At 46.6% G+C, this 115343-nt stretch carries 110 protein-coding genes and 7 tRNA genes (1 of these 117 running past the window's edge); 22 read left to right on the top strand and 95 right to left on the bottom strand.

Annotation, left to right across the window (positions count from 1 at the left end):
* Positions 1–605, bottom strand: the 5' portion of a protein-coding gene (locus OEL83_19830) for a DHH family phosphoesterase (GenBank protein ID MDK9709294.1). It extends 415 nt beyond the left edge of the window; the window shows 605 of its 1020 coding nt (coding positions 1–605); the start codon lies at positions 603–605; the stop codon falls past the left edge of the window.
* Positions 606–1244: 639 nt separating this feature from the next.
* Here OEL83_19830 and OEL83_19825 point away from each other — a divergent pair.
* Positions 1245–2333, top strand: coding sequence for an LptF/LptG family permease (locus OEL83_19825; protein ID MDK9709293.1), 1089 nt, complete (start codon positions 1245–1247; stop codon positions 2331–2333).
* A gap of 184 nt (positions 2334–2517) precedes the next feature.
* On the opposite strand, the gene OEL83_19820 is transcribed toward OEL83_19825, so the two are convergent.
* The 78 genes from OEL83_19820 to OEL83_19435 all read right to left on the bottom strand — a co-directional run bounded on the left by OEL83_19820 (position 2518) and on the right by OEL83_19435 (position 68426).
* Positions 2518–3219 (bottom strand): FKBP-type peptidyl-prolyl cis-trans isomerase, encoded by a 702-nt coding sequence (locus tag OEL83_19820; protein ID MDK9709292.1) that lies wholly within the window; start codon positions 3217–3219, stop codon positions 2518–2520.
* A gap of 57 nt (positions 3220–3276) precedes the next feature.
* On the bottom strand, positions 3277–3774 hold the full coding sequence (locus tag OEL83_19815; GenBank protein MDK9709291.1) for a Smr/MutS family protein: 498 nt from the start codon (positions 3772–3774) through the stop codon (positions 3277–3279).
* A 33-nt stretch (positions 3775–3807) separates the two neighbouring features.
* Positions 3808–6018, bottom strand: a complete 2211-nt coding sequence (locus tag OEL83_19810) for a bifunctional (p)ppGpp synthetase/guanosine-3',5'-bis(diphosphate) 3'-pyrophosphohydrolase (GenBank protein MDK9709290.1) — start codon at positions 6016–6018, stop codon at positions 3808–3810.
* A gap of 7 nt (positions 6019–6025) precedes the next feature.
* The gene (locus OEL83_19805; protein ID MDK9709289.1) at positions 6026–7738 is read right to left on the bottom strand and encodes a proline--tRNA ligase; all 1713 of its coding nucleotides are present in this window, start codon (positions 7736–7738) and stop codon (positions 6026–6028) included.
* Between the two features lie 80 nt (positions 7739–7818).
* On the bottom strand, positions 7819–8919 hold the full coding sequence (gene ispG, locus OEL83_19800) for a flavodoxin-dependent (E)-4-hydroxy-3-methylbut-2-enyl-diphosphate synthase (protein ID MDK9709288.1): 1101 nt from the start codon (positions 8917–8919) through the stop codon (positions 7819–7821).
* 119 nt (positions 8920–9038) lie between these two features.
* On the bottom strand, positions 9039–9740 hold the full coding sequence (gene tsaB / locus OEL83_19795; protein MDK9709287.1) for a tRNA (adenosine(37)-N6)-threonylcarbamoyltransferase complex dimerization subunit type 1 TsaB: 702 nt from the start codon (positions 9738–9740) through the stop codon (positions 9039–9041).
* A 28-nt stretch (positions 9741–9768) separates the two neighbouring features.
* Positions 9769–10842 carry an RIP metalloprotease RseP gene (gene rseP, locus OEL83_19790; protein MDK9709286.1) on the bottom strand — a complete coding sequence of 358 codons (1074 nt, stop codon included), beginning with the start codon at positions 10840–10842 and terminating at the stop codon, positions 9769–9771.
* A gap of 45 nt (positions 10843–10887) precedes the next feature.
* A complete protein-coding gene (locus OEL83_19785; protein MDK9709285.1) occupies positions 10888–12057 on the bottom strand; it encodes a 1-deoxy-D-xylulose-5-phosphate reductoisomerase in 1170 nt (389 codons plus the stop codon).
* Positions 12054–12860 (bottom strand): phosphatidate cytidylyltransferase, encoded by an 807-nt coding sequence (locus OEL83_19780; GenBank protein ID MDK9709284.1) that lies wholly within the window; start codon positions 12858–12860, stop codon positions 12054–12056. Before OEL83_19780 ends, OEL83_19785 begins: the two co-directional genes overlap by 4 nt.
* 3 nt (positions 12861–12863) lie before the next feature.
* The gene (locus OEL83_19775) at positions 12864–13607 is read right to left on the bottom strand and encodes an isoprenyl transferase (GenBank protein MDK9709283.1); all 744 of its coding nucleotides are present in this window, start codon (positions 13605–13607) and stop codon (positions 12864–12866) included.
* A gap of 156 nt (positions 13608–13763) precedes the next feature.
* Positions 13764–14318, bottom strand: a complete 555-nt coding sequence (gene frr, locus OEL83_19770) for a ribosome recycling factor (protein MDK9709282.1) — start codon at positions 14316–14318, stop codon at positions 13764–13766.
* 40 nt (positions 14319–14358) lie between these two features.
* A complete protein-coding gene (gene pyrH, locus OEL83_19765; GenBank protein MDK9709281.1) occupies positions 14359–15078 on the bottom strand; it encodes a UMP kinase in 720 nt (239 codons plus the stop codon).
* A gap of 83 nt (positions 15079–15161) precedes the next feature.
* Positions 15162–15758 (bottom strand): translation elongation factor Ts, encoded by a 597-nt coding sequence (gene tsf, locus OEL83_19760; protein MDK9709280.1) that lies wholly within the window; start codon positions 15756–15758, stop codon positions 15162–15164.
* A gap of 179 nt (positions 15759–15937) precedes the next feature.
* Positions 15938–16714 carry a 30S ribosomal protein S2 gene (gene rpsB / locus OEL83_19755; GenBank protein ID MDK9709279.1) on the bottom strand — a complete coding sequence of 259 codons (777 nt, stop codon included), beginning with the start codon at positions 16712–16714 and terminating at the stop codon, positions 15938–15940.
* A 198-nt stretch (positions 16715–16912) separates the two neighbouring features.
* On the bottom strand, positions 16913–17677 hold the full coding sequence (locus OEL83_19750) for a YkgJ family cysteine cluster protein (protein ID MDK9709278.1): 765 nt from the start codon (positions 17675–17677) through the stop codon (positions 16913–16915).
* Positions 17678–17774: 97 nt separating this feature from the next.
* Positions 17775–18164 carry a 50S ribosomal protein L17 gene (gene rplQ, locus OEL83_19745; GenBank protein MDK9709277.1) on the bottom strand — a complete coding sequence of 130 codons (390 nt, stop codon included), beginning with the start codon at positions 18162–18164 and terminating at the stop codon, positions 17775–17777.
* 69 nt (positions 18165–18233) lie between these two features.
* A complete protein-coding gene (locus OEL83_19740; GenBank protein MDK9709276.1) occupies positions 18234–19280 on the bottom strand; it encodes a DNA-directed RNA polymerase subunit alpha in 1047 nt (348 codons plus the stop codon).
* A gap of 140 nt (positions 19281–19420) precedes the next feature.
* Positions 19421–20050, bottom strand: a complete 630-nt coding sequence (gene rpsD / locus OEL83_19735) for a 30S ribosomal protein S4 (protein MDK9709275.1) — start codon at positions 20048–20050, stop codon at positions 19421–19423.
* Positions 20051–20098: 48 nt separating this feature from the next.
* The gene (rpsK, locus tag OEL83_19730) at positions 20099–20479 is read right to left on the bottom strand and encodes a 30S ribosomal protein S11 (protein ID MDK9709274.1); all 381 of its coding nucleotides are present in this window, start codon (positions 20477–20479) and stop codon (positions 20099–20101) included.
* A 25-nt stretch (positions 20480–20504) separates the two neighbouring features.
* Positions 20505–20870 (bottom strand): 30S ribosomal protein S13, encoded by a 366-nt coding sequence (gene rpsM / locus OEL83_19725; protein ID MDK9709273.1) that lies wholly within the window; start codon positions 20868–20870, stop codon positions 20505–20507.
* Positions 20871–20918: 48 nt separating this feature from the next.
* The gene (rpmJ, locus tag OEL83_19720; protein ID MDK9709272.1) at positions 20919–21032 is read right to left on the bottom strand and encodes a 50S ribosomal protein L36; all 114 of its coding nucleotides are present in this window, start codon (positions 21030–21032) and stop codon (positions 20919–20921) included.
* Positions 21033–21046: 14 nt separating this feature from the next.
* Complete coding sequence (gene infA, locus OEL83_19715; protein MDK9709271.1) at positions 21047–21283, bottom strand: translation initiation factor IF-1; 237 nt, start codon at positions 21281–21283, stop codon at positions 21047–21049.
* Between the two features lie 79 nt (positions 21284–21362).
* Positions 21363–22163, bottom strand: coding sequence for a type I methionyl aminopeptidase (map, locus tag OEL83_19710; GenBank protein ID MDK9709270.1), 801 nt, complete (start codon positions 22161–22163; stop codon positions 21363–21365).
* Between the two features lie 2 nt (positions 22164–22165).
* Entirely contained in the window at positions 22166–23470 is a 1305-nt protein-coding gene (secY, locus tag OEL83_19705; GenBank protein ID MDK9709269.1) for a preprotein translocase subunit SecY, read from the bottom strand.
* A gap of 67 nt (positions 23471–23537) precedes the next feature.
* A complete protein-coding gene (rplO, locus tag OEL83_19700; GenBank protein ID MDK9709268.1) occupies positions 23538–23990 on the bottom strand; it encodes a 50S ribosomal protein L15 in 453 nt (150 codons plus the stop codon).
* Between the two features lies 1 nt (position 23991).
* Positions 23992–24174, bottom strand: coding sequence for a 50S ribosomal protein L30 (gene rpmD, locus OEL83_19695; GenBank protein ID MDK9709267.1), 183 nt, complete (start codon positions 24172–24174; stop codon positions 23992–23994).
* A gap of 73 nt (positions 24175–24247) precedes the next feature.
* Positions 24248–24760 (bottom strand): 30S ribosomal protein S5, encoded by a 513-nt coding sequence (gene rpsE, locus OEL83_19690; GenBank protein MDK9709266.1) that lies wholly within the window; start codon positions 24758–24760, stop codon positions 24248–24250.
* A gap of 27 nt (positions 24761–24787) precedes the next feature.
* Complete coding sequence (gene rplR / locus OEL83_19685) at positions 24788–25153, bottom strand: 50S ribosomal protein L18 (GenBank protein ID MDK9709265.1); 366 nt, start codon at positions 25151–25153, stop codon at positions 24788–24790.
* A gap of 45 nt (positions 25154–25198) precedes the next feature.
* On the bottom strand, positions 25199–25738 hold the full coding sequence (gene rplF, locus OEL83_19680; protein ID MDK9709264.1) for a 50S ribosomal protein L6: 540 nt from the start codon (positions 25736–25738) through the stop codon (positions 25199–25201).
* A gap of 23 nt (positions 25739–25761) precedes the next feature.
* Positions 25762–26160, bottom strand: coding sequence for a 30S ribosomal protein S8 (gene rpsH / locus OEL83_19675; GenBank protein ID MDK9709263.1), 399 nt, complete (start codon positions 26158–26160; stop codon positions 25762–25764).
* A 61-nt stretch (positions 26161–26221) separates the two neighbouring features.
* Positions 26222–26407, bottom strand: a complete 186-nt coding sequence (locus OEL83_19670) for a type Z 30S ribosomal protein S14 (protein ID MDK9709262.1) — start codon at positions 26405–26407, stop codon at positions 26222–26224.
* Positions 26408–26459: 52 nt separating this feature from the next.
* Positions 26460–26999, bottom strand: a complete 540-nt coding sequence (gene rplE / locus OEL83_19665) for a 50S ribosomal protein L5 (protein MDK9709261.1) — start codon at positions 26997–26999, stop codon at positions 26460–26462.
* A 28-nt stretch (positions 27000–27027) separates the two neighbouring features.
* Positions 27028–27372: a 50S ribosomal protein L24 gene (gene rplX, locus OEL83_19660; GenBank protein MDK9709260.1), complete on the bottom strand. Its 345-nt coding sequence runs from the start codon at positions 27370–27372 to the stop codon at positions 27028–27030.
* Between the two features lie 53 nt (positions 27373–27425).
* Positions 27426–27794 carry a 50S ribosomal protein L14 gene (rplN, locus tag OEL83_19655; GenBank protein ID MDK9709259.1) on the bottom strand — a complete coding sequence of 123 codons (369 nt, stop codon included), beginning with the start codon at positions 27792–27794 and terminating at the stop codon, positions 27426–27428.
* Positions 27795–27856: 62 nt separating this feature from the next.
* Positions 27857–28117, bottom strand: a complete 261-nt coding sequence (gene rpsQ, locus OEL83_19650) for a 30S ribosomal protein S17 (GenBank protein ID MDK9709258.1) — start codon at positions 28115–28117, stop codon at positions 27857–27859.
* Positions 28118–28184: 67 nt separating this feature from the next.
* Positions 28185–28349 (bottom strand): 50S ribosomal protein L29, encoded by a 165-nt coding sequence (gene rpmC / locus OEL83_19645; GenBank protein ID MDK9709257.1) that lies wholly within the window; start codon positions 28347–28349, stop codon positions 28185–28187.
* Positions 28350–28369: 20 nt separating this feature from the next.
* The gene (rplP, locus tag OEL83_19640; GenBank protein ID MDK9709256.1) at positions 28370–28786 is read right to left on the bottom strand and encodes a 50S ribosomal protein L16; all 417 of its coding nucleotides are present in this window, start codon (positions 28784–28786) and stop codon (positions 28370–28372) included.
* A 44-nt stretch (positions 28787–28830) separates the two neighbouring features.
* On the bottom strand, positions 28831–29481 hold the full coding sequence (gene rpsC / locus OEL83_19635) for a 30S ribosomal protein S3 (GenBank protein MDK9709255.1): 651 nt from the start codon (positions 29479–29481) through the stop codon (positions 28831–28833).
* 74 nt (positions 29482–29555) lie between these two features.
* Positions 29556–29888, bottom strand: a complete 333-nt coding sequence (rplV, locus tag OEL83_19630; GenBank protein MDK9709254.1) for a 50S ribosomal protein L22 — start codon at positions 29886–29888, stop codon at positions 29556–29558.
* Positions 29889–29935: 47 nt separating this feature from the next.
* The gene (rpsS, locus tag OEL83_19625) at positions 29936–30211 is read right to left on the bottom strand and encodes a 30S ribosomal protein S19 (GenBank protein ID MDK9709253.1); all 276 of its coding nucleotides are present in this window, start codon (positions 30209–30211) and stop codon (positions 29936–29938) included.
* Between the two features lie 17 nt (positions 30212–30228).
* On the bottom strand, positions 30229–31050 hold the full coding sequence (gene rplB / locus OEL83_19620; GenBank protein MDK9709252.1) for a 50S ribosomal protein L2: 822 nt from the start codon (positions 31048–31050) through the stop codon (positions 30229–30231).
* Between the two features lie 84 nt (positions 31051–31134).
* Positions 31135–31422 carry a 50S ribosomal protein L23 gene (gene rplW, locus OEL83_19615; GenBank protein ID MDK9709251.1) on the bottom strand — a complete coding sequence of 96 codons (288 nt, stop codon included), beginning with the start codon at positions 31420–31422 and terminating at the stop codon, positions 31135–31137.
* On the bottom strand, positions 31419–32042 hold the full coding sequence (gene rplD / locus OEL83_19610) for a 50S ribosomal protein L4 (GenBank protein MDK9709250.1): 624 nt from the start codon (positions 32040–32042) through the stop codon (positions 31419–31421). The genes rplW and rplD overlap by 4 nt, the downstream gene beginning before the upstream one ends.
* A gap of 33 nt (positions 32043–32075) precedes the next feature.
* Complete coding sequence (gene rplC, locus OEL83_19605; GenBank protein MDK9709249.1) at positions 32076–32708, bottom strand: 50S ribosomal protein L3; 633 nt, start codon at positions 32706–32708, stop codon at positions 32076–32078.
* 39 nt (positions 32709–32747) lie between these two features.
* Positions 32748–33059: a 30S ribosomal protein S10 gene (gene rpsJ / locus OEL83_19600; protein MDK9709248.1), complete on the bottom strand. Its 312-nt coding sequence runs from the start codon at positions 33057–33059 to the stop codon at positions 32748–32750.
* 12 nt (positions 33060–33071) lie between these two features.
* A complete protein-coding gene (gene tuf / locus OEL83_19595) occupies positions 33072–34262 on the bottom strand; it encodes an elongation factor Tu (protein ID MDK9709247.1) in 1191 nt (396 codons plus the stop codon).
* A gap of 25 nt (positions 34263–34287) precedes the next feature.
* Positions 34288–36366 (bottom strand): elongation factor G, encoded by a 2079-nt coding sequence (gene fusA / locus OEL83_19590; GenBank protein ID MDK9709246.1) that lies wholly within the window; start codon positions 36364–36366, stop codon positions 34288–34290.
* Positions 36367–36453: 87 nt separating this feature from the next.
* A complete protein-coding gene (gene rpsG, locus OEL83_19585; GenBank protein ID MDK9709245.1) occupies positions 36454–36927 on the bottom strand; it encodes a 30S ribosomal protein S7 in 474 nt (157 codons plus the stop codon).
* Positions 36928–36959: 32 nt separating this feature from the next.
* Positions 36960–37331, bottom strand: a complete 372-nt coding sequence (rpsL, locus tag OEL83_19580; GenBank protein MDK9709244.1) for a 30S ribosomal protein S12 — start codon at positions 37329–37331, stop codon at positions 36960–36962.
* A gap of 145 nt (positions 37332–37476) precedes the next feature.
* Positions 37477–41535 (bottom strand): DNA-directed RNA polymerase subunit beta', encoded by a 4059-nt coding sequence (gene rpoC / locus OEL83_19575; protein MDK9709243.1) that lies wholly within the window; start codon positions 41533–41535, stop codon positions 37477–37479.
* 126 nt (positions 41536–41661) lie between these two features.
* Positions 41662–45741: a DNA-directed RNA polymerase subunit beta gene (gene rpoB / locus OEL83_19570; GenBank protein MDK9709242.1), complete on the bottom strand. Its 4080-nt coding sequence runs from the start codon at positions 45739–45741 to the stop codon at positions 41662–41664.
* A 393-nt stretch (positions 45742–46134) separates the two neighbouring features.
* Positions 46135–46512, bottom strand: coding sequence for a 50S ribosomal protein L7/L12 (rplL, locus tag OEL83_19565; GenBank protein ID MDK9709241.1), 378 nt, complete (start codon positions 46510–46512; stop codon positions 46135–46137).
* A 51-nt stretch (positions 46513–46563) separates the two neighbouring features.
* Entirely contained in the window at positions 46564–47091 is a 528-nt protein-coding gene (gene rplJ / locus OEL83_19560) for a 50S ribosomal protein L10 (protein ID MDK9709240.1), read from the bottom strand.
* A gap of 198 nt (positions 47092–47289) precedes the next feature.
* Positions 47290–47994: a 50S ribosomal protein L1 gene (gene rplA / locus OEL83_19555; GenBank protein MDK9709239.1), complete on the bottom strand. Its 705-nt coding sequence runs from the start codon at positions 47992–47994 to the stop codon at positions 47290–47292.
* A gap of 60 nt (positions 47995–48054) precedes the next feature.
* Entirely contained in the window at positions 48055–48480 is a 426-nt protein-coding gene (rplK, locus tag OEL83_19550) for a 50S ribosomal protein L11 (GenBank protein ID MDK9709238.1), read from the bottom strand.
* Positions 48481–48573: 93 nt separating this feature from the next.
* The gene (gene nusG / locus OEL83_19545) at positions 48574–49107 is read right to left on the bottom strand and encodes a transcription termination/antitermination protein NusG (protein MDK9709237.1); all 534 of its coding nucleotides are present in this window, start codon (positions 49105–49107) and stop codon (positions 48574–48576) included.
* 75 nt (positions 49108–49182) lie between these two features.
* Positions 49183–49434 carry a preprotein translocase subunit SecE gene (secE, locus tag OEL83_19540; protein ID MDK9709236.1) on the bottom strand — a complete coding sequence of 84 codons (252 nt, stop codon included), beginning with the start codon at positions 49432–49434 and terminating at the stop codon, positions 49183–49185.
* A gap of 88 nt (positions 49435–49522) precedes the next feature.
* Positions 49523–49598 (bottom strand) — tRNA-Trp (locus OEL83_19535).
* A gap of 11 nt (positions 49599–49609) precedes the next feature.
* Positions 49610–49759: a 50S ribosomal protein L33 gene (gene rpmG / locus OEL83_19530; protein ID MDK9709235.1), complete on the bottom strand. Its 150-nt coding sequence runs from the start codon at positions 49757–49759 to the stop codon at positions 49610–49612.
* 71 nt (positions 49760–49830) lie between these two features.
* On the bottom strand, positions 49831–51021 hold the full coding sequence (gene tuf / locus OEL83_19525) for an elongation factor Tu (GenBank protein ID MDK9709234.1): 1191 nt from the start codon (positions 51019–51021) through the stop codon (positions 49831–49833).
* Positions 51022–51077: 56 nt separating this feature from the next.
* A tRNA-Thr gene (locus OEL83_19520) sits at positions 51078–51153 on the bottom strand.
* 29 nt (positions 51154–51182) lie between these two features.
* Positions 51183–51258, bottom strand: a tRNA-Gly gene (locus OEL83_19515).
* Positions 51259–51290: 32 nt separating this feature from the next.
* Positions 51291–51375, bottom strand: a tRNA-Tyr gene (locus OEL83_19510).
* A 68-nt stretch (positions 51376–51443) separates the two neighbouring features.
* A tRNA-Thr gene (locus OEL83_19505) sits at positions 51444–51518 on the bottom strand.
* A gap of 206 nt (positions 51519–51724) precedes the next feature.
* Positions 51725–52915 (bottom strand): quinone-interacting membrane-bound oxidoreductase complex subunit QmoC, encoded by a 1191-nt coding sequence (qmoC, locus tag OEL83_19500; GenBank protein ID MDK9709233.1) that lies wholly within the window; start codon positions 52913–52915, stop codon positions 51725–51727.
* A 111-nt stretch (positions 52916–53026) separates the two neighbouring features.
* Positions 53027–55288: a hydrogenase iron-sulfur subunit gene (locus tag OEL83_19495; GenBank protein MDK9709232.1), complete on the bottom strand. Its 2262-nt coding sequence runs from the start codon at positions 55286–55288 to the stop codon at positions 53027–53029.
* Between the two features lie 6 nt (positions 55289–55294).
* Positions 55295–56554 carry an FAD-binding protein gene (locus OEL83_19490; GenBank protein MDK9709231.1) on the bottom strand — a complete coding sequence of 420 codons (1260 nt, stop codon included), beginning with the start codon at positions 56552–56554 and terminating at the stop codon, positions 55295–55297.
* 267 nt (positions 56555–56821) lie between these two features.
* Positions 56822–58840: an adenylyl-sulfate reductase subunit alpha gene (gene aprA, locus OEL83_19485; protein ID MDK9709230.1), complete on the bottom strand. Its 2019-nt coding sequence runs from the start codon at positions 58838–58840 to the stop codon at positions 56822–56824.
* Between the two features lie 52 nt (positions 58841–58892).
* Complete coding sequence (aprB, locus tag OEL83_19480) at positions 58893–59309, bottom strand: adenylyl-sulfate reductase subunit beta (protein MDK9709229.1); 417 nt, start codon at positions 59307–59309, stop codon at positions 58893–58895.
* A gap of 258 nt (positions 59310–59567) precedes the next feature.
* Complete coding sequence (locus OEL83_19475; GenBank protein MDK9709228.1) at positions 59568–61703, bottom strand: DNA translocase FtsK 4TM domain-containing protein; 2136 nt, start codon at positions 61701–61703, stop codon at positions 59568–59570.
* 98 nt (positions 61704–61801) lie between these two features.
* Complete coding sequence (gene nusB, locus OEL83_19470) at positions 61802–62233, bottom strand: transcription antitermination factor NusB (GenBank protein MDK9709227.1); 432 nt, start codon at positions 62231–62233, stop codon at positions 61802–61804.
* A gap of 120 nt (positions 62234–62353) precedes the next feature.
* On the bottom strand, positions 62354–62821 hold the full coding sequence (gene ribE, locus OEL83_19465) for a 6,7-dimethyl-8-ribityllumazine synthase (protein MDK9709226.1): 468 nt from the start codon (positions 62819–62821) through the stop codon (positions 62354–62356).
* 86 nt (positions 62822–62907) lie between these two features.
* Positions 62908–64119, bottom strand: a complete 1212-nt coding sequence (locus OEL83_19460) for a bifunctional 3,4-dihydroxy-2-butanone-4-phosphate synthase/GTP cyclohydrolase II (GenBank protein MDK9709225.1) — start codon at positions 64117–64119, stop codon at positions 62908–62910.
* A gap of 49 nt (positions 64120–64168) precedes the next feature.
* Entirely contained in the window at positions 64169–64828 is a 660-nt protein-coding gene (locus tag OEL83_19455; GenBank protein MDK9709224.1) for a riboflavin synthase, read from the bottom strand.
* 18 nt (positions 64829–64846) lie between these two features.
* Entirely contained in the window at positions 64847–65449 is a 603-nt protein-coding gene (locus tag OEL83_19450) for a tetratricopeptide repeat protein (GenBank protein ID MDK9709223.1), read from the bottom strand.
* Positions 65439–66494: a HEAT repeat domain-containing protein gene (locus OEL83_19445; GenBank protein MDK9709222.1), complete on the bottom strand. Its 1056-nt coding sequence runs from the start codon at positions 66492–66494 to the stop codon at positions 65439–65441. Before OEL83_19445 ends, OEL83_19450 begins: the two co-directional genes overlap by 11 nt.
* A gap of 123 nt (positions 66495–66617) precedes the next feature.
* On the bottom strand, positions 66618–67247 hold the full coding sequence (locus OEL83_19440) for a tetratricopeptide repeat protein (GenBank protein MDK9709221.1): 630 nt from the start codon (positions 67245–67247) through the stop codon (positions 66618–66620).
* A gap of 207 nt (positions 67248–67454) precedes the next feature.
* Positions 67455–68426, bottom strand: coding sequence for a bifunctional riboflavin kinase/FAD synthetase (locus tag OEL83_19435; GenBank protein MDK9709220.1), 972 nt, complete (start codon positions 68424–68426; stop codon positions 67455–67457).
* Between the two features lie 81 nt (positions 68427–68507).
* Between OEL83_19435 and OEL83_19430 the strand changes: the two genes are divergently transcribed.
* The 5 genes from OEL83_19430 (at position 68508) to hflC (ending at position 74442) form a co-directional block, all read left to right on the top strand.
* A tRNA-Leu gene (locus OEL83_19430) sits at positions 68508–68594 on the top strand.
* 568 nt (positions 68595–69162) lie between these two features.
* Positions 69163–71115 (top strand): phosphoenolpyruvate carboxykinase (GTP), encoded by a 1953-nt coding sequence (locus tag OEL83_19425; protein MDK9709219.1) that lies wholly within the window; start codon positions 69163–69165, stop codon positions 71113–71115.
* 275 nt (positions 71116–71390) lie between these two features.
* On the top strand, positions 71391–72158 hold the full coding sequence (locus tag OEL83_19420; GenBank protein MDK9709218.1) for a rhomboid family intramembrane serine protease: 768 nt from the start codon (positions 71391–71393) through the stop codon (positions 72156–72158).
* Positions 72159–72341: 183 nt separating this feature from the next.
* A complete protein-coding gene (gene hflK / locus OEL83_19415; protein ID MDK9709217.1) occupies positions 72342–73478 on the top strand; it encodes an FtsH protease activity modulator HflK in 1137 nt (378 codons plus the stop codon).
* Between the two features lie 25 nt (positions 73479–73503).
* Complete coding sequence (gene hflC, locus OEL83_19410; GenBank protein MDK9709216.1) at positions 73504–74442, top strand: protease modulator HflC; 939 nt, start codon at positions 73504–73506, stop codon at positions 74440–74442.
* 70 nt (positions 74443–74512) lie between these two features.
* On the opposite strand, the gene OEL83_19405 is transcribed toward hflC, so the two are convergent.
* The 3 genes from OEL83_19405 to OEL83_19395 form a co-directional block, all read right to left on the bottom strand.
* On the bottom strand, positions 74513–75208 hold the full coding sequence (locus OEL83_19405) for a hypothetical protein (GenBank protein ID MDK9709215.1): 696 nt from the start codon (positions 75206–75208) through the stop codon (positions 74513–74515).
* A 96-nt stretch (positions 75209–75304) separates the two neighbouring features.
* Entirely contained in the window at positions 75305–77974 is a 2670-nt protein-coding gene (polA, locus tag OEL83_19400) for a DNA polymerase I (GenBank protein MDK9709214.1), read from the bottom strand.
* A gap of 222 nt (positions 77975–78196) precedes the next feature.
* The gene (locus OEL83_19395) at positions 78197–78730 is read right to left on the bottom strand and encodes a cold shock domain-containing protein (GenBank protein MDK9709213.1); all 534 of its coding nucleotides are present in this window, start codon (positions 78728–78730) and stop codon (positions 78197–78199) included.
* A 508-nt stretch (positions 78731–79238) separates the two neighbouring features.
* Here OEL83_19395 and hemH point away from each other — a divergent pair.
* Entirely contained in the window at positions 79239–80204 is a 966-nt protein-coding gene (gene hemH, locus OEL83_19390) for a ferrochelatase (protein ID MDK9709212.1), read from the top strand.
* Positions 80205–80324: 120 nt separating this feature from the next.
* On the opposite strand, the gene rodA is transcribed toward hemH, so the two are convergent.
* The 5 genes from rodA to OEL83_19365 form a co-directional block, all read right to left on the bottom strand.
* A complete protein-coding gene (gene rodA, locus OEL83_19385) occupies positions 80325–81446 on the bottom strand; it encodes a rod shape-determining protein RodA (protein MDK9709211.1) in 1122 nt (373 codons plus the stop codon).
* Entirely contained in the window at positions 81443–83386 is a 1944-nt protein-coding gene (mrdA, locus tag OEL83_19380; protein ID MDK9709210.1) for a penicillin-binding protein 2, read from the bottom strand. Before mrdA ends, rodA begins: the two co-directional genes overlap by 4 nt.
* Positions 83383–83913 (bottom strand): rod shape-determining protein MreD, encoded by a 531-nt coding sequence (gene mreD / locus OEL83_19375; GenBank protein ID MDK9709209.1) that lies wholly within the window; start codon positions 83911–83913, stop codon positions 83383–83385. Before mreD ends, mrdA begins: the two co-directional genes overlap by 4 nt.
* Before the next feature lie 8 nt (positions 83914–83921).
* Positions 83922–84740: a rod shape-determining protein MreC gene (mreC, locus tag OEL83_19370; protein ID MDK9709208.1), complete on the bottom strand. Its 819-nt coding sequence runs from the start codon at positions 84738–84740 to the stop codon at positions 83922–83924.
* 148 nt (positions 84741–84888) lie between these two features.
* Positions 84889–85926 carry a rod shape-determining protein gene (locus OEL83_19365; GenBank protein ID MDK9709207.1) on the bottom strand — a complete coding sequence of 346 codons (1038 nt, stop codon included), beginning with the start codon at positions 85924–85926 and terminating at the stop codon, positions 84889–84891.
* Positions 85927–86192: 266 nt separating this feature from the next.
* Between OEL83_19365 and OEL83_19360 the strand changes: the two genes are divergently transcribed.
* From OEL83_19360 to OEL83_19340, 5 genes are all read left to right on the top strand, one after another.
* A tRNA-Ala gene (locus OEL83_19360) sits at positions 86193–86268 on the top strand.
* Between the two features lie 632 nt (positions 86269–86900).
* Positions 86901–88022, top strand: a complete 1122-nt coding sequence (locus OEL83_19355) for a site-specific integrase (GenBank protein MDK9709206.1) — start codon at positions 86901–86903, stop codon at positions 88020–88022.
* A 107-nt stretch (positions 88023–88129) separates the two neighbouring features.
* Positions 88130–88375, top strand: a complete 246-nt coding sequence (locus tag OEL83_19350; GenBank protein ID MDK9709205.1) for a hypothetical protein — start codon at positions 88130–88132, stop codon at positions 88373–88375.
* Between the two features lie 157 nt (positions 88376–88532).
* Complete coding sequence (locus OEL83_19345) at positions 88533–89111, top strand: hypothetical protein (protein ID MDK9709204.1); 579 nt, start codon at positions 88533–88535, stop codon at positions 89109–89111.
* A 60-nt stretch (positions 89112–89171) separates the two neighbouring features.
* Positions 89172–89567, top strand: a complete 396-nt coding sequence (locus tag OEL83_19340; GenBank protein ID MDK9709203.1) for a hypothetical protein — start codon at positions 89172–89174, stop codon at positions 89565–89567.
* 284 nt (positions 89568–89851) lie between these two features.
* Here the strand turns inward: OEL83_19340 and OEL83_19335 are convergent, their stop codons facing one another.
* The 4 genes from OEL83_19335 to OEL83_19320 all read right to left on the bottom strand — a co-directional run bounded on the left by OEL83_19335 (position 89852) and on the right by OEL83_19320 (position 94536).
* The gene (locus OEL83_19335; protein ID MDK9709202.1) at positions 89852–90046 is read right to left on the bottom strand and encodes a hypothetical protein; all 195 of its coding nucleotides are present in this window, start codon (positions 90044–90046) and stop codon (positions 89852–89854) included.
* A 42-nt stretch (positions 90047–90088) separates the two neighbouring features.
* Positions 90089–90931, bottom strand: coding sequence for a hypothetical protein (locus OEL83_19330; GenBank protein ID MDK9709201.1), 843 nt, complete (start codon positions 90929–90931; stop codon positions 90089–90091).
* A gap of 456 nt (positions 90932–91387) precedes the next feature.
* Complete coding sequence (locus OEL83_19325) at positions 91388–91576, bottom strand: hypothetical protein (GenBank protein ID MDK9709200.1); 189 nt, start codon at positions 91574–91576, stop codon at positions 91388–91390.
* 1586 nt (positions 91577–93162) lie between these two features.
* On the bottom strand, positions 93163–94536 hold the full coding sequence (locus tag OEL83_19320; GenBank protein ID MDK9709199.1) for a hypothetical protein: 1374 nt from the start codon (positions 94534–94536) through the stop codon (positions 93163–93165).
* A 508-nt stretch (positions 94537–95044) separates the two neighbouring features.
* On the opposite strand from OEL83_19320, the gene OEL83_19315 reads away from it, so the two are divergent.
* A complete protein-coding gene (locus tag OEL83_19315) occupies positions 95045–95644 on the top strand; it encodes a site-specific integrase (protein MDK9709198.1) in 600 nt (199 codons plus the stop codon).
* A gap of 518 nt (positions 95645–96162) precedes the next feature.
* On the opposite strand, the gene OEL83_19310 is transcribed toward OEL83_19315, so the two are convergent.
* A complete protein-coding gene (locus OEL83_19310) occupies positions 96163–97923 on the bottom strand; it encodes an AAA family ATPase (GenBank protein ID MDK9709197.1) in 1761 nt (586 codons plus the stop codon).
* Positions 97924–98350: 427 nt separating this feature from the next.
* On the opposite strand from OEL83_19310, the gene aat reads away from it, so the two are divergent.
* Together aat and OEL83_19300 are read left to right on the top strand one after the other, a co-directional pair.
* Positions 98351–99052: a leucyl/phenylalanyl-tRNA--protein transferase gene (gene aat / locus OEL83_19305; protein MDK9709196.1), complete on the top strand. Its 702-nt coding sequence runs from the start codon at positions 98351–98353 to the stop codon at positions 99050–99052.
* The gene (locus tag OEL83_19300; GenBank protein MDK9709195.1) at positions 99012–99584 is read left to right on the top strand and encodes a hypothetical protein; all 573 of its coding nucleotides are present in this window, start codon (positions 99012–99014) and stop codon (positions 99582–99584) included. Before aat ends, OEL83_19300 begins: the two co-directional genes overlap by 41 nt.
* Positions 99585–99612: 28 nt before the next feature.
* Here the strand turns inward: OEL83_19300 and OEL83_19295 are convergent, their stop codons facing one another.
* Positions 99613–101718, bottom strand: coding sequence for an HD domain-containing protein (locus OEL83_19295; protein MDK9709194.1), 2106 nt, complete (start codon positions 101716–101718; stop codon positions 99613–99615).
* 328 nt (positions 101719–102046) lie between these two features.
* Here OEL83_19295 and rnr point away from each other — a divergent pair, with 328 nt between their 5' ends.
* The 4 genes from rnr to OEL83_19275 all read left to right on the top strand — a co-directional run bounded on the left by rnr (position 102047) and on the right by OEL83_19275 (position 109186).
* Positions 102047–104323, top strand: a complete 2277-nt coding sequence (gene rnr / locus OEL83_19290) for a ribonuclease R (protein ID MDK9709193.1) — start codon at positions 102047–102049, stop codon at positions 104321–104323.
* Positions 104324–104469: 146 nt separating this feature from the next.
* Entirely contained in the window at positions 104470–105228 is a 759-nt protein-coding gene (locus OEL83_19285; GenBank protein ID MDK9709192.1) for an RNA methyltransferase, read from the top strand.
* Positions 105225–108557 carry a winged helix-turn-helix domain-containing protein gene (locus OEL83_19280; GenBank protein ID MDK9709191.1) on the top strand — a complete coding sequence of 1111 codons (3333 nt, stop codon included), beginning with the start codon at positions 105225–105227 and terminating at the stop codon, positions 108555–108557. Before OEL83_19285 ends, OEL83_19280 begins: the two co-directional genes overlap by 4 nt.
* Positions 108558–108829: 272 nt before the next feature.
* On the top strand, positions 108830–109186 hold the full coding sequence (locus OEL83_19275) for a flagellar basal body protein (GenBank protein MDK9709190.1): 357 nt from the start codon (positions 108830–108832) through the stop codon (positions 109184–109186).
* 15 nt (positions 109187–109201) lie between these two features.
* Here the strand turns inward: OEL83_19275 and OEL83_19270 are convergent, their stop codons facing one another.
* Positions 109202–109849: an endonuclease III domain-containing protein gene (locus OEL83_19270; protein ID MDK9709189.1), complete on the bottom strand. Its 648-nt coding sequence runs from the start codon at positions 109847–109849 to the stop codon at positions 109202–109204.
* 23 nt (positions 109850–109872) lie between these two features.
* On the bottom strand, positions 109873–110976 hold the full coding sequence (locus OEL83_19265) for a 6-phosphofructokinase (GenBank protein MDK9709188.1): 1104 nt from the start codon (positions 110974–110976) through the stop codon (positions 109873–109875).
* 460 nt (positions 110977–111436) lie between these two features.
* Here OEL83_19265 and OEL83_19260 point away from each other — a divergent pair, with 460 nt between their 5' ends.
* The 3 genes from OEL83_19260 (at position 111437) to OEL83_19250 (ending at position 115123) form a co-directional block, all read left to right on the top strand.
* Entirely contained in the window at positions 111437–111544 is a 108-nt protein-coding gene (locus OEL83_19260) for a Fe-S cluster assembly protein HesB (GenBank protein MDK9709187.1), read from the top strand.
* Between the two features lie 485 nt (positions 111545–112029).
* On the top strand, positions 112030–114633 hold the full coding sequence (clpB, locus tag OEL83_19255; GenBank protein ID MDK9709186.1) for an ATP-dependent chaperone ClpB: 2604 nt from the start codon (positions 112030–112032) through the stop codon (positions 114631–114633).
* Positions 114634–114826: 193 nt separating this feature from the next.
* Positions 114827–115123 (top strand): hypothetical protein, encoded by a 297-nt coding sequence (locus tag OEL83_19250; protein MDK9709185.1) that lies wholly within the window; start codon positions 114827–114829, stop codon positions 115121–115123.
* Positions 115124–115343 lie beyond the last annotated feature (220 nt).

Below are 115343 nucleotides of genomic sequence, written 5' to 3'. Positions count from 1 at the left end.
GCAATATTAAAAAGATAGCGGAAGGAAATGCCATCGGCAAGAACCGATTTTTGCTCAAAATCGTGGGTGTCTACCTTTATCCCGTAAAATAGGGCGGTGGCGAGAGCCACCGAAGGTTTCATACCGGCAGCCCGCAGATACTCAACCGCCATGGAGGAGGTCGCCCCATACTCCGGGCGGATGTCAACAAACTCCACCCCCTCAACATGGCCGGCTGGGTGGTGATCGATGACCGCGTGTATCTTGATTTTTTCGAAACAGGGCAAGTGATCCGGCTGAGAATCAACCATCACCCGCTTACTGTAATTTTCAATCTTGATGTCTTTCAAACGCTCAAGAGGTATCTTCAGCCTTTCGACCATCGCCATATTATTGAGGCGCCTGATCTCGTTGGGATGGGCAATTGTTACGCTCTTGACCTTGTAGCGGAGCAGCCTTCTAACCGCCAAGGCAGCAGCCAGGGCGTCAGGATCGGCGTTAATGAGGACAAGTACATCATCTTCTTTGACGAAGAGACTCCAGAAGGCATGCAAACGATCCGAAGCAGTACTTTTTACCGGTTGTTTGCACTGGGAAGGGTCTTTTTTCTTTCGCTTGTGCGCCATAAATACGGTAACAGTGGTATTGGACTAAAGACGCAACCAAGTGAACAAGCGGTGAACCCAAGCAGCCCGTTTACCATTGCATAATCTCGCCGCAATCGATCTCCTCAGCTGAAATCTTGCAAGGCAAGACGACAACCATCGATCGCATTCCTCAATACCAGCCACCTCCTGTTGAAATACGTCCTGTCCAATTCCCGCACAACAGTGCAAACAGAACAGTTCAGCACCAGCCAATATCTAATAACTCCAACTAGTTCAAACCCAAAAGGCTCTAATACAGGGATCGACTATACCATAGCCATGACACGCAATGCAAGACCTTGAAAAATTGCCATGGTACACGAAGGCCGATATTGACGCAGACCAGTGATAATGTTACCTACAACTGAACCAATGCCGCAATAGGCCTCCCTCGACAGAAGGTCGGCAATAATGTACCTTGGGCCACGTATCCTTGGCGTTGACCAATGTGGAAAGCTAGAAAAGAATACCTCCTTAATCATTACCAAACTGGCGAGAGGCCTCTTCCCTGAATTACTACCGAGGTGCTACGCAACCTCCTTCTTCTGAGGTGAATAGCGGGCTCTGGTTTTGTGGCGTGGAACCCTGTTGTCAATTGTTTCCTTTGCGAGGTTTTGAGTGAATCTGCTCAACCGATATTTACTTCAGCAGTTTGTCAAATATTTCTTAACCGTCAACAGTGGTTTCGTCGCCATTTACCTCCTCGTTGATTTCTTTGAGAAATACGATGACTTCGTGAACGCCGGCAAGCCCCTCAAACTGGCCTTGGAATATTTTCTTCTTACCATCCCTTTTATTGTAGACCAGCTGGGGCCTGTCTTTATTCTCCTCGCTGGTGTCATCAGCTTGGGCATTCTCAATCACTCCAATGAGCTTACTGCACTGAAGGCCGGCGGCTTGCCTTTGCGTCTGATCATCCGCCCAATTGTCATCGGTTCGGTTGTTTTCACTCTGCTTTTTGTCGCTTCAGCCCAATGGCTTTTGCCGGTAACCGTATCAAGGACCAATACTATCTGGTTCGAACAGCTTAAAGGCAAGGTGCCCCTAGGAATACTCCGCAACAACCGCTATTATTACCGGGGGGCCGACGGCTTCTATTCCTTCGCTTGGCCCAATCCAAAACATCATATTTTTTATAATTTTTCTTACTCCAGGTGGGATGAAAGCTATAACATCGACTCTCTTGTAACTGCCGGTATTGCAAGATGGAACAAAAATACTGATCACTGGATCTTGCGCAATGGTCAAATCCAGCAGCGCCAGGAGAACGGCCGCTATACCATCAATAATTACTCAGTCAACGAGTTCGAATTTCCTGAAAAACCTGAAGACTTTTTAATCCCCGTAAACAAATCGGCTGAACAGTCACTACTTGGTCTGTACCAGGAAATCGGCCGGACGGAGGTCGAACATGAGGTCCGTGCCGCCTGGACGAGTTTTCTTGGCCGTGTTTCCTATATTCTTCTCGGCATCCCCCTGCTTCTCCTCGGCTTGCCCATCCTACTGTTTTCTTACCGCAAGTGGGGCCGTGATCTTTCGATTGCTATTCCAGCTAGTTGCGGTCTGGCTTTTGTTGCCTGGGGCATTTGGGGAGCGCTGCAATCGCTGGCCACCGCCGGCTATGTCTCACCGGTGATCGCAGCGACAAGCATCCATATTATCTTCTCTATCGCCGGGCTCGTTCTTCTGGCAAAAGACGATCGTTAAAAAAAGGCCGCCCGGGATACGCTCCCGGACGGCCAGCGGGGAAATTTTGCTTTCCCCCTATGCTTCTTGCAACTCACAGCCACGACAGGCTGACGAAACTTTTTCTTGCGATATTGCCAGCGCAATCTCTTCCACCCTGCTTGATTTCGGTATGGATAGAGCCGCGGGACTCTTTGAGAGCGGCTTATTTAGGAGTGGCCTTTGATATGGAAAGCATCTCCACATCGAAGATCAGGACCGAATTCGGCTCAATCATCGGCGCAGCGCCATTCTCACCGTAAGCCAATTCAGTTGGAATCACCAGATGCAGTTTAGAGCCAGCACTCATCAGCTGCAAGGCCTCACTCCAACCCTTGATAACCTGATCGACCTGAAACTCGGCCGGCTCGCCGTGCTTTGCGGTACTGTCAAACTCCGTTCCGTCGATCAGCTTTCCGACATATTCGACTTTGACCGTGTCGGTTGGTGCGGCATTTTTACCATCACCATTTTTAATGACCTCATACTGGAGACCACTGGCAGTCACCTTAACGCCTTTCTTCTTTTTATTTTCAGCGAGATATCCTTCTCCAGCTGCCTTATTCTTAGTCTTCATCTCTTCGAGTTTGGCCACTTGTTTGGCCTGCATCTTGCTCGCAAACTCCTTTTTTACCGCCAGCATTTCGTCTGCATTCAAGGTCGGATTGGTACCCTTGAAGGCATCTTCAATGCCGATTAGGAGAAACTCTTTCTGGATATCCCCACCAGCATTTTTAAAGTAGCTGCCCACTTCGAACCCCATGCTGTAGCTAAGCTTATCCTCGAAGCTAGTTGGCGGGGCCGATTGGGAAATACAGGGGGCGGCAAGACAAATCCCAAAAACTGCCGATATTACACATTTTTTCATCAGAAACTCCTCTCTAGAGGTTAATAAACAAAGAGCATTTTACAACAGCCAAGATACTTAGAAAATTGCTGTCGATACAAAGAACCGCCAGGAAATAAACAGAAAAGAAAAGGACAGGATCACCAAGGTAATCCCTTGATTCCCCTGGTTAAGATTTCGATCTTTGGCAAGCTGTGCATACCGTCGCAAAAGCGCCTTAACTCTGCCTGACTTTTTATGAAAATCCTCGCCGGCAATGTAATCGCTGATCATTCCTTTTTCTTTAAAATAATCGAGCAGATTACGACACTCCGCTCGTATCGCTCCACCTTTGCCGCTTGAACCATAACCGTGAATCAAAGTCATAATACTAACTTTATTCATAATTGCCTCATCGAGTGCCAGGCGGCACCGCTTTAAAGCAACCTCCACCACTGGCCGGCCAACCTCAAGGTTGACCGTCTTGTGGATGAATACGGTTGATCCCGCACAAGTCGGCTCCTCCATAGCTGCCCCGCAATAGGGACAGCTGGAACCCATCGCCGGCATCTCATTGCCGCAAACGTGGCAGGTCATGGTCTACCTTGTCGCCCTCTCCGAAGCCTCTGCTTAGAGCCTTCGGACGGCAATAACGGCTGCCAACTGCCGCAGGTGAAGCATCAAGGTTTGGAGATGGTCGAGATTTCCAACTTCTAAAGAGATAGTCATTTCCGCCCGGTCTGTAACCGTGGTATGGGCAGAGATATCGACGATATTTGCATTATCAGCACTGATAGCCCCACTGATTTCTGCAAAAATACCCCGCCGGTTTTCCGCACTGATGTGAATTCCTACCCGGTAAATCTTTTCGGCAATACCGCTCCAAGAGACATCGATCCACCTTTTGGGATCGGAGCTCAACAGATTGACGCAATCGGATTTGTGGATAGAAACACCCCGACCCATTGTGATAAATCCGACGATGGGATCGCCAGGCAAAGGCTGGCAGCATTGACTGATCTTCATCAGCATCCCGTCAATACCGTCTATTTTGATGCCCGATTTCCCCGGTTCCTCATCGCTGGCCTGCTGGTTAACCATGAGGTTTGCCAAATCTTCCGGGGACATTTCGGCCGTCTGCTGCTCCTGTTCCTTGCGTAGCTCAGCTGGTTGCAAACCTTTTATAAGGTTTTGTACAGTGATCACCCCGCTACCGACCTTGGCAAGTAAATCATCCAAGGAGTTGCAGCGCAGCTGCTTGAGAATCAACCGGATATGCCCGCTTTTAATGATCTTCTTCAGGGAAGTATCGTATTTTTTTATCTCACGTTCACAGATCTCCCTGCCAAGCTTGAGGGCCTTCTCCTTCTCTTCACGGCGCAACCAGGAACGAATTCTGGTCCTCGCTCGGCTGGTCTTCACCAGGTCCAGCCAGCCGCGGCGGGGAAGCTGGGTTGGAGAGGTGATAATTTCAACGATATCACCAGTCTGCAACTGATATTTCAAGGGCACCTGGCGGCCATTTACCTTGGCGCCAACGCAGCGGTCGCCGACCTCGGTGTGAATAGAATAGGCAAAATCAATGGGACAACTGCCAATCGGAAACTCCTTGACCTCCCCGGTCGGGGTAAGGGCATAAATCTCCGGATCATAGAGCTCGCCGACAACGCTATCAAGAAATTCGCGGGGATCCTCGACTTCCTGGAGCGAGGCAACGAGCTTCTTCAGTTCTCGGAAAAGTTTGGCATCATTTTTATTAATCCTTTGCCCTTCTTTGTAAGCCCAATGCGCCGCGACTCCTTCTTGGGCGACCCGGTCCATTTCCTCAGTGCGAATCTGAATTTCTATAAAGTGGTCACGGGGCCCAACCACCGTAGTGTGCATCGATTGGTAGTTATTGGCCTTCGGAACAGAAATAAAATCCTTAATCCGTCCGGGAACCGGCGACCAATTGGCGTGAATAGTCCCAAGTGCCTCATAACACTCGTTAACAGTGTTAACAATTATTCGGAAAGCGACCTTATCATAGACCCGCTCAAGAGGAATATTTTGGACTATGAGTTTTTTGTAAATGGAGAAAAGATGCTTGGGCCGACCAATTATGCGGAGAGGCTGAATCCCACTCTGTGCTAGTTTTTCGTGAAGAATCTTGATGACTTCATCAACATAGTTCTGACGTTCGTCAAGAGAGCTTTCCAGCTTATGCGAGAGATCGTAATGCTCCTCCGGGTGTAAAAATTTAAAGGCATGATCTTCAAGTTCCCTTTTTAGCCAGTCAATTCCGAGTCGACTTGCCAGGGGGGCATAAACATCCATGGTCTCCCTGGCAATGTCAACCTGTTTCTCCCGATCAACCATATCGAGGAGAAACATGTCCAGCAATCTATCAATCAGCTTTACCAGCAAAACTCGGATATCCGCCGCCATAGCCAGCAGCATTTTCCTGAGATTTTCCGCCTGACTCGCCAGTTTGCTGTTGTATTGTACCTGGGTAATGCGAGTGGAGCCTTCGACTATTGCCGCAACATCTTTGCCGAATTTTTGTGCAAGCTCTTCAACGGTCACTTCCTCCCCTTTGCCATCTCGTTTCTGCTTCAGAACTCCATGGAGCAGACCGGCAAGTATGGTGTCGAGGTCAAGGTGCATTGATGCGAGAGTCGAGGCCACTTCCAGAAGGTGTATAACATACAGCTCACCGGAAAAATGGCGACTTCCCTTATGAACCCGGGTGACAATTTCCCAGGCATCATCAATCCGCGATAGATCAACGTCCTGCAGGTAGGTAGCCGCAAGGGTCTTCAGCCCATGCGGATTTATTGTCGATTCGTTTGCCATCGTCATCAAAGAGCTATTTCACAAGTTCGGCCGTGATTCTCGCATGCAACATTGTAACTGCCTCATCGGGTGAGAGCTCCTCGGTAACACCGTCTCTGCGCCGACGCATCTCTACCTTACCGTTTTTCGTGTAGCTCTTTCCGACCGTGAGCCGATACGGAATACCCAATAAATCCGCGTCTTTGAATTTCAACCCTGGTCTTTCATCACGGTCGTCAAACAGAACTTCAAGGCCTGCGGCCAACAGGTCTTGGTAGAGCTTTTCGGCGACAGCGGTAAGCTGCTCGTCCTTGCCGCCAAGATTCAAGACAATAACCGTATACGGTGCAATAGGAACCGGGAAAATTATGCCATTCTCATCATGATTCTGCTCAATGGCCGCGGCAACCACCCTGCTCACCCCAATCCCGTAACAGCCCATGACAAAATGTTTTTCCTGCCCATCGCTGTCCTGGAAGGTCGCGTTCATCGACTCTGAATACCCTGTACCCAGTTTAAAGACATGGCCAACCTCAATACCTTCCGTCAGCGCAAGGTTACCCCCGCATTCCGGACAGGGATCGGCAGTGGTTATCTGACGCAAATCGGCAACCGCCTCAACCTGGAAATCACGCCCGAGGTTGACATTCTGCAGGTGATAATTTTTTTCATTTGCTCCGGTATAAAAATTCTGCATCGCCGCAACTTCTTGGTCGGCAACGATCCGGATGGCTATTCCTACCGGGCCGAGGTAGCCGGTCGGCACTCCCGTGGCATTGAAGACCTCAAGATCTTCAGCCATGGCCACATCGGCCACTCCCAAGAGGTTCTTTAATTTCACCTCTTCCACCTCGCGGTCGCCCCGCACCAACACCGCGACCGGTTTCCCATCGGCAATAAAGACCAGGGTTTTAACCAACCGCTCGGGACCAATTCCCAGGAACTCGCAGACTGCGCCAACCTTGCGTTTACCGGGGGTTTCAATCTTCGCCATCTCTGCTAACGGCTCTTTCGAGGTGCTTTCGCGCAAACTCACCACCGCTTTCTCCATGTTGGCGGCGTAGTCACAGTTATTACAGACGACAATGGTATCCTCACCAGTTTTGGCCAGCACCATGAATTCATGGGAGAAACTGCCGCCAATCGCTCCGGAATCGGCCTGAACCGCACGAAAATCGAGACCGCATCGCGTGAAGATTCGTTTATAGGCATCGTACATTTTCCGGTAGGAAATCTCCGCCGCCGCATCACTTATATCGAAGGAATAGGCATCCTTCATGATGAACTCCCGGCCTCGCATAAGTCCGAAACGCGGCCGGATTTCGTCGCGAAATTTGGTTTGAATCTGGTAAAGATTAATAGGAAGATCGCGGTAAGAATGCAGTTCCTTCCTTGCAATATCGGTAATCACCTCTTCATGGGTCGGCCCCAGGCATGACTCCCGCTCGTGACGATCGCGAAACCGCAGTAGCTCCGGCCCATATTTCTTATAACGTCCAGTTTCCATCCAGAGATCTGCGGGCTGCACCATCGGCATCAATAATTCCTGGGCACCGGCGCGATTCATCTCCTCCCTGACAATATTCTCAACCTTGCGAATTGCTGCCAACCCGATCGGCATATAGGTATAAATACCGGCCGTGAGTTTTCGGATAAATCCGCCCCTTAACAGCAGTACATGACTCACAACCTCGGCATCAGCCGGCACTTCCTTTAGAGTCGGCAGCAACAATTGAGAATAACGCATAAAGTATTTCCGTATAGTTTTGAAATTATTCAGCATCCTTCCACAACTGCAGCTGTGGTGATGCGCTCATGGATAGAAGATTATTTTTTAGCAGATTTTTGCTCTTTCCGCCCTTCTTCTTCCATCTTTTTCAATTCGTCCATAAAAACAGTGAGCAGCTCATCTTCCCCCACCTTCTTCCAGATTACACCCTTTTTAAAGATGATTCCCACGCCGTTACCGCCGGCAACACCGATATCAGCCTGTTTTGCCTCACCCGGCCCATTGACGACACAACCCATTACGGCCACCTTCAAAGGGCTCTCCATGGTCTGAATATACCTTTCAACCGCCTCGGCGAGACTAAATAAATCGATACGGGTTCGACCACATGTAGGGCAGGAGATAAGCTCCGGCCCTCGTTCACGGATCTTCAGGGAGCGAAGCAGCTCAAAACCGACCCGTACTTCTTCGACCGGGTCACGAGTCAGGGAAATCCGCAAGGTGTCGCCTATTCCCAAATTAAGCAAGACCCCCAAAGCCACACTCGACTTTACCGTGCCGGCGATAAGCCCTCCCGCCTCGGTAACACCGAGATGCAGAGGATAATCGGTAACTTCGGCGAGGTGTTTATAGCCATTTATCGTAGTGAGAACATCGGCTGATTTGATGGAGATTTTGATATCTTCAAAGCCGTGTTTTTCTAGAAGCCGGACATTGCGTAGAGCACTTTCGATAAGCGCCTGGGTATTTTCTGGAGAAGGATAGCCGTATGTCTTTAAAAGATCCTTTTCTATCGAACCACTGTTGACACCTACACGAATGGGTACTTTATGCATGAGAGCTGCATCAACTACCCTGGCGAGTTTATCCTCGCCACCGAGATTTCCAGGATTGATTCGAATTCCATCAGCACCATTTTCCATCGCAGCAATTGCCAGGCGATGATCAAAATGGATATCGGCAATTAAAGGGATTGAGATCTGTTGATGAATCGAGCGGATGGAGGAGGCTGCATCGCTGTCGATGACGGCAACCCTAACAATATCGCAGCCCGCCGATTGCAAGCGTTCAATCTGACCGACGGTTTGCTCAACATCTTTAGTATCGGTATTTGTCATCGATTGGACCGATACTGGGGCATCACCGCCAATGGCAACCGCGCCAACATGTATTTGTCGTGTTTTCTTCCTGGCGATCATTGAATCATAATAAATAGATACAGACTTTCAGTATTCTTGAATCTTCTTGTAATGCTCGATGTGTATAGACGCGACCGGCAACACCAAACAGAAAACCAATGCCCACCGAGTTTATGCTTTCAAGCCGCTTGCTGACTCTGTTTTTTTATCAGATTCAATTCGGCATCGGAGCTTCTTACATAGAGAGGTGTTCCCTCAGCTAAATCAAGGAGTTGCCCTTTTTCGAGCAATTCTCCGGCCAGAAAGCCAAGAGAGGTGGCCGATGGTTCGTGTAAACCCGCTGGTGCAAACTGCACTTTCTCGCAAAGTGTCGTCTGCCAAACGTCTCTGTAGATCCGGGCACCATTGCCAACCAATACTACCGGTTCATCGATAGATGCGGCCAGTTTTGCCGGGGGAACAACCACTGGCTCACAGACACGCTCAGTCAGGCCCCGTTGATTACACCGGTAAAAGGCAGCGTAAACCTCTTGCTTGCGGGCATCCAGAAGGCTGCAGATTAGCCTGTTGGTCACACATTTCGCAGCTAAGGAGTCCAAGGTAGAAACTCCAAGCAAAACCTTGTCAGCGGCTGCAGCCAATCCCTTGGCGGTTGCCATCCCAATGCGCAGACCAGTAAAACTTCCGGGTCCAAGACTCACTCCTATTCCGGTGATGTCCTGCCAGTTAATTCCAGCCTCGGTCATGATCCAGTCAATGGCCCCAAGCAATCGCCGGGAATGGGTCAAGGTTCCGGTAATGCTCAGGGCCGCGACAACTTCTCCCCGCTGACGTGTTCCGGCAGTAAGAGCGACGGAACTGCAAGGTGTCGATGTATCCAAGGACAATATCAACGGATTGTAAACTCCATCATTGAAATAGTCGGACGATATCATTATAGAAAGCGAACACCATAAGCGTTCCGAGTAAGCCAATACCTACCTGCTGAGCAATAATCTGCGCTCGCATTCCTAAAGGTTTTCGCCGCAATCCCTCAAGGGTTAAAAAGGCGAGATGACCACCATCAAGTACCGGTATCGGTAAAAGATTCAGTAATCCCAGGTTGACGCTTAACAGGGCCATAAAATAGATGAGATTTACCCATCCCGCCTGCATCTGTTGCCCAGCAATCTGAGCGATAAGAATAGGTCCGCCTATTTCCGAAGCCGGGACAACCTGCTGAATAATTTTTACAAAACCGACTGCCGTCAAAGAGATATACATCCAGGTCTGGATCAAGGCATTTTCAAGAGACGTATAGAAAGTGCTCTCTTTCCAGATCATTTCATCGGCCTTTTTAATTCCGATCATAAACCGTTGTTCGACTACTTCACCAAAAACATTTTTGACCGCATCAAGAGCGGGAGTTATGGTTAGATGGATCTTTTCGTTACCACGCTGAACGACAACGCTGAGCGGCTGGCCCTCGCTTGCCTTTACGCCACCAAGAACGTCTTCCCATACAAGTGTTTCGCGTTCATTGATTCGCAAAATCATATCATTCTCAAGAAGCCCTCCTCGACTGGCTGGAGAGTCTGCATTGACTTTCCCGACACGGGTAGTATCGACCGAGGTTGGAATTCCAAGAATAGCGAAAACCATGAAGAATAAAAGTACTGAAAAGAGGAGGTTGAAAACTGGCCCGGCAAAGACAATGAAAAACCTTTGCCATACCGGTTTATGAGCAAAAGACACCCGCTTGTCCTCGTCGGGAACAGCCTGTTCATCGGGATTTTCACCAAACATCTTCACAAAGCCACCGAGGGGAAAAGCGGAAATGACATACTCCGTTTCACCTATGACCTTGCCAAAAATCTTTGGTCCAAAACCGAGAGAAAACTTCAACACCCTGACTCCAAACCATTTGGCAAAAATGAAATGTCCGAATTCATGAACAAAAATAAGTAGACCAAGAACAAGAATAAACGACAGAATGGTATTCATATGAGAAAATGGCGGGGAGATTTCTCTCCGTGCGGAGTAAAATAATTAATTATTTGAGGAACACTCAGCTACTAACTTCAATGCGACTCTTCGAGCCTCGCTATCAGCCAGCAGCACATCGGAAAGACTTGTATCGCTTCCTTGGACTACAATATCCATTGTCCGCTCAACTGTCTCGGCAATTTGCAGAAAATCTATTTGATCAGCAAGAAATGCATCAACTGCTACTTCATTTGCAGCATTGAGAACCGCCGGACAAACTCCTCCTCTATGCAGAGCTCTAAAGGCAAGCTGCAAGGCCGGGAAGCTGGCATTGTCGGGTTCCATAAATTGGAGACTAGCGCATTGCGATAATTTAAGCGGCTGCAGGCTTAACGGCAAGCGCTCCGGATATGAAAGAGCATAGGCAATGGGAATGCGCATGTCAGGGATACCCAGCTGCGCCAGAACCGATCCATCTTGGTACTCTACTAAAGAATGGACGATAGATTGGGGATGAACAACCACCTCAATAGCATTGGCATCGACATCAAAAAGCCATTTTGCCTCTATGACCTCAAGCCCCTTATTCATCAAAGTAGCGGAATCAATAGATATTTTCCTACCCATGCTCCAGTTCGGATGAGCAAGCGCCTGCTCCTTGGTGACCTTGCGCAGGTGATCTCTCTTCAAGCCACGAAACGGTCCTCCGGAAGCAGTCAAAATGATTTTCTTTAGATCTTTTTTTTGCCCGGCCTCAAGAGCCTGGAAAATGGCTGAATGCTCGGAATCGATAGGTAGCAACTTTGCGCCACTTTCCTTTATCGCAGCCATAACAATTTTCCCGGCCATAACAAGCGTTTCCTTGTTCGCAAGGCCAATATCCTTGCCAGCCCTAATTGCCGCAAGCGTCGGTAATAATCCTGCAGCACCGACAATTGCCGAAACCGTAAATTGGGCCTTTTGATAAGCGGCAACGAGGATATTTCCCTCATCGCCAAAAACTATGGAGGTACGGGTATTCTTTTGCAGTAAATCGTGCAACTCCCGGGCGCATCGTTCGTCGCTTACCGAAACAAGCTGAGGTCGAAACTCCTCAATTTGTTCTGCAAACCTTTGCACATTGGTTCCAGCGGCCAATGCCACGATTTTGTATCGTTCTGGAAATTCCCTGACTACAGAGAGGACATTGACTCCAATAGAGCCGGTCGAACCGAGCAGGGAAATGTGTTTCATCTCAATCCCGATAGAGCCAAAATATAATACAGCGCCGGAACCACAAAAAGAAGCGAGTCAACCCGGTCAAGAATACCTCCGTGACCGGCCAAACATCGGCCAGAATCCTTGGTGCCTGTTCCTCTTTTAATGATCGATTCCGTAAGATCACCAAGAATGCCAACAAGAGCTAGAATAACGGCAATCGCTGCAAGATAGCACAAGTTTACCGTAGGCAAGAAAAAATGAGCGAAACCAAGGCCAGCAACTAGGCCCGCAACCACTCCACCCACTGCACCCTCAACTGTCTTATTAGGACTGATATTCGGACAGAGTTTTCTCTTTCCAATCGCCCTGCCAACGAAATAAGCACCTGTATCTGACCCAGAAGTGATAGCGGTGCCAACAATAAGCCACGAACCGCCATCCGGTGAAAACCTCAATAATACAAGGTGTGCTCCCAAAAGCCCCAGATAGAATATTCCAAAAACAAGTCGACAGAAAAAATTAAAATTATCTTCTAAATCTTTATAACGATAGAGAAAATAACAAATGATAAGAAAAAATGAGCAGAGCAGAACTGGAGCAATGATTGCGAGTTGCGGGTATAGACAGACAGATGCAATGGGCGCCGTCAAACAAATGTTTAGGCCCCAACGCTCAATGATGTGAATGTTTCGGGCATCAATCATCCGGAGATATTCATCTCCCGCCCAAAAAACAATCAATGAGGCGATAAAACCAAAAAGTTGAGGTGATCCCTTTAAAAGCAGAAAAAACCAGAGACCAGCGATGAGAAGCCCGGGGACTACACGTTTGTTCATGTTTTATTCTTTTTGCAGTTGTTCCCCAGTGCGACCGAATCGTCTCTCCCGCATCTGATAATCACTGAGTGCCTTGAGAAAAACATCTTTCCTGAATTCCGGCCACATGACGTCGGTAAAATATATCTCGGCATACGACAACTGCCAAAGAAGAAAATTCGATAACCTCGCTTCTCCACCGGTTCGTATGAGAAGGTCGGGATCAGGAAGACCGCAGGTATCAAGATTTTCTGTTACGGTTCTTTCAGATATTGCCGAAAAATCAATCTTGCCATCAAGGCATAAACCACAGATCTTTCTTACCGCTCGCACGATCTCATCACGGCCACCATAGCTAAGCGCCAAATTGAGAGTAAGCTTTGAATTTCCAGAAGTTTCAGCAATAACTCGGGCAAGTGAATTGCGAACCGCCTCTGGCAAGCGATCTCGATCGCCAATCGACATAAGCCTGATGTCGTTTTCTTTCATACGAGGCAATTCTGAATCAAGATAGCGTTTAAGGATGGACATAAGTCCAGTGACTTCCCGAGAGGGGCGCTGCCAATTCTCTGAAGAAAAAGCATAAAGGGTAAGATATCTAATACCAATTTCCCTGCAGGTTTCAACAATATCACTGACTGAATCGGCACCAACTTTATGTCCATACAGTCTTGGTTTTTTCTGCCTCTTTGCCCACCTGCCGTTTCCATCCATGATAATTGCGACATGGCGAGGAAGATGTTCAAACTCAATAGGTGTGCCAGACATAGATTATCCGTAGATGCAGAAACAATAAACCATTGACTAAAAAAAAATCTATTTATAATTCCAGTATTAGAAGGATAGGCTGCTCATTGGCAAAAGTTGGGTTACTGCAATTACAAGAATGCCAGGTTCAAAATTGCAAAGCACAAAAGCCCCAGATTACACTTCAAGTACTTCATTTTCTTTCGCAGCTGTTGCATCATCAATCTTCTTGATATACGCGTCTGTTTCGAGTTGCGCTTCATCCTGAAATTTAAACAACTCATCTTCAGAAATTTCTTTATCTTTCTTTTGCTTTTTTAAGATATCGATAGCTTCACGGCGAAGGTTACGTACCGTTACTCGAAACTCTTCAGCAATTTTTTTAACGGATTTGACAAGCTCCTTACGGCGCTCTTGAGTTAACTGCGGGATATTCAGACGAACAACCTTGCCATCGCCTATCGGATTAAGCCCTATGTCCGATTTCAAGATTGCTTTTTCTATCGCCGGCAACATTTGTGGATCCCAAGGCTGTATAACGATGAGCCTACTCTCGGGAATAGTAAGACTGCCTACTTGATTAAGAGGCATAGAGCTACCATAGGCTTCGACGTGGATTCCATCAAGAATTGCAAGAGAAGCCCTTCCGGTACGCACCTTTGACAATTCTTTTTTAAAGGAGTCAAGACTCTTATCCATCTTGTCAGCCATTTCAAAAATAACATCACTCATGGTACCTTCCTTTATTAAGAAAAAAGGCTCAATCTCAAGTTTAAGCGGTAATGAGCGTACCGACATTCTCGCCCTGAGCAACACGAAGAATATTCCCTGGAACCGCCATATTGAGAACCATAATAGGGAGGTTGTCTTCCTTTGCCAATGCAATTCCGGCGGCGTCCATCACTCGTAATCCTTTCTGTAATACTTCATCGTACGTAAGGCTTTCATACTTAACTGCGCTTTTATCAAGAAAAGGATCGCGATCATATACTCCATCAACTTTGGTTGCCTTAACAACAATTTCGGCATCAATCTCCAGGGCTCTAAGAACACCGGCGGAATCAGTGGTGAAATAAGGGTTACCAGTTCCTGCGGCAAAAATAACTACACGACCTTTTTCCAGATGCCTAGTAGCTCTCCTACGAATATAAGGTTCAGAAACCGACTGCATAGGTATTGCGGACATCACCCTAGTGATAACGCCAATTCTCTCTAGCGCATCTTGCATGGCAAGACTATTCATAACAGTCGCCAGCATGCCCATATTGTCAGCAGTTGTGCGATCCATGCCCTTACTTGCCCCGGCTACTCCTCTGAAGATGTTGCCGGCACCTATCACCAAACCCAATTCCGCTCCTGCAGCAACCACCTCTTTTACTTCACTGGCAACAAATTCAAGAACCTGAGTGTTGATACCAAAAGAATCTCCGCCCATGAGAGCCTCACCACTTAGTTTCAATAACAATCGGTGGTATTTTAACTTTCCTGTCATTGTGGCTTCCTCAAGATAAGTTTGGACGAAAACAACAACTATATCATCGAAATGATGAGACCCTTGTCAGCAGTACAGCTATCTCATTCCGTACCAACTTGAAATCGAGCAAATCTTTTGATAGAGATATTTTCACCCATCTTACCGATCAACTCATTGAGTAGGTCCTGAATCGACAAATCTGGATTTTTCACAAAATTTTGCTCAAGAAGCGCAACTTCGGCAAGAAATTTCTCGATTTTGCCGGTCACCATTTTCTCAACAATCGCTGCAGGCTTACCTGACTCTAATGCCTGTTGCACGAAAATATCTTTTTCCCTCGCTACAACAGCTGCTGGGACCTCATCTCTGCTGATCGAGATAGGGTTGGCGGCGGCAATATGCATGGCGATATCTTTAGCAAATTCACGAAAATCTTCGTTTTTGGCAACGAAATCTGTTTCACATCCGAGTTCAACCATAACTCCGAGTTTCCCTCCGGCATGAATGTACGTGGCGACGACACCCTCGCTAGTGGCTCTATTTGCACGTTTAGCTGCAACTGCAAGACCTTTTTGCCTGAGCAAATCTACAGCCTTTTCCATATCACCATTGGTGTTTTCGAGGGCCTTTTTGCAGTCCATCATTCCAGCTTGAGTTTTATCCCTCAGATCCTTTACCATCTTCGTAGTAATGGCCATGGAAAATCTCCTTTAATATTTTAAATTCCTATTGTTTCTTCCCTTGCTCCGAAGTATCCCAAGCATGCACAAATAAAATCGCTGTCTTCAGATACGAAAAAGGGGCGGTCCTGGGACAGCCCCTCATAAGAACGACAATTGATAAGTTTGTCCTGCAGGAATCTTCGATATTTTAAGTCCTACTCATCAATCTTATCTGAGGCATCCGCCATCTCTGTCCCAGCATCACCCATTGCTGCGGCAACTGCATCTTCAGATGCTTCATCGCCGTCACGCATTGCTTGTCCAGCGAGAACCGCCTCGGCTATGTGGTGACTAATAAGACGAATTGATCGTATAGCATCATCGTTACCTGGGATGAGGAAATCAATCCCATCGGGATCACAGTTTGTATCGGTAATAGCAACAACAGGTATACCAAGCTTGACCGCTTCGCTGACTGCTATATCCTCTTTTCGCGGATCAATAACGAATATCACGGAGGGCAGACTGCGCATATCTTTTATGCCACCAACATTTCTCTCAAGTTTAACCCTTTCCTTTTCCATTATAAGGATTTCTTTCTTGGGGAAGCGGTTTATCGATCCATCAGCTTGCATCGATTCAATGGACTTCAATCGATCAATGCTATTTTTAATGGTCTGAAAGTTAGTAAGCATACCACCAAGCCAACGATGATCGACATAATACATGCCACACCGTCGTGCTTCTTCCCTTATAATTTCTTGCGCCTGTCGCTTGGTACCGACAAAAAGCAGAGTACCACCACGCTTGATTTCTTGTGAAATAAAATCATACGCTTTTTCAAAAAGACGCTTGGTAATGTCCAAGTTTATAATGTAAATCCCGTTACGAGGACCGTAAATAAAGGATTTCATTTTGGGATTCCATCTTCTTGTTTGATGTCCAAAATGGACACCAGCCTGCAACATATCGCGAACCGTTACATTTGTCATACTTTCTCCTTTACTGGTTTGATCCTCCATCTTCAGTAATCATTCAACATCCAATTCGATGTCGAACAACACCAGCTTAATGCGAAGATGTGTGTGATTGGAAAATATTTTCCTAATTCTAACCTAAAAACTGAACATCGTCATGTACCATGAAATCTGGTATTATGCAACGATGTATGTATCTTTACACGTTTTCCGTTATTTTTTTATTAGCGAGCTTACTCCGGAAAAAATAAGCTTCAGCCATTCAAAACCAAACTTTAATAACTCACAATCGTCTTTTTCTATATTGCGCCTCACATCTTTTTCAAGTTGAAAATAACCTATAAGCCTGTTCTTTTGAGAAAATCTTCTAAATTCGTCAATGTTATAACATACTAAAAATGCGAGCTGCTGCTTTTCACCTGCGGCTCCTTCACCTTTCCATGGGTTGGTTGAAAAAAGTGTATCAATTTCTGTCCATAAGTCGTTTATAAGGTTATGTTCGAACAATTTTTGATTTCTTATCCAGCTATTCACGCTGTGTGTTCGTTTCTCACTATGGCCTAAGCAATAGGAATGTGAAGTTTTAAAATAAAAATCTCGGGCAAATCTATCTTCTCGATTTCTCTCCACCGCTCTTTCTAAAGGATAAGTCCTGCATGCAGTTGGCCGATCAGGATAAACGTTGCACCCAGAGTCAGAAAGAAAAGGGCAACTCTTAGATTCATTGTCGGCAAGCTTTAATTTTACCGTAGGGAAAAATGGATTATCTCCCTGGACAAGAATAGTATGCCTTCTAAGAAATTCACTTGAGTCAATATTTAGTGCAGTCTTCATTCTTATAATGTCGTATGGATATAAAATCATATCTACATTTCGACAACACAAGGTGAAACACTCTAAGCCTTTATGGCATTCAAAATTAAAAACAGTATCGCCAAGTGGTACCATCCCATCCGGGAACTGTTTATTTTCTGACATATAGCTATCTCCCGCTTACAATATCTCAAGCTTAAACAAAAAAAAAAGCTGGAAGGAACTACCGTTCCTTCCAGCTTTCATGCTGTTTCATATACTCTCAGCTTTCTACTTTAGGAGGCTCTATAACCTCTTCATACCCAACTAGTTCAAAGATAGCCATCCCCGCAGCATCCCCTTTTCTTACACCTGTCTGAAGGATACGAGTATACCCACCATTTCTTCCAGCAAATTTGTCCTTAATTTCAGTAAACAACTTTTCAACTATTGCTTTACTGCGAACATAGCCCAAGGCTTGCCTTCGGGCATGCATATCACCTCTTTTAGCAAGAGTTATGAGCCGCTCAGCAATTGGTCGAACCTCTTTTGCCTTTTCAGTAGTTGTAATAATACGCTCATGTTCAAAAAGTGATGAAACCATATTTCTAAACATCGCTAATCTGTGTGAACTGGTTCGACCTAATCTTTTCCCGGCTTTTCTATGTCTCATTTCTCAACCTCAATTTCTACACAATATCAATATTGGTATGTAAAATTCTATCATTTACTTTTAAAATTTTTAAGCCTTGCTTTCTTCCTTATCACCACGATGACTAGGTGGAACCCAATTATCAAATTTCATACCTAAAGTGAGATCCATTTCAGAGAGTAACGCTTTAATTTCATTAAGAGACTTCCGGCCAAAGTTCTTAGTTTTCAACATTTCCTGATCTGTTTTCTGAGCTAAATCACCAATAAAATTAATATCAGCATTTTTCAAACAATTGGCAGACCGTACAGACAGTTCGAGATCCTCAACCGGTTTATCCAGGAAAGGATTAAGTGGCTCATTATCTCTCCCGGACTCAGAGGGAACATCTGGCTCAGCACCTTCTTCATCAAAGTTAATAAAGATTGACATCTGCTCTTTGAGAATTTTTGCAGCGTAGGCAAGTGCGTTTTCAGGTCTTAGACTGCCATCAGTTTCAATTTCAAGAGTAAGCTTGTCATAATCAGTTTGCTGACCAACCCGTGCTTGGGATATCACATATTGGATTTTCTTGATGGGAGTGAAAATGGCATCAATAGGAATTTGCCCAATCGAAAGATTTTCTTTATCCATTTTTTCAGCCGGCTGATATCCTTTTCCCCACTCAACTGTTAATTCAGCATGAAAATTAATTGGCCCTGTGAGAGTACAGATAGCTTGATCACCGTTCATTACCTCAACATAGCCAGAAGAGTTGATGTCTTTTGCATACACAGTACCCGGACCAGTTTTTTCAATAATAACCTTACGTGGCTCAGCGGAAAGGAGTTTCAGCCTCACTAACTTCAGATTGAGAATAATTTCGCTCACATCCTCAAGAATGTCCTTCATCGAGGTAAACTCGTGAAGAGCTCCTTCTATTTTCACTGAGGTAATAGCCGCACCTTGGATAGAAGAAAGAAGTATCCGGCGCAGTGAATTACCAATCGTTGCGGCAAATCCTCTCTCTAGAGGCTGACATATGAATTTACCGTAAGTATCAGTGTGCTTCTCCTTATCAACCTCAACTTTTTCGGGCTTTATAAGCTCATTCCAATTGCGGTGAAATGGAATTTTTTCATCAGCGGCTTGAGTCATGGAATTCCTTCTTTACTTATCGTCTTTCGTTTCTGTTGGTGTAACGCAAACTCTGCTCTAATTTACCGCCTGAAACGTCTATGTTGTACTCTTCTTACATCATTAGAGTTTTTAGCGATCAGTCAGACTGACGATTTTGATTATTTTGAATAGAGTTCAACGATTAGTCTTTCTTGGATGGGCATCGTTACCTCTTCTCTATTGGGAAGAGCCTTCAGGGTGGCTTTAAAATTGTCTTTATCCAGTTCAAGCCAACTTGGTACTCCCCTCCTGATGACCGCCTCAAAGTTTTCAACAATCATTGAATTAGCACGACTTTTTTCTTTTAGTGAAATGACATCCCCAGAAGAAACTAAGAAGGAAGGAATGTTAACTTTTCGTCCATTCACCAGAATGTGATTATGACGAACAAGTTGCCTAGCCTGATTTCGCGAAGAAGCAAAGCCAACACGAAATACGGTATTGTCTAGCCTCCTCTCGAGCATAACGAGCAGATTCTCGCCAGTTACTCCACGCTGTTTTTCAGCCTTTTCGAAAAACAGTCGGAATTGCCCCTCGAGCATACCGTACATGCTCTTTACTTTTTGTTTTTCTCTTAACTGCACAGCGTAATCAGATTGCTTCTTAAATTTAGCCTGGCCATGTTGCCCAGGGCCAAATGCCCTTCTTTCAAAGGAGCATTTATCTGAAAAACATCGATCACCTTTCAGAAACAACTTCAAGTTTTCCCTTCTGCAACGACGACATGCAGCACCAATATTTCTAGCCAATTTTGGCCTCCATTTTTATTATGTGTAGAACAATCTTAAGTACAGTCGTTATACTCGACGACGTTTTGGAGGTTTACATCCATTGTGCGGAACAGGGGTTACATCGTAAATACGGCTGACTTCTAATCCTGAAGTTATCAATGCTCGCAGCGCCGCCTCTCTGCCAGGCCCAGGTCCTTTTACCTTCACCTCCACTTTCCTCATTCCAATGTCAGTGGCCTTCTTTGCAGCGTCTGTGAGAGCATTTTGAGCAGCAAAAGGAGTCGATTTTCGTGAACCTTTAAAACCTAATACACCAGCACTACACCAAGAAACAACGTTACCCTGCTTGTCGGAAATGGTGACAATTGTATTATTAAAGGTTGAGTATATAAAAACTATACCTTCAGGAATATTCTTTTTTACCTTTCTCTTTTTAGCGACAGCCATAGAATTATACCAAGTAGAAGTTCAATTATTTACGACGAGCAGCACCTTTACGAGGGCCTTTCCTTGTTCTCGCATTGGTTTTTGTTTTTTGCCCCCTGCAGGGTAACCCCATTCTGTGTCTCCTGCCGCGATAGCAACCAATATCTGTCAAGCGTTTAATGTCCATGGAAACCTCACGCCTACGGTCTCCTTCAACAACATACTCATCTTCAATAACTTTACGGATCCGATTAACATCGTCTCCACCAAGATCATCACTGCTCATGGTATACGGAAGATCGACTTTATCTAAAATCTTCCGGGCAGTCACTAACCCAATTCCGTGAATATACGTTAAAGCCCGATCCATGTGTTTATTTTTAGGAAGATCAATTCCTGCTATACGTGCCAAAGTATTTCTCCTTAAAAGAAGTAGGTGTGTTTTAAAAAATATATCAATTTATCCCTGCCTCTGTTTATGTTTTTTTACTTTGCAGGATACGCGAACAATACCATTACGCTTAAATATCTTACAGTCACTACAGATTTTTTTTACCGATGCGCGTACTTTCATGATCGACAAACTCTCTATTTTTTCTTTTTAGCGGTTTTTGCCCGAAACGTTACCCTTCCCCGATTTAAATCATATGGAGAGAGTTCAATTGTTACTCTGTCTCCTGGCAGTATCTTAATAAAATGCATACGCATCTTCCCGGAAATATGTGCGAGCACCTTGTGTCCATTATCTAACTCAACACGGAACATTGCGTTTGGCAATGGTTCTATAATGGTGCCTTCAACTTCAATTGCTTCTTCTTTTGCCATGGAGTATCCTGAAAAATCAAAGTCCCAATTAAAAGGGGATTAATATAATACAACATCTTGCAAATGAGAAGTAATTTCTTCAGTTGCCATCGGTTTTCCCAGAGCTAAGAATAAGTGGGCCAGACTCTGTGACCGCAACCGAATGCTCAAAATGTGCGGACGGCTTTCTATCACTCGTCACTACAGTCCAGCCATCCCTCAGTACTTTTACCCTATGTGTACCAATGTTAACCATGGGCTCGATAGCTAGAACCATTCCGGCCAGCAACCGTATTGTTCTTTCGCCCTGATAAAAATTTGGAATTTCGGGTGGTTCGTGCAGAGCCTTTCCAATTCCGTGCCCAACAAACTGCCTTACCACAGAAAAACCATGTCCTTCGACATAGTCTTGTATCGCCTTTGAAACATCGCTAATTCTGTTACCTACAACCACTTTTTCTATGCCCTTATAAAGGGACTGCCGTGTCACTTCAATCAATTTATTGACATCGTCACTTATGCCCCCGACAGGAATCGTAATAGCCGAATCTCCAAAGTATCCTTTATAGCACACACCAAAATCAACGGAGACAATATCCCCCTTCTTTAATTTCTTTTTCCTCGAAGGGATGCCATGAACGACCTCTTCATTTACAGATAGACACAAGCTCCCAGGAAAGCCACGGTAGCCTTTGAATGCGGGTACTGCACCATACTTATAACAATGATCTTCTGCAATCTTATCAAGATCCCAAGTCGTAATCCCAATATCAACGCTTCTTTCAACAATTGATAGGATTTCAGCAACAATCTGGTTGGCCTCCTGCATAACGATAATTTCATCAGCAGTTTTAAGAACGATATTTTGGAAATTTCTCTCTTCCGTTTTTGAAGAAAACACCTCTACCTACGTCCTTTAATTTTACCTTGCTTCATAAACCCTTCATAATTACGCATGTGAAGGTGTGATTCTATCTGTGCTATTGTATCTATTGCCACTCCGACAACAATCAGTAACGCAGTGCCACCAAAATAGAACGGAATATTGAATTTCGAAACCAGTATCGTTGGCAAAATACAAACAGAACTCAAATAAACCGCTCCGACAACAGTAAGCCTTGTGAGAACCTTATCTATAAATTCTGCCGTTTTCTTCCCTGGCCGTATTCCCGGAATAAACCCACCATGTTTCTTAAGATTTTCCGCTACATCATCCGGTTTAAACGTTACAGCAGTATAAAAGAAACAAAAGAACACAATCATACCTACAAAAAACATATAATAGTAGATCGTCCCTGGCGACATAGCGGCAGAAGCTCTCTGTACCCAATCTATCTGAATGAAGCTTCCAATAGTAGCTGGGAACATCATAATTGAAGACGCAAAAATAGGTGGTATAACACCAGAAATGTTGATTTTGAGTGGCAGGTGAGAGCTTTGCCCACCATATACCCTTTTCCCAACAACTCTTTTCGCGTATTGAATTGGAATTCTTCTTTGAGCAGTTTCACAGAAAACAATTAGCGCTACAATGATGAACATAAAAAGAATGAGGAACGGAACAAAGAATAATGCAATTTCTCCGGCTTTAATAAGCTGCATTGAGTTAACAATGGCTGAAGGAATACCAGCTACAATTCCTGCAAAGATTATTAAAGAAATGCCATTGCCAATACCCCTTTCTGTCATTTGCTCACCAAGCCACATGATAAAGGCAGTACCTGAAGTCAAGGTAAGCACTGTCATCAGTTTGAATTGTAATCCGGGATTGAGGACGATCGCTTCTCCTCCCGGTCCTGCCATCCCCTGCAAGCCTACAGCAATAAATGTTCCCTGTATAATACTCAGCAGTACAGTTCCATACCTCGTATACTGTGTTATTTTCCTTTGACCTGATTGACCCTCTTTTTTTAAAGCCTCAAGCTGAGGAATAACAACTGTCAATAGCTGGATAATGATCGATGAGCTTATGTAAGGCATTATCCCAAGTGCGAAGATTGAAAAGTTCTCTAATGCGCCTCCAGAAAACATGTTAAACATCCCAAACAAAGTTCCGGCTTTTTGTGAGAAAAAAGCGGCTAAGGCTTCACCATTTATGCCTGGTGTGGGAATTTGAACACCGATTCTATAGACTGCTAGCATTATAATCGTGAACAATACACGTCTACGCAGCTCAGGAATATTTGCAGCACTCTGCAATCCACTCATCATTAATACCTTAGATATTTTTCACGGGACATGAAAAGACCTGGAAAAAAAGTTAAAAAACTAGGACCTATGCAACTGATTTCTCACTGATTACAGTGCCGCCAGCTGCTATGATTTTTGCTTTTGCTGATTCACTTATTTTTCCAATTTGAATTTTAAGAGGTTTGGTTAGCTCACCATTTGCTAGCACCTTAACATTAACACCGTGATCAACTATCTTGGCAGCTATTAGGGTATCTATAGTAACAATACTCTCTGAATCCAGTGAGTTGAGTTGACTAAGTGAAACCAATACGAATTGCTTCTTAAAAATATTCGTAAAACCACGTTTGGGAAGACGCCTTTGTAGCGGCATTTGTCCTCCCTCAAAACCAGGTTTGACTCCCGATCCAGATCTCGCCTTAAAACCTTTGTGCCCTCGACCGGCGGTCTTACCATGTCCGCTCCCTGGCCCCCGACCTAGACGTTTCCGCTGCTTTTTTGATCCAACTTGGGGAGATAGGTTAGCTAAGGTCAACATGTTAATTCTCCTCTATACGCACAAGATGCGATACTTTTCTAATCATTCCTCGAATTGCAGGAGTATCCGTTCTTGTCACTGTCTTGTTCAATTTAGTGAGCCCAAGTCCGGTTAAGGTTGCATTGACCCTCTCTGTACCACCAATGCCACTTTTAACAAGGGTAATAGTAATAGTATCAGACATTTGACTACCTTCTCTAGCGAAAATTTTACTTAATCTGCAATCTGCAAATACCTCACAGTAAGGCATACATACATTAAACAGACATTTCTTCTAAGCTTTTTCCACGCAAATCTGCGATATTCTTTGCAGTTCGTAATTCCATTAATCCAGCTAAGGTTGCCTTAACCATATTATGTGGATTATGTGAACCGAGACATTTTGTAAGAATATTTGAAACACCAGCTGCCTCAAGAACAGCACGAACCGGCCCACCAGCAATTAACCCTGTGCCAGCCGAAGCAGGTTTGAGAAGCACTTTCCCCGATCCAAATTTTCCTACTATCTGATGAGGAATTGTCGTTTCAGTTAATGAGATAGAAGACATACTCTTCCGCGCTTGCTCAACACCTTTCCGTATTGCTTCTGGTACTTGATTGGCTTTTCCTAAGCCATATCCAACCTTACCGTTGCCATCTCCAACAACGATAATTGCACTAAAGCTAAATCTTCTGCCGCCTTTAACCACTTTAGCTACACGGTTAATGAAAACAATCTTCTCTATCAGCTCCTCAGTAGCCACACTTTTGGAACGTTTAAAATCAGACAAGGGACACCCCCTTAATAATAAAAGTAATTAAAAATCAAGACCGCCTTCACGAGCACCTTCAGAAAGCGACTTTACTCTGCCATGATACACTGAACCACCACGATCAAAGGTAACTTTACTAATCCCAAAAGCTTTAGCTCTCGCAGCAAGGTCAATGCCTACTTTCTTGGCAGCGGCAGATTTACCTTTTTCTTCACCCAAATCAAACTGCTTATCGACAGTAGACATCGACACAAGTGTATGTCCAGCCACATCATCAATAAGTTGTGCATATATATGTTTGTTACTTTTGAAGACACGCAATCTAGGCCGTTCGCTCGTACCAGAGATTTTCTTCCTGATTCTTCTGACTCGCTTTGCCCTTGCAATTGTCGATGGATTTGTCTTAGCCATTACAGTTTACCATTCTATGATTTTTGCCTTTGCAGATGCCACTGACTATTTGGTACCTGATTTGCCGACTTTCCTAACGATATGCTCATTTTCATATCTGATGCCTTTACCTTTATAAGGCTCAGGTTTGCGAATCTGTCGAATCTTAGAAGCAGTGAGGCCAAGCAATTCCTTATCGATAGACTGGAGGACAATTTTTGTGTTACCTTCGACTGTAGCCAACACATCTTTCGGAAGAGAGTAGTCTTTGGGGCTTGAGTATCCTACATTTAATGTAAGCACAGACCCATCCACACTCGCTTTATATCCGACTCCTTCAATCATAAGAACTTTCTGAAATCCTTCGGCAACACCAACAATCATATTATTAATCAGAGTTCGCGTAAGCCCCCTAAACGCGTTAACTTTAGGGCTATCAGTTCGAGTCTTAACGTTAACTACGTTTTCCTGAAGCTCGATTTCTATTTCGGAATTCACAGTGCGGCTCAAACTACCTTTCGCTCCTGTTACCATAATCTGTTGCCCAACAAGGGCAATTGTCACTCCGTTTGGAACCGGAATGGGTTGTTTTCCAATTCGAGACATATCATCCTCCGTTATTCGTGGGTCTACCAGACCTCACAAATTATTTCCCCACCAGTATTCAGAGCTCTAGCCTGCTTATCCGTAACCACTCCCTTTGATGTGGAGATAATTGCAATTCCAAGTCCATTCAATACTTTCGGAAGATCGTCGACTTTAGTGTACTTCCGTTGGCCAGGTTTGCTTATTCTTTTTAAACCAGTTATTACCGATTCTTTTTTAGGCCCATACTTAAGATCAATCGTTAAAGTACCTTGAACTAGATCATTCTTGACCCGAAAATCACGAATATACCCCTCGTCTTTAAGCACCTTAGCAACATCTTTTTTCACAGTAGACAAAGGCATCTCTACTGAATCAAACTTCACCATTACTGCATTTCTTAATCTGGTCAGCATGTCTGCCAGTGGATCGCTCATTGACATAGCGAACACTCCTTATAGTTCAGAATAGTAGCGCACAAAAAGCTAATTAATGAGAGTCAATTTACCAACTGGACTTTGTAACTCCAGTTATCTCACCACTTGACGCAAGTTTACGAAAGCAAATCCTGCAGACACCAAATTTCCGAATAAATGCCCTCGGTCGTCCACAAAGTGGGCATCTATTGTATTGTCTCACTGAAAACTTTTGTTTCCTCTGTGCTTTTGCAATTATGGATTTCTTAGCCAAACCGACCTCCAAATACTTATTTATATTCGTCTGATATTGCTATCTATTTAATCTATTTCTTGAATGGCATACCCATCAGCTTAAGAAGAAAAGCCCCCTCTGCGTCTGTTTTTGCCGTGGTTACTATAGTTATATTTAGACCTTTGATCTTATCAATTTTGTCGTAATCTATTTCTGGGAAAATAATCTCTTCCTGTATCCCCATAGAAAAATTACCTCTACCATCAAAACCTTTGGACGACAATCCTCGAAAGTCACGAACACGAGGCAAAGCAATATTTACTAATTTGCTATAAAAATTATACATTTTTTCGCCGCGAAGAGTAACGCAGCAACCGATAGGCATGCCTACTCTTAACTTGAAGGTTGCAATCGATTTTTTTGCCTTGGTAATCACAGCTTTTTGCCCAGCAATCATGGTGAGTTCATTAGCTGCACCTTCAACAATTTTAGGATTTTGTACAGCCTCACCTAATCCCATATTGAGAACAATTTTCTTAATTTGAGGAATTTCCATGACGTTTGTATAGCCAAACTCCTCTCTGAGTGCAGGTACGCACTCATTAATATACATTTCTCTAAGTGCACCCATTTATATACTCCTAACGTATCCTTTTTACCTACTTTGCCTTGCTTTTGCTTTCGATTGTGGCACCACAATTTTTGCAACATCTAATCTTTGTACCGTCGTCAAGAATTTTCTTTCCGATTCGACCTGTTTTAGTACATTCAGGACAGATAAGCTGAAGGTTGGAAACATGAATAAGCGCTTCTTTCTCGACAATCTGCCCTTGCTGGTTCATCTCTCGAGGTTTGGTGTGCTTCTTGATCATATTTATCCGCTCTACCAAAGCCTTATCTTCATCTTTCAAGACTTTGAGAACCTTGCCAACCCGACCCTTATCTTTTCCTGTTATGACTTCCACCTGATCATTTTTTTTCAGGTATGTTTTGCCCTGTCTCATTGATATACCTTCTTCAATCATTTTTCAAAATCCCATGCGGGGACACAGGATGGCTAAAGTGCCTCAGGCGCTAAAGAGATGATTTTCATAAAACCCTGATTTCTTAACTCTCTTGCGACTGGCCCGAAAATACGTGTCCCTACTGGTTCGCCAGAGGAAGCAAGCATAACAGCAGCGTTGTCATCAAACCTTACCCAAGTGTCATCAGCCCGTTTTATTTCTTTTTTAGTTCGAACAATGACGGCTTTCATGACGTCACCTTTCTTTACCTTTGCGTTGGGAATCGCTTCCTTCACAGTTACAACTATTACATCTCCAATAGTTGCATATCTTTTACCGGTACCACCAAGAACTCTAATACAGAGTACCTTTTTAGCTCCGGAATTATCAGCCACATTAAGCACTGTCTCTGTTTGAATCATAATTTCACCTGATATCTCTTCCTAAACATATAAAAAGTGGGCAGTCTTAAGTATTCGCAAACCTATCCTGCTTGTTCCAGTATAGTCTTTACCCGCCACCTCTTTCTTTTGCTTAGTGGGCGACACTCTTCTATGAGTACGACGTCGCCAATATTACAAGCATTTTGCGGATCATCTGCCAGGTATTTAACGCTAGTTTTCATAAACTTTCCATAGAGTTTATGTCTAACTTTTCGCTCTACCCGAACGACAACGCTTTTTTCCATTCTGTTGCTTATTACAGAACCCGTTCTTGTCTTTCTAGTTGTATTTAGATCACTCATAGTTTAGTCAATTAGTGGTTTTAATTTAGAATCTGACTATATACGTTCATATTTAAAATACTTGCAATCATCTTGCAGATTGCTTCTCGATAGTCGAGATTCTCGCAATGTCTTTTCTAATTTTCTTTAGTTTGGAGGTATCTTCTAAAGGCCTAATACGATGCTTGAAAGAAAGGTTCCCCAATTCATCTCGCAGTTCCTTTAAGGCTTTCGTTAGATCCTCAGCAGACATCTTCCGAATTTCTCCAGATTTCATAATGTGTTCACCTTGGTAATAACTTTGGTCGGAAATGGCAATTTGTTCCCAGCTAACGCAAGAGCCTCAATGGCAAGTTCTTCAGTTACTCCAGCTATCTCATATAAAATCATCCCAGGCTTAATAACCGCGACCCACAATTCTGGGGTACCTTTTCCTTTTCCCATACGCGTTTCTGCAGCCTTTTTTGTTATTGGTTTATCGGGGAAAACCCGTATCCAAACTTTTCCACCACGCTTCATAGTTCTATTAATCGTAATACGCGCGGCTTCAATTTGCTGAGCAGTCATTTTTCCGCATACGGTCGCTTTTAAGGCAAACTCTCCAAAGGCTATAGACGACCCGCGGTAGGCGACTCCCCTGGACCTGCCTTTAAAAACCTTTCTATGTTTAACTTTCTTTGGGCTTAACATCTTCTACTCCAGAAATTTATATGGAATTTCCATTAACAGTGTCTTTACTGTACGGAGCCACGATCCTGATCGCTCAAAATTTCACCATTGAAAATCCACACCTTGACACCAATAATGCCATAGGTCGTGTTTGCTTCTGCAAGGGCATAATCTACATCGGCTCGAAGGGTATGAAGAGGTACTCTTCCTTCCCTTACCCATTCACATCTCGACATTTCGGCACCACCTAATCTGCCAGAGCATGAAATCTTTATACCTTGAACTCCGAATCGCAATGCTGAGCTCACCGCTTTTTTCATTGCTCTCCTAAAAGCCACCCGCCTTACAAGTTGTTGAGCGATGTTTTCGGCTACAAGTTGTGCATCTGCCTCAGGTCTTCTTACCTCTTGGATATCGAGCGAGACCTTACGTGAGATTAACTTTTCAAGTTCTTTTTTTAAAATCTCAATTTCAGCACCTTTTTTGCCTATCACTATTCCTGGTCTTGCAGTAAACAGCTTTACACGCACTTGGTCTCCAGTGCGTTCAATGTTAACTTTTGATAGCCCGGCATGCTGAAGACGCTTTTTAAGAAATTTTTTGACCTTTTGGTCTTCTATCAGATAAGTAGAATACTCTTTATCTGCATACCAGATCGAATCCCATGTCCGGGTAATATTCAACCTTAGTCCTTGTGGATTAACCTTCTGCCCCAAAACAGACCTCCAACAATTCCATTGTTCATTAAAAGTTTAAAAATAGAGTACAGGCATTTATTAAGGTAAAAACCTCAATTCTCATCTAAGACAACAGTTATATGACTTGTCCTTTTGATAATACCAGTAGCTCTACCCTGCGCCCTTGGACTAATCCTTTTAAGAGAGGGTCCGCCATCAATTACAATCTCTTTGACAAACAAATTATCAACATCGGCCTGCTCATCTTGTGTAGCATTGGCAACCGCAGACTCCAAGACTTTTTTAATTATTCCCGCACCCTTTTTAGGCATGAAACGGAGCGTAGTTATTGCTTGATCAACGCCCATTCCTCTCACCACATCAGCGACCAGCCTAGCTTTTTGTGGAGAAATTCTAATATATTTTCCTACGGCTTTTGCTTCCATAGATTCTACCCCTAATGAGAGACCTGCAATAAAACTATAATATTGCTTTATTTTTTCCCTTTTTTATCTGCGGCATGGCCATAAAAGGTTCTTGTTGGAGAGAATTCTCCAAGTTTATGTCCTACCATATTCTCTGTGACAAAAACGGGAACGAATTTCTTTCCGTTATGTACAGCAAAGGTTAATCCAACCATTTCTGGGCCAATATCGGAGCGCCTAGACCAGGTCTTAATAACCTTTCGAGAACCACTTTCGGCAGCTTCAATTACCTTTTTATATAAATGATCGTCAACAAAGGGACCTTTCTTAACTGAACGTGACATACGTAACTCCTTGTTCTTTATGATCTCTTCTTGACAATCATTGTGTCAGAAGTTTTGTTTTTCCTGGTTTTATATCCTTTGCTTGGTATACCCCAAGGACTGCATGGATGTCGGCCACCAGAGCTTTTACCTTCACCACCACCCATTGGATGATCGACAGGATTCATAGCAACACCACGAACATGAGGCCTATGACCCTGCCATCGGCTTCTGCCAGCCTTTCCAAGCTTTTGGCTTTCGTGCTCTCTATTACCGACTTGGCCGACACAGGCTCTGCAATTATTATTAAATTTCCTAACTTCTCCGGAGGGCAATCTTACGAGGACAAAACCGCCTTCTTTTGCCATCAGCTGCGCACCAACTCCGGCACTGCGAACCAGTTGGGCCCCTTTTCCAATTTTCATTTCTATATTATGAATAATTGTACCTAGAGGAATATTGATCAAAGGAAGACAGTTCCCCGGCTGAATATCTACGTTATCACCCGCGACAACCGTATCTCCAATAGCAATCCCATCTGGCGACAAAATATATCTTTTCTCACCATCAACATAGTTCAACAACGCGATATTAGCAGAACGATTTGGATCATACTCAATTGACACAACCTTAGCATCAATGTCGGTCTTATTACGTTTGAAATCAATCAGACGATATTTTCGTTTATGCCCGCCACCAATATGACGAGAAGTTATTCTTCCGTAGTTATTTCTTCCGCCGGTTTTTACCAAATTACATACTAGACTTTTTTCAGGTCCACTTTTTGCCAGATCCGGATTTTTTGCCGACACATGCTGTCTCTTACCAGCTGATGTTGGTTTGTACACTTTAATAGCCATGATTTCCCAATCGCTCCATCAATAATATAATAGATAGAATCACACAGACAGAAGGTGATGATCGAATTTTTTTACTTTGATCAATTATAATTCATCAGCAAAGTTAATTTTTCCTTCTGACAAGGTAACATAGGCCTTCTTCCAATCATTAGTAAAGCCGACTGTTTTTCCAACCCTTTTCTTCTTTCCATGAATTTTGGCGGTCTTAACGTCCTTAACCTTGACGTTAAACATTTTTTCAACTGCCATTTTAATTTCGATTTTATTAGCTTTAGGATGAATCTTGAAAATGACTTTCTCATCCTTTTCTTGTAACAAAGCAGCTTTCTCGGTGAGGCAGGGGCCTTTTAAAACGCTATGAATGTATTTCATGATGCAAACCTCTTCTCAAGGCTCTCAATTACTGGTTGAACCAGTATAAGCTTTTTATGCAACAGAATATCATAGACATTGAGCCCTTCGGATGAAAGCACTTTAAATCCATTTACGTTATTCGACGATTTGCTTAAATTCTCAGAGGCGTTGTCCATAACAATAAGTCCATTCGGAACATTTAGGACATTCATGATACTCACAAAATCTTTTGTCTTAATTCGTTCCATTAAAAAATCGTTTACAACAATAAGATTACCTTCCTGAAAGCGAGCGCTGAGAGCCATGGCAACAGCTTGCTTTTTGACCTTACGGTTTAGTTTGAAGCTGTAATCCCTTGGTTTCGGACCAAATGCAACACCACCGCCACGCCAGACAGGAGATGTATTGCTTCCAGATCTTGCCCTACCGGTCCCTTTCTGGCGCCAAGGTTTTCTTCCGCCACCACTAACTTCAACTCTGGTTTTTGTGCACGCATTGCCAGATCTACGACCAGCTCGCTGCATACGCACTACTTCATGAAGGACGTATTCTTTTACTTCTCGATTAAAGACTTCGTCGTTCAGCTCGATCTCGCCAACACTTTCATTTTTCGTGTTAACAATATTTACAGTTGACATAATTATCTCCTCGAACCTGTTTAGACCGAAAATTTATTGTTTGGTAAAAATCTTTAACAGGCCGTTTTTCGCTCCAGGCAGTGGTCCTTTCAGAAGAACAACATTTTCATCGTCTCGCACATCTACCACAACAACATTCTTTCTCAAAACACTGTCATTGCCCATTCTGCCTGGTAGTTTTTTCCCTTTAATAACACGAGAAGGGTAAGCACTACACCCAATAGATCCAGGGGCTCTATGAAACATCGAGCCATGCCCAGACCCGCCACCACTAAAACCATGACGTTTTATTACACCCTGAAAGCCTCTTCCTTTGCTGGTACCCTGCACGTCAACTTTATCACCTACTTTTAGAACAGTGCCGAGAGAGATGACTTGCCCAACTTCAAACAGAGTCGGATCCATCACCCTGAACTCACGAACAAAATAATACCCAGTAGATCCCGACTTAGTAAAATGGCCTGCCATTGGCTTATTAACTCTAGATGCCTTTTTCTCGGCGAAACCCACCTGAATAGCACCATACCCATCAGTGGAGTCGGTTTTGACCTGAAGAACCTTACAAGGTCCGGCCTCAATAACAGTGACCGGAACTGCTTCTCCAAGTTCACTGTACACCCGGGTCATTCCAATCTTCTTTCCTAGTAAACCCATTGACTTTGGCATAACATTACCCGATGCTTCAATTAACTTTTAGAATTGCCTTTAGGGCAATTTGATTTCAACATCGACGCCAGCAGACAACTCAAGTTTCATCAGCAAGTCAATAGTTTGCTGAGTTGGCTCTAAGATGTCTAATAACCGACGATGGGTCCTCATTTCAAAATGTTCTCTAGATTTCTTATCAACATGAGGAGACCTAAGAACACAAAACTTATTAATAGTAGTCGGCAAAGGAATTGGTCCTGCAACAGCGGATCCAGTTCTTCTTGCAGTGTCAACAATCTCGGTCGTAGATTGATCGAGCAGCTTGTGATCGTACGCCTTAAGGCGAATTCTAATTTTCTCTGTAGGTATCATTACAACCCCTTAAGCGATAATTTCACTAATAACGCCAGCACCAACAGTACGCCCGCCTTCTCGAATGGCAAAACGCAATCCTACATCCATCGCGATCGGGGTGATGAGTTCTACCGACGCGGTAATGTTGTCGCCAGGCATAACCATCTCAACTCCCGCCTCAAGACTGACAACCGCCGTTACATCTGTCGTTCTAAAATAAAACTGCGGACGATAGCCATTGAAAAACGGTGTATGCCGACCACCCTCTTCCTTACTCAAAATATAGCACTCTGATTTGAACTTCGTGTGCGGTGTGATTGATTTCGGAGCAGCCAAAACCTGGCCCCTTTCAATTTCCTCACGCTTGATACCACGTAGCAACGCGCCAATATTGTCGCCTGCCTGACCCTCGTCAAGAAGTTTCCGGAACATCTCCACTCCGGTACATGTTGTCTTGGCGGTCGGACGAATGCCGATTATCTCCACCTCATCTCCAACATGAATCACTCCCCTCTCGATTCTCCCTGTGGCAACTGTACCTCGTCCTGATATCGAAAATACATCTTCAACAGGCATCAAAAATGGCTGATCAACATCGCGCTTTGGTTCAGGTATATAGGAATCAATGGCATCCATAAGATCCCAAATGCATTTCGCAGATTCTGCGTCTTCAGGATTCTCCAAAGCCTTCAAAGCAGAACCTTTAACAAATGGCACATCATCGCCAGGAAACTCATACTTATCAAGAAGCTCACGAAGCTCCATCTCTACCAATTCAATAAGCTCCTCATCATCAACCATGTCACATTTATTGAGGAACACAACAATCGCAGGAACACCAACTTGACGTGCAAGCAAAATATGCTCTCTGGTCTGTGGCATTGCACCGTCAGTTGCCGCAACCACCAGGATCGCACCGTCCATTTGCGCTGCACCGGTGATCATATTCTTAATGTAGTCAGCGTGCCCTGGACAATCCACATGAGCGTAATGCCGATTCACAGTCTCGTATTCGACATGAGCGGTAGCAATGGTAATGCCTCGCTCTTTTTCCTCCGGTGCCTTATCTATCTCGGAAAAATCGGTGAACGTAGCCTGACCTTTTAATGATAAAACACGTGTAATTGCTGCAGTCAAAGTGGTCTTGCCATGATCAATATGCCCTACCGTACCTACATTGACGTGCGGTTTTGTCCTTTCAAATTTTTTCTTCGACATTTTTATTCCTCAATATACTTTACGCTCAGATTCCTCTAATTTTTTTAACTATTGCCTCAGCTTTATTAGCGGGTACTACGTCATACTGCAAAAATTGCATTGTGTAACTTGCTCTTCCCTGGGTTGCTGATCGTATCGACGTAGAATACCCAAATAATTCCGCCAGAGGAGCATGCGCCTTCACGGTTTGCAAGTGACCTTCAGAAGTCACACCTACCACCTTTCCTCTTTTTCCATTTAAATCAGCAATTACGTCCCCGATGTACTCCTCAGGGGTTGTAATTTCTAAATCCATGATTGGTTCAAGTAATTTAGGTTCTGCCTCAGCAGTAGCTCTCCGTATCGCCATTGCGCCAGCAACACCAAAAGCCATTTCTGTCGACTCATCTTCATGGTAGGAACCGCCTACCAGGGTCACATTGATGTCTGTAAGAGGATATCCTATCAACGGGCCTGAATCTAAACTATCAATTATTCCTTTCTTAATGGAGTTCAGAAACTGATCAGGTATCACATCCTTATCTACTGTGCTAAAAAACGAGATTCCTGAACCCCTATCTACTGGCCCAACCTCTATGATCACGTGCCCGTACTGACCCTTTGCACCTGTCAATTGATCAAACTTTGCTTCGCTTCGTTGTGGTATCGAAATTGTTTCTTTATAGGCAACTTGCGGTTTCCCAACATTAGCTGCCACTTTAAAGTCGTTCAGCAATCTATCGACGATTATTTCAAGGTGCAATTCTCCCATCCCAGAGATAATCGTCTGACCTGTGTCATTATCACTAGATACTGTAAACGATGGATCTTCTAGAGCAATTTTTGCCAGGGTATCAAAGAGTTTGCTTTCTTCGGCCTTGCTCTTCGGCTCAATTGCCACCCCAATCACTGGCTCAGGAAAGTCCATACTTTCAAGAACAATATGATCGCCTTTTTCGCAGAGTGTATCACCCGTGGTAGTAAACTTTAACCCAACAATTGCACCAATATCACCCGCTCGTATTTCTTGCACTTCTTCACGCTTATTGGCGTGCAACTTCATGAGCTTGGATATTTTTTCTTGCTTTAGTTTTATAGGATTAAATACCTTGTCACCAACAGTCAACTTACCTGAATACACTCGGACAAAAGCAAGAGTCTCGACAAAAGAATCACTCATGAGCTTAAAAACTAAAGCAACAAGCTTTTCCTTTGCATCAGTTTTCCGGCTGACTTGTTCACCAGCATCATTAATGCCAACAACGCTTTTCACATCAAGAGGCGAAGGCAGATAACTCACAACCGCATCAAGGAGTGGTTGCACACCTTTATTCTTGAACGCGCTACCGCACAATACCGGAACAATATTCAATGATATTGTCGCTTTTCGTAGAGCACCATATATCTCTTGTGCAGATATAGGCTTCTCATCTAGATATTTTTCCATGATGCCCTCATCGAAGTCGGCCAACTTCTCCAGGAGCATCAAACGTGCGGCCGTGAATTTTTCTGTGTGTTCGCCAGTAATTTCTTTTACGACAATTTCCTGGCCAAGAGAGTGCTCGTCAAAAACAAGCATTTTCTCTTCAATAAGGTCAACAACCCCCTCAAACTGTGCCTCTTTACCAATAGGAATTTGAACAGGCACGGGATTTGCCCCTAGCCTCTTGGCGATCATCTGGCAGCATCTATCAAAATTTGCGCCAACACGGTCCATCTTATTGATAAAGGCAATACGCGGAATATTATACTTATCCGCTTGCCGCCACACCGTTTCAGACTGAGGCTCAACACCTCCAACGGCGCAAAAAACAGCCACAGCACCATCAAGAACCCTCAAGGACCTTTCCACCTCAATAGTGAAATCAACATGTCCAGGGGTATCAATTATATTTATTTTCTTATCGTTCCAGTAACAGGTTGTGGCCGCTGATGTAATCGTTATTCCACGTTCCTGCTCCTGCTCCATCCAATCCATGACAGCTGTACCATCATGGACCTCACCTAATTTATAGGAACGACCAGTATAAAAGAGAATTCTCTCTGTAGTTGTTGTTTTTCCTGCGTCAATATGGGCCATTATGCCTATATTACGCACATCGGATAGTTCTTTAGGGGCTACCATAGCAATCTTTGACTATTTTTAAACCACTTCAGTCAACCCCCACGCTCCTCCCTGCAACAATTACTTAGTCGGGGTAATTCACCTACACTACCAACGATAGTGCGCAAAAGCCTTATTGGCTTCTGCCATCCGGTGTGTATCATCTTTCTTCTTAACCGCCGACCCACGATTATTAAATGCATCAATGAGCTCTGCAGCAAGCTTTTCCGACATTGACTTCCCGGACCTTGATTTAGAGAAGTTAATAATCCAGCGGATCGCGAGAGCATTTCTTCTTGTTTGTCGCACTTCCATGGGGACCTGGTAAGTTGCACCACCCACGCGACGAGATTTAACCTCTACCCGTGGTCGCACATTCTCCATCGCACCCTCAAAAATGGTCAGCGCATCGTCGTCCTTTACCTTCTCTTGGACAACATCCATCGCTCCATAAAATATCCTCTGTGCAAGAGTCTTTTTCCCTCTTTCCATCAATCCATTGGTGAACTTTGCAACCAGCACACTATTAAAGCGTGGGTCTGGATCGATTGGCCGTCTCTCAACAGTTCTTCTACGTGACATATCTTAACCCCTCAACAAAAAAAGAAACCTCATCAAGAGGATTTCTTTGCACCATATTTTGAACGTCCTTGACGTCGATTGGAAACCCCCAGAGTATCCAAAGTGCCGCGAATGATATGATACCGCACGCCTGGCAAATCCTTAACCCTGCCACCTCGAATCAGCACCACTGAGTGCTCCTGGAGATTATGCCCGATACCGGGAATATACGATGTTACCTCAATCCCATTGGTAAGCCTTACCCTTGCCACCTTACGCAAAGCGGAGTTCGGTTTTTTCGGTGTAGTTGTATATACCCTCACGCAGACACCGCGCTTCTGAGGCGATCCCTTCAAGGCCGGAGTATTTGTCTTTTTTACAGACTTTTTTCTCCCGATCCGTACAAGTTGGTTGATAGTTGGCATTACGTTAACTGCTCCTGTTTACATACTTATAATTGAGACTCAACATCTCAGCCACAGTGGTACACACCTGAATTCAACACGAAAGTGGAGATATTTACCCTAATGGCACCTTTGTGTCAAGGGCAAAATCAGCCATCAAGCGCTTTCACCTCCCGGAGTGGTTGCCTTCCAGACCTGTCCCTGCCGAGATTAATCTACCCATAATGACGTTTTCCTTAAGCCCTGCCAGTTCATCAATTCTTCCAGCAACGGCTGCGTTGGTAAGAACTTTCGTCGTTTCTTGGAAAGAAGCAGCGGAAATAAAACTTTCGGTGGATAGCGAAGCTTTTGTTACACCTAGCAGCAGAGGCTCTGCAAATGCAGGTTTTTTACCCTCTACAATCAGCCGATCCCTTTCTTCCTCAAACTTCCACCATTCAACCTGCTCTCCAATCATAAACTTAGAGTCACCGGAAGCCGTAATCATAACTCGTTTCAACATCTGGCGAACAATAACTTCGATGTGTTTATCGTTTATTTTTACACCCTGCAGTCGATAAACCTCTTGAATTTCATTAACAAGGAATTTAGCTAACTCCTTGACTCCAAGCACCGAGAGGATATCGTTGGGAACGATGGTACCCTCCATAAGAGCCTCACCCGCCTGAACATAATCCCCTTCATGAACAATGATATGTTTGGATTTGGGAATGAGGTATTCTTGTGGCTCTCCATATTCAGGGATTATAATGACCCGGCGTTTGCCCTTTAACTCTTTCCCAAAGCTTACTTTCCCGTCTATTTTAGAAATAATAGCCGGATCCTTTGGCTTCCGTACCTCGAAAAGTTCAGCGACACGGGGTAGACCACCAGTAATATCCTTGGTCTTAGTTGTTTCCCGAGGAATTTTTCCGACAATCGTACCTGGTTGGATGACATCTCCTTCACTTACGGAGATAATTGACCCCACAGGTAAGCTATACCTGGCATAGGTCTCACTATCGGGCATCTTAACGGTTTTTCCGCGATCATTTTTTACTGAAATGCGGGGATTAAGTTGGGAACCAGTAGAAGTATGAATTATCACCAAAGATGAACGCCCGGTTACAGCATCCACCTTTTCCTGCATAGTCACACCCTCAATGATGTCCCCGTACTTGATAACGCCACCAACTTCAGCAACGATAGGAATGGTGTAGGCATCCCAATCAGCAAGGATTGTATCTCGTTCAACAACATCACCTTCTCGAACCAGAAGCTGCGCACCATAATTGACCTTAAATTTTTCTCTCTCCCGGCCAAGTTCGTCTTTTACCGCAATTACGGCGTTGCGGTTCATGACTATTTTGGTTCCTTCTGCATTGGTAACGGAGTGCATGTTACTGAAGGAAACCGTACCACCGATGTTGGTTCGCAACTCCGCTTGTTCTACTGATCGGCTTGCGGTACCGCCGACATGAAAAGTACGCATTGTCAACTGCGTTCCCGGCTCACCGATGGATTGAGCCGCTATAACGCCTATGGCCTCACCGGGATTGACCATATGGCCTCGCCCAAGATCACGACCATAACAAGCAGCACATACGCCCCGCTTGGAACGGCAGCTCAACACCGATCTGATTGCTACACGATCGATACCAGCATCGTTGATTTTCTTCACGATATCTTCAGTGATTTCCTCACCGGCTTGAACAATGGTATCATGGGTAAAAGGATCTTCAACATCATCCAAAGCAACCCTTCCGAGAATCCTGTCCCCAAGAGGAACAATAATTTCCCCACCATCCATCAATGGTTCGGCGAGAATTCCATCCAGAGTGAGACAATCCGCCTCAACGATTGTTGATTCCTGCGCAACGTCTACCAAACGCCGAGTAAGATAGCCTGAATTGGCTGTTTTTAAAGCCGTATCTGCAAGGCCTTTGCGTGCACCGTGAGTAGAGATGAAGTACTCAAGAACACCAAGCCCCTCGCGGAAATTGGCCTTGATTGGGGTCTCAATGATCGCACCGCTCGGTTTGGCCATAAGACCGCGCATACCGGCAAGCTGACGAATTTGATCCCTTGAACCCCTTGCGCCCGAATCAGCCATGATGAAGATCGAGTTGAAGCTTGGCCCCTCAACCCTCTTTCCATCTTTATCGAGGAAGTAGTCTACCTTGATCTCGTCCATCATCGCATTGGCGACATCCTCAGTAACCTTTGACCAAATATCAACTACCTTATTATACTTCTCGCCAGAGGTAATAAGGCCATCCGTGTACTGTTGTTCGACATCTAGGACATCAGTCTCGGCCTTTTCAACAAATTGCTCTTTGCTGAGGGGGATCTTCATATCATTGATGCAAATCGAAATCCCAGCGCGAGTTGCATATTCATAACCAATATCTTTCAACCGGTCAGCAAGGATGACGGTTTCTTTGGTGCCTGCGTTTCTATATGTGTGGTCAATGAGTTTTGCCAATGCCTTTTTGGTGAGCACCTTGTTAACTTCTTCAAACTTCACTGCATCTGGCAAAAGTTCTCCGAGCAAAATACGCCCCATTGTAGTGTCGACCAATTGGCCATTTTTCCGTACTTTCACCTTGGCTTGGAGATGTATCTCACCATAGTCATACGCAATAATAGCCTCTTCCACGCCACTGAAGATCTTCCCTTCACCCGGGACATTCATTCGGTCTCTACTCATATAGTAAAGGCCGAGAACGATATCCTGTGATGGAATAATAACAGGCTCTCCATTTGCTGGAGAAAGGATGTTATTCGTCGACATCATCAGAACCCGAGCTTCTACTTGTGCCTCGACAGAGAGTGGCACGTGGACAGCCATTTGATCGCCGTCAAAGTCGGCGTTGAAGGCCATACAAACGAGAGGATGCAACTGAATGGCCTTTCCCTCAATGAGCATTGCTTCAAATGCCTGCATTCCGAGCCTATGCAAAGTCGGTGCTCGGTTGAGAATTACCGGGTATTCGGTTACTACCTCTTCAAGGACATCCCAAACCTCCTTGACCTCTTTTTCCACCATCTTTCGAGCACTTTTAATGGTGGTTACAAAACCTCTACTCTCGAGCTTATTGTATATAAACGGTTTAAAAAGCTCCAATGCCATTTTCTTTGGAATACCGCATTGATGCAGACGCAAATGTGGGCCAACGACAATAACTGAGCGGCCAGAATAGTCGACCCGCTTACCCAGAAGGTTTTGTCGGAAGCGGCCCTGCTTTCCTTTGAGCATGTCGGACAGGGACTTTAGCGGCCTCTTGTTGCCGCCCGTAATCACACGTCCCCTTCTACCATTGTCGAAAAGGACATCAACTGCTTCTTGAAGCATCCTTTTTTCATTGCGAATTATGATATCAGGGGCATCGAGCTCAAGAAGCCTTTTGAGACGATTATTCCTATTAATCACGCGCCTATACAAATCGTTGAGATCAGAAGTGGCAAATCTCCCACCTTCCAGCGGCACGAGAGGGCGTAAATCTGGAGGAAGTACTGGTATTACCTCCAGAATCATCCACTCAGGTTTGTTGCCGGAATCACGGAATGCCTCAATTACAAACAGTCGTTTGCCAAGCTTTTGCCGTTTGGTCTGAGAGTTGGTGGCGAGCATCTCTTCCCGCAATTGTACCGACAGCGAAACGAGATCTTGACCCGACAAGAGTTCTCTAATAGCCTCTGCCCCTATGCCTACCTTGAACTTTCCAGGATGTTCTTCAAGAGATTGGCGGTATTTTTCCTCAGTCAGCAATGTGCCCACTGGCATGCCATCGACGCTTGATTCGATAACTGCATATTGCTCAAAGTAGAGGATCTTCTCCAATTGCTTGAGGGTCATATCGAGAACTGCGCCAATCTTGCTCGGCAGGCTTTTGAGAAACCATATATGGGCAACCGGAGCGGCAAGTTTTATGTGACCGAGACGTTCCCGACGAACCTTGGATTGTATGACTTCTACACCGCATTTCTCACAAACCACACCGCGATGCTTCATCCGCTTATATTTGCCGCAATTACATTCGAAATCTTTAACCGGTCCAAAGATCTTTGCGCAAAACAAACCATCCCTTTCAGGCTTGAATGTCCGGTAGTTTATGGTTTCGGGCTTTTTAACCTCACCATGTGACCAATCCATGATCTTCTCAGGAGAAGCCAGAGATATCTTTACGTTCTTAAATTTAACTGGAGCTTTCGGTTTTTGAAAAAAATTAAACAATTCTTCCACGAAATCACCTCTCCTTATATTTAAAGGATCTTCCCGGTACCACTCCTGTCACGACTAACACACAATGTTCTGTCTTGACTTTTCAATACCGGACCAAGGGTTAATGAAACAAAGCAAACCCTATCCTTATTCTTCTATGAGTTCCATATTTAGGCAAAGTGCCTGTAATTCCTTTACAAGAACATTGAAGGATTCAGGCAATCCTGTCGTCAAGAAATTATTGCCTTTGACAATACGCTCATACATAGCTGTACGCCCCTCAACATCATCGGACTTGGCCGTCAGAAATTCCTTAAGAGTATAAGCAGCACCATACGCTTCCATTGCCCAAACCTCCATCTCACCAAGTCGCTGTCCACCAAACTGAGCTTTGCCACCAAGCGGTTGCTGAGTAACAAGTGAGTATGGTCCGGTTGATCGTGCATGAATCTTGTTATCAACCAAGTGATGCAACTTGAGCATATACATAACTCCGACGGTAACCTTATTGGCAAATGGTTCACCCGTCAGGCCATCATACAGTTGCACCTGGCCAACCTCGTCTACTCCTGCCTCAGAAAGCAACCTTCTTATCGATTCTTCTGGAGCTCCGTCAAAAACAGGAGTAGTCATATGCAAGCCCCGATGATGCCGTCTTGCCCAATCGATAATCTCCTTATCGGTCCTCCCTTCAGTCAAAGCGGTGAATTCAATTTCCGAATAAATTTGCCGAAGCTTCTTTCGTATCTCGCTGACGGCCTCTTTTTCAGCTAAAGCCTCAAGTTGTTCCCCAAGCTTTTTTGCGGCAAATCCAAGATGAACTTCAAGCACCTGCCCGACATTCATACGCGAAGGAACACCAAGCGGATTAAGCACTATATCCACGGCAGTTCCATCGGCAAAAAAGGGCATGTCCTCCTCGGGAAGCAAACGGGAAACAACACCTTTATTGCCATGACGGCCTGCCATTTTGTCGCCCACAGAAAGTTTGCGCTTTGTTGCGACATACACTTTGACCATCTTGACCACACCCGGAGGCAGGTCATCGCCTTTCTTCATTCGGTCAATAATACCGTCATATCGTTCAGTAATCAGCTTTGCTTGCTTGGCATATCTCTCATAAACCGCATCTATCAACTCAATATATTTAGCTTTTTCAGAGAATTCTATGTCTCGCAAGCGTTCAAAACCAATCAACTCGGCCTGTTCACTGACAAGCTTTTTACCGAGTTTAACAACGATATTTCCTTTCTTATCAAGGATATCAGCCTTGGCTGTTCGACCTTCAAGAAGAGTTCCAATTTCTCTGCAAACACCTCGACGAAGGCTACGAAGCTCATCGAGTTTATCTTGATTGAGTTTTTCAATCTCCAGATCTTCTATGAGCAGAGAACGCTCGTCTTTATCAACACCTTTTCGAGAAAACACCTTCGCATCAATAATAATACCGCTGATACCGGGAGGAACTCTCAGAGATGAGTCCTTAACATCCTGGGCTTTTTCACCAAAAATAGCTCTCAGCAGCTTTTCTTCAGGAGACAACACCGTCTCACCTTTCGGTGTAACCTTTCCAACAAGTGTGTCACCAGCCTTAACCTCGGCACCGATGCGGACAATTCCAGAGTCATCGAGGTTTCTGAGGGTTTCTTCGCTGACATTAGGGATATCTCTGGTGATCTCTTCCTTGCCAAGCTTGGTATCCCTGGCCATTGTTTCAAACACCTCAATATGTACAGACGTAAAGGTATCTTCCTTCAATAGCCTCTCATTGATCAGGATTGAATCTTCAAAATTAAAACCCCGCCATGGCATGAAAGCGATAGTAACGTTTTTACCAATAGCTAATTCACCCGCTTCACAAGAAGGGCCATCAGCAAGAACATACCCTTTTTGAACACGAGTCCCCGGCAGAACAATAGGTCTCTGATTGAAACAGGTATTCTGATTAGATTTTTTATATTTTTCAAGGCGATATAAGGCAACACCGGTGTCAAACCCATCAGTACCCGGCTGATCATAGCGTACGACAATTCGATTTGAGTCTGCCTCCTCTACCACACCATCCCCTGCCGAAAGAAGACAGGCTCCTGAATCTCTGGCTACGTAGCGCTCCATGCCAGTCCCGACAAGCGGTGCCGACGTAATCATCAATGGGACAGCTTGCCTTTGCATGTTCGATCCCATCAGAGCTCGGTTGGCATCATCATTTTCCAAAAAAGGAACAAGAGAGGCGGCAATGCTGATCATCTGATTTGGCGCAATATCCATATACGTAACATTTTCCGAGGCAGTGGTAATTACCTCGCCGTCTTCACGAACGATGAGCAGGTCTTGCGCAATTTTTGCCCCCTCGTCGAGCGGTGTGAGAGCAGGGGCAATATATTGGTTTTGCTCTTGAAGTGCGCTTAAATATTTTACGTCCGACTGGACAATTCTTTCGTTAACCTTCCTGTAAGGCGTTTCAATAAAGCCGTATGGGTTGATCCGGGCATACGTTGCCAGAGAAACAATGAGGCCAATATTTGGACCCTCAGGTGTCTCGACAGGGCAAATACGCCCATAGTGAGTTGGGTGAACGTCACGAACCTCAAATCCGGCACGCTCTCTCGAAAGCCCGCCGGGTCCAAGAGCACTTAAACGGCGTTTATGAGTAACCTCAGACAACGGGTTTGTCTGATCCATAAATTGCGATAATTGGCTGGTCCCGAAGAATTCTTTTATGGCGGCAGAAATAGGTTTGGGGTTAACCAAGTCATGCGGCATAAGAGTCTCAACGTCTTGCAGGGTCATTCTTTCCTTGATAGCTCTTTCCATACGTACAAGGCCCATGCGATATTGATTCTCGACCAATTCACCAACAGTACGTACCCTTCGATTGCCGAGATGGTCAATGTCGTCAACGCCACCTTGAGTATCCTTCAGTCGAACCAAATGGCGAACCGAGTGAATAATGTCCTCCTTGGTCAAGGCTCGATGCGAGATATCAATGTTCAAGCCGAGTTTGGCATTAATTTTGTAACGGCCTACCTCAGAAAGATCGTAGAGGTCTTGATTAAAGAAGAGATTCTCAAAAAACGCCTCGGCAACTTCAGCAGTTGGCGGGCTTGACGGACGGAGCCTTCGGTATATTTCGATGAGAGCATCCTTGCTGCTTTTCGCTTTGTCGAGCGCCAAGGTTTTGCTGAAAGAATCAGAAAACTTTACACCATCTATATGGAGAATTTTGAACTCATTTATGCCATTGGCTTCGAGGTTTTCAAGTATTGACTCGGTAATTTCGGTATTACAATCAACTATTAATTCGCCAGTTTGCTCATTAACGATAGAACTCGCCAAGATCTCACCAACCAAAGACTCAGCAGCCATTGGCAAATAGTGGATACCAACTGACTCCAGCTTTTTGCATAAAACTTTTGAGACTTTTTTCCCTTTTTTGGCGAGCACCTCGCCATCCACGGGATTGACGATGTCAAATTCAAGTCGTTGCCCCTTAACCAACTCAGTATCAAAACTAACCTTAAAAAGGTCACCGTCTTTGATGACTTGATTGGTAGGATAAAATTCCTGGAGAAGTTCCTCAGAAGAGTAGCCAAGAGCCTTTAGCAAGGTAGTAACAGGAAACTTTCTCCGACGATCTATTCTAACATGAAGATAATCCTTGATATCGAACTCTAAATCAATCCACGATCCCCGCACCGGAATAATTCGAGCTGAATAAAGTAGTTTCCCGCTCGAATGACTTTTGCCATTATCATGAGTATAAAATAGGCCGGGAGATCTTTGTAATTGTGATACGATAACCCTCTCCGTGCCATTTACGACAAATACTCCGTCGCCAGTCATCAAAGGCAGTGAACCGAGAAAGACTTCTTGTTCCTTAATATCACGAATAGATTGAACTCCAGTCACTTCATCGACATCAAACGTGATAAGGCGAACCACGATCTTTAATGGGATCTCATAGGTCATGCCACGTTGAAGACACTCATGGACAGTATATTTGGGGACACCAAATTTATACTTCACAAACTCTAGTGAACAGAGTCCATTGAAATCATTAATGGGGAATACGTTCTTCAATATAGCTTGCAGACCATACTCTTCTCTTTCGTCAGGGTCACAGTCCATCTGTAGAAATTTCTCATAAGATAACCGTTGCATTGAGATAAGATGTGGCGGTTCTAGGATGGTATCTGCCGTGGCAAAGTTCTTTCTCACTCTTTCCATAATTGTCCTCGAAATTGCCTTTGAATCGTACTATAGTGTTTAGTTGACAGGCCAGCTCTGCAAAATCATGCTGAGCTAAATATGTGCCGCGGAGAATTTGAACAACTTTCCACTGCAGGGGGCATGCATCGGTAAGGAATGAAATGTAATGCAGGGGGTAAATCCAGGAAGAACATAAGCATTGTTGTTTAGCATGGTAGTATTCCTTTTTGCTATTATTGCCTCAACGAGGTAATCATCCCACCTGAACTAAAACAATTTTTTATTGGATATAATTATTTAGATTCTCAAATATCCAAAAAGCACAACACGCCACGAGACAAAGCCCGTAGCGTGTTTTTATCATACCGCTGTTGCCCAAACTTCGAACAACTTTGTAGCCGTTGTTCCAAACTACTTAATTTCGACAGTTGCACCAACAGCTTCGATCTTCGCCTTGATGTCAGCGGCATCTTCCTTGGTGGTAGCCTCTTTCAAAGGCGCGGGAGCAGACTCTACAAGCTCTTTTGCCTCTTTCAAACCAAGGCCGGTTACAGCGCGAACCTCTTTAATAACCTTGATTTTTTCACTGCCAACGCTCGCTAAGATAACATCAAACTCGGTTTTCTCTTCTTTTGGAGCCTCTGCTGCAACAGCACCAACCGCAGCTACCGCCACAGGCGCAGCAGCTGATACACCGAATTTCTCCTCGAATTCCTTGATAAGCTCAGACAACTCGAGAACTGACATATTTGCAATAAAGTCTATAACATCTTGTTTTGACACAGCCATGATTTTTATCCTCTTTTAAAATATTGAAAACTATATCCGTTTAGATACCTGCTAATTGTTCACTGCTTCTTTCTGGTCTTTAATAGCCTGCAAGGCATAGACAAAAGTCCTTGGTACACCAGTGAGAACCTGAACCAGTCCTGTCGGGACGTTTTTCCAGGTTGACAACAATTGACCAAGCAATATATCTTTGCTCGGAAGCTTAGAGAGGGCAATAAGCTTGTCCACTCCAATCTTTTCTCCATCAAGAACTGCAGAACGAATCTTGAACTTTTCGTTATCATTAGCAAATTTTGTTACAACCTTAGCAGGTTCAACAGGATCTGCATACGCCATGATAACCGCTGTAGTACCGGAAAAATCATCGCTCAAAGCGGCGCTTCCAGTATCCGTAACTGCTCTTTTCAGGAGAGTATTTTTGGCTACACGGATTTCCGAATTACAGTTTCTCAATTCAATACGAATCTTCTGAAACTCAGAAACCTTTAAACCACAATAGTCAGCGACAACAGCAAATTTTGCTCGGCTGAATGAATCATTCAAGTCCGATACAATTGTCACTTTTTCATCACGATTCAAAGCACTCCTCCCAGGTTAAATTGAACAATTGGTTTACAGCAGGCACTACGTTATCTTGGCTGAATAGAATTTGTCAAAGCTAGTAAAAATTCATTTTCATCCGTCTCGGCAGGTCGTACGAGCACGATTAAACGTAATTGTGCCTGCTGTCTTCGACTCTTACTCAACGCCACTCATCTTAGTGGCAATACAAAGAAACTAACTCAATAAAGATCGTACCGCTAACGGATCAAGTTTCACACCCGGACCCATTGTCGACGAAATCGTAATGGATCGAAGATAGATCCCTTTGCTCGTAGACGGCTTCAGTTGAATTATTCTCTGAACAAAGGCTAAAAGGTTATCAGATATTTTCTCTTTTCCAAAAGAGACTTTGCCAATGCCACTATGAATAATCCCACCTTTATCAACCCTAAAGTCAACCTTACCCCCTTTGATATCTTTAACAATATTTGCAACATCAAAGGTAACAGTACCAAGTTTGGCGTTTGGCATAAGGTTCCGTGGCCCAAGTATACGGCCAATTTTTCCAACTACACCCATCATATCTGGAGTAGCTACTGTCTTGTCGAACTCAAGCCAGCCTTCTTTAATTTTCTCAACGAGATCATCTCCACCGACGTAATCAGCCCCAGCTTCAAGAGCTTCAGCTTCCTTTGCACCTTTGGCAAAGACGAGGACTCTCGTAACCTTCCCAGTGCCATGTGGTAGTGCTACGGACGATCGAATCATCTGGTCAGCGTGCCGAGGATCAACCCCCAGTTTAATTGCTACATCGAAAGTCTCATCAAATTTGGCATAGGTAGATTTAAGGACCAAATCAATTCCTGCTTCGACGCTATGTAGGGTACTACGATCCACACCCTCTATTTTATTCTTATAATTTTTACCGTGTTTCGGCATAGCAGCCTCCTACTTGAATAGGATTTATTGATTCCTATCAGCAGTGTTTTAATTTATGAATTAATCAATGATGGTAATACCGGCACTCCGTGCTGTTCCTTCAATGATACGCATCGCGCTTTCTACATCGTATGCATTGAGATCTGGCTTTTTAAGTTCAGCAATTTCTCTGATCTTATCCCTACCTATCTCAGCAACACGATCAATCTTTGGATTACTCGACCCTTTCTTCAACCCAGCTGCCTTCATAAGCAATATTGAAGCAGGTGGAGTTTTTGTGACGAAGGAGAAAGAACGATCTTGGTAAACTGTTATAACTACGGGAATAATAGTATCTCCCATAGCCTGAGTTCTTGCATTAAAACTCTTACAAAATTCCATTATGTTCACACCTCGTTGTCCTAAGGCAGGACCGACAGGTGGAGAAGGATTTGCCTTTCCGGCAGGAATCTGTAATTTGATATAAGCCGTTTCTTTTTTGGCCATTGCTTTTGCTCCAACTAACTATTAATTACATACCTCTTGGGCTGAACTGTTACCACACATCTTTGCCCAGGAAGTGACGACCTCACCTTGCTATCATGTATTAGAAACTTGTACAAATTCCAATTCGACTGGAGTCTCCCGGCCGAAAATTGAAACCATAACCTTCACTCGCCCTTTTTCTGGAAAAACCTCATCAACCACACCTTGGAAGTTTGCAAACGGCCCATCTATTACCCGTACAACTTCTCCAACGTCGAAAACAACCTTCGGACGCGGGCGTTCTGAGCCGTCCTGGATCCGACCAATAATTTTGGCGGCATCAGCATCAGACAGCGGCATAGGATCACGATCATCGCCGACGAAACCAACAACTCGTGGCATATTGTCATGAATTGTGTGCCATGTTTGATCATTCAGATCCATACTGACCAGCATATATCCGGGAAAAAACCTGCGAGAGGATGTTTTCCTCGAACCTTTGATCATCTCAACTACCTGTTCAGTGGGAACAAGAATCTCTCCGAAATGCTCTTCCAAGCCTTCTTTTCGTATCCGTTCCTCAAGAGTAGCTTTAACCTTATCCTCAAAGCCTGAATGAACTTGAAGTATGTACCATTGTCTTGCCATGTTACCTGCAATTGAAAAGTGAGTTAAAGAATTCGGTTGAGATACGTAAAAACCTGAGAGTATGCTGCGTTACACTTATTGGCGCAAGAACATACCAATGATTTTTCCCAGCAAGAGATCGACTGAGCCGAGATACAGTGCCATTATAATAGTGAGCGTCACGACTATTGCCGTCAGACCAAGAGTTGTCTTTTTATCCGGCCATACGATCTTAAAAAACTCAGCTTTAACTTCACCAGCAAATATTTTTATCTGAGCAGGCGAGAATAGTGAAGGCTCTTGAATCTTCACATCATTAGTTTTCTTCAATTTCGTGCTCGCTGCCATAAAGATACATCTCCTTCAACCTTGACTGCCAGAGCCTAACCAATGTATTTCCTTAGGTGGTAATAAAAGCCCTCTTATTAAAAGGCTTTGGCAGGCCAGGAGGGATTCGAACCCCCAGCATCCGGATTTGGAGTCCGGCGCTCTACCATTGGAGCTACTGGCCTGCGAATAAATTTTATTTGGTTTCTTTATGTGCAGTATGTCCTTTGCAGAAAGGGCAGTACTTACTAAACTCAAGTTTATTCGGCGTATTCTTCTTGTTTTTGGTTGTGGTATAATTACGCCGTTTGCATGTTCCACATGCGAGGGTTACTATATCTCTCATTGGCTTTTCCCATATAAAAAATTGCTCTGATCCTTTTCTTTTGGATCAGAGCAATTCTCAATTTTCACAAACTAAGCGATAATTTCACTAATAACGCCAGCACCAACAGTACGCCCGCCTTCTCGAATGGCAAAACGCAATCCTACATCCATCGCGATCGGGGTGATGAGTTCTACCGACGCGGTAATGTTGTCGCCAGGCATAACCATCTCAACTCCCGCCTCAAGACTGACAACCGCCGTTACATCTGTCGTTCTAAAATAAAACTGCGGACGATAGCCATTGAAAAACGGTGTATGCCGACCACCCTCTTCCTTACTCAAAATATAGCACTCTGATTTGAACTTCGTGTGCGGTGTGATTGATTTCGGAGCAGCCAAAACCTGGCCCCTTTCAATTTCCTCACGCTTGATACCACGTAGCAACGCGCCAATATTGTCGCCTGCCTGACCCTCGTCAAGAAGTTTCCGGAACATCTCCACTCCGGTACATGTTGTCTTGGCGGTCGGACGAATGCCGATTATCTCCACCTCATCTCCAACATGAATCACTCCCCTCTCGATTCTCCCTGTGGCAACTGTACCTCGTCCTGATATCGAAAATACATCTTCAACAGGCATCAAAAATGGCTGATCAACATCGCGCTTTGGTTCAGGTATATAGGAATCAATGGCATCCATAAGATCCCAAATGCATTTCGCAGATTCTGCGTCTTCAGGATTCTCCAAAGCCTTCAAAGCAGAACCTTTAACAAATGGCACATCATCGCCAGGAAACTCATACTTATCAAGAAGCTCACGAAGCTCCATCTCTACCAATTCAATAAGCTCCTCATCATCAACCATGTCACATTTATTGAGGAACACAACAATCGCAGGAACACCAACTTGACGTGCAAGCAAAATATGCTCTCTGGTCTGTGGCATTGCACCGTCAGTTGCCGCAACCACCAGGATCGCACCGTCCATTTGCGCTGCACCGGTGATCATATTCTTAATGTAGTCAGCGTGCCCTGGACAATCCACATGAGCGTAATGCCGATTCACAGTCTCGTATTCGACATGAGCGGTAGCAATGGTAATGCCTCGCTCTTTTTCCTCCGGTGCCTTATCTATCTCGGAAAAATCGGTGAACGTAGCCTGACCTTTTAATGATAAAACACGTGTAATTGCTGCAGTCAAAGTGGTCTTGCCATGATCAATATGCCCTACCGTACCTACATTGACGTGCGGTTTTGTCCTTTCAAATTTTTTCTTCGACATTTTCTTGTCTCCTCAGGCCGTTGAATATTTTTCTAAGAATGCTGCTAGTGTTAACATGGAGCCCACGACCGGAATCGAACCGGTGACCTCATCCTTACCAAGGATGCGCTCTACCAACTGAGCTACGTGGGCAAACCAACTGCAACACGAGATAATAGGAATGGAGCGGGAAACGAGGCTCGAACTCGCGACCCTCAGCTTGGAAGGCTGATGCTCTACCAATTGAGCTATTCCCGCTCTATATATCTCTTTGCAAAACAGAAGAGTTGTGGTGGAGGGGGGAGGATTCGAACCTCCGAAGGCTGAGCCGACAGATTTACAGTCTGTTCCCTTTGGCCGCTCGGGAACCCCTCCATTGAGAATGCCTGAATAAGACAAATCTCTTTAAACTCTTATTACTACTTTGTAAAGTACTAATTAATTGGAGCTGGCGATAGGAATTGAACCCACAACATCCTCATTACAAGTGAGGAGCTCTACCATTGAGCTACGCCAGCTTACAAGACGGAAGAATATACTCATAAACTTTTTTTAATTCAACATCTATTTTTTTATTCCATCTTTTCTTTGCGCATCAGCTTACATCGTTACGATACAATCTCTGCACACTAGTTCTAACTAAGAGGGGCTCGGCCAAAAGACCGAGCCCCTCTAGAACCTTTATATTAGCGGTATTTGTTTCGCTTTCTTATTTCAGATCCTATCAGCTCACCTTTCCAAAAGCACTTTGTCGATATTTTTCAAAGGCATACGCGGCTGTTCTATAAAGCAGATGGGCGAATTTGGTATATGGCAGATACAAGAACAGCATCATGACGGCCACTAAATGCATGAAATATACGATATACCCAACTACCGGCATTCCAGCCCAACGTAAAAGCTCCGAACCCAACCCAGTAACGCCAACAGCGGCAATTTCCCAGATCAGAAACCAATCATAAAATGTGGCCTGGGTTTTAAGTTCGACCTCCGCTTTCTTTCTATTTGACCACAACACACCTATGCCAAAAAGAAGTGCTATAGCGGAAACATTTCCGAGGATCTTAAACGGATCTGTTAAAGGAAGAGGTCCATGCAATGAATGCCAAAATAGTCCGAGGACATCGTTCTTCAATAAAGACCAGCAGGTTACAATAAACAAGCCAATAAAAGCGAGCATTAATGGCAAATGCCCACGTACTCTATCGATGTTAGTTTTGCACTCACGGAAACGGGAATGCTTAACAATCTCTATGATAGACGGCCAGATAAATTCTACAAGAAATTGGCCTATAGCAGGCCTGAACTCAGAGTTCAACCCAGCGTCCTCGCTCATTTTTTTCCACATTGTGCTGATCCCCTTGAAGGCAGAAAACAATGCAAGACCAAGAGATGGGACCATTATCATGACAATAAAAAAGATATTCTTAGCATACCAGCGGAAATCCCAAGTTCCAAAAAATTGCTGGTAACCATGGCTGGCAAATTCTTCTGCAGTTGGAAATCTCATTGCTCCAGACAAGAGCCACATTATAAAAATCACCACGACAGGAAGCCCAATCAGTATTGGCAAACCCTTAGCGGTTGAAGCCAATTTTGCCAGTGGAGACGGCCAACCATAAAAGGTGTAAGCGTACGCACGGATGGCACTGAGTACATCTCCAGGTTTGGCCCCACGAGGGCAATTTGCTGTACAATCCCCACATTGGTGACAAAGGAACACATCTGGGTCAGTCACCAGCTTGTCCCTCATACCCCACTGGGCCCAAATCATTTCCTTCCTTGGAAAGGGCTTACCCTCTTTTGAGAGGGGGCACATTACCGAGCAGGTGGCGCACTGAAAGCACTTCTTGAGAGTGTCGCCCCCTGCTTCCTTTAAGGATCTGATAAATTCTAAATCGGGTTGAACATTCATTTATTCCTCCTGCATATATCGATATGAGAACATATTTCTTCTAAAACCCATCGCATCACAAGTCATTAACCTGCAGCAGAAAGATTTCTGCTGCAGGCAACCTCACCAAGTCTAGAATCCTTTAAACGGGTTAGGCCCCATCTCAACGATTTGATCAACAAAATCATTGATTATGCTAGGTATTTTGTCGTAATCAGTAATTGCAACCTGGTTGGCTGCAACTCTTTCCGGCTCAAGCCCTAAAGTGGAAAGAGTATCGCCAATATTCTCCATTCGTTTGTTGGCTATTTCAGACCCCTTTACAAAGTGGCACTGGTAGTCATCACCGTAGGAGCATCCAAGCAACATCGCCCCGTCCAACCCGGCTGAAAGTGCATCACGAATCCATGCCATGTTCACCGAGCCCAAACAGCGAACAGGAATGAACCGAACCATATGGCTTACCCCAAGACGCTTCATTCCAGCCATGTCAAGTGCCGGATAGGCATCGTTTTCACAGACAAGAATAAGAATCCTCAGACGATCCTCGTCGTCTTCCGGTACCTCAATTGATTTAATCATCGAACCAATGAGGTCAATATTGTAATCCTTGAAGCCAATAATCCTCTCAGGACAAGCGCCCATACATGTACCACAGCGGCGGCAGCGAGTTGGGTTCGGCAGAGGAGTACCCTTCTCATCGTCATCAAGGGCACCAAATGGACATTCTTCAGTACAGCGTTTGCACTGGGTACATCTTTGCATGAAAAATTCTGGGTAGGTTGCATCCCCAGAACGCGGGTGAACAGCAACGCCCCTGTCGGTAGATTCAATACATTGAATAGCCTTCAGCGCAGCACCAGTTGCATCATCGACCGCCTCTTCCATGGTCTCGGCCTTACGAACGCCTCCGCATGCATATACACCGGTACGACGAGTTTCGTAGGGAAAGCAAATGAAATGAGAATCAGCGTATCCATCGAAAAGCTCAAGGTCAACAAATGCAGGTCCTTGCCTGTAAGCGAGATTAATCGAATCCTCATTGAGGGTTGTCGGTTCCATACCAGCTGCCAATACCACCATATCGACTTGCAGGCTTATGTCTTCGCCGAGCAAAGTATTTTCGACGGCTACCGAAAGAGAAGAGCCACTCTCCTCAACCTTCATCACATTGCCCTTGGTTAAGAAAATACCATCATTATTCTGGGCACTTTTATAGAACAGTTCCATATGCCCGGGAGTTCTCATATGCTGATAAAGAATATAGGCCTTACCATTTGCATTATCCTGGCATACATACTGTGCCTGTTTCAGGGCCACCATAGAGGTAACAGAGTTGCAATACGGAAAATCCTTATCGTGGTCCTTGCCGCCTGGACTTTGGACAAAAGCGACGTTTGCAGGAACCTTTCCTTCTTTGGCAAGTCTCTCAAACTCGGCATTAGTGACAACATTTTTTACTTTACCGTAGCCAAGATGCTCGTATTGCGAAACATCTGCGGGCTTCCATCCTGTTGCGAGAACTACTGCACCAACCTTTACGGCATCCGGATTAAGATCCGTGTATTTATTGAGACCTTTGTTGGGATCTTCCATCTCTCCTTTTGAGATCAAATCCTGCTGATCAACAGTTACCTTCTGCGGAGCGTCCCATTCTGTTCTTGTGCCGGCAGCCTTAAAAGTTACCCCGAAATTTCCTGGTGCACCAGATATACGGGCTACCTCAGTGCCAGTTTTGACGGTAATTCTGTCATTACCTTCGACACTGGCAATCAATGCATTGATCGGATTATCCTCGAGATCAGTCCAGGGAGCTTTCGTCGGAAAGCTCTTTCTCCAGTTAACTGCCTTTCCACCAAGCTTTGCTTCCTTTTCAACGATAATAACTTTATATCCCGCAGCGGAAGCCTCTTTGGCTGCAGTCAGGCCGGCCAAGCCACCACCCATTACCAGAATTGTTTTATTGATTTCTTCGAGTTGGTACGGCTCAGGCAACAACGTTTTTTTCGCCCGAGTACACGCCATCCGCATATAATCGGCGGCAGACTCTTGTAAAAATGCGGCTGCTTCTTTGTGTGGTGCTTGGCCTTCAGCAGGCTTTACCTCAGACCACACAACTTGTTCTCTGATGTTGGCTCGGACAGTAATTTTATCCTTACCAAAATCAAACTCCCGAGCCATGACCCGAGGAGAGCATGCCCCAACCACTATGGTATTAACCCCGCCAGCGACATCACCTTCAATAAGAGCTCGACCTTCAGTCCCGCAAAGATAATTGTGTGTTTTACACTCCATTGACATCTCACCGGTTACAACTCCGGCAAGCGCCTCCATATCAAGCGCGTCGCCAATGCCACAACCTGCACAAATATAGGCGCAATATTTTTTATCCATTGATTCTTACCTCCTTGAAACCTGAATTGCCTTAAGGGCAGCTGCAGTTGATGATTGAGTACATGTGACAACATCGCCAGCTTTTTTCGCACAACCGGCAGATATCATACCCTTTTCGAAGTCTGAAATAACAAACCCACTGGCATCCAGCTTCAACTCTGCAGGAGCTCCTTGCAAACCAAGCGATGGCTGCATTCCGGTAGCAAGAACGGCCATATCAACCTTTTGAGTAATTTTCTCGGCAGTCAAGGCGTTTTCTGCAACAACAGTAACTCCACCATCGGCTTCAAGTACAACATCGGCAACTTTGCCTTTGATGAACGAAGCATTAGGATCGGCCATCCGAGTCTCTCGGAATTTCTCGTATTTTCCAGGTGTTCTGAGATCAATGTAAAATACATAGATCTTCGCTTCTGGATACTGTTCCCTGACATATGACATCTGTTTAAATGTGGCCATACAGCAGATATGTGAACAAAATTCCAGATGGTTTTCATCTCGTGAACCAGCACATTGAACGAATGCTATTGAATCAATAGCCTTATTGTCGCCAGGGCGGAGAATTTTTCCACCAGTCGGGCCATTTGGAGAAGCCATACGCTCAATCATCATATTGGTAACAATGGCCTTTGATTGCCCAAATTTGAGATTTTCCATCTTAGTGGCTTCATAAGGCACCCAACCAGTAGCCCAAATGATCGAGGATACTTTGATCGTGAGGGTTTCAGGTTGCATATCTAAATCTATAGCATCGTATTTGCACGCTGCCTTTATTGCTTCGATGCCGGCTGGACTCAGCGCATCCTTTTTCACAACAAATCTTCGAGGAAAAGCCATTTCATGCGGCAAATACGCGGCTTTTGATTTGTTCATGCCAAAATTGAAGTCGTTGGCAATTTCATCCGGGCAGGCAACTGCGCAGTCACCACACGCAGTACAATTGCTGTTTACATATCTTGGTGCTGTGACCAGTGTGACTTCATAGTTTCCAGGTCCACCCGTCACTGATTTGACGGTGGTCATGGTATACGTTCTGATCTTCCTATTATCTTTTACCCTGCGATAATTTATCTCCAATCCGCAACTCGGTGGACATAGCTTTGGAAAATACTGATTTAATTGGGCTACTCTTCCACCAAAAGATGGGCCTTTTTCAACAAGAAAAACATCATTCCCGACTTCAGCGGTCTCCAAAGCAGCAGTGAGTCCACTGATGCCTCCGCCTACGACCAGAACTGCACCAGAAGTGCCTTGCTCGTCAGTCATACCTAACCTCCATGATTGCTCTTAAAGTATTATCCTATTGATGCGTCCTACACTGTGCTAGTTCATAACGCGAAAAGGCAGTTCGCACCAACTATTAAACGCAGTCTTTCGAAAAAACCAAATACAACAAATTTTTTTAGCTTATGTCGGCGAGAGCGGCACGCCTCTCTCGCCGACATAAGCTAAAAACCCTTAATACCAAAAAATCTCCAGGAGTCAATGACTCCTGGAGATTTCTTTTACATCAGATGAACAACATCCCAGCTATTACAGCCAAGGATCAGTCGACAGAATGTTTACGCATTCAACTTTCTCACACTTCCATTCCTTTGTCTCAGGATTAAAGGTAGAGTTGACAAAGCATTTCCAGTTCTGATCGTCACAGGTTGGGTAATCTGAACGATAGTAGAATCCTGGGTAACGGGATTCTTTACGGAACTCGATGTGACGAATATGAGCCTCAACACACCAGATACGATGGTAGTTTTCCCAGCAACGGAGCAGCTCATGAAGGTCACCTGCAGCCATCTTCTCTGAATCCTCGCGGAGCAGACGGAGAAGGTCGAGGCAGATATTGAGCAGCTTGCCGGAAGTCATGTAGTAGGTAGCAACACCACCACCATACTCATCGGTGGCTTTCATGAGGCGCATCATCAATCCCGCTGGTTTGCAGTAGTTGGGGTTGACATCAACGGCCGTGGAAGCACCTTTGAACTCTTCATATAATTTAACTGGAGCGTAGATCTCATCTGCAATCGCCTGAGCGGTTTGCTTCAATTCAGGTTTGAAGCTCGCATTGTCACGACAGAATTTGACCATTTGCTTAGCAGCAATACGTCCTTCCGCATGAGAACCGGAGGAGAACTTATGACCAGATGCGCCAACGCCGTCACCAGCAGTGAACAAACCATCAACAGTGGTCATACGGTTGTATCCCCACTTATACTTATGTACGCGGGAATCATTTTTAATATCAGGAACCCATGATTCTTCTGGGCCAGAGGTCCAGATACCACAGCAGCCTGAGTGTGAACCGAGCATGTAGGGTTCGGTCGGCATAATCTCGGAACCGGTTTTCTCTGGCTCGATATCCATACCTGCCCACAGACCAGCCTGGCCAACAGACATATCAAGGAAATCCTCCCAAGCCTCAGACTCGAGATGTTTCCAGTATTTCTTCAGAGCCTTCTCATCCATTCCTTTTGCACGACGATCATCAAGGAATGCATTCAGAGCTACGTCAGTTGCCATGTAGATCGGGCCACGACCAGCTTTAAGCTCATTGAGCATCAAGTGGTTACGCAGACAGGTCGGAGTAACAGGAGAGGCGCCATAAGGCATAAATTTCTCAAGCTCATCTTTCACTGAAGCGGAGTTGGCATAGAACTCACCAAGACCGTTTTGAACCTTGGCTTTGAACAGGAGGAACCAAGCACCAACTGGTCCGTAACCGTCTTTAAAACGAGCTGGGGTGAAGCGGTTTTCCATCATGGTCAAGGTTGCGCCAACTTGTGCACACATGGTGTAGGTGGAGCCAGCATTCCAAACTGGGTACCAAGCACGACCTTTACCTTCACCAGTAGACCGTGGACGGAAGATATTAACAGCACCACCACAAGCAACCAGAGCTGCTTTGCAACGGAAGATGTGTACCTTATTCTCACGGGTAGAGAAGCCAGCGGCACCAGCAATCTGATTCGGCTTGTTTTTATCAAGGAGCAGCTTAACAATAAAAATACGCTCCATAATGTTCGCTGCACCAAGAGCAGTTGCTGCAGGCTCGGCAACGATACATTTGTAGGACTCACCGTTGATCATGATCTGCCATTTACCTGTACGAACAGGCTTGCCGCCTTCGCGCAGGGTCGGAGCAGGTTGTGCACCATCAAGGGTCTCACCATCTGCATCTTTTTTCCAGATTGGGAGGCCCCACTCTTCAAAAAGCTTAACAGACTCATCAACGTGACGACCACAGTCATAAATAAGGTCTTCACGAACAACGCCCATCAGGTCATTACGAACCATCTTGACGTAGCTCTCAATCGGATTCTCACCAATGTAGGTGTTGATAGCAGAAAGGCCCTGAGCAACAGCACCAGAACGCTCGAGGGAAGCTTTATCAACGAGAACGATCTTCATTCCCTCTGGTGCCCACTTCTTAACTTCAAAAGCAGCGCCACAAGCAGCCATACCACCACCTACAATGAGGATGTCCACGTCGTGCTCGACAACCTCGGGGTTCACGACGGCTTTCAGCTCGCCTTTTGGTTTATTTGGTAATGCCATTTTCAAATCTCCTTAAAATAAAGATTTTGCAGTTAAATGTTTCTAACTCAGCTTATTTGGGGGTAGGAAGATCTTTTTCGAGGAGTAAACACTCGTCATCAAGACTGGCTCCCTTCTGGCCCGGGTAAGCATTGGCAGCACCTTCAGCGGTGGTGCGGATAGGAAACTTGAAGCGTTTCATGTTGCCATTACGGAACTTAACAGTCCACATGATGGAATCTGAAGATCTCATGGGATGAACTTGTCCACCCATCGGCACAAAGTCGTCATACCCGCGAACAAAGATTGCTCCTTGTGGGCAGATTTTTACGCAGGAATAACATTCCCAACATGCATCTGGCTCTTGATTGTACGCTCTCATCTCTTCAATGTTCAGAACCATCAGATCATTGGGACAGATGTACATGCATGCGGTTTTGTCTCCACCCTTGCAACCATCACACTTGGAAGGATCTACATAACTTGGCATTCAACTACCTCCTCAGTTTTGCATTAACTGTTGTGACCCTGAACCGACAGGGCCCACTTAAACTCTCTACATCAAAAAACTTCGCCTGCCTGCAAGCGCCTAGCTATGCATGCAACCAAGCAATACTACTGATGAAAACAATGGCTTGCCGCGAACGCAGCAGTGAAAATACTGAATGACTACTCATTTTTCTCAAGACAAACTTTTAATTGGTTGACTATCAATTGTCAAGAAAATTCAACACCAGACAAAGCGGCCCTAAGTGTAGTCATTGCGCACAATAACCTCTCGTGGTTTAGCTCCGTCAGCAGGTCCAATCACCCCTTCCTTCTCCATCATTTCAATCATTCGGGCGGCCCGGTTATACCCTACTCGCAGCCTTCGCTGTACAAGTGAAATTGACGCCTGACCACTCTGAGTCACCAGCGCAACCGCCTCGTCATATCGTTCATCAAAATCGTCCCCCCCCCCTTGATCGTCCTGAGAATCATCCTTCTCGATTTCCTGAATCATTGCATCATCATAAACAGAACCGCCTTGGTCCTTCCAAAACTGTACGATATCGGATGTCTCCTTTTCAGAGATATATGCCCCGTGAATTCTCTTGATTTGTGATGTCCCCGGGGCCAAGAGAAGCATGTCACCAGCGCCCAATAAATGTTCGGCCCCTGAAGCATCAAGAATAGTTCGAGAATCGATTTTTGATGAAACCTTAAAGGAAATCCTTGTTGGAAAATTAGCTTTAATAAGTCCGGTCAGTACATCGACTGATGGCCGTTGGGTTGCAAGAATGAGGTGAATCCCCGCCGCCCTCGCCATCTGGGCCAGCCTGGCAATGGCTGCCTCAACATCCTTTGAGGCCACCATCATTAAATCAGCTAGCTCATCGACTATTACCACGATATAAGGGAGTTTTTCATTTGTCGCTTCATTATAGGTATCAAAACTTTTAACACGCGCCTCTTCGAGCAAACGATAGCGCCGCTCCATTTCTCTGACAGCCCAGTTGAGAGCCCGAGAGGCAAGCTTCGGGTCGACAACAACAGGATGCAGGAGATGTGGGATACCCTCGTACCCAGACAATTCGATGCGTTTAGGATCAACCATCAGAAAACGCACCTCTTCAGGTGTGGCATTATACAGGATTGAAGCAATAATCGTGTTAATTCCAACACTTTTACCAGCCCCAGTAGCGCCGGCTATCAAAAGATGCGGCATCTTTGCCAAATTCGCCATCGCCAAATTGCCGACCACGTCGAGACCAAGTGCAATCGACAGTTTATGTGAATTCGCACGATACGCCTCATCGGCGATCAGTTCACGAATATAAACAATCTGTCGAATTTCGTTTGGTATCTCAATGCCCAATGCCGCCTTTCCAGGCACCGAACCGACAACCCTTACCGATTGAGCCTTCAAGCCTAGGGCGAGATCATCAGCTAACCCTACTATTTTATTAATTTTTATACCCGGTGCTGGAGAATACTCATAGGTGGTAACCACGGGCCCCGGCGAAATACCCACAACCTTACCTGAAACACCGAAATTCTTGAGTTTTTGCTCTAATTGGAGGGAGATTTTGTAATAGACTTCGTTATCGATCTTATTTTCCACAGAACTGCCCTTGCTCAGCAGTGTCAGGGGGGGCAACCGCCAATCTCCCCTGGCCACCAACTTAGCAGCAAACTCATCATCTTCCCTTTTTTCTCTGGAGCCAGCTTTGGCTACGGTTAACTCTGGAACACTGCGTGCTTGCAAGAGAGGAGGTGCGACATCTACCTTTTCAACCTTATTCTGACGAATTTCGATTTGTTTTTCATCGGCAGCAGCCTGTTTTTCCTTTTTAAGTACCGGATTCCTAATGAAAAATGTCAGAGATTGTAGTGTTGATCGATATGCCACAGCGCTCAGTTTATACAGTGAAAATTGGACCGACAACATCAAAGAGAAGAGAAACAATAACACTAAAACAAGCACAGTCCCTCCCTGCCCAACTACTGTGTTCAATAGGACAAATACTGTTTTACCAAGAAACCCGCCGGTATTAAAATAAACTGGATCCTTAATCGTCAGCGAGGAGAGCAATCCACAAAAGGAAATTACAACCCCTGTAAGCCCTGCAACAACATGGGGCAAACGATCACAGGACACGCTTGGTCGAAAACACAGAAGGGAAAACAATAAAAGGAGGGAAGGTAAGAGATAGGCACCCCATCCGGTGAAGCCGAAAAGACCTCGGGCAATGAGCAAACCAAACTCACCACACCAATTTTCACCAATTTTAAACGAATATGTAATAAGACTCAGGAAAAGAAAAAGTGAGGAAAACACACCGAATACGGCGAATGCTTCCTGCTTCAATCCCGGCCGAACACTTTCTTTTGCATGCGCCATGTTGCCCGAACCGCCCTTAAAATTGCATGAACAATGTCACTCAGGCACCACATGTACTAGAAATTAATGGGGAATGCAAGAAATGGCACATCTCCGGATCATATCTTGGCCAGCCTACCCCGTATGGCATCAAGCACGCCATTGATGAACTTAGGTGAATCATCACCGGCAAAGCGCTTTGCAATCTCAACAGCTTCATTTATGGCAACTTGAGGCGGCACATCGTCCCTCTCAAGCATTTCATATACCGCTATACGCAGCAGGTTCCGGTCTGTGGGAGCAATACGCGTCAGGCGCCAGTTAGTTGCGGCTTCAATTATTAGCTGGTCAAGTCGATCGAGATTTTCACAAACTCCCTGCAATAATTCAACCGCATAGTCCCGGGATTTTTTGTTGACTTGAAAGAGATCACAAAACAATTCAAAACGTTCGGCCAAGTCATAGCCATATTGCTGGCCGGGACCTATGGTGAAGTCCTCCTGATAGAGAAATTGAAGCGCAACTTCCCGCGAGTTTCTGCGTGTACCCATGAATATGTATTACCAGTAATTGTGCGCCATGAAAAGAGGCCGCATCCGACCGAATATCTTCGAATGAGCCCTTAAACGTACTCTACGAACCTCGCAAGCACCCTTCACATAGACGAAGTTTTAGTGCAGCGAATCTATCAGGTTGGCCATTTCTATGGCAGCCATGGCAACATCAGAACCCTTGTTGCCCGCCTTTGTCCCACTACGTTCTATAGCCTGTTCAATAGTTTCCGTGGTAAGAACTCCGAAAAGGACCGGAACGCCAGTTTCCAAACCAGCCTGAGCCGAGCCTTTTGAAACTTCATTGACGACAACATCAAAATGCGGCGTTGCCCCTCTGATCACAACACCCAACACAATAACGGCATTGTATTTTTGCGATCCTGCGAGTTTCTTGGCAATGAGCGGGATCTCAAAAGCCCCTGGCACCCGAACGACATCAATATCTTCACCTGCGGCCCCGGAACGGGTGAGGCTGTCCAGGGCTCCATCCAAGAGCTTTTCGGTCAGGAATGAATTAAAACGTGATACTACAATCGCGAATTTCTTACCGTCTGCTTTCAGATTTCCTTCAATAAATTTTGCCATGCTGTGTGATCCTGAAATAGTATTTGTATGTAACTTATCGGAATAAAACATTGTTCCCGCTTGGGCGAGATCAAATTCATCCTTGATCAATCATCGACCGTTATGAGGTGTCCCATTCGGTCACGTTTGCACATGAGATAGCCTTTATTTTCTTTGCCGGCCGGCATCTCTAAAGGAAAGCGCTCAACGACTTCGATACCATACCCTTCAAGACCGACAATCTTTTTCGGGTTATTGGTGAGAATTGCCATCTTGCTGACCCCAAGATCGCGAAGGATTTGTGCACCTATTCCGTAATCCCGCAGATCACTCTTAAAACCTAAGCGATGATTTGCTTCAACGGTATCAACACCCTCTTCATCTTGCAGACAATATGCTTTCAGTTTATTGATGAGACCAATCCCTCGACCTTCCTGTCGCATATAAAGCACTATGCCACACCCCTCCTGATCAATCATCTGCATAGCGGCATTAAGCTGCAGCCCGCAATCGCAGCGGGATGAGCCAAAGACATCACCGGTAAGGCATTCGGAATGGACCCGGACCAGTACCCGCTTCGCCTTGCTAATATCACCCTTGACAAGGGCTATATGCTCAAGATGATCAATAGAATTGGAATAAACTACCGCCTTGAACTCTCCAGCATGTTCTGTCGGCACCCGTGCTTCTACTTCCCTTTTTACAAGCGTGTCTTCACGCAGCCGGTAAGCAACCAAGTCGGCAATAGTGGCAATCTTTAGGCCATGCTTTGTGGCAAACTTTTCGAGGTCATTCATTCTCGCCATCGTTCCATCGTCATTCATGATTTCACAAATAACTCCGGCCGGGGTTAAACCGGCAATGCGAGAAAGATCGACCGACCCCTCAGTCTGACCAGTACGCACCAAAACACCGCCATCCCGAGCCCTCAGCGGGAAAATATGCCCCGGACTGACCAGGTCGCCAGGCTTGGCATCCTTTGCGACGGCTGCCTGCACGGTTCTTGCCCGATCAGCTGCGGAAATTCCAGTTGAAACACCGGTTTTTGCTTCAATGCTGATGGTAAAACCTGTACCGTACGGAGATTTATTATCGGAAACCATCATCGGCAGCTCAAGCTTGTCGACCAAATCGCCACTCAAGGTCAGACAAATCAAGCCCCGGCCGTAGGTTGCCATAAAATTAATGGCATCGGCATCGACCATTTCCGCGGCCATGTAGAGATCGCCTTCGTTTTCACGATCCTCATCATCGACCAAAATGACCATTTTACCGGCCTTAATGTCCTTAATAACCTCATCAATCGAACTAACTGCCATAATAGTAACTCACAGGAAGAAGAGAATTTGGCCCTAAACACGACCGTTTTTAAAGAAAACCATGCCTTGCCAGAAAACCGGAGGTAATCCCCTGGTCCCCATCCGCAGCAATCGGCTGTCCCTTTGGCATCAGTAGTTTAGCAACATATTTTCCAATAATATCGACCTCAATGTTGACCTTATTGCCGACCTTTAGGGTGCCAAGAGTTGTAACCTGCAGGGTATGGGGAATAATTGATACCGAAAAAAAACCTGGACCGCAGCTGTTAACGGTGAGACTTATTCCGTCAATGGCAATGGATCCCTTTTCAATAATATATCGATCTTGCTCTTTTTCCAGGGAGAAAGAGAACAGCGTGTAGTGGCCAAGTTCCTTGCGGCTGGAAACGGTGGCCAAACAATCTACATGCCCGGATACAAGATGTCCACCAAGCCTATCAGACAAACGGACAGCCCGTTCAAGATTGACTAAATCCCCGGGGCCGAGCATGCCAAGCTTGGTGCGCGAAAGGGTCTCGGGGGAGACATCGGCACTGAATCGTCGGTCATGAATGGTGTGGGCAGTCAGGCAAACCCCGCTGGTTGCTATAGACTCACCCTCCTTGGGATCGGTCAATGCAAATCCGGCCTCAAGGTCGAGGACAATGCCTCCTCCGGCAGTGCGCTTGCCGGCAATTCTGCCAAGCCCTTCGATAATTCCGGTAAACATCTTTGTCTTTAGTCGACTTTAATCAACAACCTGGGCCAACTGAGCTGCTTTTTCCATGTATTTTGCCGCGATACTATCATGCTGAAAATTCTTGTGAATCGAGCCAATGACCTTATAGGTACCCGCCGCTTTTTCTTTTTTTCCGGCTTCGAGATATATCTCGGCAATCTCCTCAAGGGTCGTCACCGATCCCTGAGGATCACGGTTGTCCTGATAAAGATCCAGCATCTTCATGCTTGCCGCAATGGCCTCATCATACTTCTTCAACCCTTTCCGTGCCGCAACAATTTTTTGCAAAACAGCCAGAGAGCTCATTCGGTCATTGAGTTTGTCGCAAATGAGCAGTGCCCTTTCATAATGTTTAAGGGCACCTTCATAGTCTTTCCGAGAAAGACATAAATGGCCAATTTGGTTGCTGGCGTTGGCAATTCCAGCCTCATCCTGCCTTTCCTCAAAACCAAGAAGAGCGTTGTGAAACGCCAGAGCAGCCTGACCAAACTCCTGCTTCTCAAGAAACTGCAGGCCGTCATTGTATTCTTTTTTCACTGCATCCTGAGATTCTTGTCTCGGATTCCCACCAATTGCTTCAATTGAATCAAGTGATTGAAGTTTATTGCTCATGCTGAGCACCTCCTTGTATTGCCCGTATCGCTTCCGCCGTAGCCGAAGCAACCGTTGAAGTCACCAAACGCCCGTTCTGGCACCAGGTAAATGTTTCTTGATCATTACCGAGCTCCATCAATTGGAACACCGCCTCTGATGCTCTTATCCGCCCAAGCAGACGGACCACCTGCCCCCGAACCTGAGCTTCCGGGTGTTTGAGAAAGTGAAACAGATTGTAAAAAGGCGTATCGCGAATTAGATCCGGCCTTTTTTCAGCAATTTCCGCGAGGGCCCATAAGACCTGGTTACGCGTAGATGTTTCCTTGAGGTAGTTCAGCAGATGGCGAGTGAAGGCACCAAAAATATCCGGTCGCAGGGCAATCACGTAACCTATGGTTTCCACCATTCCCCATGGGGTCGCAGCCGAATCGGAACAGGCTTCAAACAGGCGGTGCAGTAATTCGGAGACCGGTCCCGGCTCGCGAGTTGAGGTTCTCGCAGTAACCTGGCCTATCGTCCAGGCAACTTGCCAACGCCTGTCCTCAATGGGATCATAAAGCAATCTTTGCATCAGCCGGAGGGTCTTCTTATCATCAAAACACAAGGCAACAAGAGTATCGATATCACCCAGATCAACAAGCTCCCTGACTACCGTCTTATTTGCCTTCTGACGTACTCGCCCGGCATCGGGTGCCGGTTCAATGGCAACGGTGGATGGATTACGGAACTCCGGGACGGTCTGTTCGAGAATCTCATCCCGTTTTTCCCGAATTCTTTTGGCGATTTCTCGAGCATCGGAGTGCAGTCTTACAAAATAAAGCACTCCGCGAACGGCTCTCCCATCAATATTTTTTGTAGCGACAACCCGATGCTCATTTTCATCGTAGTTTTCAATGCGGCCTGTCAAATAGTCATCTTCGGGCATCAGCTCCCAGGCATAATCAGCATTGTCGTCGCAAGCGTAGACGAGGGTTTCAACTATCGCTGCTCCGACGTTGTGCCCTGTTGCATCACAGGAATAGACCGCACCGCACTGGCACCTCCCTATGGGAAATTCATTCATTTTCCGAGTGGGTGCATTGGATGGCCGACCAACCTTCTGTCCGCAAAAGGGACACCAAGGTCGAACTATAATTTGTTCTTTAGGCATGAATCTCGCTCTTCTCAGACATTGTGTATGTACAGCTTAGCCCAATTTTTCCTTGAGCCGTGTTACAAAGTTCGGATCCACTGAATATCCAAGCTCTCTGGCTCTTTCCATATGGATTTTGGCATCTGTGTACATCCCGCTGAAATAAAGAGCAACGGCAAGATTGTTGTTACCTAAAGGTGAGTCGGGATCAAGTTCCAGACCCTTTCTTGCGGCAATAACTGCCCGTTCATCGTCGCCCTTCATGGTCAATACAGAGGTGAGATTCATCCAGGCGGTAGCAAGTTTCGGATCATGTCGAAGGGCCTTTTCATACGAGGCAATAGCCTTCTCCAGTTCATTGCTCTGTTGCCAGATAAGCCCGAGATTTGCATGGGCCTGGGCGCTTTCCGGGCTAACGGCAATGGCCTTTTCATTCAACTCACGAGCCTTGTCGAGATTCCCCTGACCGAAGTAGATAGCCCCGAGATTAATCATGCTCTCGCTACTGAGATCATCAAGCTCAATAGCCTTTTCCAATGCTTTAACGGCCTCTGGTATACGGCCGGCCTTCATATACACCAAGCCCAAATGGTGAAATGCCATAACCGATTTTGGATGCTCTTGGCATTTTTTCTCCAACTCCTCAATCACCTTCGGCAAATCTTCTCGTAACTCTTCAACCATATCCTTCCTCTTCTATTGGTGTAACAAAATCTCGTCTCTCCCTTCCGCCTTTGCGTTCAGAAGGCATTTTATCTCAATGTAACCACGCCGTTTTCGCTGCCCATTGCATCACCCAAGGTACGCTGTGGCCCGGCTGAAAGCGCCTACACTATAGACACCCTGTGGGTACTTGCAACAAGAAAATCTCTCAGTGCAAAGTGTGCAACATTAGCGATTGAATCGATTGTCAGTGGATAAAAACAATTCTTTTTGATGAGCGGCAAGGATCGATTTTGCCACTAAGACATCTTTGCCAATTTGTTCTGCGAGCTCCTGTGGACCTGAAAACTTTCGCTCACTGCGAAGAAATTTCAGAAGGTTAACTTTGATGGGTTGACCATAAATATCCTCGTTAAAATCGAAGATATGGGTTTCAGCAACCAATTGGTCCTCGCCAAAGGTCGGGTTGTAGCCGATATTAAGGATCCCGCCATAGCCCCGCCCCCTGCAGATCACCTGTGTTACATAGACACCGTGTTTCGGCACGAGATCTTCCTCGTTGAATTTTAGATTGGCAGTTGGAAATCCAATGACCTTGCCGCCTCGTTGCTTGCCTACTTGTACTGTGCCGCGGATCTGATAATTTCTCCCCAACAGCTTCCTCGCTGCTGCCATATCGCCTTCCCTGACTAATTCACGAATTCTCGTCGAACTGACCAGTTCCCCGTCAAGATAATAGGCATCAACAACTGTTACCGGAAAGCCATAGCGCTTACCCTGTTTCTGCAAAAATTCTATATTGCCGCTTCTCCCCTTGCCAAAGGCATAGTCATAGCCAACGACTAGCTCCTGGACGCCGAGTTGCCGAACCAACAACTCGGCAACGAATTCATCGGCCGTGGTCTTAGCAAACTCTCTGGTGAATGGGATGATCAGCAAAACATCAATGCCCGCCATTGCGATAAGCTCAACCTTTTGTTCGCAGGTTGAAATAAGTTTAATACCACCGGGCACCAAAACCTGCAGTGGATGTGGATCGAAGGTGATCGCCACGGAGGTACCCTTTATGGCCCTGGCTTTTTGTACCACGGTTTGAAACAGTTGCTGGTGACCAAAGTGAACTCCATCAAAGTTGCCGATGGTGACACAGGCATTAGTGATTTCTCCAACGACCTCTTCTGTACCTTTTAATATTTGCATAATGGAACTCTTTGGATTTTTCGAATTTACGCCAAGAATATCTTGACAAACACCCGCACAGGAAGCATATTCATGGCCGTTGCCGAAGTGGCGGAATTGGTAGACGCGCTAGGTTCAGGGTCTAGTTGGGGTTTCCCAGTGAAAGTTCGAGTCTTTTCTTCGGCACCAGCAAAATAGATCAGGGCTGCAATCACATGTTGGTTGCAGCCCTTTTTCTTTCTCTCACCCAGCAAATCCCGGAAATCATCCTCGCTTTCGGGCACTAACCACGAAAGAAAACAAGTCATTACCCTCACTTCACCAATCTCATATCTCCAAGCGACCTTCCTCCGGCCAATCTGCAAACGGATGGCTGCCGTATAGCATGATTCCCTAAGAGATGCAATCAACCTTTCCTTAATTCAATCACTGATGCGGGATTTTACAGTCCACCGGAAAATCGCTATCTTTTTGTCAGGACCCACTTATATCTTCGGCCATTTCATCACAAAGTGTTATACGCAACTCCATTCATCGCAAATTTTCTTTCCGAAAATCGTTGCGGCGAGCTTCGCCTACTTGCCCGAATATTCATGAAATTATAACACGTTGAGTTATTTTTCCCCGGTCAAGTTTGATCTAAACCTTGACGGCAAAAGCAAATATTTATATTATGCTTTCGTTCTGAATTTTTGATGAATAAGTAATTATATTCTACGGATGGTGTAAACCAATGTGCATACATAAGGAGTGAAGAATGCTTGAATTGAAGAAGGGCGATGAGATCCTCGCGGTTGTTGGTGGAGTGCGGAATATTTTAGAAGCGAGCAAGGCCATCGCCGAAAAACTTGATACGGAAAATCAAAAGAAGCTGGAGCTGATCAAATGCGAAGAGGCACTGATCAAAATTGCCAATGCCATTGCCATGTGCCGGCCGGACAGTGTCTTTGTCAATACCGGCAGCAATGCAGATGTGCAGTGGGTGAGAGAATACTCGCTTAAAAAAGGCGAGGAAAAGAAACTTGCAAAGGAAGGCCACACCATCCACTTTGATCTGCCACAAGATCAGGCAAGGCTGGTAAACCAGACCTATTACATCGTCAACCCCGGCGAAAAAATGAGCTCGCTTGCCAAGACGGTACCTCGTGTCGAGGCCATCGATTACGTCAAGAAGTTTATGCCGGGGATCATGTCCGGTAAAACGATGATCATTGGTTTTTATAGCCGGGGCCCGGTTGGCGCTGAGGCAACAATCCCGGCTATCGAAATCTCCTCGTCTGGATATGTCCTCCATTCTGCTGAAATCCTCTACAGAAACTGTTTTAAGGATTTCGATGCCGAGGTCACCCGCGCCGGACTGTTCTTTACCAACGTCCATTCAGAAGGCAACAACACCCCGGAAGATGTGCCAAATGCCCGTATTTTCATGGATAGAAGCTGGTTCACAACCTATGCGACCTTCTGTACCTATGCCGGCAACACCCTCCTCCTGAAAAAAGGTAATCATCGGTTCAGTGTCGATTATGCCACCTATTACAAAGTTGAAAAGCAGTTATCAGAGCACATGTTCATAACCGGCATGACCGGACCGAGCGGTAGGAAGACATTCTTTGCCGGTGCGGCACCATCAGGGTGTGGCAAGACCACCACGGCAATGGTCGGCAGTGATTTCATCGGTGATGACCTCGCCCAGTTCTGGATTGATAAGAATGGAATTCTTCGCGCTATCAACCCTGAAAAAGGCATCTTTGGCATCGTCGAAGACGTCAATCGTGAGGGTGATCCGCACCTGATGAATTGTCTGCGGGGCGATGGTACGGAGGTCATCTGGTCAAATGTCCTGGTGGCCGATGGTGTTCCTTACTGGGTCGGCAACGGCGAGGAATTACCGGAAAAAGGTTTCAACTTTCAGGGAGAGTGGTTCAAAGGCAAAACCGATGCCGCCGGCAAACCGGTACCGCTGTCCCATAAGAATTCCCGCTGCACACTAAGGGCCTCGGCCATTGCCAATCATGCCACCGAACTCTCCGAATCATCGCAGGGTGTGCCGATCAAGGTTATTACCTACTCCGGCCGGGATGGCGATACCATGCCTCCGGTCTGGGTTGCAAAAACCCCGGACGAGGGCGTGGTTATTGGTGCATCGATTGTCTCCAAGGCCACCGCCACAGAGGTCGGGGCTACCGGCGTAAATCGTCAGCCATGGGCCAACGCACCCTTTATTCCAGGCGCCCTTGCCGATTATATGGAGGCCCAGTTCACCTTTTTTAACTCAGCAAAATTCTCGGAAAAAACTCGCCCAATCATGGCCGGCTTGAACTATTTCCTTACCCATGGCAATCGTGGCGGCTCCGGCGACAAACTGCTTGGCGAGAAAAAAGATGTAAAGGTCTGGTTGAGCTGGCTTGAACTCTTTGCCAACGGTGACGTAAAGGCCATAACCACACCGGTCGGCTACCTTCCTCTCTACGAGGATCTTGTCAAACTCTTCAAGTTGATCGATAAAGAGTACCCCAGGTCTTTGTATGATATGCAATTCTCCCTGTATATTGATAAAATTGTCGCCCGCATAGACCTCCAGAAAGCTGCCTATAGCAAGGAGGCCGACATCCCGACCAAGCTGTTTGCCGTTTATGAAAAGCAGCGGAATGAGCTGCTTCAGTTGAAAGAAAGACTTGGCGCAATCGTCACAATGGACAAGCTTTCCTAAACCCTTTACCCCTTCCCGCCCGGTGAATTTCCGCCGGGCGGGAAGCTTTCCATCAAGAATAGACACCGTTTCTAAAACTGTATTTTCTGGCGTCAGCCGTTCCTCATTTTCCCTGAATACATTAATTGATTGATAAAGAGCCTCCCTCTACCGAGAACACCTCTCCTGAAAAACGCATCGCGCAAGTTTTTGACGCCAAGCAACTTAACACCCTTTCTCTTGTCCTTTCTGCGGCAAATATAACCCACCGCATTCGTATAGTTTCTCGCCGGCACATGGAAATATATGTTGCTGAAGCGCTTGCCGAAAAAGCCCATCTTGAGATTGAAAACTACACTGTCGAAAATAAAGACTGGCCTCTGCACTTCAAAAAAACACCAGTTTTCCAACCGATATTCCGGGCAATGAGCCCCTTGATAATAGGTTGCATGACGGCCATCTACGGTATAACCGGCGACTGGCAGCCGGAGGCCATATGGTTTATCAAGGGTGCCGGCAATTCCGAATCCATCCTTAACGATCTGGAACTCTTCCGCCTGGTTACTGCTCTGACCCTTCATGCCGATGTCGTGCACCTTTTGAGCAATGGAATTTTGGGTGGCTTTCTCCTCCATTATTTTCTCCAACTCACCGGCAACGGTATTGGCCTGGCCGTCATGCTTCTCACCGCAGTTCTCGCCAATTACCTCAATGTTTTGGTACATGGGTCGGGGCATGCTTTTGTAGGTTTTTCCACCGCCGTCTTTAGTATCATCGGGATGCTCTGCACCATGAGTTTTGCCTTCAAAAAATCGCGCATCGCCATCCACCTCTTCATGCCGATCATGGCCGGCCTGGCCCTTTTGGCCATGCTTGGTTCCGAGGGAGAGCGCACCGACCTTGGCAGCCATCTCTTTGGTCTGCTCTGTGGACTTGTGGCCGGCAACTTTGCCAGGCTGCCTTTTTTCCTATCTCTTCGCTCTTCTTTTGGGCTGCAGACTTCACTTGGAATAGCATTTTTTTTCTTTGTATATGGGTGCTGGCTTGTCGCCTTTTCCCGGTGATCTTGGCAAACCTCAACACATTCCCGATTATCCGGACGATTCAGGTTGCATTCGACTCCATCAATTATTACCCTTATGGGCTCAGCCAAAACGACCGAACACTCCTCTGAGGCCACTGTCCCGAGTCCGACCTTGGAGCCGGCCGATAAGAGGGTATCAAAAAACCATAACAGGAGATTTTCTATGTCTAATCAGGATCAACAACCTCCATGGGGAAAAAAGCACAAGCCGCAGACCCCGGAAGAGGTTGTGGCACAACTGATTAATAAGCTGCAGGACTTTTTTTCCGATAAGAAGCCGCCATCGCCACCCGGAGATGATCGCGAGCCTGCCACCCCGCCGTCTTCGCCATTTGCCAACATTTCGAAGATACTGGCAATTATTCTGATTGTTGTTGTTCTTCAGGGGGTCTATTCGTCTTTTTTCAAGATTGCACCAAGTGAAGTAGGCGTCATTCTCCGCCTCGGACAATACTCGCGAACGACACCGCCCGGCCTGCATTTTAAAATCCCCTACGTCGACCATCTCTTCAAGGTAGATGTGGAAAACATCAGAAAGGAAGAATTCGGCTTTCGCAGCCGCTTCCCCGGTCAACAGGCCGCCTTTGAGAAACGCGGGTATGACATGGAATCCCTCATGCTTACCGCCGACAAAAACGTCATCAATGTCGCCTGGATCGTCCAATACAAGGTTGCCGACCCCTACGCCTTCCTGTTCAAGGTGGCCGATGTCCGGCAGGCTATTCGCGATATGTCGGAGAGCGTCACCCGGCGAATTGTCGGCAATATGGACTTTGACTATGTTCTCAGCAACCGCGATCTCCTTGCCGCTTCGGTGAAGGTCGAACTGCAAAGCCAGCTCGACGGCCTATTCCCAAAAGGAATGAGTGGGGTCTCGATAGGCACCGTGCAGTTTCAGGACATCAACCCGCCCGATCAAGTCAAACCTGCGTTTAACGAGGTCAACGAGGCCGATCAGGACATGAAGCGACTGGTAAACGAAGCGGAAGAAAACTACAACCGGGTCATCCCCAAGGCTGCGGGTGATGCCAAGAAAATCGTCGAAGAGGCGTATGGTTACCAGGCACAACGGATCAATAATGCCCAGGGTGAAACCCAACGCTTTTTGGACATCCTCAAAGAATATAAATCGGCTCCCGATGTTACCCGCAAACGGATGTACCTGGAGACCATGAAGGAAATTCTTCCCGGAGTACAGTCAGTGTACGTCATCGACAAAAATCAGCAGGCCCCCTTACCGCTCTTGAATCTTACCTCGGCAAGCGGTCTGCACAAGGCCCCGGCACTTGAGTCGAAATAAACTGACACAGAAAAAGGAAATCAATATGAAGCAAATAGCCCAGTTTTTTCTCGCCGGCCTCGTCTTCCTGGCAATTGTCCTCGTTTACGATGGCTTTTTTATCCTTGAGGAAGGCAAACAGGTTGTGGTGACACAATTCGGTGCACCGGTCGGCGATCCGGTTACCGAGGCAGGACTGCATTTTAAGATGCCGTTCATCCAGCATACGGAGGTCTTTGAGAAAAAGATCCAGATCTGGAATGGTGACCCGAACCAGATCCCAACCAACGATAAAACCTATGTCTACCTCGATGTCACCGCCCGGTGGCGGATCACCAATGCCCTGAAATTTCTCCAGGCGGTAAAGACGGAGGCCAGGGCACAGTCTCTGTTGAGTGACATCATTGACGGTACCGTGCGCGACATGGTCAACAAGAATGACCTGATAGAAATCATCCGCAGCTCAGACTGGTCACTTGCCACCATGTCGGAAACCACCGATCTCGACACCATCGGCTCCAAGCCGAAAAACGGTCGTGATATGATCGGCAAACACATCCTTGAAATCGCTGCCAAGATTACTCCGCAGTACGGCATCGAACTGATTGACGTGATGTTCAGGCGAGTCAACTACATCGACTCGGTTCGCCTCAAGGTTTACGAGCGAATGATTTCCGAAAGAAAGAGAATAGCAGCGGAAAAACGCTCTACGGGTGAGGGACAAAAAGCAGAGATTCTCGGTACGGTAGAACGAAAACTCCAGGAGATCCTTTCTGCCGCTAACAAGGAGGCCCTCACCATAAAAGGTAAGGCCGATGCCGAAGCAACTAAAATCTATGGAGATGCCTACTCTCTGGATCCCAACTTCTACGCTTTTCAGAAGACCCTGGAAAGTTACCAGGAAACTATCGGCAAGAATACTTCGCTTGTACTGTCTGCAGATTCCGACCTCTACCAGTATCTCAGGTCGGTAACCGGCAAGTAAACAGAACTCGTTTCAAGGAGGATCGCGGTTCCAATACGACTGCGATTCCCCTCGAAAGGGGGGCATCGGTTCAGCTCTCTTTTTCGTCGCGATCCAGGCCATCGCTGGTGCCGGGGTAGTAAGGCGCCTGGTTGACCATGAAGGGTATCCGGCCCTTGGCTGTCAACAAATCGAGAAACCGCTCCAACTGCTCCTCGTCATGAACCGCCTCAGCCTCAAGCTGTTCAAAACGGCAGTTACACTTACTCAACTGACCTTCACACCACGGACAGATCTCCACCGAACAACCAAGCAGATGATATTCGCCTTCCTCGACACCACAGGCCGGGCACTCCCCCCGATTGCCGTAGTCTCCGTCGACAATGTAGTCCTCCAGCTCCTTGACCGGTGGGCAGATTTTTAAAAACTCCTCCTGATTGGCAAGGCCCCAAAGATCCAAAACCTCTTGATCGAGTTCCACCGGATATTCCCCAAGCCAGACGACCTCATCATGAGAAACCGCATATAAATGAGCGGCCGAGGCAGAGGTCAGGACAAACAAATAAACCCCTTGCCGTTGCACTATCTTAGAAACACGGATCACAGGTTCTTCCAGGGCATCGGGCAAGGCTACATAGTGTTCCCTAAGCAGACGGAGAATCCTCGGCTGCCTTCGATACCTTTCAACCAAAGCATTCGCCTCCTCCACCGCCTGCTCGGGAACGGCATAGCGAATATAGAGACGAATTTCTTCGATAAGCTTTTCAATTTGTTGTGGTATCGCCATATCTTTTCTCAGCTAAAAAGAACTGTAGAGCGCAAAGGATAAACATCTCTCCTCTGCAGACAATAATCATCGACTCGCCGCGTGACGCGGGCGGTATCATTTTGCCAAACTGCTGCCGACCGTACAGTTGACGACCAGAGGTACATCGAGCGCCATGGCCTTCTCCATAGCTGACTTAATGATTGGCACCGTGGCCGGAATCTCCGCCTCAGGAAGCTCAAAGACCAACTCGTCATGAATTTGCAGGAGCATTCTGGCCGACAGACCGGCCAATTGCAGCGACCGTCGGCACTCGATCATCGCCAATTTAATAATATCGGCGGCGGTACCCTGGATAGGGGTGTTGATGGCCGTGCGCTCTGCAAACTCTCTTTGCGTCTTGTTTTTGGCGTTTATATCGGGGACACTTCGCCGGCGGCCAAGAAGCGTTGTAATATAGCCATCATCGCGGGCCTTTTGCACAATCTCTCCCATAAAGCGCTGCACCCCGGTATACAAAGAAAAATACCTGTCGATAAATCTCTGGGCATCTTTTCTGCCGATATCGAGCTGATTGGCAAGGCCAAAGCTACTCATGCCATAGACAATGCCAAAGTTGATGGACTTTGCCACCCGGCGCATCTCCGAGGTAACCAAAAGAGGGGACACACCGAAGATCTCGGCGGCGGTCCGGGCGTGCACATCCTCGCCTGCCCGGAAAGCGCCGAGCAAGGCCTTGTCCTGCGAATAATGAGCGAGGACACGCAGGTCGATTTGCGAATAATCGGCGGCAAGAAACACCAGCCCTTCTGCGGGGACGAAGGCCCCGCGAATGCGGCTGCCCTCTTCGGTTCGAATGGGAATATTCTGCAGATTCGGATCACTGCTGGACAATCGGCCGGTTGCCGCCACCGCCTGGTTAAAGGAGGTGTGGATCCTCCCGGTCCGCGGATCCTGCAGCTGGCTCAATTTCTCAACATAGGTCGAGAGCAGTTTTGCTACCGTTCGAAATTGCAGGACCAGCGCCGGCAATTGATGTTTTACCGCAAGTTTTTCCAACACCCCGACATCCGTTGAAAATCCGGTCTTAGTCTTGCGTCCGTGCGTCAGGCCCTGTTCCTCAAAAAGTACCTGGCCCAGCTGCCGGGGGGAGTTGATATTGAAGGGATGCCCGGCAAGTTGATATATCTGTCCTTCGAGGGTCGCAAGCTTTTCCGAAAACTCCTTTGACAGCACGGCAAGGACGGCCGGATTAATGCAGATCCCGGCGATTTCCATCTCGGAAAGGATTGCAACTATCGGCATCTCCACCCGCCAGAAGAGATCTTCCAGGCCTTTTTCCTTTAGCAAGGGTGCAAATTCCTGCCACAGTACCAAGGCCCCATAGACATCCTCGCAGCTATAATGCCCGGCTTTCTCGACATCCACATAGGCAAAGCAATTTTCACGCTTGTCGTTGCCGGTAACCTCGGAAAAACTGGTCAAACGCAAGCCCCGGGCCTGACAGAGGTCGTCAAGTTTCAAAGATCGCTCACCGCTTTCGGTAAGGTAGGCGGCAATGAGGGTATCGGCCGATCTGCCTGCAAAGTCGATGTCCCATTGCTGCTTGAAGACGGTGATATCGTACTTCAGATTATGACCAATTTTCAGAACCTTTTCAGATAGCAACAACGGTGCCACAGCCGCCTTTACCGCATCAGCTGAAAGCTGCCCCGTGACCAGGTTTTCCCGATCATCGAGGTGGCCAACCGGTATGTACCAAGCCCTTTCCAGATCCTTGGCAAGCGAGATACCAACCAGCCGGGCATGCCGGGCAGTCAGGGAAGTGGTCTCGGTATCAACGGCGAGAACCTCGGTATTTTGGAGTTCTTCGACCATGGCCGCAAGCTCTGCACCAGTACGAACCGTCATGAAACCATCACAAGGCACCGGCCGAGAGGTATCTATGCCCTTCAGGAGACTTGAAAACTCAAGCTCCGTATAGATTTTCGCCAACTGCTCGTCATCGGCCCCGACAAGTGCATAACTCGATATTTCCTCCGGGATGACGACATCTGTTTTCAAACTAATCAGCTGCCGTGACAGATAGGCCTGTTCCTTGTTGGCAACAATCTGTTCCTTTACCCGCGACTGTTTCAACTGGTCGATATGGGCATAAAGACCGTCAAGAGAACCATAGGCACTAATCAGTTTTTCCGCAGTCTTCGGTCCAACCCCGGGAACACCGGGAACATTATCGCTCGTGTCGCCAATGAGGGCAAAGAGGTCGAGAAGCAACTCCGGATACAGACCGTATTTCTGGTGAACCGCCTCCCTGTCCATCTCCCGGTCCTTCATGGGGTCCCACATAACCACATCGGCATTCACCAGCTGCAACAGGTCCTTGTCACCGGATACCAGGATCACTTTTTGACCACGACTGGTAAACAGCCGCACGGCTGAGGCAAGGATGTCATCTGCCTCGACGCCTTGCTCTTCAAGGGTGAGGATATTCGAGGCCGCCACGAAGCTCTTGATAAAAGGAATTTGAGCCTGTAAGTCATCAGGCATTGGCGGCCGGTTGGCCTTATATGCCTGATACAGTTGGTGGCGGAATACCGGTCCGCGGCTATCAAAGGCAATGGCCAGATATTTCGGCTGCTTTTCCCTGATCAGCCGTTTAACCATGTTAACAAAACCCAGTACGGCATGGGTCGGCACGCCTTTGCTATTGGAGAGGGGTGCGATTGCGTGATAGGCGCGGTAGATATAGGAGCTGCCATCGATAAGGTAGACTTCTTCTTGCAAAACCTGTTTCTCCTTCAATTACAATTCGTTACCTTGAATATCGATACTCCGCGAACAAGTTCGTTGGGTACCTTTCAGGCAGGGGCGAAAAGTATAGCTGCTTTTCCCCAATTTGTACCGTAGAATTTTTGTCATAATAGTTGCATCAAGAGCCGCAACAAAAAAAGGTCTTGAACAACAATGTCCAAGACCCTTTGGCAGCTAAGTTATCTTTGCCGATCGCTATTCGGCCGATCTCACCCACGAAGCCTGTGGGCCCTTATCACCGGTGGTCTCACCGAAGATCACGCTATCTCCTTCGGCAAGATCTTCCATGTTGACATTTTTCAGCGCATTTTCATGAAAATAGATATCCCGTTTGTCTGAAGACATAATAAAACCGTACGACTCGTGCGGCGAAAGCTTCCTGATTATTCCAACATTATCTACTCCATCTCCAGCACTGGGCGCCTTTTGGGTTTTCCTTTTCTTGCGCTGAATCTCTTTTAGTTGCAGTGTCAACACATCGAATGATTCCGTCAGTACGGCGCGAACAGACTCGCCATTTCTTGTCACAACGACCGTATCGTTTGGCACCGTTGCAACAAGTTTGATCTCATACCCTCCCTCTTTGTAATGGGTTGTGGCTTCAATGCTGATACGTAAATGAAGTACAAAATTGGGATAATGACGAACGAGCTTTTCCTGCTCTTCACTAATCTTCGTCTGCCAACTCTTACGCAACTCAACATTTCGGGCTTCGATCTTCAGTTCCATAGATTTCCTCCATCTCGGATTCAAACAATGGCATTCCACTGTTCGTATCATGCATCGCAAGATGCAATTCCTTGTCGATCGCACCAGATCCTCAGGCTGGTCTGAAAGCAACTATGGCTGCTGCGACCATTTTGACCAGATGAGACCGACTCTTACCTATATTATATTCTCCTCACTTTGAGAATCAAGCAAGGTCCCCTGCTTTTCCACTTGCCGCACAATGTCGTCGCAGATAATTGATGGGCTTCGACAAGATTTCTGGCCAAGCCTGCCCTTTCCTAGTAGAATGATAACGGTTTTTCAGCCGTTCCTCTTTGGCCTGCAATTCTTGCTGTCAAGGATTTTTCTGCATACCCTTTCTGGGCAATATGTGCCGCCATTGCTTCTGCTTTTACAGGGGAAGTGGTTCGGGAAATTTTGCCATCGTTTGTAAAGCCGCACGTCAAATCCCGGGGAAAAACTCTCTTCGCAACACCCCAGCAACTTGAGAAATACACGGAGAATACTAGTGAAAAACAACACGACAGGGATTGTTCTGGTCAACATGGGCGGCCCCGACACCTTGGATGATGTCCAACCCTTTCTCTATAATCTTTTTTGCGACCGCGAGATAATCCGATTAGGACCTGCCTTCATGCAGAAACCGCTTGCCTGGCTTATCTCCAAAAGGCGAGCACCGAAAAGCAGTGCCAATTATGCGAAAATCGGCGGTGGCTCACCACTCAAGGCAATTACCTTCAGCCAAGCCATGGCGCTGGAGGCATCCCTTCGAAATGACGGCGATTACATCGTCACCGTGGCCATGAGGTATTGGCCGCCAATGGCCGAAGAAGCAATTACAACCCTTCTTCAACGCGGCGTAGGCCAGATACTCCTTTTGACCCTTTACCCCCATTTTTCAAAGGCGACAACCGGCTCATCGATACGGCATTTTCGCAGTGCGTTGAACCGAATTGCCCCCGAGACCCCGCTGAAAATCATCGCCTCATGGCCCAGTCAACCATCCTATATCCGCGCTTTAGCCGAGAATATCACTGAGGGACTAGGCACATTCAAGGGCCAGAAGGTGTCTCTCGTATACAGCGCCCACAGTCTCCCGGTGTCTTTTATCGAAGAAGGCGACCCCTATGTCGAGCACATCAGCCAAACTATCCAGGCAATCGAGAAAATCATCGGGGTGCAGGGCAGGCTTTGTTACCAAAGCAGGAGTGGCCCGGTCGAATGGCTGTCACCCTCTATTCCGGAAATGCTCGACCAACTGGCGCGGGAGGGATGCAAAAACATCCTTATGGTGCCGATCAGTTTTGTCTCGGATCACATTGAGACACTTTTCGAACTGAACATCCTTTATAAGGATAAAGCGGCGCAACTGGGAATGATTTTACGGACCTGTGAATCCCTTAATATCAACCCTACCTTTATTGCCGGTTTGCGCGAACTTGTCCTGCAAATGGAAGAAGAGAATCATCTCTAACCTGAATCCACCTTTAAGCCAGGGGCTGCAAGGGGTAAACTGAGGCAGTCAGGGTCGTGCTCACCCCAGCGCGGAACGCCTGGTACACCATCTGAAGCAACTCTTTATGTGGGCTAGAGATTAGTCTTTTGACAAGGAATTTGGAAAACGCCGCATCCGTACGTTCATCAGTATCCCAAGACCAATCATGGTCGTCATGAGGGACGATCCGCCGTAGGAAAAGAGGGGTAATGGGATCCCAACCACCGGTAAAAATCCCAAAACCATGCAAAGATTTATCGCTGCCTGCCAAAATATAAGGGCCACAACGCCAAAAGCCAATAATACCCCAAAACGGTCCTTGGCGTACATTGCCACGTATAACCCCCACAGAATCAGGAGAAAGTAGGTGCCGATAAAAATCGCACTCCCGGCAAAACCCCACTCCTCACCCCAAACGGAAAAGGCAAAATCGGTATGCCTTTCAGGCAAGAAATGCAGATGCCCCTGGGTACCCTCCATATATCCCTTGCCAAACTTGCCTCCGCTGCCCACAGCGATCTTCGACTGCAGGACTTGGTAGCCGTGACCCATTGGGTCCTGCTCAGGATCGAGAAAGGTCCAGATTCGCTGTTTCTGATACGGTCGCAACACCTTCTCCCAGGCAAATATACCAAGCCCCAAGGCCAGACTGCCCATGACAATATAGGTGGACATTTTCAAACGAACAAACATCGCCATTGATACGAAAATGATACCAAGCATCATTGCCGTGCCAAGGTCCGGCTGCAGAAGGATCAGCACAAACGGAATAGCGGTGAGGACGATCGGTACAATGAGGTCCTTGATCGAATATCCCTCGGTTAATTCCTTCCTGGAAAAATAGCTGGCCAAGGTGATGATGAGCATCAGTTTGGCCGGTTCCGACGGTTGCAGCTTAAAAAATCCGAGGTTGATCCAGCGTTGCGCCCCACCCGCGGTATTTCCGATGGTTTCCGCCAAGATAAGCAGGATAATGACCGTCACATAAACGGGATAGTTCCAAGAATGCAACTTCTGATAGTCAAAACTGATGACAAAGAGAAAAGCGCCAAAGGCCATGAGGAAAAAATAGGCCTGTTTGACATAGGGTGGAAGACCGGAGACTCTCGGTGGGAAAGATGCGCTGTACAGGTTAAAGAAAGCCATTATGCATACCAAAAAAATCAGCAGCAGCAATATCACGTCGAAATGCTCAATCAACCTTCGGTCTATGCGAATCATTCTATCGTCCCGTCGTCCTGATCAATTATCACCGGCTCCACCTTCCCCGTAGCCTTGACATCCAACTTCCCATGGAAATACTGATTTAAAATAGCCCTGGCAATAGGTCCTGCCCCCGATCCCCCATGCAAGCCATGTTCGACGAGAACTGTCACGGCGATTTCCGGATTGTCCGCCGGGGCATAACAGGTAAACCAGGCGTGATCCCTGACTTCATACGGAATGGCCGACTCCTTCAGGCCACGATACTGGGCGAGGCGTACAACCTGGGCGGTACCGGTCTTGCCGGCAATCCGTAGGCCCTCAATTGCAACGTTGCGAGCCGTCCCAGCCTTCCCCTGAACCACCTCTTCCATTCCTTTGCGAATTAACTTGAAATATTTTTCCATTCCAGGAAGTTGGCTGACCAGTTCCGGAGCAAAATTTTCGACGATGGTCCCCTCTAAATCGACGACTTGCTCAACGAGTTTTGGTCGATACACCTTGCCGCCATTGGCCAAAGCTGAAGTCATCACACAGACCTGCAACGGACTGACCAGGTTATAGCCCTGACCTATAGCGACGGAAAGCGTTTCCCCGTCCTGCCATTTGGCTTTGCGATTTTTGAGTTTCCATTTTTTGGTGGGTGCCAAACCCTCTTTCTCGTACTCCATTTCTACGCCGGTTTTGGCCCCGAGGCCTAGTTTCATCGCATACTCAGACAATGCATCGACACCAACCCGCTGTCCTACCTGGTAAAAATAGACATCGCAGGACTCTCCAATTGCCCTGTTCAGGCTGACCGCGCCATGGCCACTATGCCTCCAGCACTTATAGGTCCTGTTGCCAAAGGTATATGATCCCGGACAAAAGACTCCGGTATTTTCATCAATGGCACCTTTCGCAAGCCCTGTTAAGGCCGTCACCATTTTATACGTCGACCCGGGTGGATATGTTGCCTGCACAACCTTATTGATAAGCGGATGTTTAGGGTTATCAAGTAAAGCCTTCCACTGTTCCTGTGATATGCCACCGATAAATTCTTTTATTCGGATGCTGGGAGCAGACACCGCGACCAGTAATCGCCCTGTATTGACCTCCATGACCACAACGGCTCCGGATTTTTCTCCGGCCGCCATATAACTCTCGGCTATCTGTTGCAAATCGACATCAAGGGTTAAGCGAATTTCCTTTCCAGAAAGGGGCTCAACTTTTTCTAACTGCTTTTGCTCAAAACCCTTGGCATCAACCTCGGAATAACTTTGCCCCTTTTTGCCCCGCAGATCTTTCTCGCGGAGTCGTTCGATACCTTTCTTGCCAATGATATCTTCGCCGGAATATATGCTTTTGTCCGATTCATCGAGCTCTTTCTTGGAAATTGCCCCGAGATAGCCAATCGTATTCGCGGCAAGATCTTCATAATGATAGACGCGAACCGGCTGTACCTCAATACGTATACCTGAGAATTCGCGGTTATGATTTTCCAGATAGGCGAGGGTCTGCCAATCAATATCCTCCTTCAATCGCACCGGCATATACCGGGGATTGCCGGCAGCCTCCCGAACCTTCGTCCACAGGTCATTTATATCAACACCAAGTACCGGCGACAATCTTTTGAGAACATCGCCAATATCATTTGAATCCTCTTGAATAAGCAGGACATCGAAAGAAGGCCGGTTGGTGACGATCTCTCTGCCATTTCGATCAAGAATATGGCCTCTCGGTGCGGCAATTTGTCGTATTCTGACCCGATTGCCATACGACCGTTTCTCATACTCAGGACCATCGGTGATCTGCAAGGTCCACAGCCGGAGAATGATGATCACGAAGAAAAAAAGCACGACTATCGCTACGCCGAGCAGCCTTTTTTTCAATAAATCGAGGGAAGCGTCATCGCGCTCTTCGATATCCTCAATTTCCTTGAAGGCCAATTTTAGACCAGTTTCATCTTCTGGATTCATATTGCCCGCTGGGAGCGTCTCCGAGGCGGTTTACCACGGAGACGCCGCTTGAGGATGTATTCGTACAATCCATTAAACAGAACAAAGAGTGGCACCGCGGCCAAGATCACCAAAATCGTTCTTTGCAGAGCTGCGGGCCATGACCATTCCGGAAGCATGTCGGGCAAGAGTATTGAATTGATAAAGTAAAAGAGAATCTGCGCGAGAAAATAACTCAAGCCGACAAGAGGTATTTGATAGGTTGATTCCTTTATAGGATTGCGATTTGTTAACGTTTTCAGAGCAGTAAAAGCAAGAAGACACACTAGAGGATACAAACCGAGATAGATGCCGGCGACGACATCCATAATCCAACTCAAAACAAAAACCAATATTATTCCGGGAATCCATGCAAAGCGGTAGGCAATGAAGGAAACCAGAATAAATACCAAATCCGGCCTTCCTAACCACGGTGGTAAAAACTCAAGGACGGTAGTTTGGGCAACGATTAAGGCGACACCAACCACCCAAAACACAATTACCAGCATCGGCAAAACTACCTCTCTGGCGTCAGGTTCATGGAATCTAAAATGGCCTTGCGATCCGTAGGATCAATCAAAACATATTCCAATTTTTGAAAATCTATATTCGGCTGGACTTCAATTTCCTGGAACATACCCCGCTGTTTCTTTTCAATCTTGGAAATCTTGCCAACTGGTATTCCAGCCGGGAAAACCCCGCCGATTCCGGCAGTAACGACATGGTCTCCCACCTCAACGTCAGCATTTTTCAGCACATATTGTAAGGTAAAGCCCTTTTCTCCAGCCCCTTTCAGAATTCCTCGTGTCCGGTTTTTCTGGACCATGGCGTCAATGGCGCTGCTCGGGGCATTGGCAAGGAGGATCTTCGAGTAGTTCTCCCCGGTGTGCATGATTTGCCCGACAACACCACCGGGTGCCAAAGCAATCATTCCCTCCAACACATCGTCCTTTTTGCCACGGTCAACAACGATGGTCTGGTACCAAAAGGCAGGTTCCTTCCCGACCACTCTGGCGGTGAGGGGCTGGAAGGTCAACTTCTCTTTTACCGCCAAAAGTTCCTGGAGATGACGGTAGGTGCTGTAACCTTCACGGTATTCCCCAAGTTCTGTGAGGTATTTGTCGATTTGTGCTTGGAGTTGTTTGTTCTCAGCCCGCACATTCACTAGGGCGAGATAATCGTTTTTAAGACTGACGATCCCGGAAAACGTCCGAGTTACAGTGCCTTGTAAAGGTCCGATAAAATCGAGGGTCAATTGATGAGGTGCCCCAAACCGGCCACCAAGCATGGCGGCAAGTAACAACAAACCCACTACAAGCAAGATTGTTATCAGCAACAGGATTCTGATGGTGGAGCCAATCGATCGATCCTGTTTAGCTTTGGTATTCTTTCGCACAGATCACAACTATTGAAGACAAGACACGGGGCGCCGGCGAATCACCATTCACCGGCGCGAGCAGTTAGTACAAGCCTATGACTGGCGGCTATTCAATGGTTACTTCCCTGAGAATATCAAGATTATCAAGAGCCTTTCCCGAACCGAGGACAACTGACGATAAAGGATCTTCAGCGACGATAATCGGCATACCGGTCGCCTCTTTCAAGCACTTATCAAGGTTTTTCAGAAGCGCCCCTCCTCCGGTCAGGACGATACCATTATCGACGATATCAGCAGCCAACTCAGGTGGTGTAACCTCAAGGGCGACTCGTACCGCCTCGACAATCACATCCACCTGCTCAGCTATTGCCGATTGTATTTCCTCAGCAGTAACCTGCAGGGTTTTGGGGACCCCCGAGACCAAATCCCTCCCTTTTATATTCATCGTTTCATATGGTTCTTCGGGCATTACATTACCGATGGTGGTCTTGATCAACTCAGCGGTCCGCTCGCCGATTGCCAGGTTATGTTTACGCTTAATGTACTGCAGAATCGCCTCGTCCATTTTGTCACCGGCGACTCTCACTGATTTCGCATAAACAATCCCGGCCAGAGAAATGACTGCAACTTCGGTGGTCCCACCACCGATGTCGATAATCATGTTGGCGGTTGGCTCGGTTATCGGCAAACCAGCGCCTATTGCGGCGGCCATCGGCTCCTCTATGAGAAAGACTTCTCTGGCACCTGCAGATTCAGCGGATTCCCGAACGGCTCTCTTCTCGACTTGGGTGATACCTGAGGGAACCGAAATAATGATCCGCGGATGCACCAGAGTCCTTCTGTTATGCACCTTATTTATGAAATACCGGAGCATCGCCTCAGTAACCTCGAAATCGGCAATAACCCCGTCCTTAATGGGGCGAATCGCTACGATATTTCCGGGAGTCTTGCCAAGCATCATTTTTGCTTCCTGGCCAACAGCCAGAACCTTGCTCATCCTGCCATCTTGCCGTACCGCAACAACTGAGGGCTCTCTCAGGACAATTCCTTTACCTTTTACATACAAAACCGTATTTGCCGTCCCAAGATCAATCGCCAGATCATTGGATAAAAATCGATATAAAAAATTAAATGGTGAATACATGTATTCTTCCTTGAGATAAGATAAGAGAAACCCGGTCCAACCTTGAGAATGTTTCTGTCTAATGCCGGATTGTGACGTTGATCCTTGACGAGAGTGTATATTTTGTGAAAAAGACAACCACCCTCAAGAAACCGAGAAGCATACCAAACCTCAATTTCGTTAGCAACAACTATGCTATTTTTTTATAAAAAGATTGCCCTGTTTTCTGTTGACACATCTTTGAAAGCTTGTTAATGATAGCCGTGTTTTTTGGATGTGCAAATTTTGGGGCTATAGCTCAGCTGGGAGAGCGCTTGACTGGCAGTCAAGAGGTCGTCGGTTCGATCCCGTCTAGCTCCACCAATAGTTTGATATTATTAGAAAAGTAGTTGATTTAAGGCCATCTTGTCCACCTTCTTGTACACGGAGGTTGACCAAGGATGGCCTTTAGTCGTTTTAACGCTCCTGAATATCTTCAACAGACCCCGACAGGACTATTCATCTTCCGTATGCGGGTTCCCCTTGATTGTCGCTCGATCATCCCTCAAAGAGAACTCAAGTACAGCTTAAAGACACGCTGTGTCTACACTGCGAGGAAACACTTGGCCAGTCTCCTGCCAGTTGTCCAAGGTCTTTTCGAGGATGCACGCCGCTGTATTTACTGTGATAACAAGGCAGTAGCCGAGACACTCCAATGGCCGTCCATTACTCCAGCCATCAAGGGGATGATCAAGCAGGCGCGGCTTTCCTCAGTTACGCAGAGTTTCCTGCGTCTTCCTCCCCTACTCGTTTCATCAGCAATCGAAGCTACTGATAGGCCAACCGAAACAAGCAATGTCTCCCCTGCAACACTGAGTCAGGTTGCAACCGCCAAGGACCAAGGTCAGGTCAACTCTGTGGAAACCAAGGGTATATCTGTGACCAAATCTGTGTACACAATTCGCCGTAGGTCTGCTGAAACTCCTTATTCCACGGGCCTTCCAGAGACAAAGCCATTGTCCACAAAGGTGTACACCGAAGGCAATCAAACCATAGAGAATTCCCCGACAACTTTGTTTACCGCTAAAAAGACTACGGCTATCGGTTCACATCGAACGGCAGCCAAAATCTTCACCTTCACTGATATACAAGACGCCTTCTTCAAAGAAAAGGAGGTCGCCCAAGCATGGCGAGAGAAAACAGAAGAAGATCACAAAGCGGTATTCAATCTCTTCCTGGAGATATTCGGTGACATTCCTGCCGATGCCATCGACAAAGGGATCATGCGCGATTTCAAAGCGGTAATCGTCCAACTCCCGCCGAACATGCGAAAGATTCCAAAGTTTACAACCAAGTCAATTGCTGAGATCATCGCGACGAAACCGAAAAAGACCCTGAGCGCCCACACAGTCAACAAGTATATCTCCCGCCTGAGTAATCTCTTTTCCTTTGCTGTCTCCCATGGATACATGCAGGTCAATCCAGCCGGTGGCTTCAAAGTAAAACTCCACAGTCGACCCGATGAAGAACGAGAAGCTTACACCATTGAAGACTTGCAGAAACTCTTCGACACCCCGGACACTTCCCAGCCCTCCCGGTATTGGGCACCATTGATAGCCCTGTATGCCGGTTGTCGACTTGAGGAAATCTGCCAACTTCATCTTGAAGACATCAGGCAAGAAGGTGACGTTTGGGTTTTCGATATCAACAATAGAGGAGAGAAGGTATTGAAGAATCTTTCAAGCGTTCGTCTGGTGCCAATTCATCCCCAATTGGTTGACCTCGGTCTCCTAAAATACACAGAACAACTTAAGGCACGGGGGGAAACCAGGCTATTCCCAGAGCTGCGACGAAGGCGTGATGGTTACGGCCAAATGGTCGGCAGATGGTTCCAATATTTCAAAAAGCTCAGAGGAATCGGCCAGGGCAAGACCTTCCATTCATTCCGGCACACCTTCATTACTCACCTGAAACACAAGCAGGTTGACCCCTTTATGATCCATGAACTCGATGGGCATACAATCAACTCGGAGACCATGGGGCGCTATGGGAAGCGGTATACGCCTGAGATACTGTTGAGGGAAGCAATCGAAAAAATTGACTATGGCATTGAATTGAATGTGGCCTACCAAAGGTGACACCAGGCTACACCAGATCAGGCGCTTGGATCAACCAAAGCAATCATCCGTTGGCTATCCCATAAGGAGGCTAGCGACAACCCAAACAGACAAAAGGAGAACACAGCATGAACAGCGTAACCGTAAACATCAGAAAAGAAGAGTCCACCGATTCAGCAATTATCATTGAGGCAATCCAGGGTAGCTATGTTTGTGTCGAGGATATTGCGAATAATCACGACCACTTCACGGACTGGACAGACATTTCGGAAGCACAGAGGGAAGAAATTGACTTGGCAGTTACAGAGCTTCACCGGGCGGCTGGGGTCTTGCAAGAGTTGATCAAAGCAACCTCTGTGTCGTCTGTAGGGTAACGGGGGGCAGGGTAGGCCGGGGGAAGCAAGAGAGAAAATTGATTATGGCTTTAGCTTCCCCAACCTTTGATATTGACTATCCAAATACACAGTTGTAGTGTCCTCGATTCTTAAAGCTAATATGCTAAATTTAAAAGATAACTATGGAGTAATCGACATGCGTAACCTGGCCATTCTTCTGATCTTTGCGTCTTTATTTCTTACCGGATGTGCGGGAATAAAAAACAACAACATAGCCGTTATAGGTGATGGCGCATTTCCAAGGGATAATGACAAGGAGAAAACAAGGATTTTTTATAGAGTGATCTATCACTCAAACATGGACATAAGCTCAACAACTATTTCCGAAAACGCACAGGAGGGAGAATTCATTCGTGCAGTAAGAAATTCCGAGTGCTGCACAGTAACGACCGATGAAACTAATTCAGATGTTCAAGTTAGAGTAACAATTAATAAATATGAAAACCCACTCGGTCTGATTCCAGCAGTTATTACTGGCGCAAGCTTTTATATAATCCCATCTTGGGCAACATCTGAATACACCTTTAATGTAAACGTTGTGGCTCAGAATAAACAGGTTCATAATTACGAGGTGAAGGATGCATGGACTCTTGTCCAATGGTTCCCAATGATGTTTGTCTTCCCATTTGCGACACCTGACAATGCAGAAGAACATGTATTAAGAAATATGCATAAATACTTGTTATATATTCTAAAAAACGACAATATCATTTAATGTCACCTTTGGTATGTCTGGGTGGCTTGAACACGATTATAACAGGAATTTTCAATAACCATGGATAATTACTCAAAAACAATACTGACAATAATCGCTATTTTACTCGGAACAATCACGGCGAAGCTGTGGCAACCTGCACCTCCAGCCAGGAATCCTTTGGATGATTTTGTGTCCTATGCTGAACTTGATAGGGTTAGCAAACTTCCTGAGGACGAAAAGAAAGTCGAAAGTCTTGAAATAATTAAAAAAATTCCAGTTGTTAAGGTGGTTGGAACAGTTAATGTTGATGGCAGAGGTAAATTAGACTTTGTAGAGGAGGCGGTCCTAAAGCAACATGTCAAGGAACTCAGGGAGGAAGTCATTAGAAATAACTATATTCTCCAATCCTTTCAATCCCAACAGGTACAAGGAGAGGCAATTTCACCGCAACCTCAACTACCAAGCAAGAAATAAGAAAGTCTGCTGCCATGAGCATCCTAAGTCCATCTTCAATAGGCCTTGGGGATACTGGATCGAATACGTGAGTGGTGTCGGTGATGTCGTCGTAGATAACGAGACAGTGGAGCTTTGTTACTTCCCAGTAAAGACCGTTAGTCTCTACGTCGAAGTGTAAGATGTGGGATTCTCCTTATTTGAACTGGTTAATAAACTGATATTATGTAGAATGTAGCAATGACTGCCACTATGCCTAGAACGCCTAGTAATCCTACAATGAATGCTGCTGTGAGAGTCATGGTTTACTTCCCGAAGTCCAGCCAGCCAGTGATCCCGCCGACAGCCGGGACTATACCGATACCGTGAATGATCTCAGCCTTATAAGGTGCCTCAAAGTCACAAGAGATTAACTTTATGAAGTTCTTGCCGTACCCAACGACACCAAGGATGAGCATGCAGACAATGATGATGATAAGAATTCCTGGAATGTTACGCATTTGATTTGGTTCTCCGTTGTTGATTGTTGATAATAAGGTTGACTACTTACGAAACTTTTCCATATATCGACCATCATTGATGAGTGATCTATGGAATATTCCTATGATATCCTTGTGATACGAGTTGACCCCATTTCGCCACCTTGAGTCAGCCACTTTTGGCATGTCGTAATTCCGGTACTGTGAGATGAATCGTAGCTCCTTACCGATTGCTGCCCATTCACTATTGGTTCTAAGGCGGAAGAAGTCTTTCAGCCAAGGGATTGCTCTGGCGGTCAGATAGGTGCCGTTGATAGCAAGTTGCTCTTTGAGTTTCTCGTTCTCCTTTACGACCTTCTTGGTTTCCTTCTTGGCAGCACTGGCGGTTCCCATGGCAGATGCTCTGGCTTTATCTTCGATCCAAGCTTTCTCTTTGACAGCCTTGTCAGCCCTGAGTTGTTCAGAGTCAGCCCTGAGTTTCTCAGCGTCAGCCTTTTCCATCGCATCAGCCCATGCTCTTGCTGCTGCAACCCGATCACTGAAGTCAGGTAACTGAGCCATCGGCTTGTCCCTATTGGCCATCCAGAAGTCAACCAGGAATGCCATGTACTCTGGAGATAGCCTAGCGACAACCACATGGCTGTCCCTCTCGTTGACATAGTAGACTTTTACCCTCTGGTTCTTATGGTTAACTTCCAGGATTTCTGTAAGTGTCGGGATAAGTCCTTCTTTTCTCAGCTCATCCATGACAGACTTCACCCAATCCTGGCGTTTATCAGTCAACTCTGTGATCTGCAAATGGGACATCATTGGCACACCATTGATAACCTTGGTGGACATCATGTGAGCCATGACTCTCTGCTCGGCGGCGGAGTAGTCCATGTTCATTAGTTTCATTTCATTCACTTCTTCTCCTCCGTCCAATCGTAACCTAGCAAGCTACTAGGTTTCACATGGCCCACCCCTGGCGTACTGATACGAACCATCTTTGGCGTGAAGCCAACCACGGTTGCACAATATGCTGACCATGAGGTCTTACTGTTCCGGATGTAGACAACCTTTGTGCCTACTTCCAATGGCTTACCAAACATATCTTTCACTTCTTCTTCTCCTTTTTATCGTTGTCACTGTGGCTCACAAACAGCCACGCCCACATGCCGCTGAATAGGCCTGGGTTGTTCGTAGGATTCATTACGGGTGTCTTTGGTATCACTGTGGGTGCTACCACCCTTGGTGTACTTACGACCACCGGGGCAGGTCTTGAGATAACCATTGGGGCAGGTCGGGCGGAAACCACCACAGCAGCCTGGGCTGCCTGGGCTGACACCAGGGATACCGCTAATATCATCAGTATGATTCTGTTCATCTCTCCTTCACCTCCCTCAGTTCAAACTCGACGACCTCGATGTCATCAATGTTTCTCAGCATTGCCTTGTATGATTCAGCAGTTCCTCTTCGTTGCCAGAAGGTAGTCCCGGTACTTAGGTTCCTATAGTAGCCACCCGTCTTCTTGTTGCGAACTCGGTAGACCCTGGTTGTTTCTGTTGACATAGGTCACCTCTTAGAATTGGGATCGAAACCGAGATCGATACAGTGGGCCGGTCGGAGGACACAGGGTTGACTTGGTGAGCCTTAGTTCAATCCCGTTGTACCTCATTGGAAATCCCGCAGGACACTCAGCCAAGCTGCCATACATGGCAACTTTGAATTTAGTAGCTTCCTCTTGGGTCACCTCGATGTAATCAATTTCACGATTGTTTTCCTTGGCTGTCTTGATGACTTCATCAAGTTCATCCAGGATTGTTTTCTTGTAGGTAGTGCTTGATAAATCACCTGGTGTCACAATAGCTGAGAACTCGGTGATTCTTCAAAGACTCATCTATTGCGGTGTCTGTAGGGTAAATTGATCATGCACAGGGTTGAAACTTGGTAGACCTAGGAAGGCCTTGGTGAAAAAGGCAGGTGAACACGCAAACAGGAGGATTCGCAAGCAGGACACATCGGGGCTAGTTAATTACCATGACTCGCTTCTCTTAGAGAAAATGATCATTAACTTTCCATCAACATGTGCATACTGCTTGCGATTTTCAGACTCTCTCAAGTCTATGTTATCTCATAACTACCATTGGGAAATATAGATATAGAGGGTAAGTGTTAGCCGAAAGGTTCACTAAGATCATGCCTTGGTCAACCCTGGTAACGATACAAGTAATTGTTGCCAAACTTCCTTGGTGGCCCTGCTTTCAATGGCCGACCTCCTCATTGACCTAAGCACAGCCCTTAGGCCTTTACTGGAAATACATGATACCCATTCGTAGCGAGTTCCTTGTTTATACTCGGATAACATCTTGGTTAGCCTAAGGTTTCGCTTCATATCCGGTACGTGTTTCAGAATTGTTTGCCGATGACATCCCAAAACTAGGGAAAGGCCACTCAGCGTATACCAGAATGAGCCTGTGAGATTGTTATTATTGGATTCTTTGTTGAATCGCTGACGAGGCTTAAACATGACTCTTACCTTTTGATTACGGCAAGTTACTATAGTGTACTTAGCGAGTCTTCTTTCAATTTGTTCTCGTGGTGTTGCGTGTGGTGACATGGTAGGCCTGGTTAGCTTGGGTTAATATGGGAACAGCACAGGTAAGATGAAATAAAGGATAGACTTAAATAACTTGAGGTAAGCAGAATGCTAACAAAACGCATACCGTGGAAAGCTCGGTGAACCCTTGGGGTATTATTAATTAATATCTGAGGTCACCAAAAATACCCTGTACCGAAACGCAGTGGAGGTGGTCAAACCGGAGGACTACGACCAAAGGGAGTATTCCGAGGATTACGACCAGTAACCAACAACCCATCAAACTCTAGATCATTCGTCCTCAAAGAGACCACAACCACGTCCCCTCGAATCTCCCAAATAGACACAAAGTCAATCAACCTTCTGTCAACATCGGAGATATAAGGGGACATGGCTAACTACCGTCTATAATCAACCTGATAACCGGCAGTCTCAGGAGTCTCAATGGAGCAAGCGCAAACGCTAGTATTCTTTTACGAGGAGCCTTTTTTTCAACAACAATATCAATACACTACAGACCATTTTGCCCCACTTCTGCGCCTGATGATAATTTGTTATGTTAGGTAAGTGCTGCCGCCGAAGCGTAACAATCGCCTTCCATTTGTCGACCAGATGTAAACCGAACTTGCCCTTTTAACCAATCGTTGAGCAATTCCCTCATTCGTCGTGAAGGCACCGCAACAATAATCTTTTCGCCTACTCGGATTGCAGACCGCCAAAGAAACTGCAGCATCATTGATAAGGCATGATGATCCTGATTGTAATCCGAGAATCCCAAACCCTTCAAAGTGAGGCTGACTCTTGGCCATTGAAATACGTTCATCCCGTAAAAGACGTAATGCTTATCCTTGTATTCGTTCAGTCCACGGGCATTAAAGGCCAGCCAGTTTTGTTCTCCGACATAGGGCCTGTATAACTTCTGCTGCCGATCCAAGAGAAAACCCTTCTCGATGATTTCTTTTTTACACGTAAAGAGAAAATCCCCCTCATGGTCGAACTTGTATTTGATCGAGAAGTTTCGCAGACCTTGCTTAATCTCCTTCAACTCCGGGCTGTCTTTGGATAACCTCTTCATCTGATTGTTGGATAGGTCGAATTGGTCGTTGCCATATCTTTTCCCCCGCCCCTGAGGCGCTACTACTTCCACCAAGTTATTGAATTGCACTCCAGAGTAAACGCCACAATGAGGCTGTAGACGATGCCCTGAACCGTTTCGTACCAACTCCATGTGGTCAACCTGGTATCCGTTAAACTGACACCATAAATCCATTTCACTACCCTGAAACAGGTAGGTTAGCAGGGTTATCCCCTTGAAAGCATTGAGAAGCCTAGGTGACAAGGTGTACATATAGTAGTCGTCCTTGCCTTCCTCGGTGTTTACGATAAGGAAATCACGGTGAAGCAAATTCCTGACCAAGTCCTTTCTTTCCTTCTTCACCTTTGTCTTGGTCATATACTCATCATAAATTGACTCATTGAGAATAAGCCTTGAGACAGCCTGAGTAAGCCGCTGAACATCGGCAATTCCATCTTTCTTGAAGGCTTCAATGTCATGCCAATCGAGGCCGTGTTGCTCTTCAAAGGTTCCTAGCGTCTCATCAATCAGGAGACGCCAAGCGTCCTCTTCAATGCGCCGCAGAGTTTCTCGGGTAATGTGGTCTTCAAAAAGCTTGTGGGTGATAATGATGCAATCTGAATATTCCAAGGCATCGCTAAATGCCTGGGCCTTACTGGTTCCCTCTTCGTAAACCCTGTCATCCAGGGCAGATACATTGACATCATTTTCAAGTTGCTGGGCATACCGGGTTATTTCATCCACATAGGGCAGCACCACGATATACTTTTGGTCCGAACGTTTGATTTCTTCGATTGCCCATGTAGACTTTCCTGTGCCCATGACTGCGTCAATCGCTTTAATTCTTGGTTTCTTCATTCTCTCGGTTTCTTGTGTCTCTCGGGTAACTCTTTGATTAAATAAGAAAACCCCACTAGACACCACATCAGCCGAGAGTTCTGATATGATGCCTGGCGGGGCTTGGGTTGCGTATGTTTTATCTCTTGTAGGTGGCGGTGATAAGACACAGGACAGCAACGGTTATTAGGGCTTACCCTAACGTCTTGTCAGGGCACACAAAGCCGGTATCCAAAACTCGACAAGTAATGAAGTCTATTTTCGGTTTCCAAGGTGTCTCGATGGATGTTGCGGGAGATATTGGCGGGCAGCTCGGAGAAAGCGAGGTGTCGGATTCCAGGAACACTCGTTAACTAATATAGAAAAGTTAGCGAGACAATTCTTGGTGTTTTCTTCATGTAATCAAGCATATATCTATGGTTTCCCAGATCTCATGCAAAATATCCTGTTGCGTCTCGCTATCTATTGATGCTATATCTGTATTTCTTAGCAAGATGTAAAGACACCAAGACAACCAGGAGATACCACCATGCCGAACCCGAACCATCCCAAAAAAGACGCTGAAATTAAAGTTGACCCTATCAAAGCAGTCAAGGACATCAACACCATCAAGAAGAGTTTAAAGAACAATCAGCCACGTGATTACTGCCTGTTCGTTCTCGGCATCAATACCAATCTCAGGGCGTCCGATCTGCTGTCAATCACTGTAGGACAGGTCAGAGACATCAAGGCCGGTGAAGAACTTGTTTTAAAGGAAAAGAAGACTGGGAAAGGTCGGCGGATTACTTTGAATAGCTCAGCTGTTGAGGCCATTCAGCATTGGCTGAGGTCAAGCCAAGGGCAAACGCTTGAAGTTGGCGACAGCCTTTTCAAGAGCCAGAGAGGAACATTAACGGTTCCATCGGTCAACCGTCTGGTCAAGACTTGGTGCAAGGAGATTAACCTGCCGGGCAATTACGGAAGCCATACCCTGCGAAAGACCTTTGGCTACCATCAGCGGACTCAACTGAACACTTCAATACCTGAACTCATGGTGATGTTTAACCATTCGACACAAAGGCAAACCCTCGATTACCTGTGTATTCAAGCAGAGGAGATCAAAGACGCCTATATGAAGTTGAGTCTGTAAAAACAAACCAGGTTGCCCGAGGAAGCCAGTCAGCAATCGTGGCCTTGATTCTTCCTGTAGGTAGCGTTGAAATCATCCTGGTTGCCCACTGTGTCTGCTTTAAGATTACCTTACATTCATAGGATGCAAGCAACAAGCAGGCTAAACGAAGAACTATCTAAGGAACGGCAGGAGGACCACCGGCACCGGGGGAGCAGCTTGGTGTATAGGCGGAAAGGTGGGCTTTCAAAAATTTCGGTTGAATTTCGACAGAAAACCTTGTACACCTAACAACACTCAAACATTGTACTGAGCCCCTAACTTCACAGTGGACAAGACAGACTTAAACAATCTATAAATAATGATATCAAGTAGATAATAGCTCAGCTTCAGAGCGCCCTGGGCAGTTCGGAGGTCCATTTTTCGATCCCGTCTAGCTCCACCAACTATAAAAAGGGGTGCCACAGAGGATTCTCTATGGCACCCCTTTTTTGTATAGAGGCCTCAATACTTTCCCACGCCCGGTTTAGCCGGACAGACTATTTCGCACCGACCTTGGCAATGGCGCCCTTTACAGAAATCGCATAGGGTTGGTGCTCACGTAAGAATTGAGGAAGACTGTTTTGAGCAAGGCGAGCGGTTTCAAGGCTTGGATACTCGCCATAAAAAACCAGCATATTCTCGGAAGACCCACCTTTCTTAAAGATAAAAAATTTCCCCGCCTCTTGCCTATAATTGGTCTGAGCAAGCATTTTCTTAAGGTTTGATTCAGCATTTTTCGCCGTGAGAACCATTAGTTGCACAGTAAACAAGTCGTTCTTCTTACCACTTGCCCAAACACTGCCCGCCTTCAAACGCTTTTGGTAAAGCTGATCAACTGTTAAGGTACCGGCAGTTACAGAATTCTCTTGGGCTTCTGTTTTAAGCGGTGACTTTGCTGTAACAGCACCAGAATCCTGCTGCCCTCCAGGTTTTGCCTTCAATGGCGGGACCTGCCGCAAGTCTGGAATCTTTACCTGACTTGCAAGAGAACTCTTCACCTTATTTGGCACAGCAGCCGGTTCGGCTTTCTTCGCATCTACTTCCCCGGCTTTTTCAACAATCGCTGGTGCTGTCTCGACTGCCGGCGCTGCAGCGCTAACTGGTTGGACTACCACCGGTTCTACCGATACCTTTGCAGTCTTTTGCTCCACCACCTCCGGCTGTTTTCCTTGGGCTTCATGGGCTGGGGGCGCAGCTTGCACCGCCGGCAAGTTGGCTGCTTTGACAACCGGTTGAACAGGCGATGACTGAACGGTTTCTTTTACCGGAACAAGAGGCTCCATCTTCTTTTTTCCGGCAACAGCAGGCAAGGGAACCGGCTTTTTAACATGCCGGTTCTCTCCAGGCTGAAAAAGAAAACCTGCCAAAACCAGTGTGCACAACGCCCCTCCGATCCACCACAAATACGGAATGAAACGTTTCCAGGTTGGCATTACTGCACCTTTTCTGCCATCGTCGTCACCCTCTTCTTCCTGAACACTCTCCAGCAAGGCCATAAAGGACGTATCATCTCCCTGCGCCCGTAACGATTCATCGGCGAGACGTTTTACAACGCGAAATTTTCCCTTAGCCAAACCGTGGATATTCCGGACAACCTCATCGTTGAAGATTTTTCCCTTCTCCGGGTTTGCCATCCGCTCTGCATACTGCCGCAGGTAATCAGCTGTTTCTTCTTCGGTGAGCGGCAGGAGTTCGAAATGGAGATCTTGGGTATGACGGAAATCACAGATGGAAAGCTGTTCGCAATTCTCAAGAAAGGTCTTCCGCCCAGAGAAAATGATCTGCATATTTACACCGGCAGCGGTCAACCGGTCCAACATCTTGCGGATTCTCTCGAGCGTTGCAAGGTAGATATCCTCCGCTTCATCAAAAATTACCAGGAGACCCTTCGGTTGGTTCGCCAGATGAGAAATAATCTGGGCAATGGTCCCATCAACGGTCTTTCCTTCTTCCGCGGTGGAGGGATTAAGACCCATAGTGTGGGCAATAATTCGGACAACATCTTCAAAGGATTCAACTGTCTGAGGGAAAAGAACCACAGTAGTGGATGAGCACTCGCGTTCGAGCATCCGGCACATCATCGTTTTTCCACTCCCATCACCTCCCGAAAGCACCATAAACGGTGCCCCGCTTCCTATGGCACCCTTCATGCGCAGAAGCAATTCCCCGCGACCGGCACCTGGATAGAAATCTTCCATGGCTATTTCAGCTTGGGAAGGAATATCCAGTGAATTATCAGTACGTTGTTGAATTTCCATGATGATAATGCGCAATATCTAAAAAGAATTCTCCCGGCCTTGACGTCTCGCCCAAGTCCAAATATCTCCTCAATGAGACCAATTTCTCCAACAATTTCGCAAATGATAATACTCTACTCGCCACAGAAAAAAAACAGTATTACCAAACCTCCCCTATTGGCGGCAGATTCAAAGGATTTGACCAGTTTCTAAAACCCGGAATGCCGTGCATGGCCGCTGAAGAACAATCCAGGAGGATTAACATCGTACGCTCCCTTTTTTCCGTATAGCCCCAACAAACAACATATATCAGATATGAAAGCTGACTTGAGCTGTTTGTCAGCTCGAACAAAACTTATGCCCTTGCGGTATAAAATAGTGGTAGAGTACTCAATGGATATGGCTTTCGGACCCAACTATTCTGTTTCTGAACTTGACCTCTACACCCATGCCGGTCTTTCAACTTACCACGTACATCGGATTTCCCAACCCTGAACTCGCGGAGGAAAACGGCCTGCTGGCAATCGGCGGCGACCTGAGCCCGCAGAGGCTGATAACTGCATACCGCCAAGGCATCTTCCCCTGGTATTCCGAGGGGGATCCCTTGCTTTGGTGGTGTCCCCGGCCCCGGCTTGTGCTTTTTCCTGGTGAGTTCAAAATTCCCAAACGATTGCCACGGTATGCCCGGAATTTCCACATCACCATTTCTCGTGATTGCGCCTTTGCCAAAGTAATCGAGGAATGCGCCACGGTCCGAACCGAAACCGGTGACCGGACGTGGATAACCCAAAAAATGCAGGCTGCCTATATCAAACTCCATTCACTGGGCATTGCCCATTCAATTGAGTGCTGGCAAGGAGATCGATTGGTCGGAGGCCTGTACGGCATCGCCCTTGACCGGGTTTTCTTTGGAGAATCAATGTTTTCGAGGATAAAATGCGGCTCGCAGTTTGCCTTGGTCGGCCTTATTGAACACCTTAAAAACAATAATTTCCAAATGGTTGATTGCCAGATGACCACCGATCATTTATTACGTTTTGGGGCAAGAGAAATAAGCGGCCGGGATTTTCAAGGCTACCTGAAAGAATACATCAACGACATCACACCCAATGAAAACTGGAAAAAAGACATCCGCCAAATCGCCACATGATACTTGTACTGCCTGCGGGGCAGAACAGCAGCTCACCGCCCACGGTGCAAATGACAACCTGTGTGCTACTTGCCTGAAGATAATTGGCATTCTCCAGGACAATCCTGCCTGTGCGAGAAAACTCGCCCAGATCGCCGGATTCCCCGGTTGCACTCCGAAGCAGGTCGAACAGGAACTCCCCGATGTTCTCGACGCCGTACGGTACCGCACAACCGACAGAGAACGAAACACCTGGTATGTGTCAGTCAGCGAACTCGATGGTAACCCTGTGGAGATATTCGCCTCAACGGCCTTCGACCGCGACCAGCATCTGCAATCGCGGATTTCCAACCTCACTACAATCACCAGGCTCATATCGCTGATATTGCGACATGTTTTCCTTGGCGAACGGCTGACCCTGGAAAAAACCCTCACCCAACTCTATCGGAGCTCCAGATTGCCGGACGACTTGCCGGCCATGCTTGGCAAGGTTCTCGCCAACTATAGCAAGAAAAATACCACGGCAACCGATAAGGAGCCCAGCGAACAATAAAGATCCAGCCCGGTTGCTGCACCTTGCCTCAACACTCGAGGTAAAAATCGTAAGGGATATTTGATTTATCGAAATGCCGCAGTACCTTCTGGAGTGCGTACAGGTTTGGAACGGCAAAGGAAAGCTGCCAGGCGGGGTCGGGAGATGAAGAGCTGGAATGGATTTCTAAACGGTGCATCTCCATCTCCTCAGGGGCAGAACCGACAGCATTCATGATATCTTTCCTGCTGGCCTGAAGAATATTCAGCAGTTGCAGCTTGCGTACGCGGGTGTCCCTGATTTTCCAGGTGATATTCACCGCGTCCTCGCGCTGAAAATTGAGCTCACGAAATCGTTCGCAGTTCTTGTGGTGCACGGAAAGGCCTTTGGGCGTCAGCAATGCACAGTTGTCCTTGGCGGTGGGATTGGGTTTACAGCAGGACGAAAGCTTCACTGAAACCGGATCAAGGGTGGTCAGCTCAATTTTATTAAAGGCGCCGGTTGGGGTGACCAGAGGTGAAACCCCGCCATAGAGGATATTCTTAATGTCCTCGATTACCTTTTGCAGCTGAGTCCGCCCCTCACCGATCCGTATGTAGAGTTCATCGAGGTTATTCAGAGAATAGTTTTCCAGAAGCAGGGGCACATCCTTGCCGGACAAGACATCGAATGGAATTCCGTAGCGGAGCATTTCCTGGCGAAGCATGGAAAAACCCACCTCCCGAGTCACCTTGTGGCGGCGGATCTTAAAACTTCTGGCCAACTCACCCCTCGCCCTGGGGGTCTTGCACAAAGTCAGCATCTGCTGATCAAAGCGGATAGGCTGGTCAGCCCTGATGATGCGCACCATATCGCCGTCTTTCAGGACATGGTCCGGGCCGACCTTTTTATTGCGAATCATTGCCGCAAGACATGTTTGGCCAATTTCGGTGTGAACCTGAAAGGCAAAATCGAGAATGGTGGAATTCACCGGCAGACAGATCAAATCGCCCTGTGGAGTATAGGTATAAATCTCCTTAATGCCACTTGCCGCAATGACATCCCGGTACGACACCGAATCCTCAGAACCAAGAACGTCAAACATCTCTTGTATTTCGCGAATAAAACGGCCCTGTTTTCCGGACTTTGAGCTCCAGTTCCGAAAAATCCCTCTCTGTGCCTTCCGGGCCATCTCATCTGTTCTGATCTTAAAGAGATATTTCTGTCCCTGAATTATCGCCCGGGCATGCAGTCCCTGATAGCCGGTAGGCTTCGGATTGGCGATGAAATCCCGGAGGGTGCGGGGAATCGGTTTAAAGGTCTGGTTGATAATACCCAGCGCCCGGTAGCAGTCCTGTACATCATTAACCCCGACAAGAAATTCCATGGGGGTATCGATGCGCTGCACCAGTATCCGGCTAGCAACATCATAATACGCCCACAGGTTTTTGGTTCGCATGGTGATGCGGCATTCGAGGTTGCTGATCTCGGCGTTTTTTTTAATTGCCTCAATTATCGCCGGTCCAACGGGAGACTCTGCCAACTGGCGAATTTGATTATTAATTTTTGCACCCTGCTTGGGATACTTATACAGCAAAGCTAGGTTGTACATCTCCCTCTTCATATTGAAAAGACCGAAAACGGTCGCCAATGGCGCGTATACCCCGATTGTCTCGTCAGCGATACGCTGACGTTTGTCCTTCGGCATCGCCCGGAGGGTTCGAAGGTTATGCAAGCGGTCCGCAAGCTTGACCAGCATTACCTCCGGACGCAGGGAAGCACCGGTGAAAATCTTCCGGTGGGTATTTTGACTGTCGGCCTGCCTATCGCCGGAGACATGGGTAACCTTCGTGCATCCCTCGACTATGGCCTGGACATAGCTGCCAAACTTTTGCCCAACGACCTCTTCGGTTACCTCCGGCACATCCTCCACCGTGTCATGGAGGAGTGCTGCGGCGAGGATCTCCGGATTGGTAATATCCATCTCCTCGGCGAGGATCTTGGCCACGGAACAAGGATGGAGAATGTAGGCATCGCCGGATCTACGCCACTGGTCGCCGTGTGCCTCTGCCGCAAAGCTGAGTGCCTGCCAGAATATTTCTTCGCCCGGCTTATCGGCGATAAGCGCCCGCATTTGGTCACGGTAGATCTCAAGGTCAAACGGAATACGGCGCATGCCCCCCCAATCTGTTCGAACAACAGCCAACACCTATAGACATAGTTAATAAGATACTTAGAATGTGAACGCTTAATACTTCAGAAAATCTTTCTCTGTTTTTGGAACTGAATCGAGTAGCTTGTATGCTCAAACAAAACGTATACCCTTGCGATTCAAGAAGGAATTTCATGAGAACGCCCTCCCCGTTTGCCAGGCTGCAAAGACTTGCCAGCAATCACTACTGCTCTACTACTAAACGGGGCACTCGACAAGGAAATACAAGGGATCAAGACAATTGACCGCAGCTTAACAAAATTCATTCGCCGGACAAAAGAAAAAAGACACCATGCCAAAAAAAAGAAATCCTCCTGAAAAATCCCGCAAGCCGCAGGGCAACAGGGCCAAAGAGCGTCGTCCGGGCAAAGAAAACCGGCAAGATTTCAGTAGAAACGCCAACCTCATTCTCGGTTTCCTTTATACTTCTGGAGAATCAGTGCCGCTTGCAACCATTGAAGATCACCTCGTCAAGGAGACAGGCACGGCAAAAGACCTCGCAAAGACAATCGACTCCCTGCTGCACGAAGGCCTCATCACCAAAAACGGCAAGCGGCAATATGCGCTTGCTCGCAATGCACCGCTATACGAAGGGCCACTGGTGCAACACCCCAACGGATTCGGTTTTGTCGGACCCGTTCAGCAACACGGCAAGGAGGCGGCTTTTCTTCGCGACCCCTTTGTCTCTGCTGCCGCCATGGGCAGCGCTCAGCACGGCGATCGGGTTTTGATACGGGTACTGCGGGTACGCAAGGATGACCGGCCGGAGGCCGTCGTCCTGCGGATACTCGCCCGTGGGCCAGACAAAATTGCCGGCATCTACCGGGAAACTCGCGGCGGTGCCAGCGTCTTTCCCGATGATTCCAGATTTCCATTTACTATTAAAATCGCCGACGATAATGGCTACACCCTGCAGGATGGCGATGCGGTCATCGTCCAGTATACAAGGGAAGCGCGGCAGACCCGAGTGCTTACCGGCAAGATCTTGAATGTCCTTGGCAGTGCCGATACAGTCGATACGCAGATGCAGCTGGTCATCCAGAAATTCGACCTCCCCCATGAGTTCAGTACCGAGGCACTGCAAGAGGCCGAGAGCCTCGCCGGCATTATAGAACTTGAGGAAGGCAGAGAAGACCTCCGACAAACCCCGCACGTGACCATTGACGGCGAAACCGCTAAGGATTTCGATGATGCCATCTGTGTCATGAAGACCCGCCGAGGGTTTCGCCTCTACGTTTCCATAGCCGATGTCAGCCATTATGTTCCTCCGGGCTCGGCCATCGACAAGGAGGCCTACGCCAGGGGAACATCCATTTATTTCCCAGGCAGGGTGCTTCCCATGCTGCCGGAAAGGCTGTCCAACGACCTCTGCAGCCTGGTTCCCGGCCAAGACCGGCTGACTGTTTCGGCAATTCTCGATTTTGACAAATCCGGAACACTGCAGAACAAGCGCTTTACCCGGTCGGTAATCTGCAGCAACCAACGTTTCACCTATACAACGGTGAAAGAAATCCTCATCGACAAGGACCCAGCAGTCCGCAAGCAATACAAACCTTTTCTCACCCAGCTCAGGTGGGCGCAGGAACTGGCAACAGCCCTGCAGGCCAGAAGAAGACAACGTGGCTCTATCGATTTTAATTTGCCGGAGGCGGAGTTCACTGTAAACGATACCGGTGAGGTGACGGCAATCTACCGGGCGGAAAGGAATTTCGCCCACCAGCTCATCGAAGAATTCATGCTCGCGGCCAACGAAGCCGTAGCCGAGCTGGCGACAGCCAGAAAGGTCCCGGCCATTTACCGTGTGCATGAACCGCCTGACCCCTTAAAAATGGAGGCTTTTTTCACCTTCGCGAAAACCCTCGGACTGCAATTGCCGCCGATGGAGATCAACCCAGCATGGTTTGCCAAGGTACTCGCAATCTGCAACGAATCGCGATACGAATATATTATCAATAACCTGCTGTTGCGCAGTATGAAACAGGCGCAGTACTCGGCCGAGAATGTCGGCCATTTCGGTCTTGCTTCCTCCGACTATACACACTTCACCTCCCCGATCAGGCGCTATCCGGATCTCATCGTCCATCGCACCCTGCTTCGCCTGATATCACGGTCTCAAGAGAAAAAACAGCCGATTCATCCTTCTGCATCTCTCAAAGATGCAGGAGACTTTCTTTCAACCAGGGAAAGGGTCGCAATTACCGCCGAACGGGATATCCAGGAAAGACTGAAAATCAACTTTATGCAAAAACATATTGGCGATTCATTTGACGCCATCATTTCCGGAGTCAATGATTCTGCTCTTTTTATTGAGATCCCCAGCCACTGCATCAGCGGATCCATAGGCGTGGACCGCCTCACCGACGATTATTATCTTTTGGACAGCAAAAACCATCGCCTTTTCGGTGAAATCACCGCAAAAACCTACCGGATCGGCGATCCCCTGCGCGTTACGCTGGAAGATGTCGACTTCTACCGAAGAAGGCTAAATTTTATCCTGGCAAGCGATTCAGCAAGGAAAAAAGACAGTTGGGAGGCCAGGATAAAACCCAAGCCTCCTGCTTTTCCTTGACTTGGGCAAAGGCTTGACATACATGTAGACCGGACTTGCCACCCTTCAGCCACTCGGAAAGGTGGCCAGCTGGCACGAAAAGCTAGGCTGGATTCCCTCTTCGAACCATCCAATTCACCACCACTCAAAGCCCATCTTTGACCCCCATGGACCAGCAATCGCTCCTGAATCAAATCGCCATCGTTCTCGTCCGTCCTAAAATCCCTGAAAATATCGGTGCCGCCGCTAGAGTTGCCTGGAATATGGGCATCAATCGCCTGATAATCGTCAGAGACGAAATTCCTGACCGCGAGGCCATGGCCAAAATGGCCACCCATAAAGCGGCTCATCTGATTGACAACCTGGAAATCTATCGTAATCTTGCCGAGGCCCTTGCCGACTTCACCATCGTGGTTGGCACGACGGCGCGAAGGGGCCGCCAGCGCACCGTTGAAAAGACACCACGAGAACTGGTAGACACAATACTTCCTGCTCTTACCAGGAATAAGGTGGCGATCCTCTTCGGTCCCGAGGATACCGGCCTGACCAATGATGACCTTAAATTTTGCCAGATCGCCTCAGCTATTCCTACCGCTGATTTTTCCTCTCTTAACCTCGCTCAAGCTGTTGCAATTCATTGTTATGAATTTTATTATGGCGTGGTCCATGCAAAAAAAGATATGGTATTTGCGCCACAGCTTGCCAGCTCTCACGAATTGGAGAGCATGTATGCATTTCTTGAGGAATCGCTGTATTCAATTGACTTTCTCAGTGAAGTGAATCATTCCTACTGGATGACCAATATTCGACGTTTTTTCAGTAGAATGCACCTTACCTCGAAGGACGCAAACATTGTCAGGACGGTGTGCAAAAAACTCCTCCTGTACGAGAGAAAGAGAACAAGCAACGACCTTGGTGAACCATGAATCATAAAGCTGAGTTGAGCAACTTGTCTGCTCAAACGAAATTTATGCCCTTGCGGTATAATGAGAGTATTGAACCCTCCAGCCTGCCATCGAACAAATTTTACTCTCCCCATATTGATCATTCCCAATCTCTTTTTAGAACCAATCTCCTCAAGACAAAATTCCCAAGTGATAACCACCGGAAAAAGGCCATCATTATTGAGGCGCAGGCCGGTCAGGGGAAGACGACTCTTGCCTCGCAATTTCTAGCAACCACCGACGACATCTCACTGTGGTACCAAGTTGGCCCGGAGGACTCAGACCCGGTACTGCTGCTGTCCTCTTTGTTGACCAACCTTTCCAGCAAGCTGCCGGGATTTACCTCACCGCAACTGGCAAGCATACTGACCGAAGGCAGTGTAGGCCCTTTGGATCTCACCCGTTGCGCCAATCTCCTCCTGCACGATCTGGAAACGTATTTAAAAAAGGATATCTACCTGGTTTTTGACGATCTCCATCTCATCGAGTTCGGAACCCTTACCATCAGCCTGCTTGAGCACCTTCTCGACACCTCCCCACCCAAGGTACACTTTATCCTAATCAGCAGACACCCTCTTGAGATTAAAGGGAAAACTATTCGCAACGGGGCGAACATCGTCTACCTCAATACCGCAGATCTGGCCCTTGACAATCAGGAAATCGAGACCCTATTCCACAGCGTTTTAAAAAGGGACATCAGCCGGCAGGAGGCCAACGAGATTCACCGTATTACCAATGGATGGATTATGGGGATCATCCTGGCAAGCCACCCTATTTCCGGACGAAACAAATTTTGGCAAAAACCTTCGACTGCAGCCCTATCCGCCACGCCGCCAACCGGCCATATGCTTGACTATTTCCAGGAAGAAATCTTCGCCCAGATACCTGAAGTGCTTCATTATGCCTTCCTCAAGTTGTCATTTCTCCACGAGATCCCCGGCGACTTGGCGGCCGAGATATCAGGGATTGTCGGCCTCCCGGAAAGGCTGGCAAAAATGGCCAGCGAAAACTTTTTCATTTACAAACTCGATAACCGGCAAAAGGTCTTCCGCCTCCATCATTTCTTCCAGGAATTTCTCCAACAACGGGCCAGAACTCACTTGCCGGCAGCACAAATCGCCGAAATTTACCGAAGCGAAGCACGCTACTACCTTTCTCGGGATATGACCGAGAAGGCCCTCACCTGTTATAAAAACGCCGGTGATTTTAACGCAATGAATGACATCCTGAAAGAAAAAGGGATGAACCTTATCGCCAAAAACCGCACTATCACTATCCTGAGTCTGTTACAAACAATACCTGACGATATCCTTTGTCAATATTCCTGGCTGACCCTCTACGCCGGACTGCTTCGCGTCGATTTTGCACCTCAGACCACTCTGCCCTACTTCGACCGAGTACGTAGCCGCTTTGAAGAATCAGGAGAAGTAACCGGCGAATTAATAGCCCTGTCACAAACCGTCTATTATCATTTCGTCATTTCCGGCAGATACACGGAAGGGGCGCAACTGCTGCCAAGAATCGAGGAGCTGCTGAAAAACAACCAAGCCGCATTGCCTGTGCCGATAATTATCATGACCGCCCGCAATCTTGCAGTCGGTTATTGTTTTTTCAACGGCGAAATGGGTAGGGCCAGGCATTATATCCGCATGGCTACCGACCTTGCGACAACCCACGATATCCGCAACTTTATTGCCTCAACCCGGTTTATTCAGGGCTATATTGAGCTGCTCAGCGGAAACCTCGCCAAATACCTCCGTGAGGCCGAGATCTGTTTCACACTTTATAATGACCCACTCGTTGGCGAATCGAACCGGCTAACCATGAGAGTCATGAATCTCTGCTATCTCTCCATGGTCGGAGATCACCAAAATTTTCATATACAACAGCAGGTTTTGCAAAACTCCATCAACCATAAAGTGATCGATCAGACGGTCGCTGCCCCCTACTTGTATGTCTGGGGCAGCAGCACCCTCTTTTCCCTGGGGCTTCCCCATCAGGCACTTGACTTGTTGGAGAGGGGATGGGGAATTACCTCCACCGCCGCAACCGACCACATGCAAAGCCAACTGCTGCAATGGCAGGCCTTCGGCCTGTCCATCACCAACCATGCCGAAAAGGCAGTCCAAAAAATTGCCGAATCAATTCGCCTTCGACAAAACTCTGCAGGTCTATTTTATGTCGGCTTCAACGCCATTATCGCCGGTGCGGTTTATACCAAGGCAAAACAATACTCCGAGGCCATTCCACTTTTTGAAAAAGGGCTCGCCATCGCCCAGACCATTCCCTCTACATATTTGACCATTTGTGCACTGTTCAACAGAAGTTATTGTGCGTTAAAAGAAAAAGGGGCCGAGGCAGCCATAAATGACCTTGAAGCGGGTTTGGCTCTCATGAAAGTCAACGGGTATAACCACTTCTGGACCTGGGAACCAGTGATGATGACCGAACTCCTGGCCCTAGCGGTAGAAAGAGATCTTGAAAAAAGTTTTGCCCAGTCCCTTGCAAGAACCCGCCTGCACATGAATTTTTCCGATAGTGGGCAACCCATTCCCCTCCTCAAGTTCACCCTCATGGATAATTTTGAGGTCAGCATTTCCGGAAAGATCCTTTTCCGATCGAAGGACCTCACTCCAATTCAGCGTGAATTGCTTGGGCTGCTGATAACCGCTAAAGGACAACGTATTCCTCAGGAAAAAATTGTTGTAGAATTATGGCCGGAGAGTGGGCCTGTAAATGCCAGAAAAAGTCTCGACACCCTTTTGAGTCGCATCCGCCAACAGCTGACGCCACTCCTGCCAAGCTCAATCAAAGATTACTTCTTCCTCCAAAAGGGGATTCTATGTTTGGCCAACTATGAGATTGATGCACTGCAATTCCAGGAAACCGCCCGCATCGGAATATCCCACAGTAAAAATAATGAGTGGCTGCAAGCCCATAGCGCCTTTCAAACCGCTCTTGCATTGTGGAAGGGTGGAATGCCCGACGATACCTTCCAAAGTGAACAAGCCTTGGATTTCAGTGATCATCTCACCCACCTTCTTGTGAAAATCGGTTCAATCTGGGCCAATAGCTTGGCAAGATCGGAAAGACGAGAGGAGGCCATAACCGTTCTCGAACGCATACTGCAACTCAATTATCTGGAGGAAGGTCTGACCTCTTTGCTCTACAAATTACACTGCCTCAACAACAACCCACTGAAGGCGCGAGAGATTCTTGACAGATACAAAAAAGCGCTTCTGAAGGCTGAGTATACTGAAGATGAGATAGAAGGTTTTCTCGAGGAAATTACCAAACCAGCAATTGCATGAGATACGCATTGGAGTAATTGGTAACCGCTATTACCATTACGGCATACCACAAAGGCATACGTTTACTTAAAACAGACAAGATACGCAACGCAGCTTTATACTACTGCAAAATCTAAGAAAATATCTGGGGCTCCCTGCTCACCCATCTGCACAGATCTGCACAGCTCACTCCGCAATCGATAGCTCATTTGCGAGATTCTCCAGAGAATTTTCAATCTGGTGCAATGTTTGCAGGTTGAGTTCAAAGAAAATCTTTTTTAATGATGGAGCAGATGATGATTTCAGCATACAGTTCAGCCCTCACAGCCTTACAAGCCTTCGGCACAAAGGTCCAGTCGGGCGCCAACAATATCGCCAACGCCAACACCGATGGTTTTAGGAAAACCAGGGTTACCATGGCTGAGCAGCAGCCGCAGGGGGTACGAGCAACAGTTGATCAAGTAAATACCCCGGGTGCCAGTGTCTTCCAGGAAACCAGCGGGGGCCCTGATCTTGTAGAGCTTTCTAATGTAGAAATGAGCTCGGAAATACCGGAAATGAGCTTGAGTAGCCAATTCTACAAGGCCAATCTCAAAACCATTGAGACGGTCAATGACATGACCGGCACCCTCTTGGATATTCAGTCGTAACACACCTCTCGTACCTCAAAGGTTCAATCCCTGAAGTGGGCATTGATCACACAGGGGGTTGGTCTTTTTGCAGCAGGTGCTTGCCACGCGAACGATAAGTGCGTGAAATTCATTAAAGAGCTGTGGGTCATGCGGAAGATGATCCATAAAAATCTGCTGCATATCCTGGTAATCGCTTTCCTCCATTACCAGGTTATGCCGACTGAATACCCTATGGGTATACATATCGATGACGAATATCGGATGCTCACAGGCGTAGAGCAGTATCGAGTCGGCGGTCTCCGGGCCGATTCCCTTCACCTGGAGAAGTCTTTCCCGTGAAGGCTCTAACTCGTCAGCAAGAAAACGCTCAAGCTTGCCTTCGTAGTGGTTATCTATTAAATCCAGCAGATTGCGCAACCGGCGGGCCTTGAGATTGTAATACCCGGATGGCCGAATATACGGGGCTATCTCGTCAGCACTACACAGCGACAACGCCTCAAAAGAGAGGAGTCCGGCCTGCTGCAAATTGCTGATGGCCTTTCTGACATTTGACCAATTGGTATTCTGGGTCAAGACCGCCCCCACCATTACCTCGAAAGGTGTCTCTCCCGGCCACCAACCCTGGGGGCCATACTGTGCGTACAGCAGCCGGTAGGCCTCTTCGTAGCTGTTATCTCCCACTCCTCTTTGCCCTCGCTCGTCGTCTACACTGTTTCAAGATCTTTATCGCCAAGGCAGATACCGATGTCCCTGGCGGTGACGATCTTGTCATTGGTAAAGGATACTTTCTTCCGTTTTTTTATTGCATTGGCAATCGGCACAGGCACCATGACGGAGTTTTTCAAGGCCACCATGTGATCAAAAACCCCATCTTCAATCATTCGAACCGCTGCGGCACCAAACCGCAGGGCAAGCAATCGATCAAAGGTCGTTGGCGATCCACCACGCTGCAAATGGCCGAGAACCAGTGATCTGGTGTCCTTTTCCGTGCGTTTTCTAATTTCCGAGGCCACCCATTCACCGACCCCGCCAAGAATTACCTCCTCACGGCCGAGTTCCCCCTTACCCTTATTAAAGTTTTGTCCCTCTTTGGTAACCGCTCCTTCTGCAACAACAACAATAGAATAATGTTTCTCATGCAGTTCATTGTCGGCAATTTTCTCGCAAACTGCTTCCATATCAAAGGGAATTTCCGGAATTAAGATAACATCGGCGCCGCCGGAAATACCGGAGTATAAAGCGATCCAGCCGGAATCTCGGCCCATGACTTCAACCACCATAACCCGGTTATGGGATTTCGCCGTTGAGTGCAGCTTGTCGAGCGCTTCCGTCGCCGTGGAGACAGCCGTATCAAAACCGAAGGTTCGGTCGGTTTCTTCCAAATCATTGTCGATGGTTTTTGGAACGCCGATGACCGGCATACCCTTCAAGGCAAACTTGTGGGCAATATCAAGGCTGCCATCACCGCCGATGGCAATATGACAATCGAAACCCATTCTGCTGAAGTTTTTTAGAATTTTATCGGAAACATCAACAATCTGTATTTCACCAGCCAGGTTTTCCACGGGTTTGGCAAAAGGATTTCCTTTATTCGTCGATCCAAGAATAGTTCCACCGGTCGAATAGATCCCCTCTACATCTCTAATGGTGAGGCGAACCATATCGTCAATGTCGAGAAAACCTCCATAACCATTCTTGCTGCCATATACCTCCCAACCCTTCCTGTAGCAGGTGTGTACCACAGCATAAATGACCGCGTTGAGCCCGGGAGCGTCCCCTCCACCCGTCGAAATAATAATTTTTTTCATAAAAACCTCTCTGGCCTAATAGATAAAAACTATATATAACGCAATCATCTTTGCCTGCCGCCACCGAGGAGGCAACGGGCTTGACTCAATCCACCGGCAGTTACAAGAAAACCCTGCTAGCGATAATACTGCGTCTGTTTTCCATCACAGAACTATAAACTAACATCCCCCGCCTATTCAATTTTTAGTGGAAGATATTATTTATTTCTTTCATACCTTTCTTTTTTAAGCATAAATACTCTCCGCAGGTCGCACCATGAGGCAGGGCAAGCACCCCTCCCTCCTTCATTGTCAATGAAATGGCCTTGCAACCCTTAATTCTCTCCATTATTTTGATCCAGTAAAGATTGACTATTTGTCTATCCCACCTTATTTTTCTACCATTAGCAATGCTTCTCTTGCCAATGATGGTCATAACACAGAGAAGTTATTTCAGAAATAAACTTTAAGGAGGCATTTCATGTCTGAACTCAATGTAACAGGATTAGCTGTTGCGAAACTGAAAGAATACATGCAGGCGAACAATATCGATTCCGCCCTGCGTGTAGCACTGATGCAGGGTGGCTGAGCAGGTCCCTCATTGGGATTGGCTCTGGATGAGCCAAAAGATAGCGACAAGGTTTTCGAGAACGATTCTCTGAAGTTTCTCGTGGAAAAGAGCCTCTTAACCACCTGTGGTGGAATTACAGTGGACTACGTTGACGCTGGCCCACGCTCCGGATTCGGCATCACTTCCGTGAATCCGATCAGCTCCGGCGGCGGTTGCAGCTCGAGTTCATGTGGTTCGGGAAGTTGTGGTTGATAGATATAGATTCACCCTCGCCCCGCACCTTTTTTCCACAATACATTTGCTTCCTTTAAGTTATAAGTAGTGAATACGATTTTGGAAATTTCAAAGCGAGCCCTCTGATCGGGGCTCGCTTTTTTTATTGCCCATTGGTGTCAATTTCTTGACGCCGACCAAGGCAATCCTTATCCTCTCAGAGTGACCAAAACACCTGCCGAAAGGCGTATCACAGGTACAGTAAAACAAGGTAGCAGCGAGGACATACCATGCAATTTGATAAATTTACCCTGAAATCCCAAGAAGCTGTACAGACCGCGCAAAAATTAGCCCAGGACAGTGGACACCAGGAAATCCAGGTGGCGCATCTGGTAAAGGCCATTTTCACCCAACCGGAGGGAATAGTTGTGCCGGTTATCAAAAAAATGGGCATTGATCCGTCCCTGGTGTTAGCGGACATAGCCCAACTTCTTGAGAGAATTCCCCGGGTGTCGGGCCAGGGTACAAGCCAAAGTTATGCCTCAAAACACCTCAAAAAGGTCCTCGACGACTCCTTTGCCGTTGCTCAGCAGATGCAGGATGAATACGTCAGTCAAGAGCACCTCTTTCTTGCAATCCTCAGAAACCGGGAGATTGATGTTTGCAAAATCCTCAATGGCCGAGGCATTCAGGAAAAAGAATTCCTCCTGGGATTGTCGACCCTGCGCGGAAGCCACCGGGTAACCGATCAATATCCCGAGGAAAAATATCAAGCCCTTGAGAAGTATGGCAAAAATCTGACACAGTTGGCCAAGCAAGGAAAGATCGACCCAGTCATTGGTCGCGATGAGGAGATACGAAGGATTATCCAGGTGTTGTCACGAAGGACAAAGAACAACCCGATTCTCATAGGCGAACCGGGAGTAGGTAAGACCGCCATAGTCGAAGGCCTTGCTCAGCGCATCGTCAATGGCGACATCCCAGCCAGCCTCGAAAACAAACAGGTAATCACCCTTGATATGGGCGCCTTGGTAGCCGGCGCAAAATACCGGGGAGAATTCGAGGAGCGACTCAAGGCGGTGCTGAAAGAGGTCGAGGAAAAAGCCGGAGAGATCATTCTCTTTATTGATGAGATCCATACCCTTGTCGGTACCGGGGCAGCCGAGGGGTCAATGGATGCCTCCAACATGCTGAAACCGGCCTTGGCTCGCGGCGAGTTACACTGCGTCGGGGCAACGACCCTCGATGAATACCGCAAATATATCGAGAAAGACAGTGCGCTTGAAAGGCGTTTTCAACCGGTTCTCGTGCAAGAACCCAGCGTCGAAGATACCATAGCTATTCTCCGCGGAATAAAAGAGAAATATGAAATTCACCACGGGGTGAGAATCCAGGATAATGCCACCGTTGCGGCAGTAACTCTCTCCAATAGATACATCACCGACCGATTTTTGCCGGACAAGGCCATTGATCTCATCGACGAGGCAGCCTCGATGTTGCGCATCGAAATCGATTCCATGCCCACTGAAATAGATGAACTCGAACGGCAAAAAATCAAACTGGAAATCGAACAAGAGGCTTTAAAAAAGGAAAAGGACAGCGCTTCAAAAACCCGGCTTACTGATCTGCGCAAAAAACTTGCCGATCTCAACGAAAGCCTCAACTCGATGAAAGCCCAGTGGTCGATGGAGCGCGACACCATAAAAAGCATCAGAGGCATCAAAGAACGTATTGATGCCACCGCCATTGAAGAAAAGAAGGCGGAACGGGAAGGCAACCTGAGCCGTGTTGCTGAAATTCGCTATGGGCAAAAAGTTCAGCTTGAAAAAGAATTGACTGAGGCCAACGCCAAACTCCAGGATATCCAGGCCAACCAAATGATGCTCAAAGAAGAGGTAGATGCGCAGGATATTGCCGCGGTTGTCGCCAAGTGGACTGGCATTCCAGTAGACCGCTTACTTGAAGGCGAAAAAGACAAACTTGTGCATGCCGAGGAAGAACTTGCCAAGCGTGTTATCGGCCAGAGCCAGGCGATCACGGCAGTTGCCAACGCTGTCCGCAGGGCAAGAGCCGGCCTCCAGGATCCAAACAGGCCACTCGGTTCATTTATCTTTCTTGGTCCAACCGGCGTCGGTAAAACCGAGCTTGCCAGAACGCTTGCCGATTTTCTCTTTGATGACGAGCAGGCCATGATTCGCGTAGACATGTCGGAATTTATGGAAAAGCACTCAGTTTCCCGGCTGATCGGCGCCCCTCCGGGCTACGTTGGCTATGAAGAAGGCGGCTACTTGACCGAGGCAGTTCGAAGAAGGCCCTATGCGGTTATTCTTCTCGATGAAATCGAAAAGGCCCATCCGGATGTTTTTAATATTCTTCTACAAGTCCTCGATGATGGGCGTTTAACCGACGGTAAAGGCCGTACCGTCGATTTCAAAAACGCCTTACTTATAATGACATCCAACCTTGGAAGCTCCCTCATCATGAGCATGGCTGATGACGCAAAAGACAAAGGCAGTATCCAAGCGCAAGTCGAGGAAATGCTCCACCACAATTTTAAGCCAGAATTTCTGAACAGAATCGATGAAACAATTATTTTTGATCGATTGACTCGCCAGAACTTGATGGCAATTGTCGATATCCAAATCAAAAAGCTCATCAAGCGTCTTGATGAAAAGGAAATCTCTCTGCATATCCGTGAAAGCGCAAAACAGTTCTTAGTGGAGAATGGCTACAACCCTTCTTATGGTGCACGCCCTCTAAAAAGGGCCATTCAACGAAACCTCGAAGACCCTCTGGCGGTGAAAATTCTTCAAGGGGAAATCAAAGATGGCGATCATATTATTATAGAAGGCACAGGTAAAGGGCTAACCTTTTCTATGCAAACCAAATCGTAAACCCTCAGATGTAAGACCACCCTGCAGAGTGGTCTTACTTTAAGTCCTACAGAATAGGTTTTTCTTTACAGGCTTGCTCGCCTGCATTAAATACTTGGCCTGGAGTGCGTCACCACCTTTGCTCCAGGCCCATTAAATCTATTTGATTCTTCGATGAATTTGCTTCCTGACGAAACTTAAAAACGGAAAAAACATGAGTTCAACAATTGAAGACCTTACAGTAAGCTACGAAGAAGACGGTATCCAGGTTGCGAAAGAAACCGGCAAGGAAGTTCTCTCAAAAGGAGCCTGGACAACCATCCTCTTCCGTTATCAAACCCTGGATAAAGCCACAGGTGAATTTGGCAAAAATATATATACTATACGCCGCTATCAAAAACGGCAGGGCGAATATATAATGAAATCAAAATTCAACATTTCCAGTACCGAGCAGGCAAAAAAGATAGTCGATATACTCGCAAGCTGGCTCGATGAAGAAAAAGCGTCTTGACTACTTCCCCGCTGCTTTTGCTATTACAACGGAATAGCGAGCGGATACAAACTACCACTTTTCAAAAAACCTCCTAATCGTTCCAAAGGAGGTTTTTTCTTCTTGACGGTCCGGGACGAATCAAGTAGTTTGCCGCGGACTTGAGCGAGGGATGATTCTGGTGTTTAGGAATAAGGCATTAGGATCATGGTTAAAAATCGTTTAGGAATGGAAGTTGAGA

It is taken from the genome of Desulforhopalus sp. (assembly GCA_030247675.1).
Taxonomy (GTDB): Bacteria; Desulfobacterota; Desulfobulbia; order Desulfobulbales; family Desulfocapsaceae; genus Desulforhopalus_A.
The sequence above is the reverse complement of the archived record's forward strand: the minus strand, read 5'-3'. Positions and strand labels throughout refer to the sequence as shown.

Bases quoted from the DNA above. Each gene is read 5' to 3' on its own strand.
- nusG (MDK9709237.1), bottom strand. From the start codon at position 49,107: ATGGCAAGACAATGGTACATACTTCAAGTTCATTCAGGCTTTGAGGAT.
- OEL83_19475 (MDK9709228.1), bottom strand. From the start codon at position 61,703: ATGGCGCATGCAAAAGAAAGTGTTCGGCCGGGATTGAAGCAGGAAGCA.
- rplL (MDK9709241.1), bottom strand. From the start codon at position 46,512: ATGGCTGTGTCAAAACAAGATGTTATAGACTTTATTGCAAATATGTCA.
- rplN (MDK9709259.1), bottom strand. From the start codon at position 27,794: ATGATTCAAACAGAGACAGTGCTTAATGTGGCTGATAATTCCGGAGCT.
- ribE (MDK9709226.1), bottom strand. From the start codon at position 62,821: ATGGCAAAATTTATTGAAGGAAATCTGAAAGCAGACGGTAAGAAATTC.
- mreD (MDK9709209.1), bottom strand. From the start codon at position 83,913: ATGCTGGTAATTGTGTTTTGGGTGGTTGGTGTCGCCTTAATCGTTGCC.
- qmoC (MDK9709233.1), bottom strand. From the start codon at position 52,915: ATGAATGTTCAACCCGATTTAGAATTTATCAGATCCTTAAAGGAAGCA.
- ispG (MDK9709288.1), bottom strand. From the start codon at position 8,919: ATGATCGCCAGGAAGAAAACACGACAAATACATGTTGGCGCGGTTGCC.
- rplP (MDK9709256.1), bottom strand. From the start codon at position 28,786: ATGTTAAGCCCAAAGAAAGTTAAACATAGAAAGGTTTTTAAAGGCAGG.
- rpsK (MDK9709274.1), bottom strand. From the start codon at position 20,479: ATGGCTGTCGCTAAAAAGAGAAAGGTAAAAAAGAATATTCCTGAAGGT.
- rpsL (MDK9709244.1), bottom strand. From the start codon at position 37,331: ATGCCAACTATCAACCAACTTGTACGGATCGGGAGAAAAAAGTCTGTA.
- OEL83_19490 (MDK9709231.1), bottom strand. From the start codon at position 56,554: ATGACTGACGAGCAAGGCACTTCTGGTGCAGTTCTGGTCGTAGGCGGA.
- rplF (MDK9709264.1), bottom strand. From the start codon at position 25,738: ATGTCTCGAATTGGAAAACAACCCATTCCGGTTCCAAACGGAGTGACA.
- aat (MDK9709196.1), top strand. From the start codon at position 98,351: ATGCCGGTCTTTCAACTTACCACGTACATCGGATTTCCCAACCCTGAA.
- OEL83_19320 (MDK9709199.1), bottom strand. From the start codon at position 94,536: ATGAAGAAACCAAGAATTAAAGCGATTGACGCAGTCATGGGCACAGGA.
- OEL83_19750 (MDK9709278.1), bottom strand. From the start codon at position 17,677: ATGTCAGAAAATAAACAGTTCCCGGATGGGATGGTACCACTTGGCGAT.
- rplQ (MDK9709277.1), bottom strand. From the start codon at position 18,164: ATGAGACATAGAAAAGCCGGGAAAAGATTAGGTCGAACCAGTTCACAC.
- OEL83_19460 (MDK9709225.1), bottom strand. From the start codon at position 64,119: ATGGCAGTTAGTTCGATTGATGAGGTTATTAAGGACATTAAGGCCGGT.
- tuf (MDK9709247.1), bottom strand. From the start codon at position 34,262: ATGTCGAAGAAAAAATTTGAAAGGACAAAACCGCACGTCAATGTAGGT.
- tsf (MDK9709280.1), bottom strand. From the start codon at position 15,758: ATGGCCATTACTACGAAGATGGTAAAGGATCTGAGGGATAAAACTCAA.
- OEL83_19815 (MDK9709291.1), bottom strand. From the start codon at position 3,774: ATGACCTGCCACGTTTGCGGCAATGAGATGCCGGCGATGGGTTCCAGC.
- rplE (MDK9709261.1), bottom strand. From the start codon at position 26,999: ATGGGTGCACTTAGAGAAATGTATATTAATGAGTGCGTACCTGCACTC.
- frr (MDK9709282.1), bottom strand. From the start codon at position 14,318: ATGAGTGATGTTATTTTTGAAATGGCTGACAAGATGGATAAGAGTCTT.
- OEL83_19310 (MDK9709197.1), bottom strand. From the start codon at position 97,923: ATGGAAATTCAACAACGTACTGATAATTCACTGGATATTCCTTCCCAA.
- rplD (MDK9709250.1), bottom strand. From the start codon at position 32,042: ATGTCAACTGTAAATATTGTTAACACGAAAAATGAAAGTGTTGGCGAG.
- OEL83_19445 (MDK9709222.1), bottom strand. From the start codon at position 66,494: ATGAATGAATTTCCCATAGGGAGGTGCCAGTGCGGTGCGGTCTATTCC.
- rpmC (MDK9709257.1), bottom strand. From the start codon at position 28,349: ATGTCTGCTGAGGATCTAACGAAAGCCTTAAAGGAACTGCGAGATGAA.
- OEL83_19775 (MDK9709283.1), bottom strand. From the start codon at position 13,607: ATGTCTGGCACACCTATTGAGTTTGAACATCTTCCTCGCCATGTCGCA.
- rplW (MDK9709251.1), bottom strand. From the start codon at position 31,422: ATGAAATACATTCATAGCGTTTTAAAAGGCCCCTGCCTCACCGAGAAA.
- secE (MDK9709236.1), bottom strand. From the start codon at position 49,434: ATGGCAGCGAGCACGAAATTGAAGAAAACTAATGATGTGAAGATTCAA.
- OEL83_19440 (MDK9709221.1), bottom strand. From the start codon at position 67,247: ATGGTTGAAGAGTTACGAGAAGATTTGCCGAAGGTGATTGAGGAGTTG.
- rpmJ (MDK9709272.1), bottom strand. From the start codon at position 21,032: ATGAAAGTACGCGCATCGGTAAAAAAAATCTGTAGTGACTGTAAGATA.
- rplR (MDK9709265.1), bottom strand. From the start codon at position 25,153: ATGGCTAAGACAAATCCATCGACAATTGCAAGGGCAAAGCGAGTCAGA.
- OEL83_19300 (MDK9709195.1), top strand. From the start codon at position 99,012: ATGAAAACTGGAAAAAAGACATCCGCCAAATCGCCACATGATACTTGT.
- OEL83_19405 (MDK9709215.1), bottom strand. From the start codon at position 75,208: ATGGCGATACCACAACAAATTGAAAAGCTTATCGAAGAAATTCGTCTC.
- rpsH (MDK9709263.1), bottom strand. From the start codon at position 26,160: ATGTCAATGAGCGATCCACTGGCAGACATGCTGACCAGATTAAGAAAT.
- OEL83_19250 (MDK9709185.1), top strand. From the start codon at position 114,827: ATGAGTTCAACAATTGAAGACCTTACAGTAAGCTACGAAGAAGACGGT.
- OEL83_19455 (MDK9709224.1), bottom strand. From the start codon at position 64,828: ATGTTTACCGGAATTATCGAAGGGCTTGGCAGAATTGCCGGCAAGCGC.
- OEL83_19420 (MDK9709218.1), top strand. From the start codon at position 71,391: ATGGAAATATATGTTGCTGAAGCGCTTGCCGAAAAAGCCCATCTTGAG.
- clpB (MDK9709186.1), top strand. From the start codon at position 112,030: ATGCAATTTGATAAATTTACCCTGAAATCCCAAGAAGCTGTACAGACC.
- OEL83_19495 (MDK9709232.1), bottom strand. From the start codon at position 55,288: ATGGATAAAAAATATTGCGCCTATATTTGTGCAGGTTGTGGCATTGGC.
- OEL83_19325 (MDK9709200.1), bottom strand. From the start codon at position 91,576: ATGTCAACAGAAACAACCAGGGTCTACCGAGTTCGCAACAAGAAGACG.
- rodA (MDK9709211.1), bottom strand. From the start codon at position 81,446: ATGATTCGCATAGACCGAAGGTTGATTGAGCATTTCGACGTGATATTG.
- OEL83_19295 (MDK9709194.1), bottom strand. From the start codon at position 101,718: ATGCGCCGTATTCCGTTTGACCTTGAGATCTACCGTGACCAAATGCGG.
- rpmG (MDK9709235.1), bottom strand. From the start codon at position 49,759: ATGAGAGATATAGTAACCCTCGCATGTGGAACATGCAAACGGCGTAAT.
- nusB (MDK9709227.1), bottom strand. From the start codon at position 62,233: ATGGGTACACGCAGAAACTCGCGGGAAGTTGCGCTTCAATTTCTCTAT.
- OEL83_19450 (MDK9709223.1), bottom strand. From the start codon at position 65,449: ATGAGCAATAAACTTCAATCACTTGATTCAATTGAAGCAATTGGTGGG.
- OEL83_19335 (MDK9709202.1), bottom strand. From the start codon at position 90,046: ATGCGTAACATTCCAGGAATTCTTATCATCATCATTGTCTGCATGCTC.
- rplO (MDK9709268.1), bottom strand. From the start codon at position 23,990: ATGTTGACCTTAGCTAACCTATCTCCCCAAGTTGGATCAAAAAAGCAG.
- OEL83_19805 (MDK9709289.1), bottom strand. From the start codon at position 7,738: ATGCGTTATTCTCAATTGTTGCTGCCGACTCTAAAGGAAGTGCCGGCT.
- tuf (MDK9709234.1), bottom strand. From the start codon at position 51,021: ATGTCGAAGAAAAAATTTGAAAGGACAAAACCGCACGTCAATGTAGGT.
- fusA (MDK9709246.1), bottom strand. From the start codon at position 36,366: ATGGTAGCCCCTAAAGAACTATCCGATGTGCGTAATATAGGCATAATG.
- rpsS (MDK9709253.1), bottom strand. From the start codon at position 30,211: ATGTCACGTTCAGTTAAGAAAGGTCCCTTTGTTGACGATCATTTATAT.
- OEL83_19365 (MDK9709207.1), bottom strand. From the start codon at position 85,926: ATGTATTCACCATTTAATTTTTTATATCGATTTTTATCCAATGATCTG.
- OEL83_19785 (MDK9709285.1), bottom strand. From the start codon at position 12,057: ATGAAACACATTTCCCTGCTCGGTTCGACCGGCTCTATTGGAGTCAAT.
- OEL83_19265 (MDK9709188.1), bottom strand. From the start codon at position 110,976: ATGAAAAAAATTATTATTTCGACGGGTGGAGGGGACGCTCCCGGGCTC.
- hflK (MDK9709217.1), top strand. From the start codon at position 72,342: ATGTCTAATCAGGATCAACAACCTCCATGGGGAAAAAAGCACAAGCCG.
- OEL83_19275 (MDK9709190.1), top strand. From the start codon at position 108,830: ATGATGATTTCAGCATACAGTTCAGCCCTCACAGCCTTACAAGCCTTC.
- rplV (MDK9709254.1), bottom strand. From the start codon at position 29,888: ATGGAAGCAAAAGCCGTAGGAAAATATATTAGAATTTCTCCACAAAAA.
- infA (MDK9709271.1), bottom strand. From the start codon at position 21,283: ATGGCAAAAGAAGAAGCAATTGAAGTTGAAGGCACCATTATAGAACCA.
- rpoB (MDK9709242.1), bottom strand. From the start codon at position 45,741: ATGGAAAGAGTGAGAAAGAACTTTGCCACGGCAGATACCATCCTAGAA.
- OEL83_19425 (MDK9709219.1), top strand. From the start codon at position 69,163: ATGCTTGAATTGAAGAAGGGCGATGAGATCCTCGCGGTTGTTGGTGGA.
- rseP (MDK9709286.1), bottom strand. From the start codon at position 10,842: ATGAATACCATTCTGTCGTTTATTCTTGTTCTTGGTCTACTTATTTTT.
- rplX (MDK9709260.1), bottom strand. From the start codon at position 27,372: ATGAGACAGGGCAAAACATACCTGAAAAAAAATGATCAGGTGGAAGTC.
- rplC (MDK9709249.1), bottom strand. From the start codon at position 32,708: ATGCCAAAGTCAATGGGTTTACTAGGAAAGAAGATTGGAATGACCCGG.
- aprA (MDK9709230.1), bottom strand. From the start codon at position 58,840: ATGGCATTACCAAATAAACCAAAAGGCGAGCTGAAAGCCGTCGTGAAC.
- rnr (MDK9709193.1), top strand. From the start codon at position 102,047: ATGCCAAAAAAAAGAAATCCTCCTGAAAAATCCCGCAAGCCGCAGGGC.
- pyrH (MDK9709281.1), bottom strand. From the start codon at position 15,078: ATGACAGGAAAGTTAAAATACCACCGATTGTTATTGAAACTAAGTGGT.
- rpsG (MDK9709245.1), bottom strand. From the start codon at position 36,927: ATGTCACGTAGAAGAACTGTTGAGAGACGGCCAATCGATCCAGACCCA.
- rplA (MDK9709239.1), bottom strand. From the start codon at position 47,994: ATGCCGAAACACGGTAAAAATTATAAGAATAAAATAGAGGGTGTGGAT.
- hflC (MDK9709216.1), top strand. From the start codon at position 73,504: ATGAAGCAAATAGCCCAGTTTTTTCTCGCCGGCCTCGTCTTCCTGGCA.
- secY (MDK9709269.1), bottom strand. From the start codon at position 23,470: ATGAGTGGATTGCAGAGTGCTGCAAATATTCCTGAGCTGCGTAGACGT.
- OEL83_19280 (MDK9709191.1), top strand. From the start codon at position 105,225: ATGAATCATAAAGCTGAGTTGAGCAACTTGTCTGCTCAAACGAAATTT.
- OEL83_19350 (MDK9709205.1), top strand. From the start codon at position 88,130: ATGAACAGCGTAACCGTAAACATCAGAAAAGAAGAGTCCACCGATTCA.
- OEL83_19345 (MDK9709204.1), top strand. From the start codon at position 88,533: ATGCGTAACCTGGCCATTCTTCTGATCTTTGCGTCTTTATTTCTTACC.
- OEL83_19340 (MDK9709203.1), top strand. From the start codon at position 89,172: ATGGATAATTACTCAAAAACAATACTGACAATAATCGCTATTTTACTC.
- OEL83_19780 (MDK9709284.1), bottom strand. From the start codon at position 12,860: ATGAACAAACGTGTAGTCCCCGGGCTTCTCATCGCTGGTCTCTGGTTT.
- rpsQ (MDK9709258.1), bottom strand. From the start codon at position 28,117: ATGAGTGATCTAAATACAACTAGAAAGACAAGAACGGGTTCTGTAATA.
- OEL83_19740 (MDK9709276.1), bottom strand. From the start codon at position 19,280: ATGACTCAAGCCGCTGATGAAAAAATTCCATTTCACCGCAATTGGAAT.
- OEL83_19820 (MDK9709292.1), bottom strand. From the start codon at position 3,219: ATGAAAAAATGTGTAATATCGGCAGTTTTTGGGATTTGTCTTGCCGCC.
- OEL83_19435 (MDK9709220.1), bottom strand. From the start codon at position 68,426: ATGCAAATATTAAAAGGTACAGAAGAGGTCGTTGGAGAAATCACTAAT.
- aprB (MDK9709229.1), bottom strand. From the start codon at position 59,309: ATGCCAAGTTATGTAGATCCTTCCAAGTGTGATGGTTGCAAGGGTGGA.
- OEL83_19315 (MDK9709198.1), top strand. From the start codon at position 95,045: ATGCCGAACCCGAACCATCCCAAAAAAGACGCTGAAATTAAAGTTGAC.
- mrdA (MDK9709210.1), bottom strand. From the start codon at position 83,386: ATGAATCCAGAAGATGAAACTGGTCTAAAATTGGCCTTCAAGGAAATT.
- OEL83_19395 (MDK9709213.1), bottom strand. From the start codon at position 78,730: ATGGAACTGAAGATCGAAGCCCGAAATGTTGAGTTGCGTAAGAGTTGG.
- OEL83_19810 (MDK9709290.1), bottom strand. From the start codon at position 6,018: ATGACGATGGCAAACGAATCGACAATAAATCCGCATGGGCTGAAGACC.
- OEL83_19285 (MDK9709192.1), top strand. From the start codon at position 104,470: ATGGACCAGCAATCGCTCCTGAATCAAATCGCCATCGTTCTCGTCCGT.
- rpmD (MDK9709267.1), bottom strand. From the start codon at position 24,174: ATGTCTGATACTATTACTATTACCCTTGTTAAAAGTGGCATTGGTGGT.
- rplK (MDK9709238.1), bottom strand. From the start codon at position 48,480: ATGGCCAAAAAAGAAACGGCTTATATCAAATTACAGATTCCTGCCGGA.
- rpsB (MDK9709279.1), bottom strand. From the start codon at position 16,714: ATGACAAATGTAACGGTTCGCGATATGTTGCAGGCTGGTGTCCATTTT.
- rplB (MDK9709252.1), bottom strand. From the start codon at position 31,050: ATGGCTATTAAAGTGTACAAACCAACATCAGCTGGTAAGAGACAGCAT.
- OEL83_19260 (MDK9709187.1), top strand. From the start codon at position 111,437: ATGTCTGAACTCAATGTAACAGGATTAGCTGTTGCGAAACTGAAAGAA.